Here is a 93,261-nt window from a genome sequence, read left to right as displayed (position 1 = left end):
CACCGAGGCGTTTGGCTTTGGGGCTGCTGCGCAACCCATCGTCGACAAGTCAACTCCCACGCCCTCCGGGCAGAAGCAATGCTGCGGTGCCTCCCAAACTGGCGGAGCACCACCGATCTGTAGGAGCGCGCTTGCCCGCGATGAGGTCAGTACATTCAGGCCATTTTCGTTGGCTGAACACCTGCTTTCGCGAACAAGTTCGCTCCTACAGGTCCTGCGTCGCGCCTGATGCTTTTTCTCCCGTCGTGCCCTGTCACGCAACCATCACCAAAGCTTAATAGTCGTGACATCGCCCCTAAATAGCCTGCATCTGTGAAGCAATGGTTCAAACCATACAGTCGACCGGCCTTTATCCAGGCTGGCCCACGGAGACGACGCATGACTCAGATCGCCAGCATTCGAGACACCCGCGCAGACCGACGACTTCAGGCTGAACGCCTGGTTGGCAGCAAAGCCCTGCAGGAAGCCCAGGCTTTACGTTTCAGCGTCTTCAGTGGCGAATTCAACGCAAAACTCAAGGGTGCCGAGCTGGGTCTGGACATCGACGACTACGACGTCCATTGCGCACACATCGGCGTGCGCGACCTGGCCACCGGGCAATTGGTGGCGACCACCCGCCTGCTGGACCACAAGGCCGCCAGCACACTGGGCAAGTTCTACAGCGAAGAAGAATTCAGCCTCCACGGCCTGGGCCATTTACAGGGCCCGATCCTGGAATTGGGCCGCACCTGCGTGGACCCGGCCTACCGCAACGGCGGCACCATTGCGGTGTTGTGGAGCGAGCTGGCCGAGATCCTCAACGAGGGCGCCTACAGCTACCTCATGGGCTGCGCCAGCATCCCGATGCAGGACGGCGGCATCCAGGCCCACGCCATCATGCAGCGCCTGCGCGAACGTTACCTGTGCACCGAAAACCTGCGGGCCGAACCGAAAAACCCGCTGCCCACCCTTGATCTGCCCAACAACGTGATCTGCGAAATGCCGCCACTGCTCAAGGCCTACATGCGCCTGGGCGCGAAGATCTGCGGCGAGCCGTGCTGGGACGAGGATTTCCAGGTGGCCGACGTATTCATCCTGCTCAAGCGCGACGAGCTGTGCCCACGCTACGCCCGCCACTTCAAGGCAGCAGTGTAATGAGCCGGTTGCGCAGCTATGCGCGCGTCGCTCGGGTGCTGGCGGTGATCGCGCTGGGGCTGACCATCGCCGGCACCTTTACCCTCATGGAGCGCTTGCGCATCGGCCACTCGATGGCCCGCCGTCAGCGCTGGAGCAGCTGGTTCATGGCGCACCTGACCGGCGCCCTGCCCTTCCGCGTCACGGTCAGCGGCCAACTGCCCACCACGCCCATGCTGTGGGTCAGCAATCACGTGTCCTGGACTGATATTCCGCTGCTGGGCATGCTGGCGCCGCTGTCGTTTCTGTCCAAGGCCGAGGTGCGCACGTGGCCGGTGGCCGGTTGGCTGGCACTGAAAGCGGGCACGCTGTTCATTCGTCGCGGTTCGGGCGACAGCAAGCTGATCCAGAAACAGATCGGGCAACACCTGCTGGGCAATCATCCGCTGATGATCTTCCCCGAGGGCACCACCACTGATGGGCGCAGCCTGCGCACCTTCCACGGGCGTCTGCTGTCGAGCGCGGTGGAAACCGGCGTGCCGCTGCAACCGGTGGCGATTCAGTACCTGCGTAACGGCAAACCCGATCCGATTGCGCCGTTCATTGGCGATGACGATCTGCTGTCGCACTTGCGCCGGTTGTTCGCCAACGAGCAAGGGGATGTGCACATCCATCTGCTGAAGCCGATCCAGACCCTGGGCAAGGAACGCGCGGCGCTGGCATATGAAGCTCAGCAAGCGGTGCAAGTGGCCTTGTTTGGCGAGATCCCTCAAGCCGTGGTGCCGCGTCGAGAATCCAAAGCCGCTTGAGCGAACGCTTGGACCTGTGGATAAAACTCGGCGAAATCCTCGCTCAACGGCTGGTACAGACCGCGCAGTTCCTGCATGGCGCCTGCCAGCCCTTCGGGCCGTGACAGCCTGCGGGCAATCCCGGCCAACGCGTCGCCCACCATGTCGAAATCCCGATACGAACCGAGCCAGTCCTGCGCCGCCATACGCGGCGCGATGAATGCCAGACGTTCAGGCAACGCAGGCTCGTCGGCCAGTACGCGGTAAACATTATCGGTGAACGCCTCCAGCGGCACATCGGCATAGCGCTGCCAGTCTCGCGCCAGACAATGATCGAAGAACACATCCAGCACGATCCCCGCATAACGACGACGCTCCGCCGGGAAGCGGCCCATGGCGCGCTTGATCAGCGGATGCGCGTCGGTAAACGCATCGATGCGTCGGTGCAGGCGGATCGCTTCTTCAATCTCCAGCGGGAACCGACCCGGCAACAGGCCTTTGACGAAATCGCCGTAGAGACTGCCGAGCAATTGCTCCGGGCGCTGGCCGCCGAGGTGAAGGTGAGCGAGGTAGTTCATGGGATGGAATCACCTGTTTTGAAGGTTGGAGCGAGGCTTGCCCGCGAAGAAGGTGAACGGGTTGTGTCAGACATACCGTGTGATGAGCTTCGCGGGCAAGCCTCGCTCCAACAAATCAGGGCTACGTGCACTTCCCGGAAACACCTATATCGTTATAACCCGATATAGCGTTTCGCGATGTTCTCAGAACGCTTTCATATTTGTATATCGCGAAATACCAATATAAAGTTCGCCCCATCGCGATATACCGCTGAACCCTATTGAGAACGACATGCCTATCGACCTCGACGAAATAATAAAAGCCCTGGCTCATCCGGTTCGCCGCCAGATCCTGGGGTGGCTCAAAGACCCGCAAGCGTGTTTTCCCGATCAGGAGCACTCGCTGGAAAACGGTGTCTGCGCCGGTCAGATCGACCAGCGCGCCGGGCTGTCCCAGTCGACGATTTCCGCTCACCTGGCGACCCTGCAACGCGCCGGCCTGATCAGCAGCAAAAAGTACGGCCAGTGGCACTTCTTCCGACGCGACGAAGACGCCATCCAGGCGTTTTTGAAAGCCCTGTCCGAGCAGCTCTGACCCCCGACATTTCAAGGAGACGCTTCGTGCCTCTATCGCTTCTTATCTTGGCCCTGAGCGCGTTCGCCATCGGGACCACCGAGTTCGTCATCATGGGCCTGCTGCCCGAAGTGGCCACCGACCTGGGCGTCTCGATTCCCGGTGCCGGCTGGCTGGTCACCGGTTACGCCCTGGGTGTAGCGATCGGTGCGCCGTTCATGGCCATGGCCACCTCCAGGCTTGCGCGCAAAACCGCGCTGATCACGTTGATGGCCATTTTCATCATTGGCAATCTGCTGTGCGCAGTGGCCGCCGACTACAACATCCTGATGTTTGCGCGGATCGTGACCGCCCTGTGTCATGGCGCCTTCTTCGGCATCGGATCGGTGGTGGCGGCAGGCCTGGTGCCGGCCAACCGTCGCGCTTCTGCGGTGGCGCTGATGTTCACCGGTCTGACCCTGGCCAACGTGCTGGGCGTCCCGCTGGGCACGGCGCTGGGACAATTCGCCGGCTGGCGGTCGACGTTTTTCGCGGTGACCGTCATCGGTGTGCTCGCACTGATCGGGCTCATCCGTTACCTGCCCACCCGGCGCGATGAAGAGAAAATCGACATGCGCGCCGAACTGGGTGCGCTCAAGGGCGCCGGCATCTGGCTATCGCTGAGCATGACGGCGTTGTTTTCCGCCTCGATGTTCGCGCTGTTCACCTACGTCGCGCCGCTGCTGGGTGACGTAACCGGCGTCTCCCCCAAAGGCATCACCTGGACCCTGTTGCTGATTGGCCTGGGCCTGACGGTGGGCAACATCATCGGCGGCAAGCTGGCCGACCGGCGCCTGGCGGCCACGCTGATCGGCGTGTTCATCGCCATGGCGGTGATCTCCACCGCACTGAGCTGGACCAGCGTCGCGCTGATCCCCACCGAAATCACCCTGTTCCTGTGGGCCACCGCCACCTTTGCCGCCGTGCCGGCGCTGCAGATCAACGTGGTGACCTTCGGCAAGGACGCACCGAATCTGGTGTCCACCCTGAACATCAGCGCCTTCAACATCGGCAACGCCCTGGGCGCATGGATCGGCGGCACGGTCATCGAACAAGGCTTCGGCCTGACCCGCGTACCGCTGGCCGCCGCTGCGCTGGCCGTGGTGGCGCTGCTGGTGACCCTGATCAATTTCCGTCAGCGCGGCAACGCCGAACTGGCCCCTGCGACACCCTGATTCCCTGATTTTTCCTTTAACGACTGCAAGAGGATTTTTGCGAATGACCACTATTTTTGACCCGATCAAGCTGGGCGACCTGGAACTGGCGAACCGCATCATCATGGCACCGCTGACACGCTGCCGCGCCGATGAAGGCCGCGTGCCGAATGCGATGATGGCTGAATACTATGTTCAGCGTGCCTCCGCCGGCCTGATCATTTCCGAGGCCACGTCGGTCACTGAAATGGGCGTCGGCTACCCGAACACCCCCGGCATCTGGTCCAACGATCAGGTGCGTGGCTGGAGCAACGTGACCAAAGCCGTGCACGGCGCAGGCGGCAAGATTGTGCTGCAACTGTGGCACGTGGGCCGCATCTCTCACCCGCTGTACCTGAACGGTGAAACCCCGGTTGCGCCCAGCGCGATTCAACCCAAGGGCCACGTCAGCCTGGTACGTCCGATCACTGAATTCCCGACACCGCGCGCGCTGGAGCTGGCGGAAATCGCTGACATCGTCGACGCCTATCGCACCGGTGCGGAAAACGCCAAGGCGGCAGGCTTCGACGGCGTCGAGATACACGGCGCCAACGGTTATCTGCTCGATCAGTTCCTGCAAAGCAGCACCAACACCCGCACGGATGAATACGGCGGCTCCATCGAAAACCGTGCGCGCCTGATGCTGGAAGTGACCGACGCCGTGCTGGAAGTCTGGGATGCGGCCCGTGTCGGCATGCACCTGTCCCCGCGTGCTGACCTGCACGACATGGGCGACGACAACCTGGCCGAGACCTTCACCTACGTCGCCACCGAGTTGGGCAAGCGCAAGATCGCCTTCATCTGCGCCCGCGAACGTGAACTGGACGACAGCCTGGGCCCACGCCTGAAGCAAGCGTTCGGCGGCGCCTACATCGTCAACGAGAAGTTCACCAAGGAAAGCGCCAATGCCTGGCTGGCCGAGGGCAAGGCCGACGCGGTGGCGTGGGGCGTGCCGTTCATTGCCAACCCGGACCTGCCGGCACGTCTGGCCAAGGATGCCGCGCTGAACGAGCCGCACCCGGAAACCTTCTACAGCAGCGGCGCAGCGGGCTACATCGACTACCCGGCGCTGTAATCGTTGGTCTGAGCGGCAAAAAGCCCCGGCTCAGTGATGAGTCGGGGTTTTTTTTTTGAGCGGTAAAAACGTTCTCATTGTAGGAGCGCGCTTGCCCGCGATAGGGGCACATCAGCGACGTATTTATGGCTGACACACCGCCTTCGCGGGCAAGCGCGCTCCTACAGACAGTCAATCCATCACGGCCGGGCGTTGATCCGCTGCGACAACGTCTGAATCTGGCTTTGCAGGGTATTGATGTTGCGCGTCACCTGCCCGCGAAACGCATCGAATTCCGCGGTCGTGGCGCCTGCCGAGGCGGCCGGGCGGTTTTCCTGCTCGCTCTTGAGCACGATCATGTCCTGCTCCAGCCGATCAATTGCAGGGCCCGGGTTGCTCTTTTTCAGGGCCGCCACGTCTGCGGCCACGCTTTTGATCTCTGCGTCGAGTTTGTCCTGCGCCGACTGGGCCGACTTCGTGTCCGGCAGCGACGATTTCAACGCCGCGAGTTCCGTCGACACCGCTTTGAGCTGGTCCTGCAACTGGGTGTTGGTCGCCTGCTGCTGGGTCGCCTGAGTCGCGATCAGTTCCAGACGCTTGTCCAGACCGCCTTGCGCGCCAGCCACGCCCTGCTGCTGTTTGCTCTGGTCGTCCAGCTTGTCCTGCAATTCCTTGATCTGCGCCTTGAGCGCTTCGCCGCCGCTGCTGGCGAAGGTTTCCGTGGCCGTGACCTTGCCGGAAATGTCCTGCAGCCGCCCCGCCGCTTCCTCACTGATACGGGCGAAGCTTTCCTGCGTTGCGACCAGCTGCTGCTCCATCAGCGAGACCTGTTGATAACTCCACCAGCCAAGCCCGCAGAATGCGATGAACAGTACGCAGATCAACGCCCACAGCGCGCCAGTGCCCGGCGCTTTGACTTTCACCACTGGCGTGGTGCGCGAGTAGACCGTGGTGCGGTCGCGGGCGCCCGGGGCCGGCGAGAAATCCTCGTCGTCATCATCCTTGGCGCTGAGGTGCGGGATGTCATCGACGTCGTCGTATGGATCTTTGCGCATGAATGTCCCTTTGAAATCCGCTGAAACTGAATGTGGCCAGTATAACCATGGATGTCGGCATGGCCGAAACGCCCTGCGTCACTGCTGCGCTTTCCACCACCCGCAGAATTCGTCGAGGGCGGTCCACAGGCTGACTTTCGGCTCGTACTCCAGATAATGCCGCGCGCGGCTGATGTCGAGGGTGAAATCTTTGTGCATGACCTGCATGTTGATCCGCGACAGCGTGGGTTCAGGACGCCCCGGCCAGAGCAGGCAAGCGGCCTCGTTGACGGCGGCGGCGCTGTACGCCAGGCCATACAAGCGATAGCGCGTGACGGGGGGCAGCTGCATCTGGCGCATCACGTAATTGACCACGTCCCACAGCGGGATCGGCGTGCCGTTGCTGATGTTGTAGGCCTTGCCCAGCGCCGAGCCCGCCGCGAGCAGGCTGCCGAGGATGGCTTCGTTGAGGTTTTGAATGCTGGTGAAATCGACCTTGTTCAGGCCGTTGCCAACAATCGCCAGACGATTCTTGCGCTGCAGGTTCAGCAAGCGTGGAAAGACGCTGGTGTCCCCTGCGCCGGTGACCATGCGCGGGCGCAGGGCAATGACTTCCAGGCCGAATTCCTCAGCGCCGAACACCTTCTGTTCGGCCAGGTATTTGGTGGCGGCATAGTGATTGTTAAAGCGTTTGGGGACCTGTTCTTCCTTGAGGCCCACATGGGAGTGGCCGTCGAAATAAATCGAGGGCGACGACAGGTACACCAACCGGCGCACCCGCTGCTTGAGGCAGGCTTCAACGATGTTTTCGGTGACTTCGACATTGCCCCGATGAAAGTCCTGACGCCGGCCCCAGGCGCCGACCGCTCCTGCGCAATGCACCACCGCTTCGACGTCGTGGCACAGGCGAAGGGCCAGATCAGGGTCGGTCAAATCGCCCTGAACAAACTCCGCGCCACGTCGCACCAAGTGCTCGACGCCCTCGGCCCGACGGCCATTGACCCGCACGCTCATGCCCTGCTCCAGAGCGAAACGCGCAAAGCGCCCGCCAATAAAGCCGCTCGCGCCGGTGACCAGAATCTTCATTTACCGCTCCATTTGATGGCTTTACACATGACACAACAAGGCGCCCCTGTAGGAACGCGCTTGCCCGCGATGGCGTTTTGTCAGCGCCGTATTCGCCGCCCTGACACCGCTCAATCGCGGGCAAGCGTGCTCCTACAACTGAGGCACTGACGCTCAATCCGGCGCCAGCGGCACCAACCACTGCCCGGCATTTTTCGCCAGATGCTCGGTCAGGCGGGTCAGCAACTGCCCGCCATTGCGCCAATGATGCCAGTACAAAGGCACATCGACCGGACGATCAGCCAACAATTCCACCAATGTCCCGCGCTTGAGTTGTTCGCGCACCTGCAACTCCGGCACCAGGCCCCAGCCCATGCCGGCCTCGGCCATGCGGATGAAACCTTCGGACGAGGGGCACACGTGGTGATGAAAGCCGTCACCCACGCCCAGCGCTGCCAGGTAGCGATGTTGCAGGAAATCGTCGGGACCGTAGACCAGCGCCGGCGTTTTACCGATGCGCAGCGGGTCGACACCGTCAGGGAAATAGCGCGCCACAAACGCGGGACTGGCCAGCGCACGATAGCGCATGGCCCCCAACACCACACTCCGGGCCCCGGCCACCGGGCGCTCGCTGCCACATAAACAGGCGGCAACCTCTCCGGCCCGCATGCGCTTGAGTCCGACGTCCTGGTCTTCCACCACCAGGTCGGTGAGCAACCCCTGCTCCACGCAGAAATCCCCAACCGCCGGCACCCACCAGGTCGCCAGGCTGTCAGCGTTGAGCGCGATACGCAGGCGTTCGGGCATGCCCTCCTCGTCCAGCGCCGGCACCTGACTTTGCAGATCCCGCTCCAGCAACCGCACCTGCTGCACATGGTTGAGCAATCGTCGGCCGATGTCAGTCGGGGTCGGGGGCGTGGCGCGTATCAGCACCGGCAATCCGGTTCGCGCCTCCAGCAGTTTGATGCGCTGGGACACCGCCGATTGCGACAAACCCAACACCTGAGCGGCGCGTTCGAATCCGGCTTGCTCGATGACCGCCGCCAGCGCCGACAGCAATTTGTAGTCGAACATCAGTTTTCCTAATGAGCGATGAAGAATATTGGTTTTTCTTATACAGGGTCTGGCGGGAGAATCACCCCATTCTTCCAGTTACGAGATCACGTTTATGTCCGGTGAAACTTCACTCAACGTTCTATTACGCAGCATGAGCCCGGCGCTCAACCCAGGTGAGTACGTGTTCTGCAGCGTGGCGGACGCTGGCGCACTCGGCGGCGTCGAGGTGATCGGCAGTTTCCGGGAAGGGGAAGGCCTGAGCGTTATCCTTCATCGCCGCGACGCCGAATCCCTGGGCCTGGACTGCGCGTACGTCATGGCCTGGATCACCTTGACCGTGCATTCCTCCCTCGAAGCCGTCGGGCTGACGGCGGCCTTTGCCAGTGCGCTGGGCCAGGTGGGTATCAGCTGCAACGTGGTCGCCGGCTTCTATCACGATCATTTGTTTGTCGGAAAAGACGACGCCCAAAACGCCCTTGATGTGCTGTCGAACCTCGCTCGCGACGCCCACTGATCCCGAACCGGAGCCTCTGCCATGTGGCAAAGCTATCTCAATGGATTGCTGGTGTCGGCAGGGCTGATCATGGCGATCGGTACCCAGAACGCCTTCGTGCTCGCCCAGAGTCTGCGCCGCGAACATCACCTGCTGGTGGCGCTGCTATGCATCGTGTGTGACGCCTTGCTGGTGGCAGCGGGTGTTTTCGGTCTGGCCAGCGTACTGGCGCACAACCCGACCGTGCTGGCCGTGGCGCGCTGGGGCGGCGTGCTGTTTTTGCTGTGGTACGGGGTGCAGGCGCTGCGTCGGGCCTGTTCGCGACAGAGCCTGCAACACGGCGACGGCACCGGGTTGCGTTCGCGCCGGGCCGTATTGTTGAGTGCGCTGGCGGTGACCCTGCTCAACCCACACGTCTATCTGGACACCGTGTTGCTGATCGGCTCACTCGGCGCGCAACAGACGGTGCCGGGCGCCTATGTGGTCGGTGCCGCGAGTGCCTCGTTGTTGTGGTTCTCGACGCTGGCCATCGGTGCCGCGTGGCTGGCGCCCTGGCTGGCACGTCCCGCCACCTGGCGCCTGCTGGACCTGATGGTGGCGGTGATGATGTTCAGCGTCGCGGCGCAGTTGATTCGCTCGGTTTGAACACTGTGTACTTTTGTAGGAGCGCTTGCCCGCGATAGCATTCGGTCAGCCACCGCAGATGTTGGATGTGTCGCCTTTTCGCGGGCAAGCGTGCTCCTACAAATACCGTAGTTTTCAATCACCCCAGCCCCTGCAAAATCTTCATGATCTTCATCGCGCCGCTCTGGAACCTCTATCCCACACTGTTGTTGCGTGGTTAAGGGCCGGGGCCGGTGCTATGATCCTGACCCTGCGCCGCAACGAGTAAAAACTCGACGGCGTGTTTGTCCGGCCGCCCGTGATCGGCCTTGCGCTCACCGCAACCTGACCTGATTAGGAGAATTACAATGGCTTTTGAATTGCCGCCGCTGCCGTACGCACATGATGCTCTGGCACCGCACATTTCCAAGGAAACCCTGGAATACCACCACGACAAGCACCACAACACCTACGTCGTGAACTTGAACAACCTGGTGCCAGGTACAGAATTCGAAGGCAAAACCCTGGAAGAAATCGTCAAGACTTCGTCGGGCGGTATCTTCAACAACGCAGCCCAGGTCTGGAACCACACGTTCTACTGGAACTGCCTGGCGCCCAATGCTGGCGGCGAACCTACCGGTGCGCTCGCTGACGCGATCAACGCAGCATTCGGTTCTTTCGACAAATTCAAAGAAGAATTCAGCAAGACGTCCATCGGCACCTTCGGTTCAGGCTGGGGCTGGCTGGTGAAAAAGGCTGACGGTTCCCTGGCCCTGGCCAGCACCATCGGCGCCGGCAACCCGATCACCAGTGGCGACACCCCGCTGCTGACCTGCGATGTCTGGGAACACGCTTACTACATCGACTACCGTAACCTGCGTCCAAAGTACGTTGAGGCGTTCTGGAACCTGGTGAACTGGTCGTTCGTTGCCGAGCAGTTTGAAGGCAAAAACTTCACCGCTTGATCGACGCTTGCGTCAGCACGATAAAAAACCCGGCATGTCCGGGTTTTTTTTCGTCTTTCGGTGTGGTTTAAGTATTGTCAGCAAACGATAGCGGACTAATATCAGTCTCTTCCCAAAGGCAATGAAACAGTCTTAAGTAAACTCAGCTGTCGACCGACACAATGATGTTGAGCTGATAGCCAGTGTTAAACGGCACACGAAGGAAAATAGTGGGATCGGGCATTCTTATGTCGCTTGATCTGCGGGTTCGCTTTTGCCAAGGCTTGCAACCAGTCAACTGCTCCCGGCATGGATGAAGGAATGCTCATTTGAAGCTGGAACTCAAAGACAGCTTGTCGGTGAAGCTGCTGCGCGTCGTGTTGCTGTCGGCTCTGATCGTGGGCGTGGTGCTCAGCTGTGCGCAAATTGTCTACGACGCGTACAAGACCCGCCAGGCAGTGGCCAGCGATGCCGCGCGGATTCTCGACATGTTTCGCGACCCCTCGACCCAGGCGGTGTACAGCCTGGACCGTGAAATGGGCATGCAGGTCATTGAAGGGCTGTTTCAGGACAAGGCCGTGCGCATGGCGTCCATCGGCCATCCGAACGAAACCGTGCTCGCTGAAAAATCCCGTGAGCTCAGCGCCTCACCTACCCGTTGGCTGACCGACCCGATTCTCGGCCAGGAGCGCAGCTTCACCACCCAACTGGTCGGCCGCAGCCCGTACAGCGAATATTACGGCGACCTGCGCATCACCCTCGACACCGCCACGTACGGCCAGGGCTTTATCACCAACTCCTTCATCATTTTCATCTCCGGTGTGTTGCGCGCCCTGGCGATGGGGCTGGTGCTGTATCTGGTGTATCACTGGCTGCTGACCAAACCGCTGTCGAAAATCATCGAACACTTGATCAGCATCAATCCCGACCGCCCAAGCGAGCACCAGATCCCGTTGCTCAAGGGCCACGAGAAAAACGAGCTGGGCATCTGGGTCAACACCGCCAATCAATTGCTGGCGTCCATCGAGCGCAATACGCACCTGCGCCATGAGGCCGAAACCAGCCTGTTGCGCATGGCCGAATACGATTTCCTCACCGGCCTGCCCAACCGCCAGCAGTTGCAGCAGCAGCTGGACAAGATTCTGGTGGACGCCGGCAAGGTGCAGCACCGGGTCGCGGTGCTGTGTGTCGGGCTGGATGACTTCAAGGGGATCAACGAACAGTTCAGCTACCAGACCGGCGATCAACTGTTGCTGGCGCTGTCCGATCGACTGCGCGCGCACAGCGGTCGCCTGGGCACGCTGGCACGGCTGGGCGGCGATCAGTTCGCGCTGGTCCAGGCCGACATCGAGCAACCCTATGAAGCGGCCGAGCTGGCGCAGAACATTCTCGATGACCTGGAAGCGCCGTTTGCGCTGGACCATCAGGAAATCAGGCTGCGCGCCACCATCGGCATCACGCTGTTCCCGGAAGACGGCGACAGCACCGAAAAGCTGCTGCAGAAAGCCGAACAGACCATGACGCTGGCCAAGACCCGGTCGCGCAACCGCTATCAGTTTTACATCGCCAGCGTCGACAGTGAGATGCGTCGCCGCCGTGAGCTGGAAAAGGACCTGCGCGACGCCTTGGTGCGCGAGCAGTTTTACCTGGTCTACCAGCCGCAAATCAGTTATCGCAACCAGCGGGTAGTGGGCGTCGAGGCCTTGATTCGCTGGAATCACCCGGAGCACGGTCTGGTGCCGCCGGATCAGTTCATCCCGCTGGCCGAACAGAACGGCACGATCATCGCGATTGGCGAATGGGTACTGGACCAGGCCTGCCGCCAGCTGCGCGAATGGCACGACCAAGGCTTTCTGGACCTGCGCATGGCGGTCAACCTGTCCACCGTTCAGCTGCACCACGCCGAACTGCCGCGGGTGGTGAACAACCTGCTGCAGATCTATCGTCTGCCACCGCGCAGTCTGGAGCTGGAGGTCACGGAAACCGGCCTGATGGAAGACATCAGCACCGCTGCCCAGCATTTGCTCAGCCTGCGTCGCTCTGGCGCATTGATCGCCATCGATGACTTCGGGACCGGGTATTCCTCGCTCAGTTACCTGAAGAGCCTGCCGCTGGACAAGATCAAGATCGACAAGAGCTTCGTGCAGGACCTGATCGATGACGACGACGACGCCACCATCGTGCGCGCCATCATCCAGCTGGGTAAAAGCCTGGGCATGCAGGTGATTGCCGAAGGAGTGGAAACCGCCGAGCAAGAGGCCTATATCATTTCCGAAGGCTGCCACGAGGGACAGGGCTACTTCTACAGCAAGCCGCTCCCCGCGCGCGAGTTGCTGGCGTACCTCAAACAGGCAGAACGTACGCATATGGGCGTGTTGTAACGCGCCGCTTACCACTTGTAGGAGCCAACTTGTTGGCGAAGCGGGCTTCCCTGTTGAATCCGATAGATCGCTTCGCGAACAAGTTCGCTCCTACAGAATTGCCGCCGCATCCCCGCCTGAAAACCTCTGTCACACCTTGAAATACCTCCCCGCCTCACTAAAGGCCAATCGCCTTTACACAGAATGCAAATCTTTCGCATTATGTCGCAGCTTTTTCTGGCGCATGCCGCCGATCTCACTTCCCGACGCAGGATTCCGTCATGATCCGTATGCCCCTGGCAACCGCTAGTCTGTTGGCCATCGCTATCTCACTCGCCGGATGTGGCGAGGGCAAAGACAAGCCCGCTGCCGCTGCGCCAACCCCCGCTCCTGCCGCCGCAACCACCACAGCACCTGCTGCCGCAGCGCCTGCCCAGACCCACGATGCCGCCGCCAAGGCCGTGGTCGCTAATTACGCCAACATGGTCTTTGCCGTGTTCAGCGACGCGGAATCCACCGCCAAGACCCTGCGCACCACCATCGACACCTTCCTCGCCAACCCCAACGATCAGACACTCAAGGCTGCGCGTGACGCCTGGACTGCGGCCCGCGTGCCGTACATGCAGAGCGAAGTCTTCCGCTTCGGCAACACCATCATCGATGACTGGGAAGGACAGGTGAATGCCTGGCCGCTGGACGAAGGCCTGATCGACTACGTCGCCAAGGATTACCAGCACGCCCTGGGCAACCCCGGCGCCACCGCCAACATCGTCGCCAACACCACCGTGCAAGTGGGCGAAGACAAAGTTGACGTCACGCAAATCACTCCTGAAAAACTCGCCAGCCTCAACGAGCTGGGCGGCGCCGAAGCCAACGTTGCCACTGGCTACCATGCCGTGGAATTCCTGCTCTGGGGTCAGGACCTGCACGGCAACGAAGCCGGCGCGGGCGAACGTCCGGCCAGCGACTACATCGAAGGCGCAGGCGGCACCGGCGGCCATAACGACCGTCGTCGCGCGTACCTGAAGTCAGTGACGGACCTGCTGGTCAGCGACCTGGAAGAAATGGTCAACAACTGGAAGCCCGGCGTCGCCGACAATTACCGCGCGTCGCTGGAAGGCGAATCCGGCGAAAGCGGTCTGCGCAAAATGCTCTTCGGCATGGGCAGCCTGTCGTTGGGCGAGCTGGCTGGCGAACGCATGAAAGTGGCACTGGAAGCCAATTCCAGCGAAGACGAACACGACTGCTTCAGCGACAACACGCACAACTCGCACTTTTACAACGGGCTGGGAATCCGCAACGTATACCTGGGCGAGTACACCCGCGTCGACGGCACCAAGGTCACGGGCCCAAGCCTGTCATCGCTGGTCGCCAAGGCTGACGCCGCAACCGACACCACCCTGCGGGCCGACCTGGACGCCACCCAGGACAAACTCAAAGCCATCGTCGATCACGCCAACAAGGGCGAGCATTTCGACCAACTGATCGCTGCGGGCAACACTGCAGGCAATCAGGTGGTGCGCGACGCCATCGCCGCGCTGGTCAAGCAGACCGGCGCCATCGAACAGGCCGCGGGCAAGCTGGGGATCACCGACCTGAACCCTGACAACGCCGATCACGAGTTCTGATCCAACCGCTAAATCCCGCGGTTCGCGGGGCGCAACAAACACGCCGGTCCTCGTCCTGGGGACCGGCTTTTTTGTGCCTGGATTTTAGGCCCCGGCACAGTCCAGCACCGTGGCCCGATGGGGCCCGGACCGGACCGGTCTCGAAGTCGCGTAGGGCATTTCCCATTCATGACTTGTCGGATTGAAGCTGATGTTTACCGCGCCGATCATTTGCACTTTCTTGATCCACCCCATCCAGGAGGGAGACAGCCAGTGCCAACAAAAGACAGAAAAAGGCGCGCCGTCAAAGACGTTAATCACAACGACTACGGCATTCACTTATTGATCGGCGCGAAAGGGCCGAGGGCATGGAAAGTCACGATTTACCGCGACGGCTCGGTCTACAACCGTCTGTTCTCGTTCTCGCGCTACGGCGGGTCGGACGCTGCCCGCAAAGCGGCGGACGCGTGCCGGGACGAACTGATGCTGGCCTACCTGCCCAGGCTCAGCCGTGACATTCGTCAGCGGCTCATCAGCACCAACACCAGCGGCCATCCCGGCGTGCACTATCGCTGCTACACCGGCGTCGCCTACTGGGTGGCCCGCACCACATTGCGCAACGGCAGCAGCGTGACAAAGTCGTTCCGGGTCGAATTCTACGGCCATGAACGGGCCAAGGAGATGGCCATCCGTGAACGCGAGCGACAGCTCGACCTGCTGGGCGATTACCGTTCATTCAAGGTGGCGCAGGGCGAGAAACACCTCATCCAGCTGATCAAGGAAAACCCGTCACTGGAGATCGTCGGCATATGAATCCCCTGCCGCGGGCTGGCATCACTAATTGGTAACAACACGTTGCCAGGAGGGGCCTAAACGCAAATCCCTCCTATTCATGAAGGGCCGGGCTGGTAAGCTTGCTCGCCCGGATTTCCAGCCCGTCGCAGGATGTGTATGACCACGCGGTTCCATCAAACGCTTCTCCTGCTGGCGGCCATTGCCACTGGCGGGTGTGATGACGCCCCGCGTTTTACCCAGCCTGAACCCGGCGAACAACGGTCTGCCGGCGCCGCGACGGTCAGCAAGACGGACCGCAATGCCTTCTCGCTGCCCTCCGCCAATCTGTCCCCTTCACGGCGCCTGGATTTCAGCGTCGGCAATAGCTTCTTCCGCAGCCCCTGGGTGATCGCGCCCTCCACCACCACCGCCCGCGACGGGCTGGGGCCGCTGTTCAACACCAACGCCTGTCAGAATTGCCACATCAAGGACGGTCGCGGTCATCCACCCGAGCCGGGGGACAGCAACGCCGTGTCGATGCTGGTGCGCCTTTCCATTCCCGATGACCCGGCGTACGCCGAACGCATTGCCCGGTTGGGCCTGCTGCCGGAGCCGGTCTACGGCGCACAGTTGCAGGACATGGCCGTACCCGGCGTCGCTCCCGAAGGCCGGGTGCGTGTCGAATACGACGCCATGACCCTGCATTTTCGCGACGGCACACCGATTCAGCTGCGTCGCCCGACCTTGCAGATCACTCATCTGGGTTACGGCCCGATGCATCCCCAGACCCGCGCCTCGGCACGCATCGCGCCACCGATGATCGGCCTGGGTTTGCTGGAGGCGATTCCCGCTTCGTCCATTCTCGCCAACGCCGACCCCGACGATAAAAAAGGCACCGGTATCTCTGGCCGGGCCAATTGGGTGTGGGACGACGCACAACAGAAAACCATGCTCGGCCGCTTTGGCTGGAAGGCGGGGCAGCCGGGTATCAACCAGCAGAACTCCCACGCGCTGGCGGGAGACATGGGCCTGACCACAAGCCTGAACAGGTCCGATGACTGCACCGCCACGCAGACCGACTGCCTCACTGCACCCAACGGCGCCGGGCCCGATGGCGAGCCGGAAGTCAGCGACAACATCCTGCGTTTGATCACCTTTTACACCCGCAACCTGGGCGTACCGGCACGGCGCAATGTCGGGGACGAGCAAGTGCTGCTGGGCAAGACCCTGTTCTACAAGGCGGGGTGCCAGCAATGCCACACGCCGCAGTTCACCACCGGGCCGGATGCCAGCGAGCCGGAACTGGCCAATCAGCTGATTCGTCCCTACACCGATCTTTTGCTGCACGACATGGGCGAAGGCCTGGCGGACAACGTGAGTGAGTTCCAGGCCACGGGGCAGGAATGGCGTACCCCGCCGCTGTGGGGCATCGGGCTGACCCAAACGGTCAGCGGGCACACGCAGTTCCTGCACGACGGACGTGCCCGCAGCCTGATGGAAGCGGTGCTCTGGCACGGCGGCGAGGCCCAGGCCGCACAACGCCAGGTGCTGGCTTTCGACGAAACACAACGCGCAGCGCTGCTGGCGTTCCTGAATTCGCTATGACGGCGTTTCTCATTTTATTGTTTGAATACCAAGGAGCCGGACATGTTTCGTCCCAAGCTGTTGTTCACCAGCCTTGCCGCACTCGCGCTGGGCGCCTGTGCGCCTTCAGACCCGCAGGCCGTGACCTCCGCCGCCATTGCCAAGCAGGTGATCCTGCCGACCTACAGCCGCTGGGTCGACACTGACCGGCAACTGGCGATCAGCGCGTTGGCGTTCTGCCAGGGTAAATCCGACCTGGCCACCGCCCGCGCCGATTTCCTCCAGGCACAAAAAGCCTGGGCCCAACTGCAGCCGTTGCTGATCGGGCCGCTCGCTGAAGGCAACCGCACCTGGCAGGTGCAGTTCTGGCCGGACAAGAAAAACCTCGTCGGGCGTCAGGTCGAGCAGTTGATCACGGCCCAACCGAATATCACCGTTGACGCGCTGACCAAGGCCAGTGTCGTGGTGCAGGGCCTGTCAGCCTACGAGTACATCCTGTTCGACGCCGGCATCGACATGGCCAACGCTGAACAGAAAGCCCGCTACTGTCCGTTGTTGATGGCCATCGGCGAACGGCAGAAAGCCCTGGCCGAGGACATCCTCAACGGCTGGAATTCCGCGGACGGCATGCTGGCTCAGTTGAGCAAGTTTCCCAACCCGCGCTACGCCGATTCCCACGAAGCCATCGCCGAATTGCTGCGCGTGCAGGTGACCGCGCTGGACAGCCTGAAGAAGAAACTCGGCACCCCGCTGGGCCGTCAGACCAAAGGTGCGCCGCAGCCTTTCCAGGCCGAAGCCTGGCGCAGCAAATCTTCGCTCAGCAGCCTGCAAGCGAGCCTGGAAAGCGCCGAAACGGTCTGGACCGGCGTCGACAACCATGGCCTGCGCGGCCTGCTGCCCGCCGAGCAGAAACCACTGGCTGACAAGATCGACGCCGCCTACGCTGCCAGTCGTAAATTGCTGGCCGGCTTAAAGCCCCCGTTGGTGGATCTACTCGCCAGCGACGAAGGCCGTCAGCAACTCAACGCGTTCTACGACAGCCTCAACGTGGTCCACCGCTTGCACGAAGGCGAGCTGGCCAAAGCGCTGAACATTCAATTGGGTTTCAATGCCAACGACGGTGACTGATATGTTGCGACGCCAGGCCCTGGCTCTCGGCAGCCTCGTTCTCAGCGCGTGTACCCTGGGCGGCTGGACGCTGTTCCGGAAGAACAACGAAAGCCCGCTGCTGCTTTCTGCCCGCGATGACGCTGACGGCAAGCATTACGCCGTGGGTTATCGGGTGGACGGCACCCAGGTGTTCGCCACGCCGGTGGGCCAGCGTTGCCACGACATCATCAATCACCCCGAACTTGCCGTTGCGCTGTTCGTCGCCCGCAGGCCGGGGACCGAAAGCTACCTGATCGACCTGCGCGACGGTCGCTTGCTGCAAACCATTACCTCGCCCCCCAACCGGCACTTCTATGGCCACGCGGTGATTCATCGCGGCGGCGAGTGGTTGTACGCCACCGAGAACGACACCACCGATCCAGGCCGTGGTTTGCTGGGCGTCTATCGCTTCGTCGAGGGCCGGCTGCAACGCAGCGGTGAGGTATCGACCCATGGCGTCGGCCCGCATCAGGTCTCGTGGATGCCGGACGGTGAAACCCTGGTGGTGGCCAACGGCGGTATCAGGACCGAGGCCGAAAGCCGGGTGGAGATGAACCTGAACGCGATGGAACCGAGCCTGGTCCTGATGCAGCGGGACGGCACGCTGCTCAGCAAAGAGACCCTGCCCCAACAGATGAACAGCGTGCGCCACCTGGCGATTGCCGAGGACGGCACCATTGTCTCCGGACAACAGTTCATGGGCGCAAGCCATGAGTCCTCCGAGCTGCTCGCGATCAAGCGCCCGGGCCAGCCGTTCGCCGCGTTCCCGGTGCAGCCGGCGCAACTGCACTCCATGGCGCATTACACCGCCAGCGTTGCCATCCACAATGAGCTGCGACTGGTGGCGTTGACCGCGCCCCGGGGCAATCGCTTTTTCATCTGGGACCTGGACAGCGGCGCCGTGCGCCTGGACGCGCCGCTGCCTGATTGCGCGGGTGTCGGCGCCGTGGCAGACGGCTTCGTCGTGACCTCCGGGCAAGGCCGTTGCCGGTTCTACGACTGCCGCCGCAGCACATTGGCGGCTATGCCACTGGAATTGCCGGCCGGGTTGTGGGACAACCATTTGCATCTGGTTTGAGCGGACACATCCGCGCCTTGTGTAGGAGCTGACGAGCCGCCGAAGGCTGCGAATCGGTGGTGAGTCTGGCGCAATTGTGTCGCCTGACTCATTTCCATCGCAGCCTTCGGCAGCTCGTCAGCTCCTACACTGGAGGCGTCATCTGTTTTGCAAGGAAGTGAAATATGTTGCGTCGTCGCATGCTCATCATGCTGGCTGTGGTCCTGATCGTTGTCCTGGCCCTCGGCGGTTACAAAGCATTTTCGGTGTATCAACAAATCCAGCAATTCACCGCGCCTAAACCGCCGATCAAAGTGGCCGTGGCGATTGCTGAAGAGCGTCCGTGGCAAAGCCGTTTGCCCGCCATCGGCAGTCTCAAGGCGCTGCAAGGCGTGGACCTGAGTCTCGAGATCGCCGGCACGGTAAAGCTCGTTCAGTTTGAGTCAGGGCAAAAGGTCAAGGTCGGTCAGCCGCTGCTGCAACTGGACAGCGATGTCGAGAAGGCCCTGCTCGGGACCGCCGAGGCCGATCTGGGGCTGGCGCAGGTCGAGTTCGGCCGTGGCAGCAAGCTGGTGGTGGATCAGGCCATCTCTAAAGGGGATTTCGACAAGCTGGCCGCCACCCAGAAAAAAGCCTCTGCAACGGTGGCGCAGCTCAACGCGTCGCTGGCGAAGAAACGCATTCTCGCGCCGTTCAGCGGCACCATCGGCATTCGTCAGGTGGATGTCGGCGACTACCTCGCCAGCGGCACCGTGATCGCCACGCTTCAGGACCTGAGCAGCCTGTACGCCGACTTCTACGTCCCGGAGCAGACCCTGCCGAAACTGGCCATCGGCCAAGCGGTGCAGGTCGGCGTGGCGGCCTACCCGGATCAGGTGTTCGCGGCCAGAATCAGCGCCATCAACCCCAAAGTCGAAGACGCCACGCGCAATGTGCTGGTGCGCGCCACGCTGCCCAACCCCGACAGCAAGCTGCTGCCCGGCATGTTCACCAGCCTGCAGGTGGTGCTGGGCGATGACAGCCAGCAATTGGTGCTCCCGGAAAGCGCGATTACCTACACGCTGTACGGCAATTCGGTGTACGTCGTGGTGCCGAAGAAGAACGCCGACGGTCAACCCGAGAAGGACGACAAGGGCCAGGCGCAACTGGCGGTAGAGCGGCGTTTCGTCGAGACCGGCGAGCGGCGCGGCGGCCAGGTCATCATCAGCAAAGGACTGACCCGCGGCGAGCAAGTGGTCAGCGGCGGTCAGCTCAAGCTGGACAACGGCGCCCACGTCATCGTCAGCGACGAGCCGGCGTTACCGGGGCAGAACAGCCAGCCGCGCGCTGACTGATCAAGGAATCGATCATGGCCTTTACCGACCCGTTCATCCGTCGCCCCGTCCTGGCCTGCGTGATCAGTCTGCTGATCGTGCTCCTGGGTTTTCAGGCGTTCAACAAACTGACTATCCGCCAGTATCCGCAGATGGAAAACGCGCTGATCACGGTGACCACCGCCTACCCCGGCGCCAACGCCGAGACGATTCAGGGCTACATCACGCAACCGTTGCAGCAAAGTCTGGCGAGCGCTGAGGGCATCGACTACATGACGTCGGTGAGCCGGCAGAATTTCTCGGTGATTTCGATTTACGCGCGCATCGGTGCGGACAGCGACCGGCTGTTCACCGAATTGCTGGCCAAGGCCAACGAGGTCAAGAACAAGCTGCCGCAGGACGCGGAGGATCCGGTGCTGAGCAAAGAGGCAGCCGACGCCTCGGCCCTGATGTACATCAGTTTCTACAGCTCGCAACTGGGCAATCCGCAGATCACCGACTACCTGTCCCGGGTGGTCCAGCCCAAGCTGGCCACCCTGCCCGGCATGGCCGAAGCCGAGATTCTCGGCAATCAGGTTTTCGCCATGCGCCTGTGGCTGGACCCGATCAAACTCGCAGGCTTCGGCCTCACCGCCAGCGACGTCACCGACGCGGTGCGCAAATACAACTTCCTGTCGGCGGCGGGCGAGGTCAAAGGCGAGTACGTGGTCACCAGCGTCAACGCGACCACCGACCTGAAGTCCCCGGAAACCTTCGCTGCCATCCCGCTGAAAACCATGGGCGACAGCCGGGTGCTGCTGGGGGATGTGGCGCGGGTCGAGATGGGTGCGGAAAACTACGACACCGTCAGTTCCTTCGATGGCACGCCGTCGGTGTACATCGGCATCAAAGGCACCCCAAGCTCCAACCCGCTGGACGTGATCAAGGAAGTGCGGCGGATCATGCCGGAGCTCGAAAGCCAGCTGCCGCCGACCCTGAAGGTGTCCATCGCCTACGACGCCACGCTGTTCATCACCGCGTCCATCAACGAGGTGGTGAAGACGCTGATCGAAGCCGTGCTGATCGTCATCGTCGTGGTGTTCTTGTTTCTGGGGGCGTTGCGCTCGGTGCTGATCCCGGTGATCACCATTCCGCTGTCGATGATCGGCGTGCTGTTCTTCATGCAACTGATGGGGTACTCGATCAACCTGCTGACCCTGCTGGCGATGGTGCTGGCCATCGGGCTGGTGGTGGATGACGCCATTGTCGTGGTGGAGAACATTCATCGCCACATTGAAGACGGCAAGACGCCGTTCGATGCGGCGCTGGAAGGGGCGCGGGAGATTGCCATGCCGGTGGTCTCGATGACCATCACGTTGGCCGCGGTGTATGCGCCCATCGGTTTTCTCCAGGGGCTGACCGGCGCGCTGTTCAAGGAGTTCGCGCTGACCCTGGCCGGCGCCGTGATCATTTCCGGCATCGTCGCCCTGACCCTGTCACCGATGATGTGCGCCCTGCTCCTGCGCCACGATCCGAACCCCACCGGCCTGGCGCACAAACTCGACACTGTTTTCGAAGGCCTGAAAGTGCGCTATCAGCGCGTGCTGCACGGCACGCTGAACACCCGCCCGGTGGTGATCGTGTTTGCGCTGATCGTGCTGTGCCTGATCCCGGTGTTTCTCAAGTTCACTCAGTCGCAACTGGCGCCGGATGAAGACCAGGGCATCATTTTCATGATGTCCACCGGGCCGCAGCCGACCAACCTGGATTACATGAACGCCTACACCGATCAGTTCATCGAGATCTTCAAGGGGTTCCCCGAGTACTACTCCTCGTTCCAGATCAACGGCTTCAATGGCGTGCAAACCGGGGTGGGTGGTTTCCTGCTCAAGCCGTGGGACGAGCGCAGCCGCACGCAAATGGCAATCCTGCCGGAGGTGCAGGCCAAGCTGGCGGGCATCACCGGCTTGCAGATCTTCGGCTTCAACCTGCCGTCGCTGCCGGGCACCGGGGAAGGCCTGCCGTTTCAGTTCGTGCTCAACACGCCCAACGATTACGCCGCGCTGCTGGAAGTCGCGGACCGGATCAAGAAGCGCGCCGAAGCCTCAGGCAAGTTCGCCTTTCTCGACATCGACCTGGCCTTCGACAAGCCGGAAGTCGTGGTGGATATCGATCGGGCCAAGGCGGCGCAAATGGGTGTGTCGATGCAGGACCTGGGCGGAACGCTGGCCACGCTGCTGGGCGAGTCCGAGATCAACCGGTTCACCATCGAGGGCCGCAGCTACAAGGTCATCGCCCAGGTGGAACGACCGTTCCGCGACAACCCCGACTGGCTGAACAACTACTACGTGAAGAACGACCAGAACCAGATGCTGCCATTATCGACCCTGATCAAAGTCAGTGACCGCGCCCGGCCGCGCCAGTTGAATCAGTTCCAGCAGCTCAACTCGGCGATCATCTCCGGCTTCCCGCTGGTGAGTCAGGGCGAGGCCATCGAACTCGTCAGGCAGATCGCCAGCGAAGAAGCGCCGGCAGGGTTTGCCTACGACTACGCCGGCGCCTCGCGGCAGTACGTGCAGGAAGGCAGTGCGCTGTGGGTCACGTTCGGCCTGGCGCTGGCGATTATTTTTCTGGTGCTGGCGGCGCAGTTCGAGAGTTTCCGGGATCCGCTGGTGATTCTGGTGACCGTCCCGCTGTCGATCTGCGGCGCGCTGATTCCGCTGTTCCTCGGGCTGTCCACGCTCAACATCTACACCCAGGTGGGGCTGGTCACGTTGATCGGGCTGATCAGCAAACACGGGATTCTGATCGTCGAGTTCGCCAACCAGCTACGGCGGGACAGGGGCCTGTCGGCACGAGAAGCAGTGGAGCAAGCCGCTTCCATTCGCTTGCGCCCGGTGTTGATGACCACCGCCGCCATGGTCTTCGGGATGGTGCCGTTGATTATCGCGACCGGCGCTGGCGCGGTGAGTCGATTCGATATCGGGATGGTGATTGCCACGGGGATGTCCGTCGGCACGCTGTTTACGCTGTTTGTGCTGCCGTGTGTGTATACGTTGCTGGCGGCGAAGGACAAGCAACCGGAGCCAGTTCCAAAGACCGCAGACGCCTGAAAAATCGTTCGCGGGCAAGCCTCGCTCCAACAAAAAAGGCCCCGATCAACGGGGCCTTCAGGCAGGGGGTGGGTTCAATTCTGGTGGCCTGATCCCTGGGCCAGACCGTACATGAACAACAGCAAATCGTGGTCAGGCCGCTGGGCGACGTCCGCTTTCACCGCGCGGGGTAGATAACAGATGCCTTCGCCATGCTCGGCACTCAGGATCTTCGGCCGAGGCTGCTCCCAAGCCGCCAGCGCCACGGAGGCAACGCCCAACGCCCCGACCAGAAACAAACCTCGTGCCAGTTCTAGCTTCATCGATCTAAACCTTTGATTGGGCTGCCAAACGCCGTCTCGTAAAAATAGACCAGCTTGCTCCAGTCTGCAGGCTTGAACGACGAGTGGCGGCGCAGCTGTTTCATGTCGTGCTGCGCGGCCCCGTAGGCGGTCAGACGGCGGCGGCATTTTTCCAGATCGATCAGCGCCACTTCAGGTTTGGCGTCGGCGCCCTCCCCGACCACCCGCACAAAAACGTGCTTGATGTAGATACAACTGTGCTGCCAGCGGCCCTTGTGCATGCGCGCCAGGTTTTCCGCCAGCTCTTTGAGCATCTTTTCGTACACCACTTCGCCGTGGCGTTCGCGACCACCGGCGGCATACCATTTTTCGATTTCATCAAACCCGTCGAGGGAGGCGGTCACCAGCAAGGCGCGCCACTCGTTGTTCTCGTCACGCTCGGCGCCGCAGAACACCATTTTCGGCACGTTCACATTCAACCGGCGCAAGCCTTCGAGGGCGTCACGTTCGCGCAATACGGTCGGGCGACCGAACGGGTGCAGCCAACTGCGGTAGATGTGTCCGGTTTGCCGTTTCACGTAAAGCAACCGACCGTTTTCCGACACGACACGCTGCACACCGCTTTCCCCGCCACGACGAACATTGGGTTCTTCAACCCACTCCCCGCGCGTGCTCCAGAAATAAGAGAAGCGGTCCTTGGCCGGAATTGCCAAGTCTGCGACGAAATCAACAGCCATCCTGTTACCTCTTGCGTAATACATAGACACGCCACATGGCGTACAACGGCAGGAAATCCATTCGCTCCTGGATACGAAATCCTGCCTGCTCAAATTCTGCTTCTACTGTGGCCACCGGTAACACGAAACGGTTCTGGTAACCCTCCTGCTGCCGCTTGCGCTCGGCGCGCTTGCGTTTCCAGGCCTTGAAGTTGCCATCCACCCACAACGAAGTAATCACGCTGTCGCGCGTAACCCGGTGAAACTCCTTCAATAAAGTCGCCCGGTGCTGCGGATCGCCAATGTGGTGCATCAGCCGCATGCAAAAAATACTGTCCACCGCATTGTCCGGCATGTCGATGGCAAAGGCGGATGTCTGCAAGGGTCGTACCCTTTTCACCACCTCCGGCGCTTGCGACTGGCACGCCATGGCCACCATGTCCGCCGAGTTGTCCGCACCGATGATCACACGATTGGCTTTTTCAGCCAGCAAGGGCCAGAAACGCCCCGCACCGCAAGGCAGGTCCATTACCAGCCCAGGTTCACCCGCCAGCGCCAGTGCGCGCCTGGCCAGCTGTTCATCGCGACGATGAGACAGCCCTCGGGCCAAACCGTCTTTGTGCTTGTGCAGGTATTTCTGCGCGTGATCCCGGTTGTACTTGCGCGAAAACTCCAGCTCTATCCGTTTGGTCATGGTGTACCTCCCCAAAGATGTCGATTCGCACCGTAAGGGGGGCTACGTCATCCTGAGGTCATACTTATGTGAAAAAAATGTCATGTTCGCCGGGCAGATGTTACGAGGTTTTACTGCGCGCTGTAGGAATCGGGTAATAGGTTCGTCAGAAAATAGCCGTATCACCCCGCGAATAGTCCTAACAGTCGTGCGCTTCAGCCGGCCTCAGGTGTCAGATCCACGATAAATCGGCACCCGTTGGGTTCCATGGTTTCCAGGTCCACGCGCCAGCCCTGGTTCTCGCAGATGCGCTGTACCAACGACAAGCCCAAGCCCAGGCCTTCGCCGCGCTGTTCACTGCCGCGCACGAAGGGCTTGAACATGGCTTCGCGTTTTTCTTCCGGGATACCCACGCCGCTGTCTTCGACGACGAACCCTTCACCCTGCAGTGTCAGGCGGATGAACCCGCTGTCGGTGTAATGCAGCGCGTTGCGCAACAGGTTGCCCATGACAGCGTAAAGAAAGGTCGCGTTGTAGGACGTGCCCGAGGCCTGGCCCGGTGTGTAAGTCAGTTGCAGGCCCTTGGACTCGATCGGATCACGCCACAAGGCAATCAGTTGCTCGGCCGCAGCTTGCAGCGACAACTGGGGATTGAGCCCGGCGTCGTCGCGCTGGGTTCGCGCGAGCATGAGGAAGGTCTGCACCAGGTCGCGCATCTCCTCGCACGCCCGAGCCACGCGTTCGACCTGGGCCTTGGCGCGTTGATCCAGCGCCGGGTTTTCCAGCAGCAGCTCACAGGAACTGGCCAGCACCATCAACGGTGTGCGCAGCTCGTGGCTGACGTCGCTGGTGAACATGCGCTCGCGAGTCAGGGCGTCGCGTAACCGACCCAGGGTGGCGTCGAAGGCCACGGCCAGTTCGCCCACCTCATCGGCGGCGTAATCCGGCGCCAGGGGGGGCGCAAGGCCCAGCAGTTGATCGCGATGACGGACCTGACGCGCAAGCCGCACCACCGGCGCCATTACCCGTCGGGCGAGAATCCAGCCCAGGAATACCGCCAGTGCCAGCGCCAGGACGAAACCCACCAGCACCACGGCAAACAGCACCCGCTCACGCTCCTCGAAATCGCTCTGGTCCTGCAGCAGCACGTAATGGCGGTTGTCCACCACCTCAACCATGGCGTGGTAAGACAGCGGCCCGCGGAAGACTTCGTGGAAACCCGGCTCCAGATGACGCAGGTCCTTGGGCAGGTCGAAGTCGCCCGGCCCGCCGCTGAAGTAAAACAGCTGGTCGGGCTCGGGGCGATGACTCCAGTCGCTGACGTTGTCCATCAACAGCAGGCGGGTCAGATCGCCGCCGAGCCCGGCCGAAATCAACTTCTCCTCCACCAGGTGCACCGTGGCGACGATGCCCATGGCGAACGATCCGGCCACCAGCGCGCTCATCAGGGCAAAGGCAATGATGATCCGCTGGGCAAGGCTTTGCTTAAACTCCATCACGACCCTCGGCCAGGCGATAGCCCACGCCATGCACCGTCTGCAACAACGGTTTGGCGAATGGCTTATCGATCACCTGACGCAACTGGTGAACGTGGCTGCGCAGGCTGTCACTGTCCGGGCAATCGTCGCCCCAGAGGGCTTCTTCGAGGATTTCACGTCGCAGCACGTGGGGACTCTTCTGCATCAGGACCGCCAGCAGTTTCAGGCCAACGGGGTTGAGCTTGAGCAGGCGGTTCTCACGGGTGACCTCCAGGGTGTCGAGGTCGTAAATCAGATCGGCCACCTGCAACGTGCGCTTGCCGCCGCCTTGGGCACGACGCAGCACCGCTTCGATGCGAGCCGCCAGTTCCGACAAGGCGAAAGGTTTGAGCAGGTAATCGTCTGCGCCTGAGCGGAAACCCTGCAGGCGGTCGTCCAACTGGTCGCGGGCGGTGAGCATGATCACCGGGGTGTCGCGCCGGGCGTCTTCACGCAGGCGCTTGCACAACGTGTAGCCGTCGATGCCCGGCAGCATGATGTCCAGCACAATGAGGTCGTAATGTTCGGTCGCCGCCAGGTGCAGCCCGGAGAGCCCATCCTGCGCGCAATCGACGGTATAGCCTTTCATCCCCAGGTAATCGGCCAGATTGGCCAGGATGTCGCGGTTGTCTTCAACCAGCAGAATTCGCATGGGGGCACGTTCTCCATTTGCAGGGTACGGCCTGAGCCGCAGTACCACGCATTTTCAGAGCTGAAGGCGTGTGCGACGGGTCAGAGTTGGCGGCAGCTTAAGGCGAAGTGGGCTGCAGGGAAAGCGCCGTATTGCATAACGTTTTTTTCACTCCCGGTTCACGGCCCGCTGACACTCAACCGCTCATTCTCCCGCCGGTCCTCGGCTCGAACCCGAGCATTCTCGTCCCCCCTTCTCTGGATCACACATGCCAATAGCCGTCGCAACGCCTGAGTCGCGCCCACTCAACGCGTGGGTGTGCCTGGGCATCCCCGCCGTCACGGCCATCGCCCTTCTTTTGCTGGAACTGACCTCGATGGACATGGATGTCGCGAAGTGGGCGTTTGACCCGGCGGCCGGGAATTTCATCGGCCGCCACAGTTACTTTCTGGAAAACGTGCTGCACGACCGGGCCAAGGAAGTGGTGATTGCACTGGCGGTGCTGGCATTTGTGGGGTTCGTCGGCGCGTTCTTCATCGAGCAACTCAAGCCCTGGCGTCGGGAGTTGGGGTGTCTGGTGCTGTCGATGGCGCTTTCCACCGGCTTTGTGACGCCGGTGAAAGTGGCGACCTCGGTGCAGTGCCCGTGGAGCCTGACGGATTTCGGCGGCACGGAAACCTACAGCAAACTGCTCAGCCCTCGCCCGCCCACCGACAAGCCCGGCCGTTGCTGGCCAGGCGGTCATGCGGCGACCGGCTTTACGTTGTTTGCGCTGTACTTTGTGTGGCGTGACCGCAAGCCGAAACTGGCCCGGGCGGGGCTGGTGTTTGCCTTCGGCCTGGGGACGGTGTTTTCCATCGGCCGAATGCTGCAGGGTGCGCATTTTTTGTCGCACAACATCTGGACGGCGGTGTTCTGCTGGCTTATCTGTCTGGGGGCCTACTATGCGGTGCTCTACAGACCCGCGTCGAGCAAGGCACGCGGGCTGGGTTCGGAGCGCATTTCGACCTGATATGCAGGCGTTACGCGTTCCCCTGTAGGAGCTGACGAGTACCGCGAGGCTCCGGGGTCGCGCTCGACCGATGCGGTTTGGCTGACACGATTTTGCTTGTGTGTATATCCGTTATCGGGGGTGTTGCTGACATCGGTTCCGCTCTTACAGCGGGTCACTTTGTCTTGGCAAAGTAACCAAACCGCCTCGCTCCCGTGTCCGGCCCCTCCTTCGTCGGGGTTCCCTCGCTCCGGCATTGCTCCGCCGGTACGCGCCAAACGGACATCCATGTCCTAGTGGCGCTCGCACGACATCCATGTCGTGCGCCCGGCTCCGCAACACCTGCGCTCGGCCTCCCAAAGTCGCAATTTGTGGTGTTCACACCATCTCCACACGCCAGAAGAAAAGGCACGCGCTCTGCGCTCTTGGACGCGGAGCGTCCAATGCGGCGTTCCCACGCGGGAGCGTGGGAACGATCAGGCTTGTTCACTCGCCTTTGATCCTTATCCGCGCCAGTCCAGACACCACAAAACGCGACTTGGGTGCAGGCCGAACGCAGGTGGCGCGCAGTGGGATATCCGGGCATGGATGCCCGGTAAGCGCCGCCAGGACATGGATGTCCGTTCGGCGCGTGCCCACGGAGCGTCGCCGGAGTGAGGGAACCCGACGAAGGAGGGCCAAACCGGGAGCCAATGGTTTTGGTTACTTTTCCCGAAAGAAAAGTGACCCGCCGTAAGGGCGGAACCGATGTAAGCAACACCTTCGATAACGGATATACACACCGACCAAATCCGAGGCGTGTCAGGTAGACCGCATCGCGACCGTCGTAACCTCCGATTGCTCCTACAAGGGACCGCAGCGTTGCGCACACCCATAAAAAAACCCCGCCGAAGCGGGGTTTTTTAACATCGGGGTAAGGCTGGCTTACATCATGCCGCCCATACCACCCATGCCGCCCATGTCTGGCATACCGCCGCCAGCTGGACCTTTGTCATCAACCACGTCAGCAATCATCGCTTCGGTAGTGATCATCAGACTGGCGATCGAAGACGCAGCCTGCAACGCCGAACGCGTCACTTTAGCCGGATCCAGGATACCCATCTCGATCATGTCGCCGTATTCGCCGGTGGCAGCGTTGTAACCGTAGTTACCGGTACCCTGCTTGACCTTATCGACCACAACGCTTGGCTCGTCACCGGAGTTGGCAACGATCTGGCGCAGTGGCGCTTCAACTGCACGACGCAGCAGAGCGATACCTACGTTCTGGTCAGCGTTGTCGCCGCGCAGTTCGGAGATTGCCTGCAGCGAGCGAACCAGTGCCACGCCGCCGCCAGGTACCACGCCCTCTTCAACGGCTGCACGGGTGGCGTGCAGGGCGTCTTCAACGCGGGCTTTCTTCTCTTTCATTTCAACTTCGGAACCAGCGCCGACCTTGATCACTGCAACGCCGCCGGACAACTTGGCCAGACGCTCTTGCAGTTTTTCTTTGTCGTAATCCGAAGACGTGTCACCGATCTGCTGACGGATCTGAGCGATACGACCGTCGATGTCGGTACGAACGCCAGCACCGTCGATGATGGTGGTGTTTTCTTTGTTCAGCACAACGCGCTTGGCATTACCCAGGTGTTCCAGGGTAGCGGTTTCCAGGCTCAGGCCGATTTCTTCGGAAATCACGGTGCCGCCAGTCAGGACAGCGATGTCCTGCAGCATGGCCTTGCGACGGTCGCCGAAGCCTGGAGCCTTGACGGCTGCAACCTTGACGATACCGCGCATGTTGTTCACAACCAGCGTCGCCAGGGCTTCGCCTTCAACGTCTTCGGCAACGATCAACAGCGGACGGCCGGCTTTGGCCACTGCTTCCAGAACAGGCAGCATTTCGCGGATGTTCGAGATCTTCTTGTCAACCAGCAGCAACAGCGGGCTGTCGAGCTCGGCAACCATGGTGTCCGGCTTGTTGATGAAGTACGGGGACAGGTAACCGCGGTCGAACTGCATGCCTTCAACAACCGACAGTTCGTTTTCCAGACCTGTGCCTTCTTCAACGGTGATAACACCGTCTTTGGTCACTTTTTCCATGGCTTCGGCAATGATGTCGCCGATGGAATTGTCGGAGTTGGCCGAGATGGTGCCGACCTGGGCGATCGCCTTGGTGTCAGTGCACGGCTTGGACAGCTTGCGCAGCTCAGCAACGATGGCGATGGTCGCCTTGTCGATGCCGCGCTTGAGGTCCATCGGGTTCATGCCGGCAGCGACGGCTTTCAGGCCTTCGTTGACGATGGCTTGAGCCAGAACGGTTGCAGTGGTGGTGCCGTCGCCTGCGTCATCGTTGGCACGGGAGGCAACGTCTTTGACCAGCTGCGCGCCCATGTTTTCGAAACGGTCTTTGAGTTCGATTTCCTTGGCAACCGACACACCGTCTTTGGTGATCAGCGGAGCGCCAAAGCTTTTCTCGATGATGACGTTACGACCCTTCGGGCCCAGCGTTGCTTTTACTGCGTCAGCCAGGACGTTTACACCGGCGAGCATTTTTTTACGGCCAACGTCGCCGAACTTAACTTCTTTAGCAGCCATGATCGATATTCCTTAAATACTTTGTAGTAACGGGAAATGCGCGGGAATCACTCAGCCTTCGACGACTGCGAGAATTTCGTTCTCGCTCATCACCAGCAGGTCTTCGCCGTCTACTTTCACAGTGTTGCTGCCGGAGTAAGGGCCGAACACCACTTTGTCACCCACTTTCACGGCCGGCGCACGTACTTCACCGTTGTCCAGGACGCGACCTGTACCCACAGCGAGGATCTCGCCGCGGTTAGGCTTTTCAGCGGCCGAACCTGGCAGAACGATGCCGCCAGCAGTTTTGGTTTCTTCTTCGCTGCGACGGATTACGACGCGGTCATGCAGAGGACGAAGCTTCATTGTCGATCTCCTGATTATGGTTTTTGAACGCCCGGTGTCAGCACCGGCGGGTTAAAACATCCGGGCTTGCCGGTTACGGTTCGCGAGCGAACCGCAGAATACGGTCTGGCGAAACGCGCCAGAAACCTTGCGGTGACCCATACATAAGGGCGTACGAGCTGATTACAAGGCCACGGCAGAAAATTTTTGTGACACGCAGGGCCCTGAAAACAAGCGCGGCACCCGAAGGTGCCGCGCAGTCAGGGATGGGTCATCACTTATCGCGATGTTCAAACTCGCCTTCGATGACTTCGCCTTCAATCACGTCCGGCTTGCGCGCACCGGGACGACCGGCGCCAGGGGGCGTGGAGACATCAGCGACCGGGTCATCGGCGAACGCACGGCGACGCATGGCTGAATTTTCAGCGCGTTGACGCACCTTGGCCACCAACGCCTTACGGGTGAACGGCATCAGGCAGATCAAGCCCAACACGTCACTGATGAACCCCGGCAACAGCAGCAGACCGCCACCCACCGTCATCATCAGGCCGTCCATCATCTGTTGCGCGGGCAGCTCGCCCCGCGATAACGCTTCGCGCGCACGCAATGCGGTCGCAAACCCGGCAACCCGGATCACAAACAAGCCCAGCATCGATCCGCCGACGACCAGGAGGAACGTCGCGAGAAAGCCAATGGACATGCCGACTTTCACCAGCACGAACAGCTCGAGCACCGGAAAAAGCAAAAAAAGAACCAGAAAAACGCGCATCAAATACATTCCTCGACGCAGAAGTGACTGCCAATACACCTTAAATGACGTCGCAAGCTCGTGAATTCAAGCCTCAATGGCGTCGCGCGTCGGCCATTTTTGGGCGTGAGCCAGCTGGACCAAGGCTTGGCGCACTTGTATCGGCGTATGACAGGGCTCGCTGAATGCCAGCCAGTAAAGGCCATGACCGATGCGAAGGTGCATACCTTCGCTGTCGACGCCGACCAGTGTTGCAGGTTCGGTCTCGGGCAATCCGCACACGCTGACGTAGTGCGCGATGGCTTTGGTGTGATCTTCGTTCATGTGCTCGACCATGCTGGTCTCGGCCGCACCGGCAAACGGATTGGCCAAGGCCACATCGTCGAGCCAATGGATCGCGCCGAACCCGCCGATGAAGCGATAGCGCACCGGCGCCAGCACCCAGAAATCGAAATCGTGGGCGCTGTGGTAGCTGGCCGATTCAGGGAAATAGCGGTAGTAGCGCTGGGCGGCTGCTTCGATTGCCGCCTCATCGGTCACCTTCACCCCTTCGGCCATGACCGTGACACGCCCCACGGCCTGAACATCTTCCGCTTCACGCTCCCCCACCAGCAACGAACATTTGCTGTCGTTGAGCAGGTTATGGGTGTGCTGGGCGATGCGGCTGATCAAGATCAACGGACGTCCGTGGTCATCAAGGCAATACGGCACCACCGAACCGAAGGGAAAACCCGGCATCGATTTGGAATGGGTCGAGAGGACGCCGCGGTATTCCTTAAGCAACAGCTCTCGGGCTTGCCGGGCAGCTTTGGCGCTCATGGGAGGCTCCTGAACAGTGAATCCGGCGAACGCGGAAAGAGGCGCTGGCATGTGCCGAGCGAGGTGCAGATACGATAAGCGTTATCGTGGGTGGGTGCCAGATACAGGCGCAGGGCTCATTGCTTTTGTAGGAGCTGACGAGCTGCCGAAGGCTGCGAGCCGGGGGCACGTGCGACGAATAATCATCGACTGGCCCAACGCTTCGCAGCCTTCGGCGGCTCGTCAGCTCCTACCCAAGCAAGCCGAATCGAAGGTATGCGTGAAATCAGTTACCAGGCCACACCAAAACCTGCGGTGTAGCGCGTGCGGTCCAGGTCGCCGTCTGACGAGCCGCTGATGATGTCTTTCTCGGCCTTGACGTTGAGCGAGGCCCATTCGGTGACTTTGTAGCGCAATCCGACTTCGCTTTCGAGGCTGTAGTCCGCCACGCCGCTGAGGGGCTTGCCCACTTCGCCGTTGGTGAAGAACTCGACCTTCTTACCGATCAGGTAGCGGTTGTAATCCCACGTACCCGCGACCGAGTAGAAGTTGTCCTTCTCGCCGTTGGAATATTCGAAGTCAGTGCGGTTGATCAGGGCGCCCAGTTTGAACGCGCCCAGTTCGTCATCCCAGAACTGGTAGCCAGGACCGGTACCGACCACGCGCTGGCGGGCCAGGTCTTCGATGGTGTCGCGCTTGTACGTGACGCGACCGTCCCAGAACCATTTGTCGGTGAAGAAACGGTCAACCGAGTATTCCACTTCCCAGTTATTGGTGGTGGTCAACTGGTCCTGGGATTCGCGGTTGTACTCGCCCTTGGCGTTGTGACGCCATTTGCCGTGGGTCGCCGTGGTCTTGAACGCGATGTTGTAGTCGTCGGTATCGTTTTCAGCACGCTGGAAGTCCAGCGCGGCATCGATATTGCCTTTCCACACCAGATCAGTGACGACCGGCTTAGGCTTGAGGATCTGCTGGATGCTGGCCAGTTCGACTGTCTTGGGCGCGTCGCCGTTGGCCAGCGTGACCTTGCCGTCATCCGCCGCTTGCAACGACTTGGAAATTTCGCCGTTGTAGGCGTCCTGCTTGACCAACAGATGCTGGTCACTTTCCAGCGTCTTGATCTCTTTCCAGTCCAGCGGGATATCACCGGCGTACTTGGTGTTCAACAGCAGCTTGCCGCCGTCGAAGACCTTGATGGTGCCCGTAAGCTTGTCGCCGTTTTTCAACCAGACGGTGTCGGCAAGCAAGGGAGTGGAAGCGCTGGTAACAGCAAGGCACAACAAGGTTCTGTAAAGCATAGGCGGCGACAAGGCTCGTGTTTGCGAAAAATCGGGCATTATCCGGGTGGATAACGTCTAGGCAATCCAGGGACCACCAATACAGCAGTCACAGACCGTAGGAAAGCTCCCTAGTTCCTTATCGAAAATTCCTATTCAGCATTCAATCAGGAACGAACGCGTGACCTCACTGCCCCCAACCTCCGACGACCCCAGCGGTCAATCGGCCGCACAAGCCCGAAAAACGGCGCTTTACCTGACCCTGCATCAAGTGCCGGAAGGCAAGGTTGTCAGCTATGGGCAACTGGCTGATCTGGCGGGTTTAGGACGAGCGGCACGCTTCGTCGGGCGGACGCTCAGCCAGCTGCCGGAAGGCTCTAGCCTGCCGTGGCATCGGGTGGTCGGCGCCGGTGGCAAACTCAGTCTGCAGCTCGGGACGGTCTCAGGTGACGAGCAACGTGCCCGTTTGAGGGCAGAAGGCGTGAATATCCATAACAATCGGGTAGATATGCAACGCCATGGCTGGCGCCCGACAGAGCACAACGGTTAGAGTGCGCCCTTTGTTTTCGTAACCTGAGGCAGATTCCAGCCCATGCCCCGCAAAACCTGGCGCGCCGCGCTCGCCGCATATGCCAGCCCTTCGACACTTGTATTGCTGCTACTCGGATTTGCCGCGGGCATGCCTTACATGTTGGTCTTTTCAACGCTTTCAGTGTGGTTGCGCGAAGCCGGTGTCGCTCGCGAGACCATCGGTTATGCCAGCCTGATCGGTCTTGCCTATGCCTTCAAATGGGTCTGGTCGCCCCTTCTCGACCAATGGCGTCTGCCCCTGCTCGGGCGGCTCGGGCGTCGCCGCTCATGGCTGGTGCTGTCGCAATCACTGGTGGTCCTGGGCCTGATCGGCATGGGTTTCTGTGACCCGCAGCAGCACTTGTCCTGGCTGATCGCAATTGCGGTGGTGGTGTCGTTTTCGTCCGCCACTCAAGACATCGCCATCGACGCCTACCGCCTGGAAATCGCCTCCGACAGTCAACAAGCCACGCTCGCCGCCAGCTACATGGCCGGTTATCGCGTCGCGGCCCTGCTGGCGACTGCCGGTGCCTTGTACTTCGCCGAAGGCTTCGGCTCCACCGGTTTCGCCTACAAGCACTCCGCCTGGACGGGCACCTATGTGCTGTTCGGCCTGCTGATGCTGCCCGCGCTGGTCACCACACTGATCATGCGCGAACCGGCGGTGCCGTTGCGCACACAGCTGTCTGCCGCGCGCTATGGCTTCATCCACCAACTGGCGTCGGTGTTCGTGCTGATAATCCTGTTGGTATCCGTGCCGGCGATGTTCACTCAGCTCTACAACACTGACTTTGCCAGCGTGCTGTTCGAAGGCACGACCTGGAAAGACCTGTTGATGGAAGACCGCGCCTTCCTGCGGGCCATCCTCTACACCCTGCTGACCACGCTGTGCCTGTCGTCCATCGGCCGTCGCGGTCTGGCGCCGGTGCTCACCCCCGTCAACGACTTCATCCTGCGCTACCGCTGGCAGGCATTTCTGTTGCTGGGGCTGATCGCGACCTATCGCATGTCCGACACGGTGATGGGCGTGATGGCCAACGTCTTCTACATCGATCAGGGCTTCACCAAGGACCAGATCGCCAGCGTCAGCAAGATCTTCGGCTTGATCATGACCCTGGCCGGTGCCGGTTTCGGCGGTTTGCTGATCGTACGCTTCGGCATCCTGCCGATTCTGTTCATTGGCGGTGTGACGTCGGCGTCCACCAACCTGCTGTTCCTGATGCTGGCCGACATGGGCCCGAACCTGAAGATGCTGGTCGTGACGATCTCGCTGGATAACTTCAGTTCGGGGCTCGCGACGTCAGCATTCGTGGCATACCTGTCGAGCCTGACCAACCTCAAGTTTTCGGCCACGCAATACGCGCTGCTCAGCTCCATCATGCTATTGCTGCCGCGACTGATTGGCGGTTACTCGGGGGTCATGGTGGAGAAGCTCGGCTACCACAACTTCTTCCTGGCCACCGCATTGATGGGCGTGCCGACGTTGCTGATGATTGCGCTGCACTGGATGCAGGAGGCGCGCAAGGAGCGGCTCATCGAAGCCGCCAAGGCACTGCCGACGCAGACGCCGGTGAGTGAGCAGCCCTGAGCGAGCGCGACGCGAACGTGTAGGAGCTGACGAGCCGCCAAAGGCTGCGATGCAATTTGTCTGACACACCGCATCGCAGCCTCGCACGGGCTCGTCAGCTCCTACAGGGGGGCGAGGGGCAAACAAAAAGGCCCCGCGCTTTCACAAGCCAGGGCCTTTTGATTGTTGCTGTCGCGATTACTTCTGCGCGGCGTCTTCCTGCACCACTCGAATCACCCGCTGCGGGAACGGGATGTCGATGTTGGCCGCACGCAAGCGGTCACGGGCTTCGGCGTTGAAGCGGTTGGACACGTCGCCGAAATCGCCGGTCTTGGTCCAGACCCGCAACGACACCGTGATCGAACTGTCGCCCAGGGCTGCCACGACGGCCTGCGGGGCCGGGTCCTGCAGGATGCGCGGATCATCGGCCATGTCCAGCAGTACCTGCATCGCCTGCTTGAGGTCAGCCTCGTAATCCACGCCCACATCGAACGTGATCTTGCGTGTCGGTTGGCGATTGGTGTTGGTGATGATGCCGTTCGACAGATTGCCGTTGGGCAGGATCACGGTCTTGTTGTCGCCGGTGCGCAACACGGTATGGAAAATCTGGATGGTGTCGACGGTCCCGGAAACGCCCTGGGCTTCGATCCAGTCACCGATGCGGAACGGGCGAAACAGCAAAATCAGCACCCCCCCGGCGAAGTTTGCCAGGCTGCCTTGCAGCGCCAGACCGATGGCCAGACCCGCAGCACCAATGGCCGCGACAAAGGAGGTGGTTTCCACGCCAATCATCGACGCCACGCTGACGATCAGCAGGATCTTGAGGATGATGTTGGCCAGCGTACTGATGAACCCCTGCAGCGCAAGGTCTGCATGCCTCAATGCCAACAACGCACCGATTTTGCTGGTCAGTCGGTTGATCAGCCACCAACCGATGGTCAGCGTCACCAGTGCCAGCAGCACGCGGCTGCCGTATTCCATGATCATCGGGATCCAGGCCTCGGACGCCTTGACCAGATGATCCACCTGATTTTCCAGGTTCAACTCCATCGATGTCTCCTTTTGCTCGCAAAACGAAAGACCGAAACAACAACGCTTGCGCCGTCATCATTTCGGTCAGGCTCAGCCCTCCGACGCCCGTCAAACCCGTAGGTTCCCGGTAAACAGGCGGGGCTGGCCGATTGCGGCGATCAGTCGCGGAAGTTGTTGAACTGCAGCGGCATGCCAAATTCGTGACCGCGCAGCAGGGCCATCGCTTCCTGCAGATCGTCACGCTTCTTGCCGGTGACGCGCACCTGCTCGCCCTGAATGGCGGCCTGGACCTTGAGCTTGGCGTCCTTGATGTGGGCGACGATCTTCTTGGCCAGCTCTTTGTCGATGCCTTCCTTGAGCGTGGCTTCTTGCTTCATCAGCTTGCCGGAACCGAAGGCGTCTTTGACTTCCAGGCATTGCACGTCGATCTTGCGCTTGACCAGCGCGAGCTTGAGGATCTCCACCATGGCCTCCAGCTGAAAATCGGCCTCGGCGGTCAGGTTGATCATCAAGTCCTTTTCCTTGAACTCGAAGCTGCCTTTGCCTTTGAGGTCGTACCGACGATCCAGGTCTTTCATGGCATTATCGACGGCATTAGTGACTTCGTGTTTATCCAGCTCCGACACTACGTCGAACGAGGGCATGTAAATTCTCCAATTGAACGGCGCGGCTCGGGGATGCAGAGGGAGCGCGCCTGACTTGACGTTATGAAAGCCGCATCATTATAACGAGACTTTTCCTACGTTCACTGTGAGCCTGTGATGTCGATGTCGGTTTCCTTTATTTCACAGTCAATCGCCTGCCTGCGGCGCAGGCGTTGATGTCCAATACCTGGCACGTCCTGGGTGCGGGCAGTCTCGGCACGCTGTGGGCGACCCGACTGTTTCGCGCAGGCTTTCCGGTTCGGCTAATCGTGCGGGATGCCGCGAGATTGGCAGCGTACGAGGCGGCAGGCGGGCTGACGCTGGATGAACAGGGTCAGCGCCAAACCTACGCGATTGCGGCGCAAATCCCACACACCGACGCGCCCATTGAACGATTGCTGGTGGCCTGCAAGGCGTACGAGGCAGAGCACGCCGTTTCCAGCGTGGCGGCACGCCTTTGCCCTGCTGCGGACATCTTGTTGCTGCAGAACGGGCTGGGCAGTCAGGACGCAGTGGCCGCTTGCGTGCCGACGGCTCGGTGCGTGCCGATCTCCAGTACCGAGGGCGCCTTTCGCGATCGGGACTTCAGCGTGGTGTTTGCCGGCCAAGGCTTCAACTGGCTGGGGGACTCGACCGATCAGGTGCCGCCTCACTGGCTGCATGAGCTGCGAACTGCGGGCATCACCCACGAATGGACTCCTGACATCCTCACCCGCCTCTGGCGCAAGCTGGCCCTCAACTGCGCGATCAATCCGCTGACGGTGCTGCATGACTGTCGCAACGGCGGGTTGTTGGCCCACGATGACGAAGTGGCAACGCTCTGCGCCGAGCTGACCCGACTGCTGGAATGTTGCGGTCAGCCGGCAGCGGCGGTCGACCTGCATGCCGAGGTCGTGCGGGTGATTCAGGCGACAGCCGCCAATTATTCCTCCATGCATCAGGACGTCGCCCAAAGGCGCCGCACCGAGATCAGCTACCTGCTGGGTTATGCGTGTGCCGCGGCAGAGCGTCATCAGTGTCCGGTACCGGCGCTGAACCTGTTGCGTGATCGCCTGATCGCACACCTCGAGGCTCGCGGGCTGCGCAGCGACTGACGCGCAATTTCGCGGCGCGGGTTTGCGCGCGAACTGAACAGCGCTACCCTGCCTGCTCCTTTGTCTGCCAGTGATACCGCCTCATGCCATTGCGCCAACGCCTGGAAAACCTGCCGGTCGGTCAAAAGCTGCTGGCGGCCTTGCTGGTCCTGCTCACCACGGTGCTGGTGGTGGCGAATCTGACGTTCATCAGCGCGGCGTATTACATTTCTCAGGAAGCCATGGCGCCACAGGCGCTGCAGACCATTGGCCGATTGATCAGCAACCCTGGCCTGTCCGCGCAGGCGCTGGAGTCCGCCGCCAACGGTCAGGCCCTGCTCAAGGAACTGAAAAATTACGGCCCGCTGCGCGCGGCGGCGTTGTACGACTCCGAAGGCAACCGCCTGGCGCAGGTCCAGCAAGGCGACAAACTTCGGCTGCCGGACCATTTCCGTAACCTGGAAACCTGGCGCATCACCGAGTTTCGCAACACCCAAGTGATCCCCGTGCCCAAGCCCGGCAGCGCGCCCGGCCATTTACTGCTGGTGGCCAGCAGCGAATTGCCCACCGCGTTCTACACCGGCACCCTCACCGCCAGCCTAGGCATTCTGATTTTCAGCGTGCTGCTGTGGGCAGGCGTGGCGCGGCAGATCCGGCGCTTCATCACCGAGCCGATCTATCAGCTTGAAGACCTTTCCCGTCGGGTCACCCGCGAAGAAAACTACGCACTGCGTGCAGGCCCAGGCAATCACGACGAGATCGGCAGCCTCGCCGAGGCCTTCAACACCATGCTGTCACGCATGGAAGCCCGCGAGCAGCAGCTCAAGCGCGCCCGGGACGATTCCCAGCAAGCCTACGATCAGGCGCAGGGGCTGGCCGAGGAAACCCGCCACACCAACCGCAAGCTGGAGCTGGAAGTCCAGGTGCGCAGCAAAATCGAGAAAAAGCTCACCGGCTTTCAGAATTACCTCAACAGCATCATCGATTCGATGCCCTCGGCGCTGATTGCGCTGGACGAACAGCTGTACGTCACGCAGTGGAATCAGGAGGCCGGCGCGCTTTCCGGAACGCCGCTGGACGAGGCCCTGAACCAGCCGATTTTCCTGGCCTTCCCGCCGATGAAGTCGTTTCTGCCGCAGATCAAGCAAACCGTCGAACGGCACACCGTGACCAAGATCGAGCGGGTGACGTGGGTCAAGGGCGACGAATCCCGGCATTACGCATTGACGTTTTACCCCCTCACCGGCGGCGCCGGGCGTGGCGCGGTGATCCGCATCGATGACATCACCCAGCGGCTGTCGCTGGAAGAGATGATGGTCCAGTCCGAGAAAATGTTGTCCGTGGGTGGCCTGGCTGCCGGCATGGCCCATGAGATCAACAACCCGCTGGGCGCGATCCTGCACAACGTGCAGAACATTCGTCGGCGACTGTCGCCCGATCTGCCGAAGAATCTGGAGCAAGCCGAGCAGGACGGCGTAGAACTGGCCGTCATCAATCAGTACCTCACCGCGCGGGAAGTCCCCAAGCTGCTGGACGGCATTCAACAGGCCGGGACGCGGGCCGCGAAGATCGTCAGCCACATGCTCAGCTTCAGCCGCCTCAGCAATCGGCAGATGGCGCCGTGCGATCTGCCTGCGCTGATCGACCAGGCGGTGGAAATCGCCAGCAGCGACTTTGACCTGACCATCGGCTTCGACTTCAAGGGCCAGAACATCATCCGTCAGTTCGACCCTGACCTCGGACCGGTGCCGGGCACGGCCAACGAGCTGGAACAGGTGCTGCTGAACCTGTTGAAAAACGCGGCCCAGGCGATTCATCAACGGCCCGATGACAGCGAGCCGGGGCGTATTACCCTGCGCACCCGACTGAACCCGCCGTGGGCGGAGATTCATGTGGAGGACAACGGCATCGGCATGTCGGAGAGCGTGCGCAAACGCACCTTCGAGCCGTTTTTCACCACCAAGGAAATCGGCCAGGGCACAGGTCTGGGCCTGTCGGTTTCGTATTTCATCATCACCAACAACCACAAGGGCCAGATGGAGGTGCAGTCCAGCGTCGGACAAGGCACCTGCTTCACCCTGCGTTTGCCGCTGGCCGGTAGCCAGATCAGCGCGCCCACTCAGGTCATCAGTCCGTTGTAACCAGGAGATTTCACCATGGGTTTTCGCTTGTCGAAGATTTACACACGCACGGGCGACACCGGCGAAACCGGTCTGGGCGATGGCCGTCGCGTGCCGAAGGACCATCCGCGCGTAGAAGCGATGGGCGACGTAGACACGCTCAACAGTCAGTTGGGTCTGCTGCTTGCCGGGCTCGTTGATGAGCTGCCGCAAACGCCCGGTTTGCAGGAAGTGATCGATGTGCTGACGCCGTGTCAGCACCGGCTGTTCGATCTGGGCGGCGAGCTGGCGATGCCGGAATACCAGGCGCTCAACGCCCAGGAGATCGAACGCCTGGAAGCCGCCATTGACCTGTGGAACGAAGAGTTGGGGCCCCTGACGAATTTCATCCTGCCCGGCGGTTCAACGCTGATCGCTCAGGCGCATGTCTGCCGCAGCCTGGCCCGGGGCGCAGAGCGGCGTTGTCAGCATTTGAACGCGGTGGAGCCATTGGCCGGGGTGGGTTTGGCGTATATCAATCGGCTGTCGGATTTGCTGTTTGTCGCGGCACGGCTGATCGCGCGGCGTCAGGGGATTGCGGAAATATTATGGGAAGCGGCCAAAAAACCTGAGTGACTCGCCGTACGTTGCGCGAGCCCTTAACCTGTTGGAGCGAGGCTTGCCCGCGAAGTAAGCGACGCGGTGTGTCAGGTGACTCCACATCGTCAACTTCGCGGGCAAGCTTCGCTCCAACGGGATTTTGATCGTTCCCACCGGAGCATGGGAACGAACACTGTCAGGCGTCAGGCCAAAACGCCCGAATCCCGGCGACGCCTTGGGCACCGATTTCCCATGCGCGCTGACGATCATTCGGCCCTACCCCGCCCAGCAGAAACACCGGTTTGCTGAAACCCTGAATCAACTCACTGGCCCGTTCCCATCCCAGCGGCTGCGAGTCGGGGTGGGTCTGGGTCGGCTGCACCGGGGACAGGGTGATGAAATCCACGCCCATCTGCTCGGCCAGGGCCAACTCTTCAACGTTATGGCAGGAAGCCCCCAACCAGCGATCAGCCGGCAGCGGTCGCCCGTTCGCAGCATGTTTGCGCAGCTGCGCCGATGTCGCATGCCATCCGGCCGCCGGGAAGTCTCCCAGCCACTCGAATGAGCCCTTGAGCAACAAATGCGCCTTGCCCGCACACAACCCAACGGCGTCCACCGCCAGGTCGCGGTACTTGGGGTCGTACCCGTTGGGCGCGCGCAGCTGAATCAGTTTGGCCCCAGCCGCGATGGCGCGCTGAATGCCCTGCAGCAACTGCGGGGTGTCCAGGCCGTCCGGCGTGATCAGGTATTCGCTTGGCAAGCGTGCAGCGGCGACGATGGGCTGATTGGCTGCCGGAAAGTCGTATTCGATCAATTCCCGGCTCGACACCCAAGCCAAAGGCTGACCTTCAGCGCCGTGGGGTTCGCCGGTGAATGCAGAAACTTCCCACACATCCAGCAGCACTTGCTTGTCCGGATAATCATGGGAGACCTTGATCAGCGGTCGCGCAGCAGTGACCACGATGCCCAGTTCTTCCAGCAGCTCACGCGCCAAGGCCGACTCGACCGCTTCGCCAGGCTCGACCTTGCCCCCCGGAAACTCCCACAACCCGCCCTGATGCTGCGTGTCGGCACGGCGGGCGATGAGGATTTTGCCGTCGGCGCCTCGGATGACCGCCGCGGCGACATGGACTCGTTTCACGATCAACCTTCCTCCAGACCGGCCTGCTGCCAGCGCTTGAAGGCAGGCCATTGGTAAATGGTTTCAACATAGGCTGCCGCTTCGACCGGCAGTTCGACGCGGTAGGTACGCAAGCGAACCGCGACCGGCGCAAAAAAAGCGTCCGCGATACTCGGCGTGCCAAACAGGAACGGGCCCGGCTCGGCAGCCACCGCACGGCACTCCGCCCACAGCGCAACGATACGCTCTATGTCGTCCTGGGTTTCCACCGGAATCACTTCCAGCGCCTGGTCATGACGCAAATCCATTGGCATGTTCGCCCGCAGGCTGCCAAAGCCGCTGTGCATCTGGGCGCAGGCAGAACGTGCCTGAGCCCGCACCGCTACGTCATGCGGCCAGAGATCGGCTTTTGGAAACAACTCCGCCAGGTATTCGCAGATCGCCAGGGAATCGACAATGGTCCCGTGTTCGCACTGAAGTGCCGGGACTTTGCCGGTGGGTGAATGCTCGAGGATCAGGGAGCGGGTGTCGGGCTGGTTGAGGCGGATGATCTGGTCGGTGAACGGCGCACCGATCATTTCCAGCACCAGCCACGGGCGCATGGACCAGGAAGAGTAGCGTTTGTCGCCGATGATCAGGTGCAGGCTCATGGTGTGGCTCCAGTCTGTGGTCGGCCCCCTGTAGGAGCGAACTTGTTCGCGAAGCTGACACACCGCTTCAATCTTTCGCCAACAAGTTGGCTCCTACAGGATCAGTGAACGTCTGTTGGAGCGAGGCTTGCCCGCGAAGTTAACGCCTCGGTATGTCCGTCGTACCGTGTCGCTCCCTTCGCGGGCAAGCCTCGCTCCAACATCAATCAGGTGCGGTATTCCGCGTTGATCTTCACATACTCATGCGACAAATCGGTGGTCCAGATGGTTTCGCTGCAATCGCCTCGACCCAGCTCGATGCGGATGGTGATCTCTTCTTCAGCCATCACCGCCGCGCCCTGCTCTTCGGTGTAGGTCGTGGCACGGCAACCCTCGCTGGCGATGCACACGCCGCTCAGGTACACGTCGATCTTGCTGACGTCCAGATCCGGCACGCCCGCACGGCCGACAGCGGCCAGGATTCGGCCCCAGTTCGGGTCGGAGGCAAACAGTGCGGTCTTGATCAGTGGCGAATGCGCCACCGCGTAACCAACGTCCAGGCACTCCTGATGATTGCCGCCGCCGTTCACTTCCACGGTCACGAACTTGGTGGCGCCTTCGCCGTCACGCACGATGGCCTGGGCGACTTCCATGCACACGTCAAACACTGCGCGCTTGAGGGCGTCGAACAGCGGGCCTCGGGCTTCGGTGACTTCCGGCAGATCAGCCTGACCGGTGGCGATCAGCATGCAGCAGTCGTTGGTCGACGTGTCGCCGTCGATGGTGATGCGGTTGAAGGACTTGTTCGCGCCGTCGCGGATCAGGTCCTGCAGCACGTTCTGGGACACTTTGGCGTCGGTGGCGATGTAGCCGAGCATGGTCGCCATGTTCGGGCGGATCATGCCCGCGCCTTTGCTGATGCCCGTGACGGTGACGGTCACGCCATCGACCTGGAACTGACGGCTCGCGCCCTTGGGCAGCGTGTCAGTGGTCATGATGCCGGTGGCGGCGGCAGCCCAGTTATCGACCGACAGATCGTCGAGGGCGGCTTGCAGCGCGCCTTCGATCTTTTCCACCGGCAGCGGCTCACCGATCACACCGGTGGAGAACGGCAGCACCGCGTCGGCAGTGACGCCGGTCAATTCAGCCAGCTTGGCCGTGGTCCGCTCAGCCGCCAACAAGCCTGGCTTGCCGGTGCCGGCGTTGGCGTTGCCGGTGTTGGTCAGCAGATAGCGCACGGTGCCCTGGGTGCGCTGTTTGGCCAGGATCACCGGCGCCGCGCAGAACGCATTGAGGGTGAACACGCCTGCCACGCTGGAACCTTCGGCACAGCGCATGACGACAACGTCTTTGCGCCCAGGGCGCTTGATGCCGGCAGAAGAAATGCCAAGTTCAAAACCGGGAACCGGGTGCAGCGTCGGCAAAGGACCAAGACCAACAGCCATGAAGTGCGCTCCTTGAGAATTACCTGTGCCGTCTGGCAGCGCGCCAGCACGACTCGATCGATTGAAAAACGCCGCGACGGGTAAGCCGGTCGCGGCGTGATGTGTCTGTCAGTTCAGCGGGTGCAATCGCGCACCGATTCGCTTAATTGATCTGACCGTGACAATGCTTGAATTTCTTGCCCGAACCACACCAGCACGGCTCGTTGCGACCTTGCTTCTGGTCGTTACGAGCGGGAACCGAGGCCACCGCGACGTCTTCACCGTCTTCGGCCAGCAACGCCTGCGGCTGATCCAGACCCGGTGCTTCGTCGTGCTGGAACTGCATGCGCTGGGCCAGTTCTTCGGCTTCGCGACGCAGACGCGCCTCTTCCTCGGCCTGGTCTTCGCGGCGGACCTGAACGTGCGACAACACACGGATGGTGTCGCGCTTGATCGAATCCAGCAGTTCCTGAAACAGGGTGAACGACTCGCGCTTGTATTCCTGCTTCGGGTTCTTCTGCGCGTAGCCACGCAGGTGGATACCGTGGCGCAAGTGATCCATCGTCGACAGGTGGTCTTTCCACAGGTCGTCGATGACGCGCAACAGGATCTGCTTCTCGAAGCTGCGCAAGGCATCCGCGCTCGCCTGGTCTTCCTTCTCGTTGTAAGCCGACATGATGGCTTCCAGGAGTTTGGTCCGCAGGGTGTCTTCGTGCAGGTGGTCGTCTTCGTCAAGCCATTGCTGGATCGGCAGCGTGACGCCGAAATCGGTGTTCAGCGCGGCTTCCAGACCGGCAACATCCCACTGCTCTGGCAGCGACTGTGGCGGAATGTGCAAGGTGATGGTGGCGTCGAGGACGTCTTCGCGGAACTCGGCAATGGTGTCACCAATGTTGTCAGCAGCCAGCAGGCTGTTGCGCATGTGGTAGATCACTTTACGTTGTTCGTTGGAGACGTCATCGAACTCGAGCAACTGCTTGCGGATGTCGAAGTTACGGCCTTCGACCTTGCGCTGAGCCTTCTCGATGGCGTTCGTCACCATGCGGTGTTCGATCGCTTCGCCGGACTGCATGCCCAGCGCCTTCATGAAGTTCTTCACCCGGTCAGAGGCGAAGATGCGCATCAGGCTGTCTTCCAGGGACAGGTAGAAACGGCTCGAACCGGTGTCACCCTGACGACCCGCACGACCACGCAACTGATTGTCGATACGGCGTGATTCGTGACGCTCGGACGCAATCACGTGCAGACCGCCCGCCTCGATCACTTGCTGATGGCGTTTCTGCCAGTCGGCCTTGATCTGCGCAATCTGCTCAGGGGTCGGGTCTTCGAGGCTGGCAACTTCAACTTCCCAGTTACCGCCCAACAGGATGTCCGTACCGCGACCGGCCATGTTGGTGGCGATGGTCAGCGCACCGGGACGACCGGCCTGGGCAATGATCTCGGCTTCTTTTTCGTGGAACTTGGCGTTCAGAACCTTGTGCTCGATGCCTTCCTTTACCAAAAGGCGGGACATGTGCTCGGAGGTTTCGATGGTCGCGGTACCCACCAGCACCGGACGATTCTCGGCCATGCAGGCCTTGATGTCGGTGACGATGGCGGCGTACTTCTCTTCGGCGGTCAGGTAGACCAGGTCGTTGAAGTCTTTACGCGCCAGCGCCTTGTTCGGCGGGATGACCATCACGGCCAGGGTGTAGATCTGGTGGAATTCGAACGCTTCGGTGTCGGCTGTACCGGTCATGCCGGACAGTTTGTTGTACAGACGGAAGTAGTTCTGGAAAGTGGTCGATGCCAGCGTCTGGCTCTCGGCCTGGATATTGAGCATTTCCTTGGCTTCGATGGCCTGGTGCAGGCCTTCGGACAGACGACGACCCGGCATGGTACGGCCGGTGTGCTCGTCGACCAGCAGGATCTGGCCGTCTTGAACGATGTACTCGACGTTGCGGTTGAACAGTTTGTGCGCACGCAGACCGGCATAGACGTGAGTCAGCAGGCCCAGGTTATGCGCCGAATACAGGCTCTCGCCGACAGCCAGCAGGCCGACTTCGGTGAGCATTTCTTCGATGAACTGGTGACCGGATTCGTTGAGCTCGACCTGACGGGACTTCTCGTCGATGGTGAAGTGACCTTGCTTGGTCACCACGCCTTCCACTTCTTCGATGTGCTGTTCCAGCTTCGGGATCAGCTTGTTGATTTCGGTGTACAGCTTGGAGCTGTCTTCGGCCTGGCCGGAGATGATCAGCGGCGTCCGCGCTTCGTCGATCAGGATGGAGTCGACTTCGTCGATCACGGCAAAATTCAGCTCGCGCTGGAATTTGTCTTCCATGCTGAACGCCATGTTGTCGCGCAGGTAGTCGAAACCGAATTCGTTGTTGGTGCCGTAGGTGATGTCCGAGGCGTAGGCCGCGCGCTTTTCTTCAGGCGGCTGGAAGGGCGTCACGACGCCCACGGTCAGGCCGAGGAATTCGTAGAGCGGGCGCATCCAGTTGGCGTCACGGCGAGCGAGGTAATCGTTCACGGTCACAACGTGCACGCCCTTGCCGGACAGCGCGTTGAGATAAACCGCCAGTGTCGCCACCAGGGTTTTACCTTCACCGGTACGCATTTCGGCAATCATGCCTTCGTGCAGGGTCATGCCACCGATGAGCTGAACGTCGAAGTGACGCATGCCCATGACGCGTTTACCGGCTTCCCGTGCCACCGCGAAGGCTTCCGGGAGCAAATTATCGAGGGTCTCACCTTTGGCTAAGCGGGCCTTCAACTCATCGGTCTTGGCACGTAATTGCTCGTCCGAAAGGGCCACCATTTTCTCTTCGAAGGCATTGACGAGTTGAACCGTCTTGAGCATGCGCTTTACTTCGCGCTCGTTCTTGCTTCCAAAGAGTTTCTTTAACAAAGGCGCAAACATATCGACAGGATCTTCCACACATAGAGATGGAGGGCGGCCCCGTGAGTCGCCCGTGCAGCCCTCATGGCCGCATGCGAACGAGCATTCTACCCGGAAATGGTGGTGAGGAAAGTGGCGTTATTCCACGATGCTGGCACAGCGCTGTTACGGGGCAGAATTACAATAGGGTCTTTTTGAGCGACTTCAACCCGTGACGCCGAGAACTTTTATTAATCTTTATTCATTGTTAAAGCGCGCAAATGCGTCGAACGCCCAGACTGACCGGGGTAAAAGTTCGCTTTCTGATACCATGGCGCCTTGTTCTGCGAGGCACCCCAAATGGCATTTCGTCCTTTAACGGCACGCGCACCGGCTGTCCTGTTGCGCGAAGCGAAGCCCCTCAAAGCCATTTTCAGTCATGCCCAGCGCCTGGGTCATCTGCAACGCCTGCTCGAAAGTCAGTTGCAACCGGCAGCCCGCGAACACTGTCATGTGGCGTCGTGGCGCGAAGGCAGCCTGTTGTTGATCGTCACCGATGGACATTGGGCGACGCGCCTTCGCTATCAACAGAAGCGGCTGCAACGCCAGTTGCTGGCGTTCGAGGAATTCAGCAGCCTGACGCGGATTCTGTTCAAGGTGCAGCCACCGACGGTGCAGCGCGGCGCGGCCGGTCATACGATGGATTTGTCAGTCACCGCCGCCGAGAGTATCCAGGCCACGGCCGAAGGCATCAGCGACCCGAAGCTCAAGGCGGCACTGGAACGACTCGCGGCCCACGCCAAACCTAAAGCCTGACGCCTGTTGTAGCGAGGCTTGCCCGCGAAGGTGGTGGGTCTGATACCTCTGTATTGAATGTACAGACGCGTTCGCGAACAAGTTCGCTCCTACAGACTCTTCAAATCCCGCCCATAAAAAAAGCCACCCGAAGGTGGCTTTAAAAAAACAAAACAAGGAAGAGAGGCTGTTTACACCGCCGCAACCGGGCGCATGTAAGAGATCGGCGCCGTGCTTGCATCTTCAAAGGTGACGACTTCCCAAGCGTCTTTCTGGGCGATCAAGGCGCGCAGTAGACGATTGTTCAGACCGTGTCCCGACTTGAAGCCGCGATACTCACCGATCAGGCTGTTACCCAGCAGGTAAAGATCACCGATGGCATCCAGAATCTTGTGTTTGACGAACTCGTCCTCATACCGCAGGCCGTCTTCGTTCAACACGCCATCCTTGTCCACGACGATAGCGTTCGCCACGCTGCCGCCGAGCGCAAGGTTGTGTTTGCGCAGATATTCGATGTCTTTCATGAAGCCGAACGTACGCGCGCGACTCACTTCTTTAACGAACGAAGTGCTTGAGAAATCGACGCTTGCGCTCTGTGTATGGTTTTTCAGGAACGGGTGATCGAAATCGATTTCGAAGCTCACCTTGAACCCTTCGAACGGCACGAACTTGGCAAACTTGCCTTCGTCCTCGACGCAGACTTCTTGCAGGATACGAATGAATTTCTTCGGCGCGTCCTGTTCTTCCAGGCCCGCCGATTGAATCAGGAATACGAAGGGACCTGCGCTACCATCCATGATTGGAACTTCGGAGGCAGAGAGTTCAACGTAGGCGTTATCAATGCCAAGGCCAGCCAGCGCCGAGAGCAAGTGTTCAACCGTATCGACCTTTACATCACCATTGAACAGAGTGGTTGAAAGCGTGGTGTCTCCAACGTTCTCTGCAAAGGCGTTGATCTGCACGACCGGATCGAGGTCGGTACGGAAAAACACAATGCCAGTATTCACAGGCGCAGGTTTGAGGGTCAGGTATACCTTTTCCCCCGAGTGCAGGCCGATACCTGTGGCACGGATAATATTCTTCAGGGTGCGTTGTTTAATCATGGCATTGGCCGCTTCAGCGCATATCGCGAATTAGTATCAACAAAGGCTGGCGATGATATCAGACCTCGCCTTTGCTGAACACCAATCACCCTTATACCCCTGATAGAACTCATCAATCAGCCTGACGACGCAGGAAGGCTGGAATATCCAGATAATCCAAGTCATCGTGCGGATTCATTTTCTGCGCTGCCGTAGCCCCGGCGTGTGCCTGGTTGCGCATCACGGTCGGACGGTCCAGATCACGGTAGTTCACCGCAGGCTGTTCCTGACGCGCGCTGTGCTGCTGCGACGGTGCGGACTGAGTAGTCTGCATGGTGTTGTCGATAACCTTCACAGGCTTCTCGATTTTCGCGCCCAGGCCGGTGGCAACCACGGTCACGTGCAACTCGTCACGCATGTCCGGATCGATAACGGTACCGACCTTGACCATGGCGTGCTCGGAAGCGAACGCTTCGATGATGCTACCCACGTCCGAGTACTCACCCAGAGACAGGTCAGGACCGGCAGTGATGTTGACCAGAATGCCGCGAGCACCCTGCAGGTTCACGTCTTCGAGCAACGGGTTGCGGATGGCCGCTTCCGTGGCTTCACGTGCACGGTTCGGACCGCTTGCGCAGCCGGTACCCATCATCGCCATGCCCATTTCGGACATCACGGTGCGCACGTCGGCGAAGTCGACGTTGATCATGCCCGGGCGCTTGATGATGTCGGAGATACCGCGAACGGCACCGGCCAATACATCGTCAGCCTTGGCGAAAGCCGACAGCAGGCTGGCGTCCTTACCCAGGATGGTCAGCAGTTTCTCGTTGGGAATGGTGATCAACGAGTCAACGCTTTCGGACAACATGCGGATGCCTTCATCGGCGATCTGCATGCGTTTGCGGCCTTCGAACGGGAACGGACGGGTCACCACCGCAACGGTGAGAATGCCCATTTCCTTGGCCACTTCGGCAATGATCGGTGCAGCACCGGTACCGGTACCGCCGCCCATGCCCGTGGTGATGAACACCATGTTGGTGCCCTGCAGCACTTCTGCAATGCGCTCACGATCTTCCAGTGCAGCCTGACGGCCGACTTCAGGGTTGGCGCCGGCGCCGAGGCCTTTGGTCACGCCTGTGCCCAGTTGCAGGATGGTCCGCGCGCCGATGTTTTTCAGCGCTTGAGCATCGGTGTTGGCGCAGATGAACTCAACGCCCTCGATGTTGCTCTTGACCATGTGATTGACCGCGTTGCCGCCGCCGCCACCAACGCCGATAACTTTGATTACCGGGCTTTGTGGGATGTTGTCTACGAGCTCGAACATTTTCCCTCTCCTTCACTTCTCTGGTTTTTTTAACGCCTGTTGCCTGCCTACCACTTTTGAAACTTTAGAAATTCCCCTGCACCCAGCGCTTGAGGCGTTCAAGCACGGGCGCCTTAGGTTCATCGCTATAACTGCTACTGGAGCCGGTCAGGCCGGACAGCGAGATGCCGTCAGACTGCTTTTGCAGTCCGTACAGCAACAGGCCGACGCCAGTTGAGTAGATCGGGTTGCGAACGACGTCCGCGAGCCCTTTGACGCTATGCGGCACGCCCAGGCGCACCGGCATGTGGAAGATTTCTTCGGCCAGCTCGACCGCGCCTTCCATTTTCGAGGTACCTCCGGTCAGCACGATGCCGGCCGGAATCAGATCTTCGTAGCCGCTGCGACGCAGTTCGGCCTGAATCAGGGTGAACAGCTCGTCGTAACGCGGCTCGACCACTTCAGCCAGGGCCTGACGGGACAGCTCGCGCGGTGGACGGTCGCCCACGCTTGGCACTTTGATGGTCTCGCCGGCGCCGGCCAGTTTGGCCAGTGCGCAGGCGTAACGGATCTTGATTTCTTCGGCGTACTGCGTGGGTGTGCGCAAGGCCATGGCGATGTCGTTGGTGACCTGATCGCCGGCAATCGGGATCACGGCCGTGTGGCGAATAGCGCCCTCGGTGAAGATCGCGATGTCAGTGGTGCCGCCGCCGATGTCCACCAGGCAGACGCCCAGTTCTTTTTCGTCGTCGGTCAGGACCGAGTACGCCGAAGCCAGCTGCTCCAGGATGATGTCGTCGACTTCCAGACCGCAGCGACGCACGCATTTTTCGATGTTCTGCGCCGCGTTCACCGCGCAGGTCACCACGTGCACCTTCGCTTCCAGACGCACGCCGGACATGCCCAGTGGCTCGCGAACGCCTTCCTGGTTGTCGATGACGTAGTCCTGCGGCAGCGTGTGCAGCACGCGCTGGTCCGCCGGGATCGCCACGGCCTGGGCGGCATCGAGGACACGCTCCAGGTCCGCCCCGCTCACTTCACGGTCGCGAATGGCGACGATGCCGTGGGAATTCAGGCTGCGGATGTGACTGCCCGCCACCCCGACGAACGCCGAGTGAATGCGGCAGCCGGCCATCAGCTGGGCTTCTTCGATGGCGCGCTGGATCGACTGCACCGTCGATTCGATGTTCACCACCACGCCCTTCTTCAGGCCGCGTGACGGGTGGGTGCCGATGCCCACGATTTCCAGGGTGCCATCAGCCGCGACTTCGCCTACCAGCGCCACCACTTTGGAGGTGCCGATATCCAATCCGACGATCATTTTGCCGCTTTGCACGTTTGCCATGGGTCCTGCCTCTTATCAATTCTTCGCGACGGCGGGTTTGTCCGTCGTTGGCGCTGCGCCCTGTTCACGCCAACCGACGGCAAGGCCGTTGCTGTAACGCAGGTCGACACGCGCAATGTTCGTGATCTGTTCTTTAAGCGTCTTGTCGTAAATGACGATGAAGCGGCGCATTTTTTCAACCAGATGGTCACGGCCAAGCAACAGCTCGATACCCGGACCCGATGCGCCTGCACCGGTGGTCAAAAACCAGCTGCCCCGCTCACGCAACTCCAGACGAGCGATGGAGAAGCCCATGGGGCGCAACATCTGACTCAAATTCTGGTACTGCTGCATCACCTGCTGTTGAGCCCGTTGAGGCCCGAACAACTGCGGAAGGTGTTCGTAGTGGGCCAGCTCACGCGGCGTGAACGCCTGGCCCTGGTTATTCAATAAAGCGGCGTCGCCCCAGCGGGCCACCGGCAGTTGTTCTTCGAGGCGAATCACCACCTGGTCAGGCCAGACGCGACGCACTTCGGCGTGGGCGATCCATGGCATCTGCTCCAGTTCGGTGCGCATGCCGGCCAGATCGATGGAGAAGAAACTGGTCGCCACGTACGGCGCAATGCGTTGCTGCACCGCTTGTTGATTGACGTAGCTCAGATCGCCCTGCACGTTGATGCGCGAGATCGGCCGGTCGGCATATGGCAGCAGGCGCTGGGCCGCTTCGTAGGTGCCGAAGCCGAGCACGACCAGCAACACCGGCCAGAACAGAACCTTGAGGAAACCCAAGCTGGCGGCGGGCGAGCGTCGCACGACCGGCTCCTTGGCCACCATCCGGCTGGCGCCACGCGGCACCGGCTTGCGGTTAGGAGCGGGTGGCTGCTGACGTAACGACGCACCTTGCATATTCAACCTCCCACCTTGGCATTCAGGGGCATCGCTTGGTCCGCACCCTTACCGTCCGCGCGCACGGCAACGCGAACATGGCGCACAGGCGCCCTGTTCGAGAGGAGTGAGGACGGCAAGGCGGCTGTCATTTCAGCTTCCCTTCGGTGGAGGCGACGATGGCGCCGGTGAACAGTGGGCTCTTGAGCAGTTGCGGCGCCAGACCGCCGATGTCGCCGGCGCCCTGACACAGCAGGATGTCGCCGGCACGCAGCAGCGGTTTGACCAGCGGCGCCAGCTCGACGCCGCGCTCGATGTAGATCGGGTCCAGCACGCCACGCTGACGAATACTGTGAGCGAGCTGACGGCTGTCCGCGCCCGGGATCGGTTCTTCGCCGGCCGGATAGACCTCCATCAACAGCAAAACGTTCGCGTCGTTCAGGACCTGCACGAAATCGTCGTAGAGATCGCGGGTGCGGCTGTAACGGTGCGGCTGGTACACCATGACCAGACGGCGATCCGGCCAGCCACCGCGTACCGCGGCAATGACGGCTGCTACTTCCCGCGGGTGGTGACCGTAGTCGTCCACCAGCATCACGCTGCCGCCTTCGACCGGCAGTTCGCCGTACACCTGGAACCGGCGTCCGACACCCTGGAACCCCGACAGCCCCTGAACGATGGCTTCGTCAGAGACCCCTTCATCGGTGGCGATGGCGATCGTGGCCAACGAGTTGAGCACGTTGTGGTTGCCCGGCATGTTCACCGACACATCCAGCGGCTCGCGGTCGCGGCGCAGCACGGTGAAATGTGTGTGCATACCGTCTTGGCGAACGTTGATGGCGCGCACGTCGGCGGCTTCATCAAAGCCATAGGTCAGCGTCGGGCGCTTGACCGAGGGCAGGATGTCACGCACGACGGGGTCGTCGATGCAGACCACGGCCAGCCCGTAGAACGGCAGGTTGTGCAGGAATTCGACAAAGGTCTTCTTCAGCTTGTTGAAGTCCCCTTCGTAGGTCGCCATGTGGTCAGCGTCGATGTTGGTCACGACTGCCACCAGCGGCTGCAGATGCAGGAAGCTGGCATCGCTTTCGTCTGCTTCGGCGATCAGGTAACGGCTGGTGCCCAACTGCGCGTTGGTGCCGGCCGCATTCAGACGGCCGCCGATGACGAAGGTCGGGTCCAGGCCACCGGCCGCGAACACTGAAGCGATCAGGCTGGTGGTGGTGGTTTTACCGTGAGTACCGGCCACTGCGATGCCGTGGCGATAGCGCATCAGCTCGGCCAGCATCTCGGCACGCGGGACCACGGGAATGCGGCGCTCAAGGGCGGTCGCCACTTCCGGGTTGGAGGTGTTCACTGCGCTGGAAACCACCAGCACGTCTGCCGACGCTGCGTTTTCCGAGCGGTGGCCGATGAAGATCTGCGCGCCGAACGATTCGAGACGTTCGGTCACCGGCGAGGCTTTCAGGTCCGAACCCGACACGTCATAGCCCAGGTTCAACAGCACTTCAGCGATGCCGCACATGCCCACGCCGCCGATGCCGACGAAGTGGATGCGACGGATGCGGCGCATCTCCGGCTGTGGCATCGCGCGTTGATTCTCAACCATGGGCCACCTCCAGGCAGACATCGACGACGGTGTTGGTGGCGTCCGGCTTGGCCAGTTGGCGAGCCGTGGCGGCCATGCGTATCAATTGTTCGGGTTGCATCAAAACCTCATTCAGGCGTGCGGCCATTTCGGCGGCGCCAGTTGTCGCTTGTGGCATGACGAAAGCAGCGCCTTCGCGGGCCAGATAATCGGCGTTACGGGACTGGTGATCGTCGATGGCATGGGGCAAAGGCACCAGCAACGACGGCAGACCAGCGGCTGCCAGTTCACTGATGGTCAGCGCGCCTGCACGGCACACCACCAGATCCGCCCAGCCATACGCCTGGGCCATGTCCTTGATGAAGGGCGCCACTTGCGCCTCCACGCCGGCCGCGCGATAGCGTTCGGCGGTGATTTCATCGTGGTTCTTGCCTGCCTGATGAAACACTTCAGGCCGCACGTCCACAGGCACCTGCGCGAGGGCCTGCGGCAATAATTTGTTCAACGGCTCGGCGCCCAGGCTGCCGCCCAGTACCAATAGCCGTGGCCGGCGTCCGGCCAGCGCCTGACGCGGCGTTTCAAAAAACAGCTCGGCCCGCACCGGGTTGCCGGTGGTGCGCCGCTTGGCCGAGGCCGCGAACGTCTGTGGGAAGGCTTCACACACGCGGCTGGCGAACGACGCCAGGCTGCGGTTTGCCGTGCCGGCCACTGCGTTCTGTTCGTGAATGATCAGCGGCACGCCCGACAGCTTCGCCGCCAGTCCGCCGGGGCCGGTGACGTAGCCACCGAAGCCGACCGCACACACAGGCTTGAGCTCACGCACGATCCTGCGCGCCTGCATCAACGCGTTGACCAACATCAATGGCGCCTTGAGCAGAGACAAACGCCCTTTGCCGCGCAGGCCGGTGACGTTGATCAAGTGCAGCTTCAAGCCGGCTTCAGGCACCAGCTGGTTTTCGATGCCGCGTGGTGTGCCGAGCCAGTGCACGGTGTAGCCGCGCGCCTGAAATTCACGCGCGCAGGCCAGCGCCGGGAACACATGTCCCCCGGTTCCGCCGGCCATGATCAGCACGTTATTTCCGGACATGCGCGGGCTCCTCGGCAAAGTCGCTCTCGTTGAATTCGGCTTCTTCGCTGCCCATGTTGTTGCGCGATTCCCACTCGATGCGCAGCAGCAGGCCCAGGCTGGCGCAGCAGATGATCAACGAACTGCCGCCGTAGCTCAGGAACGGCAAGGTCAGACCCTTGGTAGGCAGCAGACCCACGTTCACGCCGATGTTGATCAGAAACTGACCGATCCACAGGAACGCCAGGCCGTAGGCGGTGTAGGCGGCGAAGAACTGCTTGGCGCGCTCGGCCCACATGCCGATGTACATCGCCCGGAGGCTGACGAACACAAACAGGCCAACGGTGACCAGCGAGCCGACGACGCCCAGCTCTTCAGCCAGCACCGAGAACACGAAGTCAGTGTGGGCTTCAGGCAGGTAGAACTGCTTTTGCACGCTGTTGCCCAGGCCGACGCCCAGCCATTCGCCGCGACCGAAGGCGATAAGGGCCTGGGTCAACTGGTAGCCGGAGCCGAACTGATCGGACCACGGGTCGGTGAAGGTGATCAGACGCGCCATCCGATAAGGCTGCGCCTGGACCAGCACGAACACCGCGCCCACCGCCAACGCCACCATCAGGGTGAAGCGGAACAGGCCGACACCGCCGAGGAACAGCATCGCCGCAGCTGCGCCCATCATCACGACGGTGGCACCGAAGTCGGGCTCCATCAGCAGCAGGCCGGCCATGGGCAGCAGCACGATGAAAGGCTTGAAGAAGCCCATCCAGCTCTCGCGCACTTCCTGCTGACGGCGAATCAGATAACCGGCCAGGAAAATCACCACAAATACCTTGGCAATTTCCGAGGGCTGGACGTTGAACATGCCGAAGCCGATCCACCGCATCGAGCCGTTGACCTCACGCCCGATCCCCGGCACGAGCACCAGAATCAGCAAACCGAACGCGCCCACCAGCATCAGCCAGCCCAGACGCTGCCAGGTCGCGACCGGAATCAGCATGGTCACCACGCAGGCGCCCAGGCCCAGCACCAGATAGACCAGGTGACGAATCATCATCGCCAGCGTGTTGCCGGACTGCGCGGCGGCCACTTCGGACGAGGCCGAGGCGATCATCACCAGGCCCAGACCGAGCAGCGCCAGGCAGCCGGCCAGCATCGGGAAATCCACGTCGATGCCACGGCCGCTGATGAGCGGCGACGGGTACGGCTTGATCACACCCAAAATCATGACAAGTCCCTCACGGCCTGGGCGAAGACGCGACCGCGCTCTTCGAAATTCGTAAACATGTCCAGGCTTGCGCAGGCGGGCGACAGCAACACGGCGTCCCCTGCCTGAGCCGATTCGGCAGCACGTTGCACAGCTTCTTCCAAGGTAGTGACGCGTACCAACGGCACGGAATCGCCGAAGGTCGTGGACAGTCGTTCGGCGTCGCGACCCAGCAGGATCACGGCGCGGCAGTGGGTGGCAACCGGGGCTTTCAGTGGCGCGAAATCAGCGCCCTTGCCGTCGCCGCCCGCAATCAGCACCAGCTTGCCGGCGATGTCCGAGCCCAGCCCTTCGATAGCGGCCAAGGCGGCGCCGACGTTGGTGGCCTTGGAGTCGTCGTAATAGCTGACGCCCTCACACTCGCCGACCCACTGGCAGCGATGCACCAGCCCGGCAAACGTGCGCAGGCTGGAGAGCATCGCGTCGAATGGCAGGCCGACCGCATGCCCCAGCGCCAGCGCAGCCAGCGCGTTGGACTGATTGTGCGCGCCACGGATTTTCAATTCACGAACCGGCATCAGCGTCTGGAACTGGAACGCCAGGTGCTTTTCGCCGTTCTCTTCACGCAGACCGAAACCGTTGATGTCAGGTGCGTTCAGGCCGAAGGTCCAGGCCGGAACGCCTTCGCCGATCAAAGGCCGGGACAGCGCGTCCTGACGATTGACCACCACCTGCCGCGCGCCACGGAAGATGCGGTGCTTGGCCAGGTGGTAAGCCGGCAGGCCGCTGTAGCGATCCATATGGTCTTCGCTGACGTTCAGCACGGTGGCCACTTCAGCACCCAAGTGATCAGTGGTCTCCAGCTGAAAGCTCGAGAGCTCCATGACGTACAGCTCAACGTCGTCGCTGAGCAAGTCCAGCGCCGGGACGCCAAGGTTGCCGCCCACGGCCACGCGCTTGCCAGCGGCCAGGGCCATTTCGCCGACCAGCGTGGTGACGGTGCTTTTCGCGTTTGAACCGCTGATCGCCACGATCGGCGCCTTGGCGTTACGGGCGAACAGTTCGATGTCACCGGACAACTTGACGCCACGCATCGCGGCCTGCTGCAAGGCAGGGGTCGCCAGCGCAAGACCGGGGCTGACGTACAGCTCGTCGGCGCGGCAGAGGAATTCAATGTCCAGCTCGCCACAACGCACTTCCACCTGCGGGTAGTCACGACGCAAGGTCGCCAGCTCAGGTGGATTCTCCCGCGTATCGGCCACGGCAAACGACACGCCCCGGCTCGCCAGAAAGCGAACCAGGGACATGCCGCTCTTGCCGAGGCCGACAACGATGCGGAAGTGGTCAGAAGCGATAAGTGACACTCGTTCTACCTCAGTTTCAGGGTGGCAAGGCCGATCAACACGAGAATCACGGTGATGATCCAGAAACGGACGATCACGCGCGGCTCGGGCCAGCCCTTGAGTTCAAAATGGTGGTGGATCGGTGCCATGCGGAAAACGCGGCGGCCGGTCAACTTAAACGATGCAACCTGAATGACGACTGACAGGGTTTCCATTACAAACACCCCGCCCATGATGAACAGGACGATTTCCTGCCGCACGATCACGGCGATGGTGCCAAGGGCTGCGCCCAGGGCCAGTGCGCCGACGTCACCCATGAAGACTTGCGCCGGGTAGGTGTTGAACCACAGGAAGCCTAGGCCTGCGCCAATCAGCGCGCCGCAGAACACGATCAGTTCGCCGGCGCCGGGCACGTAAGGGATCAGCAGGTATTCGGCGAACTTCACGTTACCGGACAGGTAGCAGAAAATGCCCAGCGCCCCGCCCACCATCACGGTGGGCAGAATCGCGAGACCGTCCAGGCCATCGGTCAGGTTGACCGCGTTGCTGGAGCCGACGATCACGAAATAGGTCAGGACCACGAAGCCCACGCCCAGGGCGATGCTGAAGTCCTTGAACATCGGGATCAGCAGCGTGGTTTCAACCGGGGAGTTGGCCGTCATATAAAGGAAGAGCGCAGCGCCCAGTCCGAACACCGACTGCCAGAAATATTTCCAGCGGCTCGGCAGCCCCTTGGAGTTCTTCTCGATCACCTTGCGGTAGTCATCGACCCAGCCGATGCCGCCGAACAGTAGGGTTACGACTAACACCACCCAGACGTAGCGGTTGGACAGGTCGGCCCACAACAGGGTGCTGATGGCGATGGCCGACAGGATCAGCGCGCCGCCCATGGTCGGTGTACCGGATTTGGACAGGTGCGACTGCGGACCGTCGTTCCGTACGGATTGGCCGATCTGCTTGCTCTGCAAGGCACGGATCATCCAGGGCCCCAGGCACAGTGACATCGACAATGCAGTGAGCACGCCGAGAATCCCGCGCAGGGTCAGGTATTGGAAGACAGCGAAGCCTTTGTAGAACTGTTGCAGATACTCGGCCAGCAGCAGCAGCATTAATGTTTCTCCAGCTTGGTTTCGCACAACGCGGCCACGATGTTTTCCATCGAGGCGCTGCGAGAACCTTTGATCAAAATGGTGGTGTTCGTGTCTTGCTCGGCGCCAAGCGCTGCGATCAGGTCAGCCTGACTGGCAAAATGGCGCGCATCCTGCCCGAAAGCTTTTGTCGCATGGGCCATCAGCGGACCAACGGCGTACAAGGCGTCGACTTTGCCAACGGCGTATTCGCCCACCTCTCGGTGACCCTGCTCAGCCCAGTCGCCCAACTCGCCGATGTCGCCCAGGACCAACACCGTACGGCCGGAAAACCCGGCCAGGATGTCGACCGCTGCCGCCACCGATGTCGGGTTGGCGTTGTAGGTGTCATCGATGACGCGCATTCCGTTTGCCGCCAGTTGCGCAACAGTGCGGCCCTTGACCGGCTGCACGTTGTTCAAGCCGTCGACGATGCCTTGCAGCGGCACGTCCAGTGCGTAAGCCGCTGCGGCAGCCGCCATGGCATTGGCAACGTTGTGCGCGCCAAGCAGATTGAGCTGCACCGACGCGGCACCCAGCGGGCTGTTCAACGTAAATGCAGGGCAGCCCCGCGCATCAATGCCCAGGTCGCTGGCGTACAGGTCGGCGGCCGCGTTGCTCAGGGAGAAACTCAGCACCTTGCGGTCACCGGCGCGGGCGCGCCAGATGCCGAACGCTTTGTCATCCAGATTCAGGACAGCCGTGCCGAAGGCATCCAGGCCGTCGATGATTTCGCCCTTGGCCTGGACGATTTTGTCCGGGCCGCCGAACTCGCCGACGTGGGCGGTCCCGGCATTGGTGATCACGGTGACGTGAGGTTTGGTCAGGCTGACTGTGAACGCGATTTCGCCGATGCGCGATGCGCCCAGCTCGATGACCGCGGCTTCGTATTCGGACGTGAGCGACAGTAGCGTCAGCGGCACGCCCAGTTCATTGTTCAGGTTGCCGCGCGTGGCCAGGACCGGACCGCGGGTGCGAAGGATGCTGGCGAGCATTTCCTTGACCGTGGTCTTGCCACTGGAGCCAGTGATGGCTGCGACGGGCTTGTCGATAAAGGCGTTGCGGTTCAGCGCGCCCAGCTGCGCAAGCGCCTGACGTGTATCGGCGACCACCAGTTGCGGGATGCTGGCCCCCGCGACTTCGCGTTCAACCAGTGCGCCAACAGCACCTTTCCCGGCAACCTGATCCAGGTAATCGTGGCCGTCGAACCGTGGGCCGGTCAGGGCGATGAACAAGTCGCCGACATCAACGTCGCGGCTGTCGATGCTGACAGCGTCGAACGCGACGTCTTCGCCCACCAGACGGCCACCCAACGGATCAACCAGTTCGCTGAAGAATAACGGCTTAAGCATGTGCGACCTCCCAGGCGGCCAGCGCCTTGGTGGCTTCTTCCAGATCGGAGAACGGATGGCGCTCGCCATCGATTTCCTGGTAGTCCTCGTGCCCTTTGCCGGCCAGCACCAGCACATCGCGCGCATCGGCGCTGGCAATCAGCTGGGCAATCGCGGCGCCACGGCCGGCGACAAACGTAACGCTATCAACGGCCGAGAATCCGGCGCGGATGTCGTCGAAAATCTTCGCGGGGCTTTCAGTTCTTGGGTTGTCGTCAGTGACCAGTACCTTGTCCGCCAGACGCTCGACCACCTGCGCCATCAACGGCCGTTTGCCGCGATCACGATCACCGCCGCAGCCGAACAGGCAGGCCAGCTGACCTTGAGCGTGGGGCCGCAACGCGGTGAGGACTTTTTCCAGCGCGTCCGGGGTATGGGCGTAATCGACCACCACCAGCGGCAGCGCACCGCCACCCAAGCGCTGCATCCGGCCAACCGGGCCTTCAAGGCCCGGCAGCACTTTGAGAATTTCATCCAGCGGATAATCCAGACCCATCAGCGCACCGACCGCCGCCAGCACGTTGCTCAGATTGAAGCGCCCCAGCAGGCTGCTGCGCAGCACATGCTCGCCCTGCGGCGTGACCAACGTGGCGCGTACGCCGTTGTCGTCAAACGTCGCTTCGCGGCAGTACAGGTAGGCGCTGGCGTCTTCCAGGCTGTAGGTGATCAGGCGCGAAGGCTGTTGTTGCCCCGCCAGCTCGCTGCCGAAGTCATCATCCAGATTGATCACACGGCAGCGCAGGTCATTCCAGGCAAACAGCTTGGCCTTGGCCGCGCCGTAGGCCTGCATGGTGCCGTGGTAATCCAGGTGGTCGCGGGACAGATTGGTGAACACCGCGACGTCGAATGCCAGGGCGGTCGCCCGACCCTGATCCAGACCATGGGAAGACACTTCCATGGCGATGGCCTTGGCACCGGCCTTGCGCAGGTCGGTGAGCGTGGCCTGCACGGTGATCGGGTCCGGCGTGGTGTGGATGCCGCTTTTCAGCGCACCGGCGAAACCGTTGCCCAGCGTCCCGATGATCCCGCAGCGCTGGCCCAGTTGATCCAGCCCTTGAGCGATCAGTTGGGTCACGCTGGTTTTGCCGTTGGTGCCAGTGACGCCCACCAGATTCAGGCTGCGGGTCGGATCGCCGTAAAAGCGCCCGGCAATGTCGGACAATTGCGCGGCCAGGCCTTTGACTGGAATCAACGGCACGTCGGTAATCGGCAGCACTTTCGCGCCTTCGACTTCATAGGCCACGGCGGCCGCGCCGTGGGCAATGGCGTCACTGATGTGATCGCGTCCATCGACCTTGAACCCGGGGATCGCCAGGAACAGGTCGCCCGGCCGGACCTTGCGGCTGTCCAGGGTCAGTTCGCGAATCGACAGGTCGCGCTCGCTGTAACCAAAAATCTTGCTCAGGCTCGAGGACATCAGCCGCGCCCTCCCTTGGCAGGTACAGAAACCGGCGCGGCGTTGGCCTGCTCCGGCGGGATCGGAGCCAGGTTGTCCGGGCGCACGTTCATCAGACGCAGCGTGCCGGACATGACCTTGCTGAAGACCGGTGCAGAGACCAGACCACCGTAGTAGCCGCCTTTGCTGGGTTCATCGATCACCACCACGATGGCGTAACGCGGGTTGCTCATCGGGCCGAAGCCTGCGAAGAGCGACCGGTAGGAATTTTCAGCGTAGCCCTTGGTGCCCACCGACGTTTTCCGTGCGGTACCACTCTTGCCCGCCACGTGATACGACGGCACGCGCGCACGGTATACGCCGCGTGGGTCCTCGATCACCTGCTGCATCATGCCTTGCAGCGTCTTGGCAGTTTTTTCCGGAATCGCCTGAGTCGAGCTCTGCGGCGTGTCGGTCTTGAGGATGGTCAATGGCACCAGCTTGCCGTCGTTGGCCAGCGCCGAATAGGCGTGAACCAGCTGCAACGCGGTGACTGACAGACCGTAGCCGTAGGACAGCGTGGCGGTTTCTGCCTTGCGCCATTCGCGGTAGTTCGGCAGGTTGCCCACGCGCTCGCCCGGGAAGCCAAGGCCGGTGTACTGGCCCAGACCGACGCGCTGCATGGCGCGGAAAATGGCTTCACCGCCGACGTCGAACGCTACTTTGCTCATGCCGACGTTACTGGAGTTGATCAGAATGCCGGTCAGGTCGAGGATCGGGCCTTCTGTTTTGGTCACGTCGCGGATGGTGTATTTGCCGATCTGCAGCGTGCCTGGGTAAACCTCGACCTTGTCGGTCGGTTTCCAACGGCCACTGTCCAGAGCTGCCGTCATCGAGATCGGTTTCATCGTCGAGCCCGGCTCGAACACGTCGATGATGGCCCGGTTACGCATGGCGGCTGGCACCATGGTGCGACGGTTGTTCGGGTTGTACGTTGGCTGGTTGACCATCGCCAGCACTTCGCCGGTCTTCACGTCCATGATCACCAGGCTGCCGGCCTTGGCGTCGTTTTCCTGAATGGCGTTGCGCAGCTCGCGGGTCGCCAGGTATTGCAGGCGCAGGTCAATAGACAAAGCCAAGGTCTTTCCAGCCTTGGCGTTTTTGGTGACTTGCAGGTCCTTGATAACGCGGCCGCGCCGGTCCTTGATCACTTGCCGCTTGCCGGGCACGCCCGCCAGCCAGTCTTCATAGGCCAGTTCGACGCCTTCGCGTCCATGGTCGTCCAGGTCGGTGAACCCGACCATGTGCGCCGTCACATCGCCTGCCGGGTAGAAACGCCGGAATTCTTCCTTCGAATAAACACCCGGCACTTTCAGATCGACAACCGCCTGCCCCTGCTCCGGCGTCAGGCCGCGGACCAGGTAAATGAATTCTTTGCTGGCCTGTTGATCCAGGCGCTCGGTCAGCGCTTTCGGATCTTGCCCGAGCGCGATAGCCAATTGGCCCCACTTGCTCTTGTCGGCCTGCATCTCGGACGGGTTCGCCCAGATCGTCGCGACCGGCGTACTGACCGCGAGCGGCTCGCCATTACGGTCAGTGACCAGGCCACGGTGCGCGGGAATGGAAATGGTGCGAAGGCTGCGCGCATCACCCTGCTCGATCAGAAAACGGTGATCGATCACTTGCAGGTCAACGATGCGGTAGCAGATCGCAAGGGACAGGATCGCCAACAATCCCACGACCACGCGGAAACGCCATGGGTAAAGTGCCCCGTCGAGCTTCATCATGGCGTCACCATGCGGATATCGGCGGCGTCAGGGATTCGCATCTTCAGTTGTTCGGTGGCCAGGGCTTCGATGCGGCTGTGGGCGGTCCAGGTGCTCTGTTCGAGAATCAGACGGCCCCACTCTGCCTGCGCTTTGTCGCGCACGCTGAGTTCGTTGTACAACGAGTTGAGCAACTGACGGTTCCAGTGCGCGCTGTAGGAGACGCCCACTGCCGATATCAGGACGGCGACAAACAGCAGCAGCATGAAGAAGCTGCCACCGGGAAGCGGTTTCAGGAAAACGCGGCTCATCGAAGCTTCTCCGCAACGCGCATGACGGCGCTGCGTGAACGTGGATTGGCCTTGGTTTCGGTATCGGAAGCGAACTGCGCCTTGCCGATGAGTTTGATTTTCGGCTCGAACGCCTGATGACGGATAGGCAGGTTGCGCGGCAGGTTGTCGGCTTCGCCCTTGACCAGTTTGCGCATAAACAATTTGACGATACGGTCTTCCAGCGAGTGGAAGCTGATCACCACCAGACGACCACCGATTTCCAGCGCTTCTAGCGCGGCTTCAAGGCCGGCTTCCAGATCGCCCAGTTCGTTGTTGACGTGAATGCGCAGCCCTTGAAAAGCACGGGTCGCCGGGTTCTTGCCTTTTTCCCAGGCCGGATTGGCGACCTTGAGCACTTCGGCCAGATCGCCAGTGCGTTCGAATGGCTGGGTTTCGCGGCGCGCCACGACAGCACCGGCCATGCGCCGGGCGAAGCGTTCTTCACCGTACTCTTTGAACACGCGGGCGATTTCTTCAGCCGGCGCGGTGTTGACGAACTGCGCTGCACTGATACCGCGAGAGGGGTCCATGCGCATGTCCAGCGGGCCGTCGTTCATGAAACTGAAACCGCGTTCAGGGTCATCCAGCTGCGGGGAAGAAACACCCAGGTCCAGCAGGATGCCGCTGACATTGCCCGCCAGCCCCTGGTTTTGAGCCTCTTCGCCCATTTCGGCAAAGCTGCGCTGCACAATGACAAAGCGGCCGTCTTCGGCCGCCAGCGCTTGCCCTGTGGCAATCGCTTGAGGATCTTTATCGAATCCCAGGAGCCGTCCGTTCGGCCCGAGGTTTTGCAGAATCAGCCGACTGTGCCCGCCGCGCCCGAACGTGCCATCCACATAGCAGCCATCAGCGCGCACCGCGAGAGCCTCGACGGCTTCTTGGAGCAGTACGGTGATGTGGGTAAAGCCGCTATTCATAGTCACAAGATCAAATCACGCAGTTCATCGGGCATCGCACCCGGTTTTTGAATGGCCGCCAGATCCGCATCAGCAAGAGCGTTCCAGGCGTCCTCGTCCCACAGTTGAAACTTATTGAGCTGGCCGACCAGCATCACGCGCTTGTCCAGCTTGGCGTAGTCGCGCAAGCGAGGTGGCACCAGGAAACGCCCACTGCCATCGAGCTCCAGATCGACGGCGTTACCAATCAACAAACGCTGCAAACGACGGTTTTCCTCACGGAACGTGGCAAGCTCACGCAATTTCGCCTCGATCAGTTCCCATTCCGGGAGCGGATAGATGCAAAGGCATGGGTCAACGGTGTCGATTGTCACAATCATCTGCCCGGCGCTACGCGAATCCAACTCGTCACGGTACCGACTCGGCATAGCGAGACGGCCCTTTGCATCGAGATTGATTGCGTTGGCACCACGAAACACAGGCGCATTCTCCAAATATTAGCTTTTTGCGTTCAAAAAACCCACTTCACGCCACTTTCTGCCACTTGCGCACACTATAGGAATGCGGCCACCACACCGTCAAGGAGCGTTCCACAGGAAAAGCCTTACAGAACGGAGATTTAGGAGCGGTATCAGGAGGGTTTTGCGATATTACGGAGGGTTATTGCGAATAAATCTTTGAAACCTCAAAAGGTTGAGGCTCTAACTTAAAGTGATTTATTAAGCGTAAGATTTTTTCGGTATTACGAAGGGGATTTTGCGCTACAAAAAAACGAGGGAGAAAAAGGTGGAGAGTCGATCTGTAAGCCGGGTTCTGTCGAGGACAGTCATTCCTCTACGATGGCCATCACTGGACATCTTTAGCAACCTACCCGGTTCCAGCGCGGGCCACGCCTTGGAACCCTATTTGGTCTTGCTCCGAGTGGGGTTTACCTAGCCACGAACTGTTGCCAGCCGTGCGGTGCGCTCTTACCGCACCTTTTCACCCTTACCGGCACCGAAGTGCTTAGGCGGTTATTTTCTGTGGCACTTTCCGTAGGCTCGCGCCCCCCAGGTGTTACCTGGCACTCCGCCCTATGGAGCCCGGACTTTCCTCCCCCCCCTGTTGCGGAACAACAGAAGGCAGCGACTGTCCAATCGACTCTCCGCCGCCAAGGTTAATGGGACGGTGCCTGGAGAACAAGCTTTATCAGCCCCATGTGCCAATACGCCACGGCACACACCCTCGGAATCACTCGCCCTTCTGTTTATCCAGTGCAACCTGATACAGCAGGTTCTTGCGCACGCCGGTGATTTCGGCCGCCAGCGCAGCAGCGCGCTTGAGCGGCATTTCCTCCAGCAGCAGGTCCAGCACCCGTCGCGCCTCGGCCCCGATGACATCCTCGCCTTCCGGCTCAGTCCACCCGGCCACCAGCACTACGCATTCGCCTCGCTGCTGATTGCTGTCGCCCTCAACGAAGGCGCGCAGCTCTCCCAATGGCAGACCCTTGAGCGTTTCGAAAGTTTTAGTCAATTCACGTCCCAGGACCGCCGGTCGATCCGCACCGAAAACGGCTTCCAGATCCTGCAGGCATTCAAGGATGCGGTGCGGCGCTTCGTAGAAGATCAGCGTGCGCGGTTCTTCCTTGAGCAACTCAAGCCTAGCCTTGCGACCCACGACCTTGGCCGGCAGAAACCCCTCGAAGATGAAACGATCGGAGGGCAGCCCTGCTGCCGACAAGGCCGCGATCAAGGCGCACGCGCCCGGCACCGGTACTACTGGCACGCCAGCGGCACGCGCCTGACGCACCAGGTGATACCCCGGATCGGAGATCAACGGCGTACCGGCATCGGAGATCAGCGCAACACTGTCACCCGCCAGCAAGCGGGTGATGAAACGGCTGCCTTCTTCACGCTCGTTGTGTTCGTGGCATGCCGCCAAAGGTGTCGCGATGCCGAAATGTTGCATCAACCTCAAAGAGTGCCGGGTATCCTCGGCGGCGATCAACGCCACCTCGCGCAGCACTTTCAAGGCGCGCACACTCATGTCGTCCAGGTTACCGATCGGCGTCGCCACCACATAAAGCGATCCGACAGTGGAATTCAAAGCACCCGGAGCAGTCAAAGCGCACACCTCATGTTCAGTAAAAGCCCGCATTGTACAGCGTAAGAACGCTTCAAGCGGGGGCCGGGTAAAGGGAGAGTGAAAATGAAGGACGCCGTGATTCAACCCCGCAGAGAGTCCAGCGAGGATGCAGCACCCTCAGGCCCGCCACGATATCGCGCCCCGGCACGACCAATATCGCGGCTTTAACGCCACTAACGTCGCACCCCGGCCAGTGCTTGGGTACACTTCCACGCTAATTTGCTCGAGTATCAGGAACATACACATGATCGCTTGCCTGCGGCTGTTCTCTGCCCTCTGCCTGGCTGCCCTTCTGGCAGCCTGCGCCAGTTCACCCTCCTCCAGCCTCGGCGAACTTCCCCGTACCCCTGACGCCACCATCGAGCAATTGCTCGAACAAGCTTCGGCAGCCAAATCGCCGGACCAGGCGGCACTGCTCAGGCTTACCGCCGCTGATCAGGCTGCTCGCCAGAACGATCCAGGCCGCGGGGCGAGTATTCTCGAGCAGGTCAAAATGGATCAGCTCAAGCCGGACAAACAGATTTATGCCAGCACCCTGTCCGCTGAACTGGCAATGATCCGTAGCCAGCCCAAAGCTGCGCTGACCGCGCTCAGCCACCCAAGTCTTCAAAACCTGGACCAGATGCCTGTTGATCTGCAGGTCCGGGCGCACACCGTGCGTGCCAGGGCGCTGGAGGCTGACAACCAGGCCTCCGCAGCAGCGAGTGAACGCGTCTATATGTCGCCGATGCTCAAAGGCGCCGACGCCAGCGCTAACAATGATGCTATCTGGGCGCTCATCGCAGCGCTGCCCTCCGAGCAATTGCAAAGCTCTGCCACCGACGTTATGGGCGGCTGGCTGAGCCTTGCCCGCGCCATCAAGGGCGCCGGCACGCTGGAACAGCAGCAGGCTGCCATCGACGCGTGGAAAGCACAGAACCCGCAACACCCGGCTGCCCTGCAACTGCCCACCACGCTGGCGCAACTGCGTGATCTGAAAAGCGAGCCGCTGACCAAGATCGCCCTGCTGTTGCCGCAGGACGGCGCGCTGGCCTCGGTCGCCCGTGCGTTGCGTGACGGCTTCATGGCTGCGCACTATCAGGCGCAGCAAGCCGGTCAAAATCCTCCCGCCATTGAAGTCTTCGACAGCTCCCGCGTGACCTCGATGGACGCGTTCTACCAGCAAGCCAAGGCCGCCGGCGTGCAGCTCGTGGTCGGTCCGCTGGAAAAACCACTGGTCAAGCAGCTCAGCAGCCGCGAGCAACTGCCCATCACGACCCTGGCCCTGAACTACAGCGACACCAATGCCGAAGGCCCGCCGCAGCTGTTCCAGTTCGGTTTGTCCGCTGAAGACGAAGCCCGTGAAGTGGCGCGTCGTGCCTGGGCTGACGGCAAGCGCAGCGCCGTTGCCATGGTGCCGAAAGGCGAATGGGGCGACCGCGTACTGGATGCCTTCCGTCAGAGCTGGCAGGCCAAGGGCGGCACGTTGCTGGGCGCCGAGCGCGTCGATCAGCCGGTTGCCCTGGCCCAACAGATTGCCGAGCTGTTCCAGCTGCGCAACAGTGAGGGCCGCGCACAGCGCGTGCAAAGCACCACGGGCGCCACCGTGGCCGCACAGCCTTCGCGTCGTCAGGACATCGACTTCATGTTCCTGGCCGCGACCCCTCAACAGGCGCAGCAGATCAAGCCGACCATGGTGTTCCAGTACGCAGGGGATGTGCCGGTCTACGCGACCTCGCACCTGTTTACCAACAGCGGCGATCAGGCGCAGTACACCGACCTCAATGGCGTGCGCTTCTGCGAAACCCCATGGCTGCTCGACGCGACTGACCCGCTGCACCAGCAAGTCACCGCGCAATGGCCGCAAGCCGCCGGGAGCCTGGGTCGACTGTACGCGATGGGCATCGATGCCTACCGCCTGGCGCCACGCCTGGGTCAGTTGAAGACTTTGCCTGAAACGCGCCTCGACGGGTTGTCCGGCAGCCTGGCCATCGGCCCGACCCAACGCGTCGAGCGTCAACTGCCGTGGGCCGAATTCGTCGACGGCAGAATCCAGCGCCTGCCCGACACCGCACCTTGATGCCAAGCGGTACGCGACAACACGCAGGGCGCGAGGCAGAAGCCTGCGCCCTGCGCCACCTGCAGCAGCACGGTTTGACGTTGATTACCCAGAACTGGAGCTGCCGCCGTGGCGAGCTTGATCTGGTCATGCTCGACGGCGATGCAGTAGTATTCGTCGAAGTTCGCTATCGTCGCCACGCGGGATGGGGCGGAGCGCTGGAAAGCGTTGATTACCGCAAGCAGGAAAAGCTCATACTCGCCGCCCAACTGTTCCTTCAGCAAGAAGCGCAGTGGGCCAATGCTCCCTGCCGGTTCGACGTTGTCGCCATCAGTGGGGATCCTGGTTCCAACCCTCCCTTGAACTGGCTCAAGCATGCGTTCGAGACCTGATCAACGACACCAGACCTGTCGATACACGTAGAAGAACAACCTGAACCCGATGTGCTCTTTGCTTTGCGGGCCGCACATTTTGTGCCGGGAAGCCGATGAGATCCTTCAGACTGCTTCTTACCAGCCGTCGCCCTTATTAAGGTTTACATAGATGGACATGCAATCCCGAATTCGCCAGCTTTTTCAGGCCAGCATCGATACCAAGCAACAGGCGATGGAGGTTCTTGCACCGCACATCGAGCAAGCCAGTCAGGTGATGGTCAATGCCCTGCTCAACGAAGGCAAAATGCTTTCCTGCGGCAACGGCGGGTCGGCCGGTGATGCTCAACACTTCTCCTCCGAGCTGCTCAATCGCTTTGAACGTGAGCGCCCGAGCCTGCCCGCCATCGCGTTGACGACCGACACTTCGACGATCACCTCGATCGCCAACGACTACAGCTATAACGAAATCTTCTCCAAGCAGATTCGCGCGCTGGGCCAGCCCGGCGATGTGCTGCTGGCGATTTCCACCAGCGGCAACTCTGCCAATATCGTCCAGGCCATTCAGGCCGCCCACGACCGGGAAATGATCGTTGTCGCCCTGACCGGGCGCGACGGCGGCGACATGGCGTCGCTGCTACTGCCAGAGGACGTGGAGATCCGCGTCCCTGCAAAGGTCACCGCACGTATTCAAGAAGTCCACCTGCTGGCGATCCATTGCCTCTGCGATTTGATCGACAGCCAACTGTTCGGGAGTGAAGAATGATTTCTAAACGTCTTAGCCTATTGGCCCTGACGCTGTGCCTGGGTGTCAGCGGATGCAGCTCGGTGATCAATGCCAGCCGTGAAAAGCCGATTGATGATGACCGTGGCACACGCACCTTCGGCAGCAAGATCGATGACTCGCTGATCGAAACCAAGGTCTCGGTCAACATCGCCAAGGCCAGCCCTGATCTGGACGACAATTCCCACATCGTCGTGACCAGTTTCAATGGCATCGTGCTGTTGGCCGGGCAAACGCCTCGCGCCGACCTCAAGCAACTGGCCGAGCAGACGGCCGCTGCCGTGCAGAAGGTCAAGAAGGTCAACAACGAGCTGCAGGTGATTGCCCCCTCCTCCATGCTCGCGCGCAGCAGTGATGCCTGGCTGACCAGCAAGATCAAGACCGAGATGCTCACTGACAGCGCCATCCCGGGCTCGCGCATCAAAGTCGTGACCGAGAACGGCATCGTCTACCTGCTGGGTCTGCTCACTCAGGCAGAAGCCACCCGCGCCACCAGCCTGGTGCAAGGCGTCGGCGGCGTGCAGAAGATCGTGAAGCTGTTTGAGTACATCGATTAATTCTGAGGCCGCGTAGCGCAGGTGAACCGCGCTCCAGGGGAAAGCACGGATCTGTAGGAGCGAACTTGTTCGCGAAGCCGTTAAGCCGCAACACCGCAGCGCCTGCTTCGCCAACAAGTTGGCTCCTACAGACCTCGCGAAACGAAAAAAGCGATCCGAGAGGATCGCCTTTTTTGGTGCTGCATGGTCAGTTACTTGACCACTTTCAGACTCGGCCGGCCGGTAGGGCGCGGTGGTTCGTCATCCGGTGGCGAGGTGTCGTCTTCGGACTCGAAGTCCTCGTCGTCGTCCACCGCAGGTTCCAGGTCAAACACCATGCCCTGGCCATTCTCACGCGCGTATATGCCCATGATCGCGGCGATAGGCACGTACAACGTGTGTGGCACACCACCGAAGCGGCCTTCGAAACTGACCGCGTCATTGTCCATGTGCAAGTGTCGAACCGCGCTCGGCGAGATGTTCAGCACGATCTGCCCGTCGTTGGCGAAGCCCTGAGGCACCTGGACGGCGGGGTATTCAGCATTCACCAGAATGTGAGGTGTGCAATCGTTATCCACAACCCACTCGTACAGAGCGCGAATCAGATAGGGGCGACTGGAGTTCATCAAACGGCTCCTTAGGCCTTAGCGCATGTCGCGTTCGACACCAGACAAGCTTGCCTGAAATGCCTCACGCGCAAACTGGCGCTCCATATAATCAAGCAACGGCTTGGCAGGCCGTGGCAATTCAATACCCAGAATCGGCAGACGCCAGAGTATGGGCAGTAGACAGCAGTCGACCAGACTTTGCTCGTCGCTCAGGAAAAAAGCTTTTTCCGCGAACAGGGCAGAGACGCCGGTCAGGCTTTCGCGCAATTCCTTGCGCGCCTGCACACGCACAGCTTCTTTGCTGCGCGGATCCAGGATCGAATCCACCAGTGCGCACCAGTCACGCTGGATCCGATGGATCAGCAGTCGGCTGTTGGCGCGTGCCACCGGGTACACCGGCAACAGCGGCGGATGCGGGTAGCGTTCATCAAGGTATTCCATTACCACCGTCGACTCGTACAACGCCAGGTCGCGGTCGACCAGGGTTGGTACGCTGCCGTACGGATTCACCTCGATCAACTTGGGCGGATGACGCCCCTCTACGACATCAATGATCTCGGCGCTGACACCTTTCTCTGCGAGCACAATGCGCACGCGGTGGGAATAGTGGTCGGCGGGGTCGGAGTAACAGGCCAACCGGTTGGTCACGCCCATGGCGGTCCTCCTCGCTTGTTAAATGTCGATAAGCAGAAAAAACGAACGCGCCCTGGAGGCGCTTTTCGGCAGCATCCACAGTGAGCGAGTGTTCGTCGCGGGCGACAAGATAGCTCATTTACACAATGTAAATTCTGCAATCTTTCACCCGCCACTATACCCGCTGCCTGTGCATGGCCCGAAAACGGCGCCCCAGAGCGCGTTGGGTGGGGGGTCGAACGGCAAATCAATCAGTGAACGTCCTTCCAGTATTCGCGCTTGAGCAGATAGGCGAACACGAAAAGCACCGCCAGATAGAGCAGAACATAGGTGCCGATGCGCTGGTGCTGCAACTTGACCGGGTTGGCTGAATACGCAAGGAAGGTCACCAGGTTTTTGATCTTGTCGTCGAACTGCTCGGGCGTCAGGCTGCCGGTCTTGGGCACGATGGTCAGCTCGTCGCAGGACTCATGAGTCAGCGGCGAACCGGTCAGCGGGTCGTATTGCTTTTTCCCCTCCTCCACCACCTGCACCTGCTTGCAGCCAACGACCTGACGGCCCTGCAGCCCCACCAGCACGTTGGGCATACCCACGTTGGGGAAAACCCGGTTGTTCACCCCCCATGGCCGTGCAGGGTCCTCATAGAACGAGCGCAGGTAGCCATAGAGCCAGTCTGTGCCGCGAACGCGCGCCACCAGGGTCAAGTCCGGCGGTGCAGCACCGAACCAGGTCTTGGCGTCGGCCGGCTGCATGCCGATGTTCATGTGATCGCCAATCTTGGCACCGGTGAACACCAGCTTTTCAAGCATCAGCTCGTGGGGAATCCCCAGGTCATCGGCCACCCGCTCGTAGCGCTGGAACTTGGCGCTGTGGCAACCCATGCAGTAGTTGGCAAACGTCCGCGCGCCGTCCTGCATCGCGGCTTTGTCGGACAGATCGATGTCAACACTTTCCAGTTCCGGGCCGCCGTGCTCAGCAGCGAACGACAAAAGAGGCATGGCAGCAAAAACCAACACCGCTAATAGCTTTTTCATCAGCCAGTCACCCTGTCTGGAACGGGTTTTGTCTTCTCCAGACGCGTGTAGAACGGCATCAGGATGAAATAGGCGAAGTAAAGGAACGTGCACACCTGGGACAGCAACGCGCGACCGGGACTGGGCGGCAGCACACCAAGCACGCCGAGAATGACGAATGAAACGCAAAACACCACCAGCCAGATCCGGCTCAGCCAACCCTTGTAGCGCATAGACCTCACAGGGCTTCGATCCAGCCAGGGAATCACGAACAGCACCGCAATCGCGGCGCCCATGGCGATGACGCCCATGAGTTTGTCCGGTATCGCCCGCAAGATTGCGTAGAACGGCGTGAAGTACCAGACCGGCGCTATGTGCTCAGGGGTCTTGAAGGCATTGGCCTGTTCGAAGTTCGGTTTCTCCAGGAAGTAGCCGCCCATTTCCGGAAAGAAAAACACGATCGAGCAGAAGATAAACAGGAACACCACCACGCCGACAATATCCTTGACCGTGTAGTACGGATGAAACGCGATGCCGTCGAGGGGCACACCGTTTTCGTCCTTGTGCTTCTTGATATCGATCCCGTCGGGATTATTCGACCCCACTTCGTGCAGCGCGAGGATGTGCAGCACCACCAGGCCGAGAATCACGATGGGCAATGCCACGACATGCAGCGCGAAGAAGCGATTGAGGGTGATGCCGGAGATCAGGTAGTCGCCGCGTATCCATTGCGTCAGGTCGTTGCCGATGACCGGGATCGCGCCGAACAGCGAAATAATCACTTGCGCGCCCCAATACGACATCTGCCCCCAGGGCAACAGGTAGCCCATGAACGCTTCGGCCATCAGCGCCAGATAGATCAGCATGCCGAAGATCCACACCAGCTCACGGGGTTTCTGATACGAGCCATACAGCAGTCCGCGAAACATGTGCATGTACACGACGATGAAAAACGCCGACGCGCCGGTGGAATGCAGCAGCCGCAGAATCGAGCCGTACTCGACGTCACGCATGATGTATTCAACGGACGCAAACGCCTCCTCCGCCGACGGTGTATAGCTCATCGTCAGCCAGATGCCGGTGATGATCTGGTTGACCAGCACCAGCAACGCCAGGGAGCCGAAAAAGTAGAAAAAATTGAAGTTTTTAGGCGCGTAGTACTTGCTGAGGTGGTCTTCCCACAGCGAGGTTGCGGGGAAGCGCGCATCGATCCAGTCCATGAACTTGCTCATTTACGCTTTCTCCTGATCGACACCAATGACGACGATTGAGTCCGACTCGTAGGAATGCGGCGGAACTGGCAAATTCAATGGTGCAGGCTGCGATTTGTAGACGCGGCCGGCCAGGTCGTAATGAGAGCCGTGACAAGGACAGAAATACCCGCCGACCCAGTCTTTGCCCAAATCGGCAGGGGCCACTTCGGGGCGGAAGGTCGGCGAGCAACCCAGGTGCGTGCAAATCCCGATCAACAGCAGCAGCTCAGGCTTGATTGAACGAACGACCGGGTCGACGTAGGCGGGTTGGGCGGAGTTTTTTGATTCAGGATCGGACAACTGCCCGGTGAGCTTGCCGAGGTTGCTGAGGATTTCCTCAGTACGCCGGACGATGAACACCGGCTGACCACGCCATTCGGCAATCATCTGCTGGCCTGGCTCGATCTTGCTGATGTTGACCTTGACGGGGGCGCCAGCGGCTTTGGCTTTGGCGCTGGGTGACCATGACCCTACGAACGGGACCGCAGCCCCCACCGCTCCTGCGGCGCCGACCACGGAGGTGGCCACCACGAGGAAGCGACGCCGGCCTGCATTCACGCCGTCATTGCTCATTCCGTCCTCTCCCATCAGCTCTTATCGGCCTGTGTGTCCAGGCGCTCATTACATTATTGTCTAGCTGTCAAAAATCCTGCCGGATGGTAATTAAATGCCCTTGTAGTGACAAGGAATTACCCGGAGGCCAAAACGGAAGGCCTTGTAGACAGGGGCGTCCGTGAATGAGTCGTGTCGCCTCACCCAATAATAGACGCCCATAAAAAAACGCCCAGCTCCGTGAGGAATCTGGGCGTTCTTTTTGAACGAAGAGCGAATTAACGCTTCGAGTACTGCGGACGCTTACGCGCTTTACGCAGACCGACTTTCTTACGTTCAACTTCACGCGCATCACGAGTCACGAAGCCTGCTTTACGCAGAGCGCCACGCAGAGTCTCGTCGTACTGCATCAGAGCGCGGGTGATACCGTGGCGGATTGCGCCAGCTTGACCACTCACACCGCCGCCGATAACGGTGACGTAGATGTCGAACTTGGCGCCAGTCTCGGTCAGTTCCAGCGGCTGACGAACTACCATGCGGGCAGTTTCGCGACCGAAGAAATTCTCCAGAGAACGGTTGTTGATCGAGATGTTACCGGTACCCGGACGCAGGAAAACGCGTGCGGTTGCGGTCTTGCGACGGCCAGTGCCGTAATTTTGAGTCGCCGACATAATGAACTATTCCGTTAAAACTTCAGTTCTTGGGGCTGCTGAGCAGTATGAGGGTGTGCAGTGCCCGCATAGACTTTCAGCTTACGATACATGTCGCGACCCAGCGGGTTCTTAGGCAGCATGCCCTTGACCGCGGTCTCGATCACGCGCTCAGGAGCTTTGGCGATCAGCTTTTCAAAGTTGATCGACTTGATCCCGCCCGGGAAACCGGAGTGAGAGTAGTAGATCTTGTCGGTGGTCTTGGCACCGGTCACACGGATCTGCTCAGCGTTGATGACGACGATGTAGTCGCCGGTGTCAACGTGCGGCGTGTATTCCGGCTTGTGCTTGCCACGCAGACGGCTCGCGATTTCGGTGGCCAAACGACCCAGGGTCTGGCCAGCAGCGTCGACGACGAACCAGTCGCGCTTTACTGTTTCCGGTTTAGCGGTAAAAGTTTTCATTCTGTATAGCCTCAGGGGCCGCCTGCAAAAATTAGACGGCGGATCTTACTGAATAGTACGGTCTTTGACAAGTCAAAGGCCGCCGGGCACGGACGCTATAGGGGGCTCGGGTCAGCGCGTCCAATTGCGGCGGAGTCTTGGGCAGCGGCGCATCACTTCCGCTGCAAAGAGCTGCGGAATTATGCAGATTGCGAAAAAAATTTCAACCTGCTTTTATGGTTCTCTTTAAATAGGAGTACCAAATGGATTATCGCCAGCTGGGCAATACCGACCTGAACGTGAGCGCCCTCTGCCTCGGCACAATGACCTGGGGCGAGCAAAACAGCGAGTCCGAGGCCTTTACGCAGATCGAACGGGCCAAATCGGCAGGCATCAATTTCATCGATACCGCCGAGATGTACCCGGTCCCCCCGAAAAAAGAAACTTACGCCAGCACCGAGAAAATCATCGGTAACTGGTTCAAGAAAAGCGGTGATCGCAAGGACTGGATCCTCGCCAGCAAAATTGCCGGCCCCGGAAACGGCATCGATTACATCCGTGACGGCCAGCTCAAGTTCAATCGCGAGCACATCGTCGCCGCCGTGGATGCCAGCCTCAAACGCCTGCAAACCGACTACCTCGATCTCTATCAGTTGCACTGGCCCGAGCGCAGCACCAACTTCTTCGGCAAGCTGGGTTACTCGCACAAGGATGAGATCTTCACCCCCCTGCAAGAGGTGCTGCAGGTCCTCGACGAACAGGTGAAGGCCGGCAAGATTCGTCACGTGGGACTGTCGAACGAAACGCCGTGGGGCACCATGAAGTTTCTCCAGGCCTCAGAAGCCGGCGGGCTGGTGCGTCCGGTGTCCATCCAGAACCCCTATAACCTGCTCAATCGCAGCTTTGAAGTCGGCCTGGCAGAAATCGCCATCCGCGAGCAGTGCGGTCTGCTGGCCTATTCGCCTCTGGCATTTGGCATGCTCTCCGGCAAATACGCCAACGGCGCGCGTCCGGCAAAGGGCCGCTTGAGCCTTTACAGCCGCTTCACCCGCTACTTCAATCCGGAATCGGAAGCAGCGTGTGCCCGCTACGTGGCGCTGGCTCAGGAACACGGTCTGGACCCGGCGCAGATGGCCTTGGCGTTCGTCACCAGCCGTTCATTCGTGACCAGCAACATTATTGGCGCAACCACGCTGGAGCAACTGGACAGCAACATCGCCAGCTTCCAGCTGGATTTGTCCGATGAAGTGCTTGCCGGAATCGACGCGATCCACAAAAGCCAGCCAAACCCCGCGCCATAACGCAACAACCTGTAGGAGCGCGCTAGCCCGTGATTGCGATGTGTCAGGCAAGGTATCAATTGCTGACCCGGCGCTTTCGCGGGCAAGCGCGCTCCTACACGGCGGCCGAGCAGCCCACAACGACCGCACAATATTGTTGTGGCTATGCGTAGCGACACTGGACACATTGGCCAAAAAATAAGACGATCACGCCGTTGCTTGACCACTTTCCCATATAAGAACAATAGATCATGTCTAATCAACACACCGTGCCCTTGAGGCGCGTGAGTATCCTTGCGGTTGATGGGGTGTTCGCCTCCACCCTGACGCAAGCCAAAGACTTCTTCCACCTTGCCAGCCTGCGCTACGGCAAGCAGCTGGGCCAAGGTTTGAAATCCGCGTTCGAAACCCGCCTGGTCAGCCCTGACGGCCAGTCAGTGCGCAGCTTCAGCGAGATCGTCATGCCGGTCGACAGCGCGCTGGACAACAGCGACATCATTGTCCTCCCCGCCTTTTCCGATAACTTCGATACCCTGCGTGAGCGTTACCCCCAGGTGCTGCCGTGGTTGCGCCAGCAACATGCCAAGGGCGCGGTGCTGTGCGGTGAGGCCAGCGGCGTATTTTGGCTGGCGGAAGCCGGCTTGCTCGACGGCAAGGAAGCGACCACCTATTGGCGGTTCTTCAACGACTTCGCCGAGCGCTTCCCGAAGGTGCTGCTCAATCAGGAAAAACACCTGACGGACGCCGACAATCTGTATTGCGCCGGCGGCACTGTGTCGGCCTGCGATCTCTATATCTATCTGATCGAGCGATTCTGCGGCGCCCACGTCGCGCAAACCGTCGCGCGCGACATTCTGTATGAAGTGCAACGCAGTTATGCGCCGGGACGCATGGGTTTCGGCGGCCAGAAACTGCATCAGGACGTCATCATCCTGCAGATCCAGCATTGGCTGGAAGAACACTTCGCCGACAAATTCCGCTTTGAAGACGTGGCCCGGGAACACGGCATGAGCATCCGCAACTTCATGCGCCGCTTCCAGACCGCCACCGGCGACAAGCCGCTGCATTACTTGCAACGCTTGCGCATCGAAACCGCGAAGGGGTTGCTGTCCGGCAGCCGCAAAAGCATCAAAACCATCAGCTATGAAGTCGGCTACGACGATGCGAGCTTCTTCGCACGCCTTTTCCGCCAGCACACTGCCCTGTCACCGAACCAGTATCGGCAGCAGTTTCAGCAGGCGGCTTAGCTGGACTCAAACGGGCGATTGAAACCCGTGGTTTGTGCGTTAGATAGCTATGCTTTTTACGCGGTTCTCTTCTTTAGGCTATTGAGCTTGAAGCCGAATTGAAGAGAACGTTAATCGTGACCATTGGATCAAGCTACGACTATCCTGCGAAAGTTGCCAAACACTTCGCCGCCCGGCCCCACAGCCCATGGGCGGCAAGATTCCCAAACCCACCAGACCTCTGCTTCGACTATCGAAAGTTGCTAGAGCAAACTGGCGGTGTCGCTACAGCGACCGACAAATCGCACAAGATATGCATCGTCGGCGCTGGCGTTACAGGTCTGGTTGCGGCACGAGAACTGCTTCGCTGCGGCTTTTCGGATATCACACTGCTGGAGCAGTCGCATCGCGTAGGTGGCCGGCACCTGACCGTAGTCAGCCCTGCTGCAGGGGACAGTCCCTCAACGCCCTTTGAAATGGGTGCGATGCGCATGCCGTTTTTCAATACGACCGACGAGGAACCCAAGCAGGGGCGATCGCTGATGGCGTATTACGCATCCCTGTTTAACCTGAAGATCTCAGACTTTCCCAACCCAGGAACTGCGGCGGTCAAATCCACGGGGATCTACCTTCAGGAGGGCAGACTGGAGGATCCTGAAAGCCCGCGCTTGCTGATTTGGAAGAATAAGGGTGGCGATACCCCGCCGCCCACCGAAACCTTGCAAACCGTTTCCGCAAAATGGGCCGCCTTTGCCCACCGCATGACCCGCCAAGTCGCCAAGTGCTATGGCAGTGACCACTGGCAAACCATGTGGGACGCGATCGTCGAGCGCTACGAAAACGTATCCTTTCGCGATCTGGTAAAGCAGCCAACCGTTTCACGCTGGGACGAAACCAACCCTGGAGATTTCGGCGGCCTGGGAATGAGCCCGCAAGAGTCGGCCATCTTCTACTCCATCGGCATTGGCGATGGCAGTTGGGGCGCTTTTTACGACGTCTGTAGTCTGTATCCGATCCGGACTGCGATCTTCGGATTCAGCAGCCATTTGCAACTGGTGCATGGCCGAGTGGATGAGCAAGGTGTTCCTCTCGACGCACCCTTCGTAGACGCCACGCACATTTACGATGCTCAAGGGCTGGAGTTTCAACGTCCTCGCTACCTGGGTCTTGCTGCTCTGGATGAGTGCCTGCTGTTCATGCCCGTGGACAAGGATCGTCCGTCGTTTTACGAGCACAGCCTGGAGTGTGGCACGGGCCTTTTCACCGACTCCCGGGTCACGAAACTCAGCAAACTGGATAACGATAAGATCCGGGTGCATTTCCAATGGTGCGCAAGTGATGAATCCAGAATGCAGGAGAAGTCAGATGACTTTGACTCAGTCATCCTGACCCTACCTTCATGGCTTATAGAAACCCACGTTCAACTGGAGAATTTTTCCAGGGCAATCCTCCCCTACTCGGTGATCAACGCCTATAAAACAGCGCACTGGGAGACCAGCTGCAAAGTCTATGCGCCACTGAAAAAAGAGTTTCTTTCAGGCAATCGGGTGATCCCGCAGATTCTGGTCACTGACAGTTTTGTCCATGACGTGTACATGTACCGCTATGAAGCCAGCTACCCCACTGACTGCGTCCTCCTGAGCTACACATGGGAAGACGACGCGACGAAACTTGCAGCGTTCTCCGACCGAGAATTGGTCGACAAATGCATGGGTGAACTTGACCGCATCCTGTTGAACTGCGCTAACGTACAGGAGCGTATTTCGCCCTACATCGAACCAGGCGGAGCCTATGTTCAACGCTGGATCACTGACCGGAACGCAATGGGCTGCGCAAAGCTTTATCGGCCCGGCACCTACTACGACGCTGTCGGACTGATGAGGTACAACCGAGATTATGGCGCAGCGTCCGGGCTCTATCTGTCCGGCGAGTCTTTTTCGGTGGACGCTGGATGGACCGAACCCTGTTTGAGGGGTGCGATAGATGCAGTCATCCACATTTGCGACAAGACCTACGCGCGATTCAACGGCGGGTTTTCAATGAATGACTACCCCCACTTCCACAACAAGCCGTAGCGCCAGACAAGAGGGCAGCTCCAGCCGGCGCTGCCCTCGGACTTTACGCGCCTGCCCGTCCCTCGTTTCGGCCGCAACACGAACAAGAAAACCCCTACTCGATTATCAAAAACGGCCTACTCGAAGTATTCATTCGAATGCTTTCTCATGTTTTCGGCATTCAAATGAAAACAAGAAAAGGTCTGTCCGCATGAGTTCAAAACCCTCAACAAGTCCCATCCGCGTGGCTGTGGTCCAGTTCGACCCGCAGGCGGGAACGGAAAACAGTGATCGCAATCTCGACCTCAGCCTTGGTCTGGCGCTGAAGGCCGTGCAAGGCGGAGCGAATCTCATCGTTTTGCCAGAACTGGCAAATACCGGCTATACGTTTAAGACAAGGCGAGAAGCTTTCGAGCATGCGGAGGAAATTCCCCAGGGGCCCAGCGTGTGCAAGTGGATAGAGTTTGCCCGCAGGAACAGTGTTTACCTGGCTGCGGGCCTGGCAGAACGAGACGGCATGACCCTCTACGACTCAGCCGTGCTGGTGGGACCTGAGGGTTTCATTGGTGTGTACCGCAAGGCGCACCTCTGGAACCTCGAGAAACTCTGGTTCACGCCTGGCAATCTCGGGTTCCCGGTGTTCGAAACGGCCATTGGCCGCATAGGGCTGCTGATCTGTTGGGATATCTGGTTCCCGGAGGTGCCTCGCCTGCTCAGTCAGCAGGGCGCGGACATCATCTGCAGCCTGAATAACTGGGTGTGGACGCCGCCACCGTTGTTCGATGAAGCGGGCCGCTGCATGGCTTCGTATCTCACCATCACGGCCGCGCACGTCAACAATGTATTCATCGCGGCGGCCAATCGCATCGGCACTGATCGCGGCGAGCGTTTTCTCGGGTGCTCCCTCATCGCGGGCACCCACGGTTGGCCGCTCGGCGCAGTGGCTGATGCCCTGTCCGAGACCATTCTTTACGCAGACATCGATCTGAGCAGCAGCCGTAGCGCGCCGATCTGGAACGACCTCAACGACCTGCACAGAGACCGACGCACCGACCTGTACGACTCGATGCTCGGTTACGTCCACCACCCGCGCATGCCGCGCTGAGGGGGGAAACGCATGAGCAATCTCATTCGTCAGGAACACCACCGACTGATCCACACGCACGTGGTCGGATGGGTGGTCGCGGTCACGGCGCTGCTGGCCGTCATTGCCCTTACCCTGTTCTGCGCAAGGGAGACGCTGGAGGATCTGAAACTGCAGGCAGCATGGCCGGCGTACCACACCATCCTGGAAAACCTGCATCTCCCGGCGTCCTGGTGGCGCTGGGGCCTGGGTGACATCAGTGAAGCTGTGTTCTACAAACACGAATTCGCGTCCATCGGCCTGATCGCCGGTGCCGGCTTGGCTTATTGGGCGGGTCAAAACGGCAAGGCGTGGGGCGGGTTTCCGATTTGCTATGGCACCGGCTTATGGCCCTGGCTGTTTCTGAGTTCGCTCATGGGCGTGCTGTTAAGCAACCTGCTGTGGGGCTGGACGCTTTTTGCGCGGGAATGGCAGCCAACGTTCGTGGCCTTTGTCTCCCTGCCCGCTGCGATGGTGCTGCTGTTTGGCGGCGGATGGAAAGTGGCCATGACCGGGGCCATCATGGGCGCGGTGCTGGTCACACCGGCCGCACTGCTGATCGTCAACTACCTGTGCAAACCACTGGCGTTACCCATGGTGGTGGGCAATGTGCTGGGGATGGCGAGCGCCAGCGTCGTCGCCTTTTTGCTGTGCCGTCGGTGGCCTCAACTGGTCGCGGCTTCGCAACCGACGTTGCCGGTCAGAAAACCCGTCCAGCCTGTGGAGCACTCGCAGCATGGGGCTCTGTGGACGCTGCGGCGGATCCTGGCCGACTTTTCCGAAGCGCCTTTTTTCGGAAACGAACTGGCCAGCCTCGGGCTGTTGCTGGGCGCTGGGCTCGCGTTCGCAGTCAATCCCGAAAGCCCTGCCTACGGTTCCGGCCTGCTGCCTGAACTGATCACCGCCCAACTGTTGGCGGCCAGCATCGGCGTGCTGGTCTGGCGCAAGCAATGGATCACACGCGGCTGGTATCCGACGTATATTCCGTTGGTGTCGGTGGTGCCGGCCGCCGTGCTGATTCATGGTGCGGGCATTGGCGTCATGCTCACCAGTGCTGTGCTGGGCGCACTGATCGCCCCGCCCTTGGCAACGGCGATGGCAACCCGGTTGCCACATGATGTGCACCCTTACGTTGCCAATGTGCTGTCGATGGCGATCAGTACGCTGTTGATCGTACCGGTGGCGGGGATGGTGGGGGGATTAGGCTGAGCGGGGATAACAAAATGCCCGCGGTAGCGGTATGTCAGTGGAGAGTCTGCCACTGACATACCGCCATCGCGGGCAAGCGCGCTCCTACATGGGCGCTACGGCTTATGAGCGCGCGACAGAAATTCGTGGGATTGCATTTCGAGCAAGCGGCTCAAGGTCCGCTGGAATTCGAAATTCAGACGCCCGCCGGTGTACAGATCCTTGAGCTCAACTTCGGCCGAAATGATCAGCTTGACGTTGCGATCATAGAATTCGTCGACCATGTTGATGAAGCGTCGGGCGATGTCGTCAGTGGTGACGCTCATCTGGTAAACGCCACTGATCAGGACCGCGTGGAAGATCTTGCCGAGTTCGATGTAGTCGTTCTGACTGCGCGGGCCGTCGCACAACTCACGGAAATCGAACCAGGCCACGTCGTCACAGGTACGGAGCGCCTTGATCTCACGGTTCTCGACCATCAGCACATCGTTTTCAACGGCTTTGGTGCACTCGGGCGTCAACGCGCGGAAGCTTTTGCGCATGCTTTCCTGCGCGGCTTCGTTCAGCGGGAAGTGGAACAGTTCGGCCTGTTCCAGATGACGCAGCCGATAATCCACGCCACTGTCGACGTTGACGATCTCGGTGTTCTGCTTGATCAACGCGATGGCGGGCAGGAAGCGCGCGCGCTGCAGGCCGTCCTTGTACAGGCCGTCCGGGACGATGTTGGACGTCGCGACCAGCGTGACACCGTTCTTGAACAGCTCTTCCATCAGCGTGCCGAGGATCATGGCGTCGGTGATGTCGGACACGAAGAACTCATCGAAACAGATGACCCGGGCTTCGTCGGAGAAACGCTTGGCGATGGCCGTCAACGGGTTTTTCTCGCCCTTGAGGGTTTTCATCTCCTCATGCACGCGCTTCATGAAGCGGTGAAAGTGCGTGCGCACTTTGTCTTCGAAGGGCAGCGCTTCAAAGAACGTGTCGACCAGATAGGTCTTGCCGCGGCCTACCCCACCCCAGAAATACAAGCCTTTGATCACGGGGACTTCTTTTTTGCCGAACAGCTTGCCGAACAAGCCGGGCTTGCTGTGATGGGCGGCCACCAGATCGTCGTACAGACGCTGCAAATGACGCACAGCATTTTCCTGCGCGGCATCGTGGAAGAAGTCGGGGCGTTTGAGGTCAGCTTGGTAACGTTCTAGGGGGGTCATATATTCGTTAGCTAAGGGAGCAAAACGGGCCGCCACTGTAGCGACGGTCCGTGGGATTGGCAATCAGTCCTGTTGCGGGACCAATGCCAGTTTCAGGCTCTGGATCGCGGCATCGCGGGCTGCGGCGTCGGCAAACTCCGGGCTGTCGGCCACACATTGGCCATCAAGCCATAGTGTGAAGGCCTGGCCTTCGCTGCGCAGGTCCAGCTCGCCGCCTTGTTGCAACTGCTTGCTGACCGCGCCCGCGGTCTTGCCGTCGGCGAAGGTGCGCGACAACAGCAGTTGCTCGCCGTCGGCCGCGAGCAGGCGGAAACGGAAGCTGCCGTCGTCTTCGCGGAAGCTGACAAAGCGCGCGCCCTTGCTGGCTTTTTTCTTGGTGGTTGTCGCGGTCTGGGTGGTCGTGCGGAATGAACGCAGACCTACCGCCTCACGCAACTCCCCCAAAAACGGCGTCGCGGTGCGGCGGGCCTTCTCGGCGCCGGCCAGCAAAATGTCTTCCAGGTCCGCAGGACGCTCGATCAACCGGTGATAGTTCTCGCGCGCCTCGCCCAGTTCGCTGTCGAGCAACTGGAACAGCCGCTGCTTGGCATCACCCCAACCCAGGCCCTGCAACAGGTCATCGCGGAACTGCGCGCATTGCTCTTTGCTGGAGAACGCCTGGTACAGCGTGAACAGGTGCGAATTGTCCGGGTCCTTCGCTTCGCCCGGCAGCCGCGAGTCAGTGACGATGCGCGAGATGGCATCCTTCATTTCTTTGCCACTGCTGAACAACGGAATCGTGTTGTCGTAGCTCTTCGACATTTTGCGGCCGTCCAGGCCTGGCAGCGTGGCAACGCTCTCTTCGATCAGCGCTTCGGGCATGACGAAGAATTCTTTGCCATTGCCGAACAGGTGGTTGAAACGCTGGCCGATGTCCCGGGCCATTTCCACGTGCTGGATCTGATCGCGACCCACCGGCACCTGATGGGCGTTGAACATCAGGATGTCTGCCGCCATCAACACCGGGTAGCTGTACAAGCCCATGGTGATACCGGCATCCGGGTCATCGCCGGTCTCGACGTTCTTGTCCACCGACGCCTTGTAAGCGTGGGCGCGGTTGAGCAGGCCTTTGGCGGCGACGCAGGTCAACAGCCAGGTCAGCTCCGGGATTTCCGGAATGTCGGACTGGCGATAGAACGTGACGCGGTCCACGTCCAGCCCGGCGGCCAGCCAGGTCGCGGCGATTTCCAGACGCGAGCGCTGAATGCGCAGCGGGTCATCGCATTTGATCAGGGCGTGGTAATCGGCCAGAAAGTAAAAGGAATCGGCGTCGCTCTGGCGGCTGGCAACGATGGCCGGACGAATCGCGCCCGCGTAGTTGCCCAAGTGAGGCGTGCCGGTGGTGGTGATACCGGTCAGGATACGAGTAGTCATGGTGGGTCGCTTATTCTGGGTGCTGCGATCAGTTCGAGAGACGCGGCAGGACCAGATCCTTGAGATCGGTCAGCTTGCCGTGAAAAAAGTGTCCGCATTCTGCCACTTTCAGCAGTTCGTGGGGGCGCGATAAGTTGTCGGACCATTCGTAAACGAGCTGGGGATCGATCACTTCGTCGCTTTCCGGCTGGATCAGGGTCAACGGGCCGTTTTGCGGCAGTGCGTTGACATCGGCGATCCGCATGACCGCGGGTGCGATCATGAACAGATGGTTGAGTGTTTCGCCCTTGGCCTCGAGGCGCCCGCCCAACGTCGCAGCGACGAAACCGCCGAACGAGAAGCCGAACAACGTCAGGGGCAGATCGGGGTGCTTGTCGCGCAACCATTGGGCAACCGCTTGAGCATCGTCGACTTCACCCTGAGCCATGTCGGAGCTGCCCGCACTGGCACCGACCCCGCGGTAATTGAAGCGCAGGGTGATCAGTCCGGCATCGCGCGCGGTGCGTTGCAGCGTCGAGACCACTTTATTGAGCATCGTACCGCCCTGAACCGGGTTAGGATGGCATATCAGCGCCACGCCTTTGGCCCCTTCAAAGTCGAGGTAAAGAGCTTCCAGTTGGCCGACTGGACCATCGATGAGTACAGGATTTTCGCGGATGAGCAAGAATGAACTCCGTGACCTTGCAAAAGGTCGACTCGTCTAGCTGATGTCTGTGGCGGGTATATCGGCGATGCGTCGCAGGTATACAGCGCAGGTTCGAGCCGTTAACGTAAAGCAAAGCCGTTTATAGAGGAAGGACTCGTGGAACACTCGCTCTTAGTTTGGTTGTTGCCGACCATTGCCCTGGTCGTCGGGGTCGTCATCGGTTTCCTCGTCGCGCGTCTGGTGCCCAATGCCGCGCCTAGCAGCACTCAGCGCCAGCTGGATGATGTTCAGGAGCGCTTCGACACCTATCAGAACGAAGTGGTGACCCACTTCAACAGCACGGCCAATCTGGTCCAGAAGTTGTCCCAGAGCTACGTGGATGTGCAGGAACACCTGGCCGAAGGCGCCAACCGCCTGGCCACCGACGAAATCACCCGCCAGCGTCTGCTGGCCGCGCTGCACCCTGAGGCGACCCAGGCCCCACGCGATCGTTTGACGCCGCCGCGCACGGCCGAGCCGCCCAAGGACTACGCCCCCAAAACGCCGAACTCGCCGGGGATGCTGGATGAGCATTACGGGTTGAAGAAGTAAGCCACCCGCCTCAAAAAGGCCCGCCGCTGACGACCTCAGCGGCGGGCTTTTTTGTGCGGCAGGACTTGTAGGAGCGCGCTTGCCCGCGATTGCAGTGTGTCAGTCAACGTCGACGTGTTTGGTCTGACGCCATCGCGGGAAAGCGCGCTCCTACACATGAAGACGCCGTCCACAAAAAACCCGCCAGTCACGGCGGGTTTTTCGTACAGCCAGCAGCGCTTAGATCGCGCCGCGGGTCCGCAACAGGTCCAGCACGTGCTTGACGCTTTCCTCGACGTTCAGCGACTGGGTGTCGATGACGAGGTCGGCGTCGAGCGGTACGTCGTACGGGAAGGACTCACCCGGGATGTTGTCCTTGTCGGCAGCGTACAGGCCCTGTGGGTCGCGTTCGCGGCAAACCTGCGGTGAGGCCTGGACGTAGACGGTGATCAGGCGATCATTGCCGATCAGGCTCTTGGCGTTTTCGCGCCCTGCTGCATCCGGGGCCACGAAGGCAGCCAGGGTCAGCAGACCCGCCTCGTTGAACTGACGCGAGACATGCGCGGCACGGCGCCAGTTTTCGGTACGACCGGCGCGATCCTGTGGCAGACCTTTGTTGAGATCATGACGCAGGTTCTGACCATCGAGCACGAACACCGCGCGGCCCATGTCGAACAGCTTGCGCTCGACGGCGTAGGCCAAGGTGCTTTTACCCGCGCCGGACAGACCGGTGAACAAAACGGTCGCAGGCTGTTGCCCGAAGCGCTGGGCGCGCTCCTCGACCGACACATGCGCTCGTTCGCCATGATGGCTGGAACCACCTGCACTGACCGGTTTGGCGATGATCATGCCGGCGCCGACGGTGCCGTTGGTCAAGCGGTCAATGACGATGAACGAACCGGTGGTGCGGTTGCTGTCATAACCGTCCAGCGCGATGGCACTGTCCAGGCTGATCTTGACACGACCGATCTCGTTGAGCTGCAACGCGCTGGCAGCGCCCTCCTCCAGCGTGTTGACGTCAACACGGTGGGTGATGCTGGCAATCGAGCCCGGTACATAACTGGTGGCGCGTTTGATGTCGTATTTCTTGCCCGGCAACATTGGCTCTTCGGCCATCCATACCAGCATGGCGTCGAACGCGTCAGTCACCTGCGCAACGTTGTCCGCATGCACCAGCAAGTCACCACGGGAGATGTCGATTTCGTCTTCCATGGTCAGCGTCACCGCCTGACCAGGACCCGCATGCTCCAGCTCGCCTTCGAAGGTGACGATGGATTTCACGCGGCTGCTTTTGCCCGACGGCAGCACCACCACTTCATCGCCCTTGTGCACGATGCCGCTGGCCAGCGTACCGGCGAAGCCGCGGAAGTTCAGGTTCGGGCGGTTGACGTACTGCACCGGGAAACGCAGGTCGGTGTAGTTGCGGTCGTTGGCAATCTCGACGGTCTCGAGGATTTCCATCAGCGACTGCCCGGTGTACCAGGGCGAACGCTCGCTCTTGTTCACGACGTTGTCGCCCTTGAGCGCCGACATCGGCACAAAGGCCATGGTGGTCGGCTTGAACGCGATGCCGTCGGCGAACTTCCGGTAATCGGCCTTTATCGACTCGAACACGCTTTCGTCGAAGCCGTTGAGGTCCATCTTGTTGATGGCGACCACGATGTGCTTGATGCCCAGCAGCGACGCGATGTAGCTGTGGCGACGGGTCTGGGTCTGCACGCCATAACGGGCATCCACCAGAATGATCGCCAGGTCGCACGTCGATGCGCCGGTGGCCATGTTGCGGGTGTACTGCTCATGGCCCGGGGTATCGGCGATGATGAATTTGCGCTTGGCGGTGGAGAAGTAGCGGTAAGCGACATCGATGGTGATGCCCTGCTCCCGCTCGGCCTGCAAGCCGTCAACCAGCAGCGCCAGGTCGACTTCATCGCCGGTGGTGCCGGACTTCTTCGAGTCACGGGTGATGGCTTCCAGATGGTCTTCGTAGATCATCTTGGAGTCGTGCAGCAGACGCCCGATCAGCGTGCTCTTGCCGTCATCGACGTTGCCACAGGTGAGAAAGCGCAGCATTTCCTTGCGTTCGTGCTGGCCCAGATACGCGAGGATGTCCTCGCTGATCAAATCAGATACGTGCGACATGACAACCCCTTAGAAATAACCCTGACGTTTCTTTTCTTCCATGGAGCCGGCGCCATCGTGGTCGATGACCCGGCCCTGGCGCTCGGAAGTTCGCGTCAGGAGCATTTCCTGAATGATGTCGGTAAGGCTGATGGCCTCGGACTCGACGGCGCCCGTCAACGGATAGTCGCCCAGCGTGCGGAAGCGGACCTTCTTCTTGACGATGCGCTTCTTGTCTTCATCGCTCAGATGATTACGCAGGCGATCGTCGTCGATCATGATCCAGGTGCCGTTCATTTCGATGACTTCGCGCTCGGCGGCGAAATACAGCGGCACAATCGGGATGCCTTCCAGATAGATGTACTGCCAGATATCCAGCTCGGTCCAGTTGGAGAGCGGGAACACACGGATCGACTCGCCTTTGTTGACGTTGCCGTTGTACACGTTCCACAGCTCTGGACGCTGATTCTTCGGGTCCCAGCGGTGCTTGGTGTCGCGGAAGGAGTAGACGCGCTCTTTGGCGCGGGACTTCTCTTCGTCCCGGCGCGCGCCACCGAAGGCGGCGTCAAAACCGTGTTTGTCGAGGGCTTGCTTGAGGCCTTCGGTCTTCATGATGTCGGTGTGCTTGGCACTGCCGTGGGTCAGCGGGTTGATACCCTGCGCAACGCCATCCGGGTTGACGTGAACGATAAGGTCCAGGCCCATTTCCTCGACCATCTTGTCGCGGAATTTATACATCTCCTGGAATTTCCAGCGCGTATCGACGTGCATGACCGGGAACGGCAGCTTGCCCGGGAAGAAGGCCTTGCGTGCCAGGTGCAACATCACGGCGGAGTCTTTACCGACGGAGTAGAGCATCACCGGGTTATCGAACTCGGCGGCTACCTCGCGGATGATGTGGATGCTTTCCGCCTCCAGCTGCTTCAGATGCGTCAGTTTGTCGACCATGGTTACTCACGGGGGATAACGTACTTTATGGAAGGCCAACGGGCCGTATTCGAGCCGGGCACTTTAGCACAGCACCTAATTCTATTGAGACACCGGACTAGATCGAAACGATCTAACGATATAGCTCCCGGGCAGGTGCCGTCAGATGGGATTGGGGCAGTCGATAAACAGATGCTCGAGAGCAAAGCGGCGCGCCAGGTACTCGCCGAGCGCCTGGACCCCGTAACGCTCGGTGGCATGATGGCCGGCGGCGATAAAGCTGATGTCGTTCTCCCGGGCGCTGTGAAAGGTCTGCTCGGACGCCTCGCCGCTCAGGTACAAATCGACGCCCGCCAGCACCGCCTGATCGATGTAACCCTGGCCGCCGCCGGTGCACCAACCGACCCGACGGATCATCGCGCTGCCCTCGATCAACAGCGGCTCACGACCCAGCGCGCTCTGCACGCGATGGGCGAAATCACGGGGGGTGACCGGCTCGGCCAACGACCCCACAAGACCGACGATCTTCAGGTTGTCAGGGTCCAGAGGCCCTTCAACGGTGATGTCCAGCTGCCGTGCCAACTGCACGTTGTTGCCCACGTCCGGATGCAGGTCCAGCGGCAGGTGATACGCCAGCAAACTGATGTCGTGCTTGAGCAAAGTCTTGAGGCGCCGCTGCTTCATCCCGGTGACACAGGGGTTTTCGCCCTTCCAGAAGTAGCCGTGGTGCACGAGGATCAGGTCGGCGTTTGTTTCAACGGCGGCATCCAGCAATGCCTGACTGGCCGTGACGCCGCTCACGATGCGCGTGACCTGCGGACGGCCCTCGACCTGCAATCCGTTCGGGCAATAATCCTGGATACGAGAAGCGCTCAAATAGCGGTCCGCCTCCTCCACCAGCGTGCTCAGTGCGACAGCCATAAAAGACTCCTAAATATGCAGTTCAGACCGTCTCGGTCCTCGTATAATGCCCGCCATTATGGCGCAGGTGAGACACAGTGCTTGCGCGCTACCACCATCAGGATTCCGCTCAATGTTCAAAGCGCTGCGTTTTCTCGGCTGGCCACTGCTCGCTGGCGTGCTGATCGCTTTACTGATTATCCAGCGTTACCCGCAATGGGTCGGACTGCCGACACAGGACGTCAACCTGCAACAAGCGCCCCAGACCTTCACCGTGCAGCAAGGCCCGGTGTCGTATGCCGATGCCGTCAGCAGCGCCGCGCCTGCCGTGGCCAACCTCTACACGACCAAAATGGTCAACAACAAGCCCAACCACCCGCTCTTTGAAGACCCGCAATTCCGGCGGTTCTTCGGCGACAACCTGCCCAAGCAGAAACGCATGGAATCGAGCCTCGGTTCGGCGGTGATCATGAGCCCGGAAGGTTACTTGCTGACCAACAACCACGTGACCTCCGGCGCCGACCAGATTGTGGTGGCGCTCAAGGACGGACGCGAAACCATCGCGCGGGTCATCGGCAGCGACCCGGAGACCGACCTTGCGGTATTGAAGATTGACCTGAAAAACCTGCCCGCGATCACCCTTGGCCGCTCCGACACCATTCGCATCGGCGACGTGGCGCTGGCCATCGGTAACCCGTTTGGCGTCGGCCAGACCGTCACCATGGGCATCATCAGCGCCACCGGACGTAACCAGCTGGGTTTGAACACCTACGAAGACTTCATTCAGACCGACGCCGCCATCAACCCCGGCAACTCGGGCGGCGCGTTGGTGGATGCAAACGGCAACCTGACCGGGATCAACACCGCGATCTTCTCCAAGTCCGGCGGCTCGCAGGGCATCGGTTTTGCGATCCCGACCAAATTGGCGCTTGAGGTGATGAAGTCGATCATCGAACACGGTCAGGTGATACGCGGCTGGCTGGGGATCGAAGTTCAACCGTTGACCCAGGAGTTGGCCGAGTCATTTGGCCTCAAAGACCGGCCGGGAATTGTGGTTGCGGGGATTTTCCGTGACGGTCCGGCGCAGAAGGCCGGCCTTCAACTGGGTGACGTGATATTGAGCATCAACGGCGAACCGGCAGGCGATGGCCGCAAGTCGATGAATCAGGTGGCACGCACCAAGCCGACCGAGAAGATTTCGATCCAGGTGATGCGCAACGGCAAGGAGCGCAAGCTCACAGCCGAAGTAGGCCTGCGTCCACCGCAAGCTCCGGCGGCGACTGCGGCGGAGGATTGATTCAGCGATAGCGTAAATCTGTAGGAGCCAACTTGTTGGCGAAAAAGGCGGCGGTGAGCCAATTAAACCGCCTCGCGAATAAATTCGCTCCTACAGAGTTCAGCCCCTACAACTCGCCCAGCGCATCCACCAACGCCTGATTCTGTTCAGGCGTGCCGATGCTGATCCGCAGGAACTGCGCGATCCGCTCCTGTTTGAAGTGACGCACAATCACGCCCTGCTCCCGCACCTTGGCCGCCAGCTGCGCGGCATCGTGCTGCGGGTGACGCGCGAAGATGAAGTTGGCGGCCGACGGCAACACCTCAAATCCCTTGTCGCACAACTGCTGAACCAGCGCATCACGGCTGGCAATCACCGCTTTGCAGGTCTGCTCGAAATACGCCTTGTCATCGAACGCAGCGGCAGCGCCGACAATGGCGATGCGGTCAATCGGGTAGGAGTTGAAGCTGTTCTTCACCCGCTCTAACGCTTCGATCAAGTCCGGATGACCGACTGCCAGGCCGACCCGCAACCCCGCCAGCGAACGCGACTTGGACAGGGTTTGTGTCACCAAGAGGTTCGGATAACGCTCCACCAGCGAAATGGCCGTCTGACCGCCGAAGTCGATATAGGCCTCGTCGACGATCACCACCGAATCCGGGTTGGCCTTGAGGATCTGCTCGACCGCGCTCAGCGCCGTGAGACAACCCGTGGGCGCGTTCGGATTGGGAAAAATGATGCCACCGTTGGGGCGCGCATAGTCCTCGGCACGAATCTGGAAATGCTCATCCAGCGGCACGGCTTCGTAGTCGATGCCATACAGGCCACAGTAAACCGGATAAAAGCTGTAGCTGATGTCCGGGAACAGCAGTGGCTTGTCGTGCTTGAAAAAAGCGTTGTACGCGTGGGCCAGCACTTCGTCGGAACCGTTGCCCAGGAATACCTGGTTGCCTTCGACCCCGTAGTAACGCGCCACCGCTTGCTTGAGCAGGTCGCTGTTCGGGTCAGGGTAAAGGCGCAGGTTATCGTTGACCTCGGCGCGCATCGCCTCGATAGCCTTGGGCGACGGGCCGTAGGGATTCTCGTTGGTGTTGAGTTTTACCAGCTTGGTCAGCTTGGGTTGTTCGCCCGGCACATAAGGCACCAGGTCACGGACAAACGGACTCCAGAATTTGCTCATGCTTATTGGCCTTCTTGTGGGTTGCTGGCAATCCGATACTCGGCGCTGCGTGCGTGAGCGGTCAACGACT

Annotated in this window: 85 protein-coding genes and 1 other RNA gene (1 of these 86 cut by a window edge); 34 read left to right on the top strand and 52 right to left on the bottom strand. The window is 60.6% G+C overall.

Annotated features, from left to right (window positions below; translation table 11 throughout):
• Positions 1-378: 378 nt before the first annotated feature.
• Together olsB and ABQX22_RS16660 are read left to right on the top strand one after the other, a co-directional pair.
• Positions 379-1,134, top strand: a complete 756-nt coding sequence (gene olsB / locus ABQX22_RS16665; protein ID WP_349800962.1) for an L-ornithine N(alpha)-acyltransferase — start codon at positions 379-381, stop codon at positions 1,132-1,134.
• Positions 1,134-1,922 (top strand): lysophospholipid acyltransferase family protein, encoded by a 789-nt coding sequence (locus ABQX22_RS16660; protein WP_349800961.1) that lies wholly within the window; start codon positions 1,134-1,136, stop codon positions 1,920-1,922. The genes olsB and ABQX22_RS16660 overlap by 1 nt, the downstream gene beginning before the upstream one ends.
• Here ABQX22_RS16660 and ABQX22_RS16655 read toward each other — a convergent pair.
• The gene (locus ABQX22_RS16655; protein WP_349800960.1) at positions 1,883-2,479 is read right to left on the bottom strand and encodes an ACP phosphodiesterase; all 597 of its coding nucleotides are present in this window, start codon (positions 2,477-2,479) and stop codon (positions 1,883-1,885) included. The two genes, ABQX22_RS16660 and ABQX22_RS16655, sit on opposite strands and share 40 nt — an antisense overlap.
• Before the next feature lie 271 nt (positions 2,480-2,750).
• Between ABQX22_RS16655 and ABQX22_RS16650 the strand changes: the two genes are divergently transcribed.
• From ABQX22_RS16650 to ABQX22_RS16640, 3 genes are read left to right on the top strand one after another with little or no spacing between them, the layout of a single operon-like run.
• On the top strand, positions 2,751-3,053 hold the full coding sequence (locus ABQX22_RS16650) for an ArsR/SmtB family transcription factor (protein ID WP_441005299.1): 303 nt from the start codon (positions 2,751-2,753) through the stop codon (positions 3,051-3,053).
• Positions 3,054-3,079: 26 nt separating this feature from the next.
• Positions 3,080-4,246: an MFS transporter gene (locus tag ABQX22_RS16645; RefSeq protein WP_349800959.1), complete on the top strand. Its 1,167-nt coding sequence runs from the start codon at positions 3,080-3,082 to the stop codon at positions 4,244-4,246.
• 43 nt (positions 4,247-4,289) lie between these two features.
• A complete protein-coding gene (locus ABQX22_RS16640; RefSeq protein WP_349800958.1) occupies positions 4,290-5,339 on the top strand; it encodes an alkene reductase in 1,050 nt (349 codons plus the stop codon).
• Positions 5,340-5,518: 179 nt separating this feature from the next.
• Here the strand turns inward: ABQX22_RS16640 and ABQX22_RS16635 are convergent, their stop codons facing one another.
• From ABQX22_RS16635 to ABQX22_RS16625, 3 genes are all read right to left on the bottom strand, one after another.
• Positions 5,519-6,373 carry a hypothetical protein gene (locus tag ABQX22_RS16635; RefSeq protein WP_349800957.1) on the bottom strand — a complete coding sequence of 285 codons (855 nt, stop codon included), beginning with the start codon at positions 6,371-6,373 and terminating at the stop codon, positions 5,519-5,521.
• 78 nt (positions 6,374-6,451) lie between these two features.
• Positions 6,452-7,438, bottom strand: coding sequence for an NAD-dependent epimerase/dehydratase family protein (locus tag ABQX22_RS16630; protein WP_349800956.1), 987 nt, complete (start codon positions 7,436-7,438; stop codon positions 6,452-6,454).
• 153 nt (positions 7,439-7,591) lie between these two features.
• The gene (locus tag ABQX22_RS16625; RefSeq protein ID WP_349800955.1) at positions 7,592-8,491 is read right to left on the bottom strand and encodes a LysR family transcriptional regulator ArgP; all 900 of its coding nucleotides are present in this window, start codon (positions 8,489-8,491) and stop codon (positions 7,592-7,594) included.
• Between the two features lie 94 nt (positions 8,492-8,585).
• Between ABQX22_RS16625 and ABQX22_RS16620 the strand changes: the two genes are divergently transcribed.
• The 11 genes from ABQX22_RS16620 (at position 8,586) to ABQX22_RS16570 (ending at position 23,449) form a co-directional block, all read left to right on the top strand.
• A complete protein-coding gene (locus tag ABQX22_RS16620; RefSeq protein WP_349800954.1) occupies positions 8,586-8,987 on the top strand; it encodes an ACT domain-containing protein in 402 nt (133 codons plus the stop codon).
• Positions 8,988-9,008: 21 nt separating this feature from the next.
• Entirely contained in the window at positions 9,009-9,611 is a 603-nt protein-coding gene (locus tag ABQX22_RS16615) for a LysE/ArgO family amino acid transporter (protein ID WP_349800953.1), read from the top strand.
• Between the two features lie 326 nt (positions 9,612-9,937).
• Positions 9,938-10,534 carry a superoxide dismutase gene (locus ABQX22_RS16610; RefSeq protein WP_349800952.1) on the top strand — a complete coding sequence of 199 codons (597 nt, stop codon included), beginning with the start codon at positions 9,938-9,940 and terminating at the stop codon, positions 10,532-10,534.
• A 308-nt stretch (positions 10,535-10,842) separates the two neighbouring features.
• Positions 10,843-12,894: a putative bifunctional diguanylate cyclase/phosphodiesterase gene (locus tag ABQX22_RS16605; RefSeq protein ID WP_349800951.1), complete on the top strand. Its 2,052-nt coding sequence runs from the start codon at positions 10,843-10,845 to the stop codon at positions 12,892-12,894.
• 260 nt (positions 12,895-13,154) lie between these two features.
• On the top strand, positions 13,155-14,501 hold the full coding sequence (locus ABQX22_RS16600) for an imelysin family protein (RefSeq protein WP_349800950.1): 1,347 nt from the start codon (positions 13,155-13,157) through the stop codon (positions 14,499-14,501).
• Positions 14,502-14,753: 252 nt separating this feature from the next.
• Positions 14,754-15,293 (top strand): hypothetical protein, encoded by a 540-nt coding sequence (locus tag ABQX22_RS16595; protein WP_349800949.1) that lies wholly within the window; start codon positions 14,754-14,756, stop codon positions 15,291-15,293.
• Positions 15,294-15,431: 138 nt separating this feature from the next.
• Positions 15,432-16,859, top strand: a complete 1,428-nt coding sequence (locus ABQX22_RS16590; protein WP_349800948.1) for a di-heme oxidoreductase family protein — start codon at positions 15,432-15,434, stop codon at positions 16,857-16,859.
• Positions 16,860-16,901: 42 nt separating this feature from the next.
• The gene (locus tag ABQX22_RS16585) at positions 16,902-17,966 is read left to right on the top strand and encodes an imelysin family protein (protein ID WP_349800947.1); all 1,065 of its coding nucleotides are present in this window, start codon (positions 16,902-16,904) and stop codon (positions 17,964-17,966) included.
• Between the two features lies 1 nt (position 17,967).
• Entirely contained in the window at positions 17,968-19,065 is a 1,098-nt protein-coding gene (locus ABQX22_RS16580; protein WP_349800946.1) for a DUF1513 domain-containing protein, read from the top strand.
• Between the two features lie 164 nt (positions 19,066-19,229).
• Entirely contained in the window at positions 19,230-20,378 is a 1,149-nt protein-coding gene (locus tag ABQX22_RS16575) for an efflux RND transporter periplasmic adaptor subunit (protein WP_349800945.1), read from the top strand.
• Between the two features lie 14 nt (positions 20,379-20,392).
• A complete protein-coding gene (locus tag ABQX22_RS16570; protein WP_349800944.1) occupies positions 20,393-23,449 on the top strand; it encodes a multidrug efflux RND transporter permease subunit in 3,057 nt (1,018 codons plus the stop codon).
• 74 nt (positions 23,450-23,523) lie between these two features.
• Here the strand turns inward: ABQX22_RS16570 and ABQX22_RS16565 are convergent, their stop codons facing one another.
• From ABQX22_RS16565 to colR, 5 genes are all read right to left on the bottom strand, one after another.
• Positions 23,524-23,751 (bottom strand): hypothetical protein, encoded by a 228-nt coding sequence (locus tag ABQX22_RS16565; protein WP_349800943.1) that lies wholly within the window; start codon positions 23,749-23,751, stop codon positions 23,524-23,526.
• Positions 23,748-24,467 (bottom strand): lipopolysaccharide kinase InaA family protein, encoded by a 720-nt coding sequence (locus ABQX22_RS16560; protein ID WP_349800942.1) that lies wholly within the window; start codon positions 24,465-24,467, stop codon positions 23,748-23,750. Before ABQX22_RS16560 ends, ABQX22_RS16565 begins: the two co-directional genes overlap by 4 nt.
• 4 nt (positions 24,468-24,471) lie before the next feature.
• On the bottom strand, positions 24,472-25,140 hold the full coding sequence (locus ABQX22_RS16555; protein WP_349800941.1) for a class I SAM-dependent methyltransferase: 669 nt from the start codon (positions 25,138-25,140) through the stop codon (positions 24,472-24,474).
• A 194-nt stretch (positions 25,141-25,334) separates the two neighbouring features.
• Positions 25,335-26,615 carry a sensor histidine kinase gene (locus tag ABQX22_RS16550; RefSeq protein ID WP_349800940.1) on the bottom strand — a complete coding sequence of 427 codons (1,281 nt, stop codon included), beginning with the start codon at positions 26,613-26,615 and terminating at the stop codon, positions 25,335-25,337.
• Positions 26,605-27,288 carry a two-component system response regulator ColR gene (gene colR / locus ABQX22_RS16545; RefSeq protein WP_349800939.1) on the bottom strand — a complete coding sequence of 228 codons (684 nt, stop codon included), beginning with the start codon at positions 27,286-27,288 and terminating at the stop codon, positions 26,605-26,607. The genes ABQX22_RS16550 and colR overlap by 11 nt, the downstream gene beginning before the upstream one ends.
• Before the next feature lie 247 nt (positions 27,289-27,535).
• Between colR and ABQX22_RS16540 the strand changes: the two genes are divergently transcribed.
• Positions 27,536-28,279, top strand: coding sequence for a phosphatase PAP2 family protein (locus ABQX22_RS16540; RefSeq protein WP_349800938.1), 744 nt, complete (start codon positions 27,536-27,538; stop codon positions 28,277-28,279).
• Between the two features lie 903 nt (positions 28,280-29,182).
• Here ABQX22_RS16540 and groL read toward each other — a convergent pair.
• From groL to ABQX22_RS16515, 5 genes are all read right to left on the bottom strand, one after another.
• Positions 29,183-30,829 (bottom strand): chaperonin GroEL, encoded by a 1,647-nt coding sequence (gene groL, locus ABQX22_RS16535; protein WP_349800937.1) that lies wholly within the window; start codon positions 30,827-30,829, stop codon positions 29,183-29,185.
• 51 nt (positions 30,830-30,880) lie between these two features.
• Positions 30,881-31,174, bottom strand: a complete 294-nt coding sequence (locus ABQX22_RS16530; protein WP_349800936.1) for a co-chaperone GroES — start codon at positions 31,172-31,174, stop codon at positions 30,881-30,883.
• A gap of 253 nt (positions 31,175-31,427) precedes the next feature.
• Positions 31,428-31,922 carry an FxsA family protein gene (locus tag ABQX22_RS16525; RefSeq protein WP_349800935.1) on the bottom strand — a complete coding sequence of 165 codons (495 nt, stop codon included), beginning with the start codon at positions 31,920-31,922 and terminating at the stop codon, positions 31,428-31,430.
• A 66-nt stretch (positions 31,923-31,988) separates the two neighbouring features.
• A complete protein-coding gene (locus ABQX22_RS16520; RefSeq protein WP_349800934.1) occupies positions 31,989-32,720 on the bottom strand; it encodes a HugZ family pyridoxamine 5'-phosphate oxidase in 732 nt (243 codons plus the stop codon).
• 269 nt (positions 32,721-32,989) lie between these two features.
• Positions 32,990-33,946 (bottom strand): DUF481 domain-containing protein, encoded by a 957-nt coding sequence (locus tag ABQX22_RS16515; RefSeq protein WP_349800933.1) that lies wholly within the window; start codon positions 33,944-33,946, stop codon positions 32,990-32,992.
• A 211-nt stretch (positions 33,947-34,157) separates the two neighbouring features.
• Here ABQX22_RS16515 and ABQX22_RS16510 point away from each other — a divergent pair, with 211 nt between their 5' ends.
• Together ABQX22_RS16510 and ABQX22_RS16505 are read left to right on the top strand one after the other, a co-directional pair.
• Positions 34,158-34,526 carry an MGMT family protein gene (locus ABQX22_RS16510; RefSeq protein WP_349800932.1) on the top strand — a complete coding sequence of 123 codons (369 nt, stop codon included), beginning with the start codon at positions 34,158-34,160 and terminating at the stop codon, positions 34,524-34,526.
• 42 nt (positions 34,527-34,568) lie between these two features.
• Positions 34,569-36,134 (top strand): AmpG family muropeptide MFS transporter, encoded by a 1,566-nt coding sequence (locus ABQX22_RS16505; protein ID WP_349800931.1) that lies wholly within the window; start codon positions 34,569-34,571, stop codon positions 36,132-36,134.
• A gap of 177 nt (positions 36,135-36,311) precedes the next feature.
• Here ABQX22_RS16505 and ABQX22_RS16500 read toward each other — a convergent pair whose 3' ends face one another.
• Together ABQX22_RS16500 and ABQX22_RS16495 are read right to left on the bottom strand one after the other, a co-directional pair.
• On the bottom strand, positions 36,312-37,163 hold the full coding sequence (locus tag ABQX22_RS16500; RefSeq protein WP_349800930.1) for a mechanosensitive ion channel family protein: 852 nt from the start codon (positions 37,161-37,163) through the stop codon (positions 36,312-36,314).
• A 140-nt stretch (positions 37,164-37,303) separates the two neighbouring features.
• Positions 37,304-37,789, bottom strand: coding sequence for a YajQ family cyclic di-GMP-binding protein (locus ABQX22_RS16495; RefSeq protein ID WP_349800929.1), 486 nt, complete (start codon positions 37,787-37,789; stop codon positions 37,304-37,306).
• A gap of 176 nt (positions 37,790-37,965) precedes the next feature.
• On the opposite strand from ABQX22_RS16495, the gene ABQX22_RS16490 reads away from it, so the two are divergent.
• The 3 genes from ABQX22_RS16490 to ABQX22_RS16480 all read left to right on the top strand — a co-directional run bounded on the left by ABQX22_RS16490 (position 37,966) and on the right by ABQX22_RS16480 (position 41,597).
• Positions 37,966-38,883: a putative 2-dehydropantoate 2-reductase gene (locus ABQX22_RS16490; RefSeq protein WP_349800928.1), complete on the top strand. Its 918-nt coding sequence runs from the start codon at positions 37,966-37,968 to the stop codon at positions 38,881-38,883.
• Positions 38,884-38,966: 83 nt separating this feature from the next.
• Positions 38,967-41,003 carry an ATP-binding protein gene (locus ABQX22_RS16485; protein ID WP_349800927.1) on the top strand — a complete coding sequence of 679 codons (2,037 nt, stop codon included), beginning with the start codon at positions 38,967-38,969 and terminating at the stop codon, positions 41,001-41,003.
• A 15-nt stretch (positions 41,004-41,018) separates the two neighbouring features.
• Complete coding sequence (locus ABQX22_RS16480; protein ID WP_349800926.1) at positions 41,019-41,597, top strand: cob(I)yrinic acid a,c-diamide adenosyltransferase; 579 nt, start codon at positions 41,019-41,021, stop codon at positions 41,595-41,597.
• Between the two features lie 160 nt (positions 41,598-41,757).
• On the opposite strand, the gene ABQX22_RS16475 is transcribed toward ABQX22_RS16480, so the two are convergent.
• The 4 genes from ABQX22_RS16475 to secA form a co-directional block, all read right to left on the bottom strand.
• Positions 41,758-42,702 (bottom strand): Nudix family hydrolase, encoded by a 945-nt coding sequence (locus ABQX22_RS16475; protein ID WP_349800925.1) that lies wholly within the window; start codon positions 42,700-42,702, stop codon positions 41,758-41,760.
• Between the two features lie 2 nt (positions 42,703-42,704).
• Complete coding sequence (locus tag ABQX22_RS16470) at positions 42,705-43,331, bottom strand: glutathione S-transferase family protein (protein WP_349800924.1); 627 nt, start codon at positions 43,329-43,331, stop codon at positions 42,705-42,707.
• A 206-nt stretch (positions 43,332-43,537) separates the two neighbouring features.
• Positions 43,538-44,755 (bottom strand): bifunctional glutamate N-acetyltransferase/amino-acid acetyltransferase ArgJ, encoded by a 1,218-nt coding sequence (gene argJ / locus ABQX22_RS16465; RefSeq protein WP_349800923.1) that lies wholly within the window; start codon positions 44,753-44,755, stop codon positions 43,538-43,540.
• Between the two features lie 142 nt (positions 44,756-44,897).
• Positions 44,898-47,639, bottom strand: a complete 2,742-nt coding sequence (gene secA, locus ABQX22_RS16460; protein ID WP_349800922.1) for a preprotein translocase subunit SecA — start codon at positions 47,637-47,639, stop codon at positions 44,898-44,900.
• 318 nt (positions 47,640-47,957) lie between these two features.
• On the opposite strand from secA, the gene ABQX22_RS16455 reads away from it, so the two are divergent.
• Positions 47,958-48,413 carry a DUF721 domain-containing protein gene (locus ABQX22_RS16455; RefSeq protein WP_349800921.1) on the top strand — a complete coding sequence of 152 codons (456 nt, stop codon included), beginning with the start codon at positions 47,958-47,960 and terminating at the stop codon, positions 48,411-48,413.
• Between the two features lie 170 nt (positions 48,414-48,583).
• Here ABQX22_RS16455 and lpxC read toward each other — a convergent pair whose 3' ends face one another.
• The 17 genes from lpxC to rsmI form a co-directional block, all read right to left on the bottom strand.
• A complete protein-coding gene (gene lpxC / locus ABQX22_RS16450; RefSeq protein ID WP_349800920.1) occupies positions 48,584-49,495 on the bottom strand; it encodes a UDP-3-O-acyl-N-acetylglucosamine deacetylase in 912 nt (303 codons plus the stop codon).
• A gap of 112 nt (positions 49,496-49,607) precedes the next feature.
• Positions 49,608-50,798: a cell division protein FtsZ gene (ftsZ, locus tag ABQX22_RS16445; RefSeq protein WP_349800919.1), complete on the bottom strand. Its 1,191-nt coding sequence runs from the start codon at positions 50,796-50,798 to the stop codon at positions 49,608-49,610.
• Positions 50,799-50,862: 64 nt separating this feature from the next.
• Positions 50,863-52,122, bottom strand: a complete 1,260-nt coding sequence (gene ftsA, locus ABQX22_RS16440) for a cell division protein FtsA (RefSeq protein ID WP_349800918.1) — start codon at positions 52,120-52,122, stop codon at positions 50,863-50,865.
• Between the two features lie 15 nt (positions 52,123-52,137).
• Complete coding sequence (locus ABQX22_RS16435; RefSeq protein WP_349800964.1) at positions 52,138-53,007, bottom strand: cell division protein FtsQ/DivIB; 870 nt, start codon at positions 53,005-53,007, stop codon at positions 52,138-52,140.
• 127 nt (positions 53,008-53,134) lie between these two features.
• On the bottom strand, positions 53,135-54,595 hold the full coding sequence (gene murC / locus ABQX22_RS16430) for a UDP-N-acetylmuramate--L-alanine ligase (protein WP_349800917.1): 1,461 nt from the start codon (positions 54,593-54,595) through the stop codon (positions 53,135-53,137).
• Positions 54,588-55,661 carry an undecaprenyldiphospho-muramoylpentapeptide beta-N-acetylglucosaminyltransferase gene (gene murG / locus ABQX22_RS16425; RefSeq protein ID WP_349800916.1) on the bottom strand — a complete coding sequence of 358 codons (1,074 nt, stop codon included), beginning with the start codon at positions 55,659-55,661 and terminating at the stop codon, positions 54,588-54,590. The genes murC and murG overlap by 8 nt, the downstream gene beginning before the upstream one ends.
• On the bottom strand, positions 55,648-56,865 hold the full coding sequence (gene ftsW / locus ABQX22_RS16420; protein WP_349800915.1) for a putative lipid II flippase FtsW: 1,218 nt from the start codon (positions 56,863-56,865) through the stop codon (positions 55,648-55,650). Before ftsW ends, murG begins: the two co-directional genes overlap by 14 nt.
• A complete protein-coding gene (gene murD / locus ABQX22_RS16415; protein WP_349800914.1) occupies positions 56,862-58,208 on the bottom strand; it encodes a UDP-N-acetylmuramoyl-L-alanine--D-glutamate ligase in 1,347 nt (448 codons plus the stop codon). Before murD ends, ftsW begins: the two co-directional genes overlap by 4 nt.
• 5 nt (positions 58,209-58,213) lie before the next feature.
• Positions 58,214-59,296 carry a phospho-N-acetylmuramoyl-pentapeptide-transferase gene (gene mraY / locus ABQX22_RS16410; protein WP_349800913.1) on the bottom strand — a complete coding sequence of 361 codons (1,083 nt, stop codon included), beginning with the start codon at positions 59,294-59,296 and terminating at the stop codon, positions 58,214-58,216.
• The gene (locus ABQX22_RS16405) at positions 59,296-60,666 is read right to left on the bottom strand and encodes a UDP-N-acetylmuramoyl-tripeptide--D-alanyl-D-alanine ligase (RefSeq protein WP_349800912.1); all 1,371 of its coding nucleotides are present in this window, start codon (positions 60,664-60,666) and stop codon (positions 59,296-59,298) included. The genes mraY and ABQX22_RS16405 overlap by 1 nt, the downstream gene beginning before the upstream one ends.
• Entirely contained in the window at positions 60,659-62,122 is a 1,464-nt protein-coding gene (locus ABQX22_RS16400; protein ID WP_349800911.1) for a UDP-N-acetylmuramoyl-L-alanyl-D-glutamate--2,6-diaminopimelate ligase, read from the bottom strand. Before ABQX22_RS16400 ends, ABQX22_RS16405 begins: the two co-directional genes overlap by 8 nt.
• Positions 62,122-63,867, bottom strand: a complete 1,746-nt coding sequence (locus tag ABQX22_RS16395) for a peptidoglycan D,D-transpeptidase FtsI family protein (RefSeq protein WP_349800910.1) — start codon at positions 63,865-63,867, stop codon at positions 62,122-62,124. The genes ABQX22_RS16400 and ABQX22_RS16395 overlap by 1 nt, the downstream gene beginning before the upstream one ends.
• Complete coding sequence (ftsL, locus tag ABQX22_RS16390) at positions 63,864-64,157, bottom strand: cell division protein FtsL (RefSeq protein WP_349800909.1); 294 nt, start codon at positions 64,155-64,157, stop codon at positions 63,864-63,866. Before ftsL ends, ABQX22_RS16395 begins: the two co-directional genes overlap by 4 nt.
• Positions 64,154-65,095 (bottom strand): 16S rRNA (cytosine(1402)-N(4))-methyltransferase RsmH, encoded by a 942-nt coding sequence (rsmH, locus tag ABQX22_RS16385; RefSeq protein WP_441005300.1) that lies wholly within the window; start codon positions 65,093-65,095, stop codon positions 64,154-64,156. Before rsmH ends, ftsL begins: the two co-directional genes overlap by 4 nt.
• 2 nt (positions 65,096-65,097) lie before the next feature.
• On the bottom strand, positions 65,098-65,553 hold the full coding sequence (gene mraZ / locus ABQX22_RS16380) for a division/cell wall cluster transcriptional repressor MraZ (RefSeq protein ID WP_268797805.1): 456 nt from the start codon (positions 65,551-65,553) through the stop codon (positions 65,098-65,100).
• A 307-nt stretch (positions 65,554-65,860) separates the two neighbouring features.
• Positions 65,861-66,218: RNase P RNA component class A (rnpB, locus tag ABQX22_RS16375), an RNA gene on the bottom strand.
• Positions 66,219-66,304: 86 nt separating this feature from the next.
• Positions 66,305-67,177, bottom strand: coding sequence for a 16S rRNA (cytidine(1402)-2'-O)-methyltransferase (gene rsmI, locus ABQX22_RS16370; protein WP_349800907.1), 873 nt, complete (start codon positions 67,175-67,177; stop codon positions 66,305-66,307).
• Between the two features lie 265 nt (positions 67,178-67,442).
• Here rsmI and ABQX22_RS16365 point away from each other — a divergent pair, with 265 nt between their 5' ends.
• From ABQX22_RS16365 to ABQX22_RS16350, 4 genes are all read left to right on the top strand, one after another.
• The gene (locus tag ABQX22_RS16365; RefSeq protein ID WP_349800906.1) at positions 67,443-69,257 is read left to right on the top strand and encodes a penicillin-binding protein activator; all 1,815 of its coding nucleotides are present in this window, start codon (positions 67,443-67,445) and stop codon (positions 69,255-69,257) included.
• Positions 69,257-69,628, top strand: a complete 372-nt coding sequence (locus ABQX22_RS16360) for a YraN family protein (RefSeq protein ID WP_349800905.1) — start codon at positions 69,257-69,259, stop codon at positions 69,626-69,628. The genes ABQX22_RS16365 and ABQX22_RS16360 overlap by 1 nt, the downstream gene beginning before the upstream one ends.
• A 151-nt stretch (positions 69,629-69,779) precedes the next feature.
• Positions 69,780-70,373: a phosphoheptose isomerase gene (locus ABQX22_RS16355; RefSeq protein WP_349800904.1), complete on the top strand. Its 594-nt coding sequence runs from the start codon at positions 69,780-69,782 to the stop codon at positions 70,371-70,373.
• Positions 70,370-70,948, top strand: a complete 579-nt coding sequence (locus tag ABQX22_RS16350; protein WP_349800903.1) for a BON domain-containing protein — start codon at positions 70,370-70,372, stop codon at positions 70,946-70,948. The genes ABQX22_RS16355 and ABQX22_RS16350 overlap by 4 nt, the downstream gene beginning before the upstream one ends.
• Before the next feature lie 191 nt (positions 70,949-71,139).
• Here the strand turns inward: ABQX22_RS16350 and ABQX22_RS16345 are convergent, their stop codons facing one another.
• The 7 genes from ABQX22_RS16345 to rplM all read right to left on the bottom strand — a co-directional run bounded on the left by ABQX22_RS16345 (position 71,140) and on the right by rplM (position 76,100).
• Complete coding sequence (locus ABQX22_RS16345) at positions 71,140-71,553, bottom strand: ClpXP protease specificity-enhancing factor (RefSeq protein WP_349800902.1); 414 nt, start codon at positions 71,551-71,553, stop codon at positions 71,140-71,142.
• A gap of 18 nt (positions 71,554-71,571) precedes the next feature.
• Complete coding sequence (locus ABQX22_RS16340) at positions 71,572-72,189, bottom strand: glutathione S-transferase N-terminal domain-containing protein (RefSeq protein ID WP_349800901.1); 618 nt, start codon at positions 72,187-72,189, stop codon at positions 71,572-71,574.
• A gap of 230 nt (positions 72,190-72,419) precedes the next feature.
• A complete protein-coding gene (locus ABQX22_RS16335) occupies positions 72,420-73,202 on the bottom strand; it encodes a cytochrome c1 (protein WP_349800900.1) in 783 nt (260 codons plus the stop codon).
• Entirely contained in the window at positions 73,202-74,413 is a 1,212-nt protein-coding gene (locus ABQX22_RS16330; RefSeq protein WP_349800899.1) for a cytochrome b, read from the bottom strand. The genes ABQX22_RS16335 and ABQX22_RS16330 overlap by 1 nt, the downstream gene beginning before the upstream one ends.
• Positions 74,414-75,007: a ubiquinol-cytochrome c reductase iron-sulfur subunit gene (gene petA, locus ABQX22_RS16325; protein ID WP_349800898.1), complete on the bottom strand. Its 594-nt coding sequence runs from the start codon at positions 75,005-75,007 to the stop codon at positions 74,414-74,416.
• A 257-nt stretch (positions 75,008-75,264) separates the two neighbouring features.
• Complete coding sequence (rpsI, locus tag ABQX22_RS16320) at positions 75,265-75,657, bottom strand: 30S ribosomal protein S9 (protein ID WP_349800897.1); 393 nt, start codon at positions 75,655-75,657, stop codon at positions 75,265-75,267.
• 14 nt (positions 75,658-75,671) lie between these two features.
• Positions 75,672-76,100 carry a 50S ribosomal protein L13 gene (gene rplM / locus ABQX22_RS16315; RefSeq protein ID WP_025166857.1) on the bottom strand — a complete coding sequence of 143 codons (429 nt, stop codon included), beginning with the start codon at positions 76,098-76,100 and terminating at the stop codon, positions 75,672-75,674.
• A 242-nt stretch (positions 76,101-76,342) separates the two neighbouring features.
• Between rplM and ABQX22_RS16310 the strand changes: the two genes are divergently transcribed.
• From ABQX22_RS16310 to ABQX22_RS16290, 5 genes are all read left to right on the top strand, one after another.
• On the top strand, positions 76,343-77,380 hold the full coding sequence (locus tag ABQX22_RS16310; protein WP_349800896.1) for an NADP(H)-dependent aldo-keto reductase: 1,038 nt from the start codon (positions 76,343-76,345) through the stop codon (positions 77,378-77,380).
• A 230-nt stretch (positions 77,381-77,610) separates the two neighbouring features.
• Positions 77,611-78,606, top strand: a complete 996-nt coding sequence (locus ABQX22_RS16305; protein WP_349800895.1) for a GlxA family transcriptional regulator — start codon at positions 77,611-77,613, stop codon at positions 78,604-78,606.
• A 116-nt stretch (positions 78,607-78,722) separates the two neighbouring features.
• The gene (locus ABQX22_RS16300) at positions 78,723-80,660 is read left to right on the top strand and encodes a flavin monoamine oxidase family protein (protein WP_349800894.1); all 1,938 of its coding nucleotides are present in this window, start codon (positions 78,723-78,725) and stop codon (positions 80,658-80,660) included.
• A 190-nt stretch (positions 80,661-80,850) separates the two neighbouring features.
• Entirely contained in the window at positions 80,851-81,744 is an 894-nt protein-coding gene (locus ABQX22_RS16295) for a nitrilase family protein (RefSeq protein WP_349800893.1), read from the top strand.
• A 12-nt stretch (positions 81,745-81,756) separates the two neighbouring features.
• Positions 81,757-82,971: a hypothetical protein gene (locus ABQX22_RS16290; protein ID WP_349800892.1), complete on the top strand. Its 1,215-nt coding sequence runs from the start codon at positions 81,757-81,759 to the stop codon at positions 82,969-82,971.
• 95 nt (positions 82,972-83,066) lie between these two features.
• On the opposite strand, the gene zapE is transcribed toward ABQX22_RS16290, so the two are convergent.
• The 3 genes from zapE to ABQX22_RS16275 form a co-directional block, all read right to left on the bottom strand.
• The gene (gene zapE / locus ABQX22_RS16285; RefSeq protein WP_349800891.1) at positions 83,067-84,161 is read right to left on the bottom strand and encodes a cell division protein ZapE; all 1,095 of its coding nucleotides are present in this window, start codon (positions 84,159-84,161) and stop codon (positions 83,067-83,069) included.
• 63 nt (positions 84,162-84,224) lie between these two features.
• Complete coding sequence (locus ABQX22_RS16280) at positions 84,225-85,574, bottom strand: tryptophan--tRNA ligase (protein WP_349800890.1); 1,350 nt, start codon at positions 85,572-85,574, stop codon at positions 84,225-84,227.
• Between the two features lie 28 nt (positions 85,575-85,602).
• Entirely contained in the window at positions 85,603-86,238 is a 636-nt protein-coding gene (locus tag ABQX22_RS16275; RefSeq protein ID WP_349800889.1) for an alpha/beta hydrolase, read from the bottom strand.
• 138 nt (positions 86,239-86,376) lie between these two features.
• On the opposite strand from ABQX22_RS16275, the gene ABQX22_RS16270 reads away from it, so the two are divergent.
• The gene (locus ABQX22_RS16270; RefSeq protein ID WP_349800888.1) at positions 86,377-86,811 is read left to right on the top strand and encodes a YhcB family protein; all 435 of its coding nucleotides are present in this window, start codon (positions 86,377-86,379) and stop codon (positions 86,809-86,811) included.
• Between the two features lie 219 nt (positions 86,812-87,030).
• Here ABQX22_RS16270 and cysN read toward each other — a convergent pair whose 3' ends face one another.
• The 3 genes from cysN to ABQX22_RS16255 form a co-directional block, all read right to left on the bottom strand.
• Entirely contained in the window at positions 87,031-88,929 is a 1,899-nt protein-coding gene (gene cysN / locus ABQX22_RS16265; RefSeq protein WP_349800887.1) for a sulfate adenylyltransferase subunit CysN, read from the bottom strand.
• A 9-nt stretch (positions 88,930-88,938) separates the two neighbouring features.
• Positions 88,939-89,856: a sulfate adenylyltransferase subunit CysD gene (gene cysD / locus ABQX22_RS16260; protein ID WP_349800886.1), complete on the bottom strand. Its 918-nt coding sequence runs from the start codon at positions 89,854-89,856 to the stop codon at positions 88,939-88,941.
• A gap of 141 nt (positions 89,857-89,997) precedes the next feature.
• Positions 89,998-90,756, bottom strand: a complete 759-nt coding sequence (locus tag ABQX22_RS16255) for a Nif3-like dinuclear metal center hexameric protein (RefSeq protein ID WP_349800885.1) — start codon at positions 90,754-90,756, stop codon at positions 89,998-90,000.
• 112 nt (positions 90,757-90,868) lie between these two features.
• Here ABQX22_RS16255 and algW point away from each other — a divergent pair, with 112 nt between their 5' ends.
• Entirely contained in the window at positions 90,869-92,032 is a 1,164-nt protein-coding gene (gene algW, locus ABQX22_RS16250; protein ID WP_349800884.1) for a Do family serine endopeptidase AlgW, read from the top strand.
• 106 nt (positions 92,033-92,138) lie between these two features.
• Here the strand turns inward: algW and hisC are convergent, their stop codons facing one another.
• Both hisC and hisD read right to left on the bottom strand, forming a co-directional pair.
• On the bottom strand, positions 92,139-93,191 hold the full coding sequence (gene hisC, locus ABQX22_RS16245; protein ID WP_349800883.1) for a histidinol-phosphate transaminase: 1,053 nt from the start codon (positions 93,189-93,191) through the stop codon (positions 92,139-92,141).
• A gap of 2 nt (positions 93,192-93,193) precedes the next feature.
• Positions 93,194-93,261: the end of a histidinol dehydrogenase gene (gene hisD, locus ABQX22_RS16240; protein ID WP_349800882.1), read on the bottom strand. It continues 1,261 nt past the right edge of the window; the window shows 68 of its 1,329 coding nt (coding positions 1,262-1,329); the start codon falls outside the window, past its right edge; its stop codon occupies positions 93,194-93,196.

It is taken from the genome of Xanthomonas sp. WHRI 1810A (assembly GCF_040202885.1).
Lineage (GTDB): Bacteria > Pseudomonadota > Gammaproteobacteria > Pseudomonadales > Pseudomonadaceae > Aquipseudomonas.
This window is presented reverse-complemented; position numbering and strand designations above follow the sequence as displayed.

Excerpts from the sequence above, each read along its gene's own strand:
- olsB (WP_349800962.1), top strand. The coding sequence starts at position 379 with ATGACTCAGATCGCCAGCATTCGAGACACCCGCGCAGACCGACGACTT.
- ABQX22_RS16660 (WP_349800961.1), top strand. The coding sequence starts at position 1,134 with ATGAGCCGGTTGCGCAGCTATGCGCGCGTCGCTCGGGTGCTGGCGGTG.
- ABQX22_RS16655 (WP_349800960.1), bottom strand. The coding sequence starts at position 2,479 with ATGAACTACCTCGCTCACCTTCACCTCGGCGGCCAGCGCCCGGAGCAA.
- ABQX22_RS16650 (WP_441005299.1), top strand. The coding sequence starts at position 2,751 with ATGCCTATCGACCTCGACGAAATAATAAAAGCCCTGGCTCATCCGGTT.
- ABQX22_RS16640 (WP_349800958.1), top strand. The coding sequence starts at position 4,290 with ATGACCACTATTTTTGACCCGATCAAGCTGGGCGACCTGGAACTGGCG.
- ABQX22_RS16635 (WP_349800957.1), bottom strand. The coding sequence starts at position 6,373 with ATGCGCAAAGATCCATACGACGACGTCGATGACATCCCGCACCTCAGC.
- ABQX22_RS16630 (WP_349800956.1), bottom strand. The coding sequence starts at position 7,438 with ATGAAGATTCTGGTCACCGGCGCGAGCGGCTTTATTGGCGGGCGCTTT.
- ABQX22_RS16625 (WP_349800955.1), bottom strand. The coding sequence starts at position 8,491 with ATGTTCGACTACAAATTGCTGTCGGCGCTGGCGGCGGTCATCGAGCAA.
- ABQX22_RS16620 (WP_349800954.1), top strand. The coding sequence starts at position 8,586 with ATGTCCGGTGAAACTTCACTCAACGTTCTATTACGCAGCATGAGCCCG.
- ABQX22_RS16615 (WP_349800953.1), top strand. The coding sequence starts at position 9,009 with ATGTGGCAAAGCTATCTCAATGGATTGCTGGTGTCGGCAGGGCTGATC.
- ABQX22_RS16610 (WP_349800952.1), top strand. The coding sequence starts at position 9,938 with ATGGCTTTTGAATTGCCGCCGCTGCCGTACGCACATGATGCTCTGGCA.
- ABQX22_RS16600 (WP_349800950.1), top strand. The coding sequence starts at position 13,155 with ATGATCCGTATGCCCCTGGCAACCGCTAGTCTGTTGGCCATCGCTATC.
- ABQX22_RS16590 (WP_349800948.1), top strand. The coding sequence starts at position 15,432 with ATGACCACGCGGTTCCATCAAACGCTTCTCCTGCTGGCGGCCATTGCC.
- ABQX22_RS16585 (WP_349800947.1), top strand. The coding sequence starts at position 16,902 with ATGTTTCGTCCCAAGCTGTTGTTCACCAGCCTTGCCGCACTCGCGCTG.
- ABQX22_RS16580 (WP_349800946.1), top strand. The coding sequence starts at position 17,968 with ATGTTGCGACGCCAGGCCCTGGCTCTCGGCAGCCTCGTTCTCAGCGCG.
- ABQX22_RS16575 (WP_349800945.1), top strand. The coding sequence starts at position 19,230 with ATGTTGCGTCGTCGCATGCTCATCATGCTGGCTGTGGTCCTGATCGTT.
- ABQX22_RS16570 (WP_349800944.1), top strand. The coding sequence starts at position 20,393 with ATGGCCTTTACCGACCCGTTCATCCGTCGCCCCGTCCTGGCCTGCGTG.
- ABQX22_RS16565 (WP_349800943.1), bottom strand. The coding sequence starts at position 23,751 with ATGAAGCTAGAACTGGCACGAGGTTTGTTTCTGGTCGGGGCGTTGGGC.
- ABQX22_RS16560 (WP_349800942.1), bottom strand. The coding sequence starts at position 24,467 with ATGGCTGTTGATTTCGTCGCAGACTTGGCAATTCCGGCCAAGGACCGC.
- ABQX22_RS16555 (WP_349800941.1), bottom strand. The coding sequence starts at position 25,140 with ATGACCAAACGGATAGAGCTGGAGTTTTCGCGCAAGTACAACCGGGAT.
- ABQX22_RS16550 (WP_349800940.1), bottom strand. The coding sequence starts at position 26,615 with ATGGAGTTTAAGCAAAGCCTTGCCCAGCGGATCATCATTGCCTTTGCC.
- colR (WP_349800939.1), bottom strand. The coding sequence starts at position 27,288 with ATGCGAATTCTGCTGGTTGAAGACAACCGCGACATCCTGGCCAATCTG.
- ABQX22_RS16540 (WP_349800938.1), top strand. The coding sequence starts at position 27,536 with ATGCCAATAGCCGTCGCAACGCCTGAGTCGCGCCCACTCAACGCGTGG.
- groL (WP_349800937.1), bottom strand. The coding sequence starts at position 30,829 with ATGGCTGCTAAAGAAGTTAAGTTCGGCGACGTTGGCCGTAAAAAAATG.
- ABQX22_RS16530 (WP_349800936.1), bottom strand. The coding sequence starts at position 31,174 with ATGAAGCTTCGTCCTCTGCATGACCGCGTCGTAATCCGTCGCAGCGAA.
- ABQX22_RS16525 (WP_349800935.1), bottom strand. The coding sequence starts at position 31,922 with ATGCGCGTTTTTCTGGTTCTTTTTTTGCTTTTTCCGGTGCTCGAGCTG.
- ABQX22_RS16520 (WP_349800934.1), bottom strand. The coding sequence starts at position 32,720 with ATGAGCGCCAAAGCTGCCCGGCAAGCCCGAGAGCTGTTGCTTAAGGAA.
- ABQX22_RS16505 (WP_349800931.1), top strand. The coding sequence starts at position 34,569 with ATGCCCCGCAAAACCTGGCGCGCCGCGCTCGCCGCATATGCCAGCCCT.
- ABQX22_RS16500 (WP_349800930.1), bottom strand. The coding sequence starts at position 37,163 with ATGGAGTTGAACCTGGAAAATCAGGTGGATCATCTGGTCAAGGCGTCC.
- ABQX22_RS16495 (WP_349800929.1), bottom strand. The coding sequence starts at position 37,789 with ATGCCCTCGTTCGACGTAGTGTCGGAGCTGGATAAACACGAAGTCACT.
- ABQX22_RS16490 (WP_349800928.1), top strand. The coding sequence starts at position 37,966 with ATGTCCAATACCTGGCACGTCCTGGGTGCGGGCAGTCTCGGCACGCTG.
- ABQX22_RS16485 (WP_349800927.1), top strand. The coding sequence starts at position 38,967 with ATGCCATTGCGCCAACGCCTGGAAAACCTGCCGGTCGGTCAAAAGCTG.
- ABQX22_RS16480 (WP_349800926.1), top strand. The coding sequence starts at position 41,019 with ATGGGTTTTCGCTTGTCGAAGATTTACACACGCACGGGCGACACCGGC.
- ABQX22_RS16470 (WP_349800924.1), bottom strand. The coding sequence starts at position 43,331 with ATGAGCCTGCACCTGATCATCGGCGACAAACGCTACTCTTCCTGGTCC.
- argJ (WP_349800923.1), bottom strand. The coding sequence starts at position 44,755 with ATGGCTGTTGGTCTTGGTCCTTTGCCGACGCTGCACCCGGTTCCCGGT.
- secA (WP_349800922.1), bottom strand. The coding sequence starts at position 47,639 with ATGTTTGCGCCTTTGTTAAAGAAACTCTTTGGAAGCAAGAACGAGCGC.
- ABQX22_RS16455 (WP_349800921.1), top strand. The coding sequence starts at position 47,958 with ATGGCATTTCGTCCTTTAACGGCACGCGCACCGGCTGTCCTGTTGCGC.
- lpxC (WP_349800920.1), bottom strand. The coding sequence starts at position 49,495 with ATGATTAAACAACGCACCCTGAAGAATATTATCCGTGCCACAGGTATC.
- ftsZ (WP_349800919.1), bottom strand. The coding sequence starts at position 50,798 with ATGTTCGAGCTCGTAGACAACATCCCACAAAGCCCGGTAATCAAAGTT.
- ftsA (WP_349800918.1), bottom strand. The coding sequence starts at position 52,122 with ATGGCAAACGTGCAAAGCGGCAAAATGATCGTCGGATTGGATATCGGC.
- ABQX22_RS16435 (WP_349800964.1), bottom strand. The coding sequence starts at position 53,007 with ATGCAAGGTGCGTCGTTACGTCAGCAGCCACCCGCTCCTAACCGCAAG.
- murC (WP_349800917.1), bottom strand. The coding sequence starts at position 54,595 with ATGGTTGAGAATCAACGCGCGATGCCACAGCCGGAGATGCGCCGCATC.
- murG (WP_349800916.1), bottom strand. The coding sequence starts at position 55,661 with ATGTCCGGAAATAACGTGCTGATCATGGCCGGCGGAACCGGGGGACAT.
- ftsW (WP_349800915.1), bottom strand. The coding sequence starts at position 56,865 with ATGATTTTGGGTGTGATCAAGCCGTACCCGTCGCCGCTCATCAGCGGC.
- mraY (WP_349800913.1), bottom strand. The coding sequence starts at position 59,296 with ATGCTGCTGCTGCTGGCCGAGTATCTGCAACAGTTCTACAAAGGCTTC.
- ABQX22_RS16405 (WP_349800912.1), bottom strand. The coding sequence starts at position 60,666 with ATGCTTAAGCCGTTATTCTTCAGCGAACTGGTTGATCCGTTGGGTGGC.
- ABQX22_RS16400 (WP_349800911.1), bottom strand. The coding sequence starts at position 62,122 with ATGTCCTCGAGCCTGAGCAAGATTTTTGGTTACAGCGAGCGCGACCTG.
- ABQX22_RS16395 (WP_349800910.1), bottom strand. The coding sequence starts at position 63,867 with ATGATGAAGCTCGACGGGGCACTTTACCCATGGCGTTTCCGCGTGGTC.
- ftsL (WP_349800909.1), bottom strand. The coding sequence starts at position 64,157 with ATGAGCCGCGTTTTCCTGAAACCGCTTCCCGGTGGCAGCTTCTTCATG.
- rsmH (WP_441005300.1), bottom strand. The coding sequence starts at position 65,095 with ATGAATAGCGGCTTTACCCACATCACCGTACTGCTCCAAGAAGCCGTC.
- ABQX22_RS16365 (WP_349800906.1), top strand. The coding sequence starts at position 67,443 with ATGATCGCTTGCCTGCGGCTGTTCTCTGCCCTCTGCCTGGCTGCCCTT.
- ABQX22_RS16360 (WP_349800905.1), top strand. The coding sequence starts at position 69,257 with ATGCCAAGCGGTACGCGACAACACGCAGGGCGCGAGGCAGAAGCCTGC.
- ABQX22_RS16355 (WP_349800904.1), top strand. The coding sequence starts at position 69,780 with ATGGACATGCAATCCCGAATTCGCCAGCTTTTTCAGGCCAGCATCGAT.
- ABQX22_RS16350 (WP_349800903.1), top strand. The coding sequence starts at position 70,370 with ATGATTTCTAAACGTCTTAGCCTATTGGCCCTGACGCTGTGCCTGGGT.
- ABQX22_RS16345 (WP_349800902.1), bottom strand. The coding sequence starts at position 71,553 with ATGAACTCCAGTCGCCCCTATCTGATTCGCGCTCTGTACGAGTGGGTT.
- ABQX22_RS16340 (WP_349800901.1), bottom strand. The coding sequence starts at position 72,189 with ATGGGCGTGACCAACCGGTTGGCCTGTTACTCCGACCCCGCCGACCAC.
- ABQX22_RS16335 (WP_349800900.1), bottom strand. The coding sequence starts at position 73,202 with ATGAAAAAGCTATTAGCGGTGTTGGTTTTTGCTGCCATGCCTCTTTTG.
- ABQX22_RS16330 (WP_349800899.1), bottom strand. The coding sequence starts at position 74,413 with ATGAGCAAGTTCATGGACTGGATCGATGCGCGCTTCCCCGCAACCTCG.
- petA (WP_349800898.1), bottom strand. The coding sequence starts at position 75,007 with ATGAGCAATGACGGCGTGAATGCAGGCCGGCGTCGCTTCCTCGTGGTG.
- rpsI (WP_349800897.1), bottom strand. The coding sequence starts at position 75,657 with ATGTCGGCGACTCAAAATTACGGCACTGGCCGTCGCAAGACCGCAACC.
- rplM (WP_025166857.1), bottom strand. The coding sequence starts at position 76,100 with ATGAAAACTTTTACCGCTAAACCGGAAACAGTAAAGCGCGACTGGTTC.
- ABQX22_RS16310 (WP_349800896.1), top strand. The coding sequence starts at position 76,343 with ATGGATTATCGCCAGCTGGGCAATACCGACCTGAACGTGAGCGCCCTC.
- ABQX22_RS16305 (WP_349800895.1), top strand. The coding sequence starts at position 77,611 with ATGTCTAATCAACACACCGTGCCCTTGAGGCGCGTGAGTATCCTTGCG.
- ABQX22_RS16295 (WP_349800893.1), top strand. The coding sequence starts at position 80,851 with ATGAGTTCAAAACCCTCAACAAGTCCCATCCGCGTGGCTGTGGTCCAG.
- ABQX22_RS16290 (WP_349800892.1), top strand. The coding sequence starts at position 81,757 with ATGAGCAATCTCATTCGTCAGGAACACCACCGACTGATCCACACGCAC.
- zapE (WP_349800891.1), bottom strand. The coding sequence starts at position 84,161 with ATGACCCCCCTAGAACGTTACCAAGCTGACCTCAAACGCCCCGACTTC.
- ABQX22_RS16280 (WP_349800890.1), bottom strand. The coding sequence starts at position 85,574 with ATGACTACTCGTATCCTGACCGGTATCACCACCACCGGCACGCCTCAC.
- cysN (WP_349800887.1), bottom strand. The coding sequence starts at position 88,929 with ATGTCGCACGTATCTGATTTGATCAGCGAGGACATCCTCGCGTATCTG.
- cysD (WP_349800886.1), bottom strand. The coding sequence starts at position 89,856 with ATGGTCGACAAACTGACGCATCTGAAGCAGCTGGAGGCGGAAAGCATC.
- ABQX22_RS16255 (WP_349800885.1), bottom strand. The coding sequence starts at position 90,756 with ATGGCTGTCGCACTGAGCACGCTGGTGGAGGAGGCGGACCGCTATTTG.
- algW (WP_349800884.1), top strand. The coding sequence starts at position 90,869 with ATGTTCAAAGCGCTGCGTTTTCTCGGCTGGCCACTGCTCGCTGGCGTG.
- hisC (WP_349800883.1), bottom strand. The coding sequence starts at position 93,191 with ATGAGCAAATTCTGGAGTCCGTTTGTCCGTGACCTGGTGCCTTATGTG.